We start from the raw sequence: 115,343 nt of genomic DNA on the forward strand, positions 1-115,343 counted from the left end.
GTAAACCAGTCAGGAAAGCATTTCCTGACTAACTTTTGCGAACAACACTTGCGAAGTTTTGAAAACTTCGCAAGTGTATATCTCGAGCCAAATCAAAAGCTAAGTCCATAACGCTTAAAAGATAATCGGAAACCCATAAGCTGGTCGGGATGTGCCATCTCGACCTCCATAGCTTAGGATTTATAATCCTTTTACTCTTGGCAGATTGCAAATCCGCAGGTAAACCAGTCAGGAAAGCATTTCCCGACTAACTTTTGCGAACAACACATACGAAGTTTTTGAAAACTTCGCAAGTGTATATCTCGAGCCTTGAAAAATTAATGCCATAGAAAGTGTACCACCAACTATGGACTATTGACTACCAACTAAGGCTGTGGCAATTTATAAGCCTGCCTGCCCAAAAGTTTCCATTCTTTGCCTTGTTTTTGCCAAACCAGCAGAATACCCAAATGCACTTCGCCGGGTTTGCCTCCATCGTTGGTTTTGGCATCGAGCTGATGACGTACCAAGGCGGTATTGCCTGTTACTTTTACAGTTTGGTTGCTGAGGGTTATTTCTACAAAATCGGATTTGCCACTGGCAATGGTTTCTACAAAAGTGGCCTTATCTTCCAGTTTTCCACTCGAATGGCCATAGCTCAAATCGGTTGCGGCAATTTGTTCCAATGCTTTTCTGTCGCCACTGATCATGGCCAGCCTCATTTTTTCGACGGTGGCCAATACGCCTTTTTCGGCAACGGTTTGGGCATTTACAGCAAAATGGATGGTTAATACGAAGATAAATACAGCTACTTTTTTCATGTGAGGAATGTTTTCAAAATATAAGACAAAGGCTAAAATAGCAAGCGGTATCAACTTAAACAAGTTAAGCTCGCAATTAATTCAAAAGCCATAAACCTAAAAAAGCCTCTTCATCGAATAAGAGGCTTAGGAGATAAAATATGAGCATTTAAATACGAAAGTTAGATTACAGGCATCAGTGCATTTTTGTTGAGCGGTTTAGTAATGAGCCTCGATACGTTTGGATCTGCTTCCATCTGTTCGATATCGTTGGTTACTTCAGAAGCGGTAAGTACCACGATCCGGCAGGCGTTTTTAACGGCATGCGGATAGTTGTTAAAGTGGCTTAAGAAATCGAAGCCATTCAGTTCTGGCATATCCAAATCCAAAAGGATAAGTGATGGAATTGCCTTCAGGTTTCCCTGGTTCGAATTCAGGTATTCAATGGCCAACTGTACGCTTTCCATCACCATAATCTCTACTTCATCATAGCTGGTCCGCAATACTTGGGCTGTTATCATTTGGTCGATTGGATTATCGTCCACAATCATTATTCTGTTCATTAGCTGCATTTTGCTTATATTTTAACTCCTGTTTAATTTTCTATTTATTGTTTGACAATGGTAAATTCTGTTCTGCGGTTCAATTGATGCTGTTCTTCGGTACACTCTACACCATTGGCGCATTTGTTGAGCAATCTTGTTTCGCCGTAGCCTTTGGCTTTGATCCTTACCTTGTCTATGCCACGGCTAATGATATAGTTCACGGCAGCATCGGCCCTGGCCTGCGATAGCTTCAAATTGTATTTATCGTTGCCTCTACTGTCGGTATGCGAACCCAATTCGATCCAGATGGTTGGATTTTCCTTCATGATTTTTACAAGTTTATCCAATTCGATGGCCGCATCTTTCCGGATATCGCTCTTGTCGAAATCATAGTAGATGTTTTCGAGTTTGATTTCTTTGAAAAGCTCGATCGGATCGAGGTAGATGTTCTTTTTGAACACGGCCGATTTCTCGATGCCCACATTGCTGATGGTTTCGGTTTCGGCATTGCGGAAATCGGTTTTGGTACCTTTGATAAAGTATTCGGTATTTTCTTCGAGGTTGAATTTGTAACGGCCCTGCTCGTCGGTTTGGGCACTGATGATGGTACCATCGGCTTTGCTCAGGCTTACAATTACGCCTGGCAAGGGCAATCCTGTTTGCTTGTCGAGCGCCACGCCTTCCAGCTTAAAGCTGAGGTTCGGATTCAGGATGAAGCTGTAGATATCGTCGCTGCCTTTCCCTCCTACGCGATCTGACGACAACAAGCCTTCTTTTTTGCTGGTGAGGAAAAAGGCAAAATCATCTTGTGGCGAGTTGAGCGGATAGCCCATATTTTTAGGTTCGGCCAATCCGTTGCCTCTTTTGGCTGCCTTAAACACATCCAAGCCTCCCATGCCTACACGGCCATCGGTAGAGAAATAGAAATTGCTGTCCTCATCAAAAAAAGGGCTGCGCTCTGAGCCTTCGGTATTGATTTCTTCGAGGTTGATGGCCTTGCCCCAGCCACCGCCTTCGGTTCTGAAACAAACATAGATATCGGTAAGGCCTTTGCCACCAGGCATATCGGAAACAAAATAAAGTGCGCTGCCGTCTTTGCTGATGAACGGATCGCCCACCGAATATTCGTTTACGTTGTTGTATTTGAAAGGTTGCACGGTGCCCCACTTGCCATTGGCGTCTTTTTTACTCGAGTAAATTTCGACCCTTACGGTTTTAGGCACGCCTTTTTCGCGTTCGATGAGTTCTGGAATGCGAGTCAGCGTAAAATACATTTCGTTGCCATCGGCGGTAAAAGTAGCCGCACCCACATGGTATTCAGACCCGGCGTTAAACGGAAAAAGCGTTGCGCTATCTGTTCCTTTTTGGAAATAAAGACGCAGGTAATTGTTCCCGGTCCAGCCATAAGTAACCTTATCAGGCGCAATGTTCGCTTCATCAAATTTCAGAAATGGCCTATTCTTCTTCACTTCTTCCTGCACCAATGCATTTCTTCTGTCGGATGTAAAAACAATGCCGCCCTGATAAGTTACTGCTCCCCAATCCTCACTCACACTATTGATGTTCTTTTCGTTGTTAAGCACCAAGCTTTTGGGACTTTTCATCCAGCTCAAAGCCGAGTCGCACGACAAAACGAGCATGCTCTTTTGCGTAGCCGGCAAATCCCTATTCAGTTCGCCGTATTTTTGGTACTGTATTTTTGCTTCTGCATATTTAGAATTGTTGCGCAAGGCATCGCCGTAGTACAAAAAGGCTTCGGGTTTTGCTCCTTTTTCCTTAACCAACATGGCGTACCAACTTTCGGCCTGCGGATAGTCTTTGGTTAACCGGTAGCAGGCGGCCAAACGCTCGATGGCATGCGTAGTTGGTTTTTTCTGGTAAGCCTCGGTATACAAACCAATGGCTGTACTGTAATGGAAAAGCCTGAATTCTTCATCGGCCTTGAGCAAAACATACTGTGCCTTGGTTTGAAGGCCCATGGCCAACAAGCCTAGCAACAACCATTTGCCTTTGTGCATCATTCGGTGTTTTTTATTGTTCTTTTTGAGTCGCATTTGTTTAGAAATATCTTGGAGTGAGCATTCTTATGATTTCTTTTGGCCTGATGGTTACGCCTATCGAGATTTCGTGCGAACCGCCACTATAACCGGCCAGCTTGCTGATCGACTGGTCATAGGCATAGCCCACACGGATGGTTGGGGTTACGTAAAAATCGACCATACCAACAATGGAGTTGGTTTTCTGCAAATCGTTTTGCAGGTAGCTTTTGTTGTAGAGCTTTACGGCCGTACGGTAGCTGCCACCCACCCAAAATCTGTTGCCAAAAAGCACAAAAGCATTCAAATCCAAACTGGTTGGACCGCCACGATCGTCTTTTAACAGGAATGAGGGTTTAAGTTGCACTTCTTCGTTAATGGGCAACAACATGCCAGCGGTAAGGTAGTAGTGTGCTTTGGGTGTCTGGAAATAAACACTCAGGTTTTTCTTGTTGATGATGTATTGTGCAATGAGGTTATCGACTGAGAAACCGGCATAAAACCTGTCGTCAGAGTAAAATACGCCGGCACGGGCATCGGGTGCAATTACGTTCTGGTTGTTTACCGGAATGTAGTTGTCGCCTGCATCTCGGGCATTCAGTTTTGTGCCGTCAAGACCTTGTTGTATCACACCAACGCCCAAGCCAAATGCCAGGCGCGAATCTTCCGACTGCCCTACCCTTAACCTGTAGGCATAACTGGCATAGGCCGATACGTTGCTCTCGGCACCCAGCTTATCGCTCGATACCTGAAAAGCCAAGCCTACATTGCCCTGGTTGGCAATGGCATCAACAGCCAGCGACATGCTTTTTGGCGATCCGGTAATGCCTGTCCATTGGTTTCTGTAAAAACTATGGATGTTCAGTTGCTCTTTATAGCCTGCATAGGCAGGATTGATGTACACGCCATTGAACATGTACTGGCTATATTGTGCATCTTGTTGTGCCCTACCCACTAAGGCAGCCATCAACAATGCGAATAGGAGAAGAACTTTCTTTATCATCTTAGTTATTTCTTAATAATGTGATGTAACCTTTTGATACTGACCAATTACCTTTTGAATCTTTTACTTTGAGCAAATAGTAATAGGTACCTTCTTTTAGTCCGTTGCCATTCCAATCGTTTTTGTAGCCACCATTGCTATGGAAAACCTCGTTGCCCCAACGGTTAAAGATGCTGAGATTGTTTTCTGGATAAAGCTCCAAGCCATCGATAACGAAGGTGTCGTTCTTACCATCGCCGTTTGGCGTAATTACATTTGGTTTGGTGTTGAGTACGAAAATTTCCTTAAGATCGGTTGCGGTATTATTTGCCGTATTCGGATCGCCTTCTAAAGCTTTTACACTAGCGGTATTGCTGATGACACCTCCTATGTTTGCTTTTACTTTTAAAGTAAGCGTTGCCGTTGCACCCGCAGCCAATGTATTGATGTTCCAGGTTAAGGTAGCCGTACCGTTGCTGAAGCTGGCCATGCCTGCTGTAGCTTGGTTTGACACATAGCTTAAGCCAGCTGGCAACACATCGGTAACCACCACGCTACTTGCCGTAAAGAAGCCGTTGTTTTTAACGGTAATGGTGTAGTCGAACGGCGTATCTGTTCCAGTCGGCGTATTGTGGTCTGACGTTTTGGTAATCGACAGATCGTTCATGATCGTTGCCGGAATTGGCGTAGTTGTCGGTACATCGCCTGCTGTTGTCAGGTCAGGCGTAGCCGTTGTTACTTTCACGGTGTTAGACAAAGGTTGCATCGCCAAGCTTGGGCTTGATGAACCATTATCTGTTTTTACGGTTACTTCGAAAACCACTTGTGCGCCATTAGGCATCAGGGTAATGGTTTGGTCTAAGTTGCCTGTGCCACTAGTGTTGGCTAAGGTAAAGCCTGTAGCTGTTGCTTTCCATCTGCTAATGGTTGTACCTGCAGGGGCATAATCAACCACTTTTACATTGCTGGCCGCACTTGGACCGTTGTTGGTTATGGTAATGAGGAAAGGTACTTCCTCGCCAGGAATATAAGAGGTTTGCGCTGTGTTTTTCAACGTTTTTACCGTAACCAAGTTGGCATTAGGCGTTAATACCACTACCGTTGGATCATCTGGTTCAGGCGTATTCGGATCATCCGACTTAGGTTTTGAAACGGTATTATTCGCTGGATCTTTTCCGGTAACACTAGCTTGGTTGCTGAAAGTACCCACATTAATCTCTGCCTGTGTTAGGGTGTGTTTAGCAGTTACGGTAACCGAAGCACCAGGCAATATCGAAGCAATGCTTGCTGGCAAAATGCTGCCTGCATCGGCGCCGGCATCGGCTACTACCACATTGGTCAGGGTTACGTTCCCTGTATTTTTAACCACCAAGGTATAGTTGATGACATCACCTGCCTTGATACCCGAATTGTTGGCTACCTTGGTTAAGGTCATTGATGGCACTGCACCAATTTTTACTACGGTAGGATCGTTGGCAGCCGGTGTATTCGGATCGTCGGAAACCTTGTTCACGCTATTGTTTTGCGGATCTTTGGCTGTTGCACTGGCCTGGTTGCTAAAGCTTCCGGCATTTACTTCGGCCTGCGTTACGGTATGTTTGGCCGTTAACGTAGCTGTTTCGCCTGGCAAAATCGAGGCAATGACAGCTGGCGTAATGCTTCCGGCATCTGCTCCGGCATCAACAACCGTTATATTGCTTAAGGTAAGGGATCCTGTATTTTTAACTACCAAGGTGTAGTTGATGACATCTCCTGCCTTGCTTACGGTGTTGTTGGCCACCTTGGTGAAAGTCATGGCCGCCGTACCGGCAATTGTAGTTACCGTTGGGGTGTTGTTGGTGCCATCAGTTCCAGAAATATCGGTGATGGTATTGCCTGCCGGCGATTTAGTAGTTACGGTAGCCGTATTGGTTACAGAACCCAAGTCTTTATCGGCTTGCGTTAACGTATAAACTTCGGTTTGTACCACGCTTGCACCTACCGCCAAAGTACCTGGGATAATCTTGTTGAGGCCTAATTTTGGATCGTTCAACAATACATTGCTCAAGGGCACGCTACCGGTATTGGTCATGGTGAAAGTATAGGTAACCTGATTTCTATCGGCACTGATTACCGCCGTTTTAACCAAGGTTACCCCGCCTTTTAGAATGGTGGACGTAGAAGTAGCCGTGTTGTTGCTCGGATCTGGATCTGTTGTACCCGATGCCACATCAACGCTTGCCGAGTTTACAATGTTAGCTTGGGCAAAGTTTGGTGCAATGGTACCGGTTAAGGTTACAGTTACCGTTTGATTGGCCAACAAATCGGTACCGATGGTAAAGGTATGACCGGCCGCATCGTAAGAACCACCTGTTGTGCTGTAAGTTATATTTTCTAGGCCTGCAGGCAAGTTCTCGGTTAATCCGATTACCTTACCAGCCAATAATGTTGCCGGACCCATATTTTTGATGGTCAGCAAATAACTGATGCTTTCGTTAGGTTCTACCCCTGCCTTGTTGGCTATTTTGGTAATCGACAGGTCTGTTACCCAATTTGGCACATCTACAATTACGGTAGTATTGGCTTTTTTGCTGGCATCCAGCTTATCGGTAATTTCATAATGTAGCGTATAGCTTCCAGGCAATGTACCGGCTGCCACATTAACCATACCTGTTGCCGGGTCAATATTTATTTTCGGATTGCTGGTTGAAAGCTGTACAATATTAACCGTACCTGTAGTCGCAGTTGCGCCATCATTGTAGGTATCGTTAATCAAGATATTGGTTACCGCAACTCCTCCGGTAAATCCGTTGGCAGTACCGTTATCTGGCGAAGCCGCAATAGCACCCGTAGTTACCGTAATGGTTACTGTGGCTTGCTTGGTTTGGCCAGGGTTCAATTTATCTTCAATCTGATAAACGATGGTATAGGTACCCACTGGTGTATTTGGTGCTACGTTAACCGCTCCTGTTGTTGGATCTAGGGTTACATTAGGATTGCTGGTTGATACCTGCGTTAGGGTTACATTAGCCAAAGTTGCCGGATTGCCGTTGTAGGTATCGTTAGCCAATACATTGGTTACTGCAGTACCGCCGGTTAAGCCGTTGGCTGTACCGTTATCGTTGCTGGCTACCATGGCTGGTGCGTTTACGGTAATGGTTGCCGTGGCCTGCTTGGTTTGGCCGGGGTTCAATTTATCCTCGATTTGGTAAACTACAGTATAGGTTCCAGCAGGGGTATTTGGTGCTACCTTTACTTTGCCCGTTGCTGGATCTAAAGTTACATTAGGATTGCTGGTTGATACCTGTGTCAGGTTCACATCAGTCAAAGTTGCCGGATTGCCATTGTAAGTATCGTTAACCAATACGTTGTTAATAGCCATGCCGCCAGTCAATCCGTTAATGTTGCCGCTGTCGTCGTTGGCCATCATTGCCGGCGCATCTACCACTACGGTGATGGTGGCTTGCTTGGTTTGGCCTGGGTTCAATTTATCTTCGATTTGGTAAACCACGGTATAGGTTCCGGCAGGCGTGTTCGGCGCTACTTTTACTTTGCCTGTGGTTACATCTAAAGTTACATTCGGATTGCTGGTTGATACCTGCGTTAGGTTCACATCAGCTAAGGTTGCCGGATTGCCGTTGTAGGTATCGTTAACCAATACATTGTCTACCACGGTGCCACCTGTTAGACCGTTTATTGTACCGCCATCGTTGTTGGCCACCATAGCCGGTGCATTTACCGTAATGGTTACCGTTGCTTGTTTGGTTTGGCCAGGATTTAATTTATCCTCGATTTGGTAAACCAAAGTATAAGTTCCGGCTGGCGTATTTGGCGCTACTTTTACCTCGCCGTTAGCTACATCTAAGCTTACGTTAGGGTTGCTGGTTGACACCTGCGTTAGGTTAACGTCGGTCAAAGTTGCCGGGTCGCCATTGTAGGTATCATTCCACAATACATTGTTTACTGCGGTACCGCCAGTCAGGCCATTTACCGAACCACTATCGCCGGTGGCTACCATAATTGGTGCATTTACCGTAATGGTTACCGTAGCTTGTTTGGTTTGGCCAGGATTTAATTTATCCTCGATTTGATAAACCAAGGTATAAATTCCGGCTGGCGTGTTTGGTGCTACGTTTACCTCGCCATTAGCTACATCTAAGCTTACGTTAGGGTTGTTGGTCGAAATCTGGGTAATGGTTACATCTGATGGCCTTGCTGGATTACCATTATAGGCATCGTTCCAAAGCACGGTGTTAACTGCCGTACCGCCGGTTAAGCCGTTTACAGAACCGCTATCGTTAGTAGCCAGCAACGACGGCGCCGTTACGGTTACAATGGCCGATGCTTGCTTGGTTAAGCCTGGGTTCAATTTATCTTCAATCTGGTAAACTACGGTATAAGTTCCCGCAGCTGTATTTGGCGCTACATTTACATTGCCTGTAGCCGGATCGAGGGTAACGTTAGAGTTGGTGGTCGAAACCTGACTGAGGTTAACCATGGTCAAAGTGGCTGTAACACCGTTGTAGGTATCGTTGTTCAACACATCTGGAATAGCGGCACCACCAGTTAAACCGTTTATAGAACCGCTGTTGTCTAAAGCAACCATCGGTGGCGCAGTAACGGTAACCAAAACCTGAGCTTGCTTGGTCTGACCCGGATTTAACTTGTCTTCGATCTGATAAACCAAGACATAGTTTCCAACTGGCGTATTTGGCGCTACATTTACTTTGCCTGAAGTTACATCTAAGGTAACATTTGGATTATTGGTTGAAACCTGGGTAAGGTTTACATTAGTCAAAGTTGCCGGACCACCATTGTAAGAATCGTTATTCAATACATTGTTTACGGCTGTTCCACCAACTAGTCCATTTACTGAACCACTGTTGTTTAAGGCATTCAATGCCGGAGCGGTTACGGTAACTGTTACGGTGGCTTGTTTGGTCAAGCCTGGATTTAATTTATCTTCTATTTGGTAAACCAAGGTGTAAACACCTGCTGGCGTATTGCCGGCTACATTAACCGAGCCATTGGCCGGGTCGATGGTTACCTTAGGGCTGGTGGTAGAAACCTGTGTGATGGTTACATTACCAACTGTTGCCGTTGCGCCGTTATAAGTATCGTTCAACAATACATTGGCTACTGCAACGCCACCTGGCAAGCCGTTTACCGAACCGCTATCGTTAGAAGCGGCCAATGCCGGAGGATCGACAGTAATGGTTACTGTAGCCTGTTTGGTTTGACCAGGATTTAATTTGTCTTCAATTTGATAAACCAAGGTATAAGTACCTGCAGGCGTATTTGGAGCCACATTTACTTTACCAGAAGTCACATCTAGGGTTACATTAGGGCTGGTGCTCGAAACCTGGGTAAGGTTAACTTCTGTTAAGGTAGGTATATGGCCATTATAGTTGTCGTTGGCCAATACATTGTCAACTGCCGTACCGCCTACCAAACCGTTTACCGAGCCTTCATCGTCAGAAGCGATCATTGGCGCTGCACTTACGTTGATGGTTACTGTGGCTTGTTTGGTTAGCGTAGGATTTAATTTGTCGGTTATTTGATAAACCAAGGTATAAACGGCTTCTGGAGTTCCCGGAGCTACATTTACCTTGCCCGTTGCTGGATCTAAAGTTACGTTAGGACTAGTTGAAGATATCTGCGACAGCGTTACATTGGTTAAGGTAGCCGGATTGCCATTGTATCTGTCGTTAATCAATACATTAGCAACAGCGGCTCCGCCGGTAACTCCGTTAATTGCGCCTGCATCATTTAAGGCCACCATTACTGGTGCCGTTACGGTAACGGTTACCGTAGCTTGTTTTACCTGCATCGGATCTAACTTGTCTACAATTTCATAAACAAGCATATAAGTACCGGCTGGTGTTCCAGGAGCAACATTTACGTGACCATTAGTTGCATCGAGTGTTACATTGCTGTTGGTGGTCGAAACCTGCGAAAGATTAACATTGGTTAAAGTAGCCTGTATACCGCCATTGTAGGTATCGTTGGCCAATACATTATTGACTACTGTACCGCCATTGAAGCCATTAATGCTACCGGCATCGTTGGTTGCCGCAATGCTTGCCGAGGCAACGATGACAGAAATACGTGCTGTTGAAGTTTTGCTGTTGTCAAGCTTATCGGTAATGGTATAATCGATAAGATAAGTTCCTGCAGGCGTATGCTGAGCTACCATTACTTCGCCAGTAGTTGTATCTAAGGTTACTTTGCCTCCACTGGTGTTGCTGGCCGGAACTTCTGTAATGGTTACATTGCTCAAGCTGGCACTTGCACCGCCGTTATAGGTATCATTGGCTAAGATATCGGCAATAGCCAAACCACCATTAACCGTATTGGCTGTACCGGCATCGTTGGCTGCAAAAACAGCACCTGAGGCAACAGTTACCGTAATGCGGGCTGTTGAGGTTTTGCTGTTATCCAACTTATCGGTGATGGTATAGTCGATGGTGTATACACCTGCAGGCGTATTCTGAGCTACGGTAACTTCACCTGTAGCCGTATTTAAGGTTACTTTGCCCCCACTGGTGTTGCTGGCCGGAACCTCGGTAATGGTTACATTGCTTATTCCTGCAGCCACGCCTCCGTTGTAGGTATCGTTGCTTAGGATATTGGCAATTGCCGTACCACCATTTACCGAGTTTGAGGTACCCGAATCATTCGATGCCAAAATAGCACCTGACGACACAGTTACCGTAACGGTAGCCGTTGAGGTTTTGCTGTTATCGAGTTTATCGGTAATGATGTAATCTAAGGTATAAGTACCTGCTGGCGTATTTGGCGCTACTTTTACCGAACCGTCGGCAGTATTCAGGGTTACTTTGCCCCCACTGGTATTGCTACCGGCTACCTCGGCCAAAGTTACATTGGTTAAAGTTGGTGCTGATGAAGTACCATTGTATTTGTCGTTACTAAGCACATTACCTACTGCAGTACCACCGGTTACGCTGTTGGCTGTGCCATTATCGTTTGTGGCCACCAATGCACCCGAAGCTACTGTAATGGTAACGGTAGCGGTTGAGGTTTTGCTGTTGTCGAGCTTATCGGTGATTTTGTAGTCGAAAGTATAAACACCTGCTGGCGTATTTGGCGCTACTTTTACCGAGCCATCGGCCGTATTTAGCGTTACTTTGCCTCCACTGGTATTGGTACCCGCTACTTCGGCCAAAGTTACATTGGCTAAAGTTGGTGCCGATGAAGTACCATTGTATTTGTCGTTACTAAGCACATTACCTACTGCAGTACCACCGGTTACGCTGTTGGCTGTGCCATTATCATTTGTGGCCACCAATGCACCCGAAGCTACAGTAATGGTAACGGTAGCGGTTGAGGTTTTGCTGTTGTCGAGCTTATCGGTGATTTTGTAGTCGAAAGTATAAACACCTGCTGGCGTATTTGGCGCTACTTTTACCGAGCCATCGGCCGTATTCAGGGTTATTTTGCCTGCGCTGGTATTGCTGCCTGCTACTTCGGCCAGGGTTACATCGGTTAAACCCGGCGCAGTTGAAGTACCATTGTATTTGTCGTTGGCTAAAACATTGGCAATTGGCGTACCGCCGGTTACGCTATTGGCGCTGCCATTATCGTTTGTGGCCACCAAGGCACCCGAAGCTACAGTGATGGTAACGGTAGCGGTTGAGGTTTTGCTGTTGTCGAGCTTGTCGGTGATTTTGTAATCGAGTGTATAAACTCCAGCTGGAGTGTTTGCGGCTACGTTTACCGAGCCATCGGCCGTATTTAGGGTTATTTTACCTGCACTGGTATTGGTACCGGCCACTTCGGCCAAAGTTACATTGGTTAAAGTTGGCGCTAATGCTGTACCATTGTATTTATCGTTGGCCAATACGTTGGCAACTGCTACTCCACCTGTAACGGTATTAGCCGTACCAGCATCGTTGTTTGCTGTTAATGTGCCTGCACCTACAGTTACTGTAACGGTGGCCGTTGAAGTTTTGCTGTTGTCGAGTTTATCGGTGATCTTATAATCGAATGTATAAACACCCGCTGGCGTGTTTGGTGCTACATTGACCGAACCATCGGCAATATTTAGCGTTACCTTGCCTGCACTGGTATTAGTGCCAGCCACTTCGGCTAAGGTTACGTTGGTTAAGCTTGCCGCAACGCCACCATTATAAGTATCGTTGGCCAATACATTTTCAATCGCGGTACCGCCGGTTACGGTATTGGCCGTGCCCGAATCGTTAGTCGCTACTATGGCGCCAGCTCCTACCACTACGGTTACTGTTGCAGTTGAGGTTTTGCTGTTATCGAGTTTATCGGTAATCGTATAATTTAAGGTATAAGTACCTGCCGGGGTGTTTGGTGCTACTTTTACCGAACCATCGGCAATATTCAGGGTTACTTTGCCTGCACTAGTATTGCTGCCAGGTACTTCGGCCAGGGTAACATTGGTTAAAGTTGGCGCATTCGAAGTACCATTGTACTTGTCGTTAGCCAACACATTGGCAACTGCTGTACCGCCCGTAACCGTATTGGCTGTGCCATTATCATTAGTAGCCACCAATGTGCCCGAAGCCACGGTAACGGTAATGGTAGCTGTAGAAGTTTTGCTGTTGTCAAGTTTATCAGTAATCTTATAATCGATGGTATAAACACCAGCCGGTGTATTTGGTGCTACGTTTACCGAACCGTCAGCCGCATTTAGGGTTACCTTACCTGCGCTGGTATTGCTTCCTGCTACTTCGGTAATGGTTACATTGGCCAAACCTGGGGCAGTAGCAGTACCATTGTATTTGTCGTTAGCCAAAATGTTGGCAATGGCAACACCGCCATCTACCGTATTTGAAGTTCCCGAATCATTGGTAGCTGTTAATGCACCTGCACCTACGGTTACCGTAATGGTAGCAGTAGAGGTTTTGCTATTATCGAGTTTATCCGTAATCTTATAATCGATGGTATAAACACCAGCAGGAGTATTTTGTGCTACATTTACCGATCCATCAGCTGTATTTAAGGTTACCTTGCCGCCACTATTGTTGCTACCCACTACTTCGGTTAGCGTTACATTGCTTAGGCTGGCTGTACTGCCACCATTGTAGGTATCATTGTTCAATACGTTGGCAATGGCAACACCTCCGGTTACCGTATTGGCAGTACCCGAATCATTAGTCGCTACTATGGCACCAGATGCAACAGTTACGGTAATGGTTGCCGTAGAAACTTTGCTGTTATCGAGCTTATCGGTAATGGTATAATCAATTTTATATACGCCAGCAGGGGTATTTTGTGCTACTTTCACTTCCCCAGTAGCGGTATTCAGGGTTACTTTGCCGCCACTGGTATTGCTGCCTGCCACTTCGGTAATGGTTACATTGTTAAAACTTGCTGCACTACCACCGTTGTAAGTATCGTTGGTTAAAATGTTGCTAATTGCTGTACCACCGCTTACCGAATTTGCACTTCCTGAATCATCTATTGCGGCCAATGCGCCAGTTCCCACCACTACTTCTATACGTGCTGTAGAGGTTTTGCTGTTATCGAGTTTATCGGTAATGGTATAATCGATGTAATAAGTACCAGCCGGCGTATTTTGCGCTACATTTACCGAGCCATCGGCTGGGTTCAAGGTTACTTTACCAGCGCTGGTGTTGCTTCCAGGTACTTCGGCAATGGTTACATTCGAAGTTGTAGCCGGCAAAGAAGTATTATAAAGGTCGTTTGCCAAGATATTCGAAATTGCAGTACCGCCAGTTACCGCATTGGCTGTGCCACTATCGTTAGCGGCAATCAGGTCGCCGTTTACCACATTGACGGTAACGGTAGCTGTCTTCACATTTCCCGGATTTGCAATATCTTCAATCTGATAAACCAAGGTGTAAGTACCTACCGGCGTATTTGGAGCTACAATAACCTTTCCTGAAGCTTCATCCAACATTACCTTAGGGCTACTGGTCGAAACCAAAGTCAAGGTTACATTACTTAAAGTAGCAGGATTACCATTTAGTTTATCGTTAACCAATACATTGTTTACTGCAGGTCCGCCAGTTACCGCATTAACCGAGCCCGAATCATCTGCGGCATATACACCAGTTGGCGTAACGGTTGGCGTGTTGTTATTGGTGGCCGTACCCGAAATATCGGTTACATTGTTGTTCTGAGGATCTTTACCTGTAACTGTTGCACTATTGCTTACGCTACCTCCTACCTTTTCTGTATTCGAAATGGTATAGGTTGCCGTAGCGGTGGCAGTGGCACCTGGTGCCAAGGTTGATGGTGTAACGGTAATCGGACCGGTAACCTTGCTATCAACAATGCTTAAGTTATTGAGCGTAACGTTACCTTCGTTTTTAACTGTAAAATTATAGGTAATGGTGTTGCCCGAAAGATTAAGTGCACCGGTTTTAACCAAGCTAATGGCTGCATTTAAGTTTAAGGATGCCTCAGCAGTTGCGCTTTGGCCTGCAGGGATTTCGGTTGTTTTAACTGTTGCCGTATTGGTAATTTTGCCATTGGCTGTTGGATTACCATTGTTATTCAAATCTGTTTGGGTTACGGTGTAGCTGCCTGAATAAGTCCAGGTTTCGCCTTTTTCCAAGATAGCATCCTGGTTACCACCGGTTTTAACAGGCGAACCTAAAGCACCACCCAATAACGGATCACTAACAACGACATTAGTCTGATTGGCATTGCCGGTATTCACTACCGTGATGGTATAATTAATTACCGTACCAGCCACAGTTACCGAACTGGTATTTGCAGTTTTGGTGATGGAGATCGAAGAACAAACCGGTACAGTTACCGTAACCGTAAAGGTACTGCCCGCACAAGTACCCGCACCGGAGGCAGTTGGTGTAACTGTATACGTTACCGTTTGAACCGTTGTACTCGTATTATATAAAGTTTGGTTGATCGAATTTCCTGAACCAGCTGTCTCACCAATTACATTAGGGTTTGAGCTTACGGTCCAAGCAAACGAAGAAGCTACCGAGTTACCTCCATTAGCCGTATTGTTAACGTTGGCTTGTAGGTTATAAGCCAATGCGCCAGTACAATTTAGCGTAACGGCATCATTAAATCCTTTAGGCGTTGAGTTTACGGTAATTGTAGCCGTACCATTTTGCGCATTGGTACAAGTAGTAGCGCTGGCATCTTTTACACTCACCAAAGTGTAGGCAAAAGTTCCAGCAGTTCCTGTTGGCTGTGCTACGGTAACACTGTTGCCACTGGCGGTGGTAACAGTCAGATCGGCACCGCCATTCACTTTGTAAGTGAAGGTATAAGGAGCAGTTCCGTTGGCACCAGTAAAGGTTACGTTAGGAGCTGTTGCATTCTGACATACCGTTGCAGTTCCGCCGATACTTGCCGTTGGCAATGGATTAATCGTAATAGTTGCAGTTCCGCTTTGTGCATTGGTACAGGTTGTTGAACTGGCATCTTTTACACTCACCAAAGTATAGGTAAATGTTCCGGCAGTTCCTGTTGGTTGTGCTACGGTTACACTGCTGCCACTGGTGGTGGTAACAGTAAGGTTGCTGCCATTGTTAATTTTATAAGTAAAGGTATAAGGAGCGGTTCCATTAGCACCCGTAAAGGTTACGCTTGGTGTTCCCGCATTCTGACAAACAGCTGTTGTACCAGCAATACTAGCCGTTGGCAACGGATTAACCGTAATGGTCGCCGTTCCACTTTGAGCATTGCTACAGGTTGTTGAACTGGCATCTTTTACGCTAACCAAAGTGTAGGCAAAAGTTCCGGCAGTTCCTGTCGGTTGGGCTACGGTTACGCTGTTGCCACTGGTCGTGGTTACAGTCAAATCGGCACCACCATTAATTTTGTAGGTGAAAGTGTAAGGAGCAGTTCCATTGGCACCGGTAAAGGTTACATTTGGAGCCGTCGCATTCTGACATACCGTTGTGGTTCCACCTAGAGTTGCTGTTGGCAACGGATTTACCGTAATGGTACCATTCAACGAAACCGCAGCACATGGCGCTGTTTGTCCGGTAGTTGAAATGGTATAATTTGAAGTCGAAGCCACTGCACCGCTAATGGTTACGGTTTGGTTCGTGGTATTAATCGTATAGTTTGTTGCTGGCAAGCCGGTTACCGTTACGCCTGTTGCCGATCCACCATAAGTATAAACAATCGAAGAAACACTGGCTCCTGCACAAATGGCTTGATTGGCCGATCCACTAGTCAACACCAAAGTTGCGGCAGGGCTTACGGTAATCGTACCGCTTAGGCTAACCGGATTACATGGTGCTACCTGTCCGGTAGTAGCAATTACATAGGTAGAAGTAGACGCTACCGCACCTTTAATGGTTACTGTTTTATTGGTGGTATTAATGGTATAATTTGTCGCTGACAGGCCGGTTACCGTTGCGCCAGTTGCCGAACCACCATAAGTATAAACAATATCGCTGATGCTGCTTCCTGCGCAAATGGTTTGATCTGCCGTTCCGCTGGTCAATACCAAAGTAGCTACCGGATTAACCGTTACCGTAACCGCCGCACTGGTGTTCGAGGCACACGGCCCTGAAGTCACAATTCTACGGTATTGCGTAGTTTGGCTTAAAGTAGCGCTGGTATAATTCTGGCCGTTGTTTGTGCCCGTAGCAGCTGCCCAATTGGTACCGCCATTGGTGCTTTGTTGCCACAAATAAGTATAAGTGCCGTTGCCACCAGTTGGTGTTGCACCAGTTAAACTAGCTGTACTTCCGGCACAAATGGTTTGTGCGCCCGAAATGGTATTGTTTCCGATAACCGCATTAACAGTTACATCAAAAGTAAAGGTATTGCCACTGCAACCATTATAAATTGGGGTTACCGTATATCTTACTACAGCATTGGTAGTTGTTGTATTAGTTAAGGTTTGACTAATTGGCGAGCTTACCGGGGTTGATTGGTTGCTAAATCCAGTTGCTGTTCCGCTTTGTAAAGCCGCTGTCCAAGTATAAGTGGTACCAGATACATTGCTGGTAGGACTCACGCTAAACGAAGAACCTGTACAAATAGCTGCCGGATTAGTTGCACTTGCCGTTAAAGTAGGTACAACCGTAACTGTAATGGTAAATGAACTGCCCGAACACGACGAATAAGTAGGTGTAACCGTATAAGTTACCGTAGCTACCGTAGTACCAGTATTGGTTAAGGTTTGGTTAACCGAACTCTGATTGGTTCCTGCTGTAGTTCCACTTACCGTACCTCCGGTTACCGTTGGTGCCGACCAGGTATAAGTAGTCCCTGTTGGTACATCGATTGGGGCAAAATTAAAATTGCCGGTTTGGCATAAGGTATAAGTTTGGTTATTAACCGCTGGTTTTGGCGTTACCGTAATGGTTGCCGTTGTAGAATAAGCATTGCTACAGCCATTACCGCTCACTACTGCCCTAAAAATGGTGGTAGCCTGAATATTGGTATACGTATAAGTATTGGTAGTATTGGCGATGTTAGACCAAGTACTGCCATTATCTGTCGAAGCTTCCCAACGTACCACGCTAGCCGTAGTGCTACCCAAAGTAAGCGTACCCGTAGTGCCCGAACAAACCGGTGATGAACCTGTGATAACGCCTGTAGCAGTTACCGTTACCGTATGGTCAGCCGATTTAGTACCACAAACTCCTGTGGCCGTAGCCGTAATGGTAGCTGTACCGTTAAAGGTAGACGACCAGGTAACTGTTCCGGTAGAAGCATTGATGACGCCAGCAGCCGATGGACTAATCGAATAGCTGATGCTCGAACTGTTGGCGGCCGTAGCCGTATAAGTAGTGGTACCCGGTGCCTGGCAACGGGTTGATGATGATCCAGCTGCAAATACCGGCGTTCCTACCGCATTGTTTACGGTAATGGTTCCCGTTGTAGAAACCGTAGTAGAACCATTGATTGAATTTACAGTATAGGTAAAAGTCTGTATACCGCTTGCTGGCTCTGTTGGCGTACCGCTAATGGTAAAGGTTTTTGCACTTCCATCATAAACTCCAGTTAGCCCTGCAGGCAAGCCCGAAACAGTTCCATTGGTGCTTCCACTTAAGCTATAGGTAATATTGGTAATGGCACTGCCTTTACAAATAGATTGCGCATCGGTACCATTGGCACTGGTTAAGGTAATAGAAACTGGCGTTGGTGTAACTGATGAAGTATTGTTTGAAGGAATTGGATCGGCCTGTGGACCTGAAATAATGGCTGTATTGGTATAGCTTCCGGTACTTTTAACAATTGCCGAAATAGTCAATGTCAACTCCTGTCCAGGATTCATCGCACCAATAGACCACAAACCGGTAGTTGAATTATAAGATGTTCCAGGCGCTGGATTGCTCGAAACATAGGTATAACCAGATGGCAAAAGATCGTTTACCGAAACCCCTATCGCGTTGCCCGTACCTGTTACGGTACCCGAAGCTACGCTAGAGTTGGTAGCCTTGATGGTAAACACCACGGTTGAATTAACGGCCGGTGTAGGATTACTGACGGTTTTGTTAACGTATAAATCAACGTTACAAAGTGCCAATACCACAGGAATAGATTGCGCGCTGTAGCCACAATCCAGTTTAGAAGTTACGGTATATGAACCTGAAACAGCCGCCACATAAGTATTGCTGGTTGCGCCGCTTATCGGGTTGCCATCCAAATACCATTGATAGGGTGGCAAACTAGCAGGATCGGCGGTTAAAGTAGCCGAAGCACAATCAGATTGCGTATAAGTAGGTTTTAAGGCCTGCTCCGGCAATGGCGACAAGAAGTTCGACATCGAGAAACCACCACCCGATTGTACCATAGCCACTGTCAATCTCGAATTACTGGTTAAGGTAAAAGAATTTGGCGCCCCGATATTGGCGTTGGTAAAATCGATTACATAAGCGCCAGAGCTGCCCAGCTGACGGCGAGTACCTGATAGGGTTTCAATATCAACATTGGTATACGAAGGCGATCCACCTGTGGTAGTTAAATAAACTTTCTCGGTTGGGCTTTTGGTAATGATGTAGGCAAAATAAGAAAGATCGCCACCTGCATAATCCCTAAACTTATAGGTTTCGGCTTTTAACGATCCTCCACAAGTAGAAATCGGTGCAAGCGTAGCAACGTCAACTTCACAGTTATTGGCCGTACCCGAATAAGCTACGATGTTTTTGGTAGCCACAATACGAGAACCCGAGCCTTGATCGCCAGTTTGGCCCGAACCCGAGCCAGAGCCTGCAACACCGTTGGCAAAAGTTACAAAACTACCTGCAGCTACTAAATTATAAGTATTTGCCGACTGCAACACCCCGGTTGAAGTGAAGTTATAAACCGTAACACTGGTATTGGCTTCGGTGGCCACAATGGTGGTTTGTTCGGCTGTGTTGTTTCCCGCACCACGCACTACAATGTATTCGCCACCTAAAGAAGTAACCGGTGGCACCGGGTTAAATGCGCCGTCGCCACAACCTCCGGGTGCATCAACGTTGATACCGGTATTCATTACTGCCGGACCAGAAGTTTCTACCAAACTACCCAAAGTAGCTTGTAAAATATAGCTTTGCCCTGCATTTAACGTAGTAACTGCCGTTCCGTTTAGTTTAACCGTAGTACCATCATTGATAGCCATAACCGAATAAACCGGTCTTTTGGTTGATGTGGTTGTACTTACGCCGTTTAAATCGCCATCTCTGTAATAACCTACCCTAAACGAAGTACCAATGGCGGCATCGCCAAAACTGAACAACGAAGCATTTCCCTTGATATATTGGTCTGATGCAGCTCCTCCGACCAAATTATCGGAAGCTACGTTTCTGATGTTAACCGAAATAGGATTGTTTCCCGAAACGATCAAACCTGCACCGGTAAGTATGGTATTCAAAGCATTTCTGTTTAAGCCAACCGGACTGCCCACAAAACGATAAACCGCTGGATTTCCAGGGGTTGGATTTAAGGTAATAACCGAAGTACCATCGCTTTTCTTTACGGTAACCGTAGTTCCAGCCGTATTGGTAGTCACCACCAACTCGTTGGCATCGCTCCAATATTGCCATGGCGCAGGTGCAATGTAGTGTGTTTTATAGGTTTGTGCCTGAACTGGATTAGACAGTAGCAGACAAAAGGCAATAATTGCCATCAATATCAAGAAGCCTAAAGAGAGTTGCCTTTTTAGGTGATTGGTAAAGGAAAGTGGTAAATTTCTAATCATAATGGCGTAGGAGAATGTCACGTTATTCGTACGCACTAATTCAAAAGAAAAGCCATATTGCCCACCTGAGCCAGAACGGTTATAGCAGAAAGGAGTAGTACCCAAAGAATCAGCCTTGGTACAGACAAGAGTACATTATTTTAACTCATTGTTAAGATTCGGAAATGTTTCCACAGGGTTTAGCCTAAAAAATCAGCCGAATAATCAGTTGATTAATTTCCACAGATTTAATTTTACTATTCCACAAACTGTAGAAATTAATACCCGTTTTAAATAACAGCTTGATTCGCTTTTCCACAAAACGAAACAGCGCTCCTAAAAAAGAACAATAACTACCCAAAAATCAACAGGTTAAGAGTCTAAATTTCCCCAAATATCATCATCATAAGATTATAATTAACTAATCTTCGGAGCATAGCAACCTTGATGATTCTGACAGAATTTAACAATGAGTTAACATTAATTTCTTAAAACAACATTCGTTTGCGTTGAGGAATAGCAAAAGCCCTAAAAAAGCACCTCGCGCCAAAACTCCCATAAATGATACATAAAAATTAGCCACCAACTTAAACCCTAGTTCCAATTTATCCTCTAAATTTAGCGGAAATAAGCAACCATGGCCTCGCTAATTAGTCCAAAAACACTTATAACAAAACAATTGATAAAAAAATGGACATTAAAATTGTATTTTCGGACATTAGAAAAGTCGAGAACCCCAGCATTAAACATATTTATACGGGCAAAACCTCATCACGTTACATTTAAAATTAGGCTATGAGCAATAAACCAGCTACCATTAAAGAGATTGCAAAAATTTTAAATCTATCTGCATCGTCGGTATCAAGAGCCCTGCACGACCATTCTAGCATTGGGCTTACTACCCGCATGCGCGTAAAGCAACTGGCCAAAGAACTGAATTATGTACCCAACCAAAAGGCCATCTTTTTTCAAAAAGGCAAAACCTTTACCCTGGGCGTAATCGTTCCGGAGCTTTCCGAATCATTCTTTTCGGAAGCGGTAAGCGGCATTGAAGATTATGCGCTGAAAAAAAACTACAGCGTACTGATTGCCCAATCGCACGACGATCTGGAGAAGGAAATAACCCTGGCCGAGAAATTCAAAAGCCATCGTGTTGACGGCCTGCTGGTATCGTTAGCCAAAACCACTTTCAACATCGACCATTTCAAACAGTTCGAAGACCTGAATATCCCCATTGTGTTTTTCGACCGCATTCCTCCGGTAAAAGACATCCATTATGTGGCTTGTAACATGGAAAATGGCACTTACGATGCCGTGAATTTCCTGCTTAAGAAAAAACACCGCTCCATTGGCATGATCAATGGCCCTGAAACGCTCAATGCTTCAGCCCAAAGAAGAGACGGCTATATCCAGGCGATGGTCAAAAACAGGCTCAAATTCGATCCGAGCCTCATCATCAATTGCGATTTGACCGAACAATCTACACGAGAAGCCATGGACAAACTGCTGAACAACAAGAGAAAGCCAACGGCCATTGTTACTTTTAATGATTATGTGGCGCTGTACGCCATCAAATATGCAAGGTTTTTGGGCATCAAAATCAACGACGAAATCGATTTTGTAAGCTATGCCAACCTGCCTATCATCCACTACATGGACTACTACCCTATTGCATCGGTTGAGCAAAACCCTTATCAGCAAGGCTACAGGGCCTCAGAAATCCTGCTGGACCTGTTGACGAAAAAGAAAAGCGAAAACGAGGAAAAAGAGGCCTACTACCACATTACCATAGACCCTGAGCTTATTTTGCACTAACATTTAAATAGCAGGAATACAGGCTGTCAAGGGCGTAAAAATCAAGCAAACGTTTGCGTTCTCACTTCATCTAACGTTTAGTTATGTTTGAAGAATAAGAACCATTTTATATCAATGCTTGAAACTGTACTGCTCAAATTTGGACTAGATATTTCAGATTGTCTTGTGCTGCCAGTTGGCAATGGATTAATTAACCAAACCTGGAAGATTAGCCATCGCAACAGGGAGTATATTTTGCAAAAGGTCAATACTGATGTTTTTAAGGAGCCAAATGTCATAGACGAGAACCTCAACAAACTCAAATCCTTCCTCGAACAACATTTCCCAGATTATATTTTCGTTGCGCCCCTAAAGTCGCCCAGTGGCCACACTTTGATAGAAACCGAAGAAGGCGCTTTCAGGATTTTCGACTTCGTTAAGAATTCGATTACCCTCAATACGGCCGAAGATGCGCAACAGGCCTATGAGGCTGCCAAACAGTTTGGCAAATTCAGCAGGTTGCTTTCTGGATTCGACGCGAGTACCCTACATCCTACCATACCCGATTTCCATAACCTACAGTTAAGGTATAATCAATTTAAAACCGCACTGGAAAGTGCAAATGCCGAAAGATTGAAAAATGCTGCCGAAGCCATCGAGGCTATCGAACAGCAACAGTACATCTTACAAAAATACCTCGATATCCTGAGCCAAAAGCTTGAGGTGCCGTTAAGGGTTATCCACCACGACACCAAGATCTCGAACGTACTTTTTGACCAAAACGGCAAAGGCTTATGCGTAATAGACCTGGACACGGTGATGCCAGGCTATTACATTAGCGATGTTGGCGATATGATGCGCAGCTACCTGTCGCCGGTATCGGAAGAATCGACCGACTTTGATCAAATTGCCGTGAGGAAGGTTTTCTTCATGGCCATTTACAAAGGCTACATGTCTGAAATGGCCGATATTTTAAACGCCACGGAAAAAGACTTGTTTATTTATGCCGGCCAATTTATCATCTACATGCAGGCCGTACGCTTTTTAACCGATTACCTGAACAACGATGTTTACTATGGCGCCCGCTACGAAACCCACAACCTCGATCGCGCCAAAAACCAGATCAGGTTATTGGAAGAATACACCGAGCATGGTAAAGACCTGCACCTGATGATTGAGCAGATCGGCGATTTGACCAATATTTCTTAAAAAACAGCAAACGTTTGCGCCGTCAAACTGCGCAAAATGATTTGAACAACGCTTTGCGAAAAGTCTGCAAAAACACCCTCCAAAAAATAACATCAAAAGAAAAGGCACCTATTACTAAGTGCCTTTTTCTTTTTTCATAAGTAGAGGTAGGGTTTATAATCCGCTGTCGTCGAGAGCGAAAGTATTTTTGCGTTCTGCCCATTTCCCTTTGGTAAAGTCTGGGAATTTTTGTGGGGCATTGCCTTCTTTTAAAGATTTGGTAGATAATGGGGTAATTACGCTCATGGTTACCGAATCGTAAACATCGATAGGTGTTTGTTTCTTTTGTTTTACCGCTTCGATAAAACCATTGAATACAAACCAGTCCATGCCGCCGTGGCCAGCGCCAACTGCTTCTTTTTCATATTTTTTCCATAGCGGGTGGTCGTATTTATCCAACCAAGGCTGTGCAGGCTCCCAAACGTCGTTTTTCTTGGCCTGTTTTTCAATATAGATCGATTTGTTCACGTCCATCCAAATGCCTTCTGTACCTTGTACCCTAAAGCCCAACGAGTAAGGTCTTGGCAAGTGGGTATCGTGGCTCAACAATACGGTCTCGCCGTTGGCACAGTTGATCATTGTAGTAGTTACGTCGCCGTTTTTGTAGTTGATTTTTGAATTCGGGTGGCCCGGCGAAAGATCGTTTACATAAGATGCCAAACCACGGGCTTTCGAGCTGAACGAAACGAGGTTGGTAAAGCGGTTGCCCCTATTGATATTGGCACACTGCATAATTGGTCCCACACCGTGCGTAGGGTACAAATCGCCATCTACGTCGATATTAAATTGGGTACGCCATTGGGCCTCGCTTAAAGCTTTCGGACCGTATTCAACACCGCCGCCATAATATTGTTTTCCGTTGTTAAACAACACGTTGCGCAAATTGTGCTGGTAGCCGCCTTCATAATGTACGATTTCGCCAAACAGATTTTGTCTTACCATGTTCAACACCGCCATCACGTCTCTCCTGTAGCAAACATTCTCCAAAGTCATGTAAGGCATCCCGGTTTTTTCGGAAGTATTTACAATGTCCCAGTGGTCTTGAACGGTTAATCCCGCAATTACTTCGCAGCCTACGTATTTACCGGCTTTCATGGCATCAACCGCTTGGTCCCTATGGAATTGCCAAGGTGTAGCGATAATTACCGCATCGATGTCTTTTCTGTCCAATAGTTTTTTGTAAGCGTCCAATCCGCCGGTGTACTCTACTGCAGGAGGTCTTCCGTTTTTGGCTATGAAAGATCTGCAACCTTTTAGAGAGCTTTCTTGAGTATCGCAAATAGCAACAATTTCTACATCATCGCGAAGGCAGCCTTCCGAAATGTGGCTCATGCCCCTGGCACCTACCCCGATGTAGCCCAGCCTTACCTTGCCTTTATCGGCTGCGAACAACCGCCCTGTAGGCAGTATGCTAAACGCGGCTCCGGCCATTGCGCTATTCTTAATAAAATCTCTACGTTCCATTTGTTTCTGTTTTTTTGGTTGATATTTATTTAATGTGTTTAAGTTTAATTAATTGGTATCGGCACCGCCACCTTTTTTAGGTGCTTTGCTATTCAGAAATTCCCACTCGACGAGATGTGAAACCTGATGCTCCTTTTTTACGACCTCGTCAAATCGCTTCACCAATTCTGGATGTTGCGCCACCAGATCGGTCGTTTCGTTCCTATCATTTTTAAGGTCAAAAATCATCCAGGGATTGTTGAGGTTCTTGCGCAGGTTAAGCTTTACGCCTTTCCAATTACCCATCCTAATGGCCAACTGACCTCCATTTTCGGGATATTCCCAATATAGGTAATCTCGCTTAACTTGTTCCTTGTTTTTACCCAACAAGGTTGGCAATAGCGAAACTCCATCTGTAGCGTTGGTTTTGGTTCCGGTAAGCTCGGCCAAAGTGGCCATGAGGTCAAATTGAGCCGAAATATAATCGCTGGTGGTATTTGCCTGAATTTTTCCTGGCCAGCGGGCGATAAAAGGCTCTCTAATTCCTCCTTCAAACACAAACATCTTGGTTCCTCTTAAACCATCAACGCTGTTGAAGAAGTCTTTATTTACCCCGCCATTAAACGTGGTTCCGTTATCGCTAGAAAACATAATGATGGTGTTTTCATCAAGCCCCAGCTTTTTAATTTGGTCCATGATGATACCTACCTGGTCATCCAAATAGGTAATCATGGCCGCATAGGTAGAATATGGATATTTGGTAGATGCGTATCCCTGTTGGCCATAATAGGGTTTTTCCTTAAACTGGCCGATGTATTGTTTTACATACTCGTCAGGCGCCTGTAAAGACACATGCGGAAGAGTATAGGGCATGTACAAGAAGAAAGGCTGGTTCTGATGCTTTTTGATAAACGTCAATGCCTTTTGAGTCATCAGCGCTGGGGCATATTCCTTGCCTTTAAAATAATCGAAATCCTTATCGGTCGCCTTTGTCGAATCCAAACGCTGATGAACATTGATATATGGATTGTTCAAAGGCACCTTTTGATCGTTTTCCCACAAGTGTGAAGGATAAAAATTGTGCGCTTGCTTTTGGTCTAAATAGCCATAATAATAGTCGAAGCCCTGCTTTAATGGCGAGCCAGTGGTATTGTCCATACCCAGGCCCCATTTGCCCGTAAGGGCTGTAGTATAGCCTGCTTGTTGCAGCATCTTCGGAATAGTAAAGGTTCCTTCGGGCAGTGGCATCTGTCCGCCCTCCAAACTATCGGGAAAGCCACCCATTTCATAGTTGCCTCTTATATAGGAATGTCCACCGTGCTTGCCTGTTAACAACATGCATCTAGCAGGCGCGCAAACCGGCGTACCCGCGTAATGTTGTGTAAAGCGCATCCCTTCTTTGGCCATTTGATCGAGATGAGGCGTTTTTATTTTTTGCTGGCCATAGGCACCGATCTCTGCATAGCCTAAATCATCAGCATAGATATAAATGATATTAGGCAGACGCTTTAATTTAACCTTTTTGCCTTGCTGGGCAAATAAAGTTAAAGCGGGCATCAAAAGGATAGCAAGAAATAAAGTCTTCGGACTAATCGATCTCATCCAGTTTTAAATTCGGTTACTTAATAATTTCAATGATACTGATTTTCAATATCTTAAACCATTCTAACATTACACAAACGTTTGACTCTAGTTGCCTGGCGCCTAAAGACCTTTGAAAAGCGTTTTCGAAAAATACAGCTTGTAGTCCTTAATTCGGCCATTCGGACCATCTTGCCTTGGCAAAAGCCTCATGCCACTTACTGTATATTCCTTGCCCAGGTCTATCACCACCTGATGTGGCGGCTTTGGCGATTTGCCCTGCCATTGGGTATGCCAGATACTGGTAAACTGCAAATCGAATACGTTTACGGCACTCCCATCGTCGCCACTGAGCTCTTCGCTATCGGCAAACACCACTTTCCAATTGGTTCTTGGTATCTCCTGCCCCTTGGCATCGAGCAATACGATTTCGGCTACCGAAGTATAAGGCTGTCCTTTTTGCTCCGATAAGGCTTCCAGACAAAAATACCTGCCTGTAACTGCATTGAAACTCACATTTTGCCATTTGGCGTTATTTTCGAAGGTTCCGCTTGCGATAGGCTGTTGTGCATCGGGGTTCCATTGTTGGTTGGCTTTTCTGTGTACCTGTTGTTGCGCTTCGTTAACCTGATCTAAAATCGGATGGTCTAAAAACGACAGGGTGGGCTTAGCTAATCCGAACAAATCGAAAACCACCACTTCATTTGCTCCGTTTTTTAGCCAGCTTGCCGGTACCAACATGGTTTGCGTTGGACCAATGCTCCAAAAACGGCTCAAGCATTTTCCGTTTACCCAAACCAGGCCTTTGTTCCATTTGCTCATGTCCAAATAGGTATCTTCTAGCTTATTGGCTACAAAAGTGCCTCGATAAAAGGTTGCACCCAGTTTTGAAACCGCTGGTAAAGCTTCGTATTTGATCGGAATATTGTTTTCGCCTAAACGGATCGGGTAATTTTTCCACGATTTCAGCTCTGTTTTCTTGTTATTTTCGGTCAAGAAAACCTGTCCGTGGATACCTTTGCGGTCGTGCATGGCATAACCATAATTAACTCTGCCAGTAGCCTCTACCAAAACTTTCAATGTAGACGCTTGTTTTCGTGCTGGAATTTCTATGCTGAATTTGTTCTTGCGACGGTCTAAGGTACCGATCAGCTGATCGTTTACATACACCAAGGCATAATCGTGTATTTCTTTAAAGCTTAAAATGGCCTTTGCGCCAGCCTTAAGACCGGTTTGGTAAAGCACCGCACCAAAATCCTGATTCAGGTCTTCCATCAGCATAGCCGTATCACTTACCACAGCTTTGGGCAAATTTTTAGAAAGCGGTGCATAAGCCGTAAATTTTACCGGGCTAAGCTTTTGAATGCGATTAACCGCAGGCACAGCAGGCAAAGCCTCTCCTTCTTGCAGGTATTTGGAGAAAAGCTCGCGGATGGCATAAAATTTTTCGGTCGGATTGCCTGCTTCATCAATTGGGGCATCATAGTCGTAGCTACTGGTTTGAGGCAGGTAAGGTGGCGCATTGGCACCACTATAAGTTCCGAAAGAGGTACCGCCATGCGCCATATAAATACTGAAAGAAGCTTTTTGGTCGAGCATGTATTTCAACTCGTCAACAATTCTCTTGGTATCGCCTTTATGATGTGGTCTGCCCCAGCTGTCGAACCAGCCCGGATAATATTCGCCACACATCAATGGTCCGGTTGGCTGAATGGCTCTCAAGGCCTTAAAATTAGCTTCTGGATTGCTACCGAAATTAACAACGGCAAACAAACCTTCAGGATGGTCGTTTTTCAATTGCGAAGGGCCGTCGCAGTGGAATAAAGGCACTCTAAAACCAGCTTCCTGCAGGTACGATTTAATGGTGTTCATGTACACCTTATCGCTGCCGTAACTGCCGTACTCGTTTTCTACCTGCACCATAATGATATTGCCGCCTTTATTGATTTGTAGCGGAGCCAGTTCCTTGCCAACTGCCAACAGGTATTTTTTGGCCCTTGCCATAAAATAAGGGTGTTGGGTACGCAATTGGATGGTTTTATCTTTGAGCAGCCACCAAGGGAAACCGCCAAACTCCCATTCGGCACAAGAATAAGGTCCCGGTCTTAAGATAACATATAGACCTTCTTCCTTGGCTAATTTACAGAACTCAGCGGCGTCGCTTTGCCCTTGCCAAGTAAACTGATCAGGCTGTTTCTCGTGGATATTCCAAAAAAGATAGGCGCATACCGTATTTAAGCCCATGGCTTTGGCCATTTGCAGGCGGTTGCGCCATTCGGCCTTAGGAATACGGGCAAAATGCATTTCGCCACAGCGAATTACATAGGGTTTGCCATTCAGCTCAAAAGCTTCGTTGCCAATGGCAAAGGTTTGGGTTTTGTGCTGCCCCATTGCATTTACACCTATGAGCAACAACAAAAAGGAAAATAAAAGTCTGCTGACGTTTATCATGATTGAGTTAAGGTTTGGTTAGGTTTTATTATCCAATAATACCCATTTACCTTAGGTTAAACCCGAGCTAATATTACACAAACGTTTGCCTTAACCTTACTTTTATTGTCTGAATGAGGCTAATGGCCATTCGCGTTATTTGAAATTATGGACTGATTTTAAGTAAACAACAAAGTACAAGGTGATTCAAGATGGAGTATTAGTTGTCTAGAATTTGTTTAATTGCTTCTAGGCTGAAAATGTTTCTCGCGATTATTTTCCCTTCGGCGTTTATCAGGATATTTGCAGGAATTGTGTTTATCTTATAGTTTTTGGGCGTATCAGAAGAATGTCCTTTCCCATCGGAAATATTTAACCAAGGATAATTATCGGCTAAGCTTGCCTTTTTCCATGCCCCCGCATCGTCGTCCAATGAGACCAAAATAACATCAAAGCCTTTAGACTTGTTCAGGTAATAGAAAGGATATAGTTTTTGAAGGGATTCTCTACATGGTGCGCACCAGCTTGCCCAAAACTCTATTAAAGTTACCTTGCTCTTATTTTTTTTGAAATACTGTTGATTTAGTAATGTTGCCTTACCTGTTATTGTATTTCCTGAAATTGGAATCAGTTCTTCGTTAATCAATTGCGTCTTTTCCTCGGCTTTATCGCTTTTTAAAGCTGCATTCATGCTTTCCTTAAGTGAAATACCATAGCCACTTTTTTTAACGGCATCAGAAAAGTTTTCATAGATTTTTTGTTCCTCTAAATCAAAACTGTTGTTTTTGGTCAGGATGTATGGAGACACTATATTGTTTGGATTTGCGAATGCGATTTTTTTATTAAAATTTCGCAAATCGGTATTGAAATTATTGACCACGCTTAGCACGCTATCTGCCATCCGCGTATCTTTAGCCGCTATTAATTCCTTATGCAATTTAAGCCTCTGTTCTTTTAATCTAGATAAGCTGTCTAGCCCTTTAAAATAAATCCTCAACAAATTATCCGATTCTGAGTTGCTTACAACCTCAAAGCCTCTATTGGCCACATTATAGGTTATATTATAGCTAGCTTTTGGCTCAATAGCTAGCTTGTAGGAAGCATACCTCGACCCGATACTCAATCCCAGCATAGCAACCTGCGCAACATCCACGTTATCTTTAAACACTACGCTCTTATTACGGATTTCGGCAGTATAAATACGTTTTGCTCCTGATAAAACTTCCTTATTATAGGTTGTTAGATTACAGGTATCCCCATCAACTATTTTATTATCGGGGTCGATGAATTTTATGTTAATCTCAAAATTTTGTGCCAACAAAATCTCGGGAACAAAAATGGCAAGCAGGATAAATATTAATCTCATTTGTAATAAATCTAAATTTGTGGCCTATAAATTATTATAAGCCACAATTAACCAAATACTAATACCCGCAATCTACGAATTGACAAGTTGGGTCATTCTCGCAAAAAGCCTCAGCAAATTGGTGTGCAAAAGCAAATCCACTATTACGAGGAACAGTTACATTGCCACTTTCAGTTGTCCCATTCCAGAAGTAATAAGTACAAGGCACACTAATCATGTCTGCTTCTACCCCACCCATTACTTGTTTAAGCTCTGCTCTAGAAAGCGCACCCCATGGCTTAGAAGCATTTGGCTCTAAAGTTAAGTTTTTCATTGTTTTAATGTTTATAATTGTTTGATATAGTTTGTAACCCTTTCACGCAAGGGCAACTTAAGCGACGCCAGTGAACGCTGGAGTTCGTATTTTCTGTTCTTTAGAAGGGTATCTTCCAAAATGCTGACACAATAAAAAGGGATTGAAAACTTATACAATAGGTGGGATGTACCTAATGGTCATTATCTTAACTAACTGGCACTTTAAGTTAGAGAATATAAGTACATAAATGCAAATTTATTTGGAACGGTTATAACAAAGGCTCTATAGTTTGCTTGGAGATAAACAGAGGAATGGTAACCAATGATTATAGACCATCATTTCTTCATTATTTTAGCTATTGAAATATTTTTTTTCTTTATCAGAAATCGACATCCATTTACATCACAATTACCTTATTTAACGTAAAGGCCGATTTCAAGTAAGACCACAACAAAACCAATACACCGAAGCCGGCAAATACAAATTTGACAAGTGCTACCCAATGGGGGTTACAATAAGATTCGGCAGTTAAAACATGATGAAAATTATGCTGTATCATTAGATTTTCGATTACATCCAACAAGCCAGTCAAAGGAGCCAAAAACAAATTGAAACGCAACAAATTATTCAGCCACACTGATTTTTCAAGTTGCATCAGCGAATTGGCCAAGGCCATCAACAAAATGACATAAACCACTATAAAAAGATAGTCCAGCCGAACATTTTGTTTAGCGATATCCAACAAGGTACCCTCGCCATAGGCGCTGTTATGCCACTGTTGTAAAATATGCTTGCCCATTGCACCATCATTGGCCAACTCTAAGTTGATGATGCCAAAACCAGCACGATGCAGGAGATTTCCCTGATAGCCCATGATGAGTACGATGGCGATAAATATAGCAAAGAGTAACTTTTTCATAAGTTTGAGCAATTAAGATTTAACCCGATAAACCAAACCATTTGGTGAGGGCATTCCATTGATGCACTGAATAAAGCAAGCCCCCGTTTTCTTGAAATTTTCAGGCAAGGGATGCAATTCGTCAGTCCAGCCTTCATCGCCTACTGCACCTCTCGAATCGATATGGAATACGCAATCGTACCCAGCAATGCCTTGAAAAAGCTCTCCCACTTCGATCATCATTTCGTTGAACAAAAAGATCATGGCATACAAAACATCGCGTTGCACCTGCTCATTGGTAATGCCACGCATTTCAAGCGGTGTTTTTAACCAGCCGCCATGCCCCAAAAACTTTCTGACAAGAGGTTTATACCATCTTAACGGATTAAGGCCAAAACCCAGCTTTCGAGAAGGCTGTGGGTAGTCATAGCCTTGTGTAATGACCTTAATCCCCGGAAACTTGCCATTTTTCGGATCTTTTGTACCTGCAGTAAAAATGCCATTAAAGATGTAATAGTATTGCAACTGAAAAAACATCAGCAAGGCAAAAAAATCTTTTGAAAGGTAGGCCACGCCATTATTGAAGCGATCGGGATCAAAATCCGTTCTCGATATGCGCATCAGTTCGCGTGCCCAGGCGCTTTCCATAAATTCCTCTGATTTGCCAAGCGGGTTCACCATGGCCGCAATGCGATTTTCGCCAACCAAATCATTCCCTCCTCCACTGATGATAAAAAAATCGGGGTGCATGGTAGATAATTGTTCGATATATTTTCTGGCACTCAGCATATTGAGCAACCAGTCGCCACCCGAAGCCAGGCTGTAAACCGCCATGTTCTTCTCCATCGAAACCCAATCGATTACATCACTGAGCAAAATAGGGTAATTGAACCAGGAGTCGCCTTCTACCAAGATGACTTTATTAGCCAAATCTTCCCGAAATCCATTTTTGATCTTCGCAAAGAACTTTTTATTGCGCTGCGCATTTTTGAGGGCATCAACTTTGGCCATAACTGGCGCCAATGCAGCAATCTTGCGTACCTGTTCATCGTTCAGGTCGTAAATCTTTTGGATAATGATCGAAAGATCAAGTTCATTGATTTCCTCACGGAGCAAATGAAGTTCGGCAATAGAGATCCTATTGGCCAGCAATTTTTTAATGAGCTCTTCTTTTTCTTTAGCCGTCATATCAATCAAGAGGGGTTATAGGTAAACTTTAACGGTGGATGCAAGCCTATCAAGCCCCATCGCACTGTTCGCGCTTCATCTAGCATGGCCTCAATGGAGCCATAGCTTTGGGATCGAATATTTCATGGACATATAGCCGTCAGCTACATCACGCTGCGAAGCTATTGATTGGAGAAAGTGTCATAACGTTAATTTAGATAAATAGCGAACAATCTAATTTAAACATTAAACCACTGATTTACAAATATTTTGCGTTTTGTAAAAATATAGAGCAAAGCAAAAAAATCAACCGGATTAGGGTTGATTTTCTGTATCTATCGATAGGATGTTTTTACTTTGTTTTGAATGCTACCGGAAAAGATTTGAGTGCATAGCCCTTCACCGACTTAAAGCTTCTTCCCGTAACCACAAAATCATAATTGGTTCCTGGTTTGAGGTCTACGTACATGGTTATGCTATAGCCATCCTCTGCAAACTCGCCAACTTTGGTAATCGGAAAATGGTCTTTCCCCAACTCGCCCAAATCTATGGAATAGCCCTTGTTGCTCATCGGTTCGGAAAAAACAATACGGATTTGTTTGAGTGCAGGATCTACATTTTGATCGCCATTGGCAAAAGGCTCTATCCTTAATACCCTAGGTTGCTTGGCTTCGTATTTCTTAATCAGTTCGGCTTCGTCAAAACCTTCGGGATAGTAGTTTGAGCGTTTTAAAAAAGCTGTTACCAAAGCTGGCTCGTCATAATTGAGTTCGATGATTTCCTTGATTGCTTTTTTCTTGTCTATGGCCTGTTTATAATAGCTTTTACAGATAGCATAACCCATGTAATAGCCCAAATCGGCCACTTTTGCGTTAGAACCATTGTAAAGCCAGCTTTCGGTAGCGGGAGTAAACATTTCTTCCTTAAATTGCTTTTTCAAAGAATCTTCATGTGCCCTGCCATAGGTTGCATAACTGCCATCCAACAATTTGTTCATCACCAGTTCGGTAATGAAATCGCAAGCACCTTCTTTAATGCTTTGGGCCAAAAGATTGGGTGTATAGCCACTTTGCTGGGTGTGCACATATTCGTGAACATTGAGGCGCACAAGATTGGCTTCGGAGCTGCCTTTAAAGACGTTACGCAACCAGTCGTTAGGAAATTCGGAAGCATCGGTTTTGGGATTTCCCGTTGCGATTTCGGCACCTACCAATACCATGCCCTCGCCCACCGTGCCTCCCGAGCGCAAACCGCCTATGGTAAAATACATTTTGGCTTCTTTGAGCTCTGGATAGAGTTTTTTGAATTTCTGAATGCTTTTTTCAATCTCCTGCCCCTTGTTTTTCACTGACAAGGTATTGGGGCGAATGGAATTCCAGAATTTGGGATAACGGCGGATTAGCGATACATAGAGTGGTGCGCTATAGCCCCTGGCCTTCATAAAAGCCTTGAGGCCCTCGGTTCCCTTGTCTATGTATAAGGTTTGGATATAATTGACCTGTTTAACGCTATCGACAGTCGTACGCACGCTATCAAAAGCCTTCCAAAAATTGTCGATGTCGATGGTAAAAACTTTTTGCTGGGCCTGTACCTTACTTAACATTCCAAAGGTCAAAGCACCAAGAATCATGAAAATAACCGGTTTAAGTTTCATAAGAGGTTTGTCTTTTTTCAAAAGACACCATTAAATGGCTTCTTGTTGCACGTAGTTTAATTTTCCCGATATTTTATTGCATAAACCTATATCCGACAGTTTAGTTTTCAAGTGGTTTCGACAGGCTAAGTCTTCGATTAAACCCAAGCTAAAACGGCCAAATCGACAGCATTAAGGCACAATTACAGAAAAACTTAACGAATTATTTACACTTATTTGTTTATTAGCTAATTTGCACTAGTTTTGATTACCCAAAACTTACTTTCTCCTAAGTTTAATATTAAAAAATTAGTTGACAAAGTAAAAATCCAGTGGTTGTGTGATGGTGCCCTATGATTCTCCTTCTGATAGCGAATTGATCCAGTTGCTGAAAAGTGACGATGGAATAGCTTATACCATTATCTACAATAAATATTTCGACAATTTGTACATCCATGCCTACCAAAAGCTGCGCAACAAGGAAGAAGCCAAGGATGTAGTGCACGAACTTTTTGCCCATTTGTGGAACAAGCGCAGCACCTTAGTCATCGATTCGAGTTTAAACGCCTATCTCTATGCAGCAGTTAGAAACAGGATACTCGATTTTATCACGCACCAACAGGTAGAATCGAAATACATTTCTTCCTTGCAAAGCTATATCGACCAAGGCCATTGCATTACCGACCATCGCGTTCGCGAAAAACAATTGACCAAGCTGATCGACAATGGAATTTCGGCCCTGCCCGAAAAAATGAAGGCCGTTTTTGAATTGAGCAGAAAACAAAAGTTAAGTCATAAGGAAATTGCTACGCAGCTAAGCCTATCGGAAAAAACTGTTAAAAAGCAGATAAACAATGCATTAAAGATATTGAGAGTGAAGTTGGGAACGATGCTTTTTATTGCCGTCTGAAAATTATTTTAACTTTTTGTTATTTCTTCTACGCCCAAGCCCACCCTTTGCCGTCTTACTATGCAAAAAGAGAGAGATTCTTTAAAACATGCAAAAAATAGACGCAAAAACATTACTTCAAAAATATAGGGCCAATCAGTGTACGGAAGAAGAACTCGCTTTGTTGGAAAGCTGGTATGTTGTCGACGAACTTGAACCGATCGATTTAACGCTAGAAGATCTTCAGGAAGCGAAAGCAGACACTTGGCAACAGCTGCCGATCCATCAAAAGAAGGTAGTCCGTCTGAACTGGTCCTACCAAAAAATAGCAGCCGTGGCCGCTGTCTTCGCTATTTTATTCTTCGGAACCTATTTCTTCCTCAACCGAAACCAGCCACAAAGCCAAACCAAAAACGAACTGGCTGTTGCCAAAATCGTACCGGGAGGCAAAAAAGCCATCCTCACTTTGGGCAACGGTACTTCCATCGTTTTATCCAATGCCAAAAACGGCAAACTGGCAGACCAAAATGATGTGCATATTTTCAAAACCGAAGACGATGCCTTGGTTTATAACGGCCAACAGGATGCCAATCAGGGCACAAACGACATCAATACGTTGACCATTCCTAGTGGCGGCTATTACAGCCTTACCTTGGCCGATGGCACAAAAGTCTGGCTAAATTCGGAATCTTCGTTAACCTATCCTACTGCGTTTAACGGCAAGGAAAGGGTGGTAAAACTAAGCGGAGAGGGCTATTTTGAAGTTGCCCATCGCAACAACCAAGCCTTTAAGGTCATTGCCAATAACCAAACCGTTGAAGTGCTCGGCACCCATTTCAACATCAATGCCTATGCTAACGAAAGGGCTACGGTTACCACTTTATTGCAGGGCAGCGTTAAAGTTAGCACCAGTGGTGGCACCAGCAAAATGCTTGCGCCTGGACTGGAAACAGTTGTAGTTAAAGACAATATCAGCATCAGGCCTGCCGATGAAGACAACGCCATTGCCTGGACTGAAAACAATTTTGTTTTCAACAAGGAAGAACTGGGCAGCATCATGCGAAAAATTTCGAGGTGGTATGATATAGACATCGATTGTCCGCCAAATATGGCCAAGCTTAGCTTTTCGGGTTCCATTTCAAGAAGCAGAAACATCAAGCAGGTGCTCAAAATTATGGAACTGACCAATAGTGTTCACTTTAAGTTCGAAGAAAGGAGAATCATCATTATGCCATAGACTTACGCTCCAAAAGCAGTAGGCCAAAAAAAAAGCCAAGGGTGGTTGCAACACCCCTGGCCTTAAGCGCTTTGCAACGCAATATTCGGGCAATACTGTCAAATCATCAATGCTTATTAACATTTGAACCTAAACCCAAACAAACAAATGTATGAATTTTTACATGACATTTAAGCATGGCCTAAAAAGCCGTGCCTATGCCAAAATATTATTAAAATTGAGGTTAACCTTTATCGTAGTAATCACTTTTATTTTGCAGGCCAAAGCCACGCTCAGCTTTGCCCAAATTACGCTTGATGAAAAGGCGGCTCCGCTGGAATTCGTACTCCAAAAAATCAAAAAGCAAACTGGTTACGATTTTTTCTACAGCTCAAACATGCTGAACCTGACCAGGCCGGTTACGCTTAAAGTTAAAAATGCACCAGTTGAAGAAGTGCTTCGCATTTGCTTCGAAAACCAACCGTTAACTTACACCATTGAGCAAAAAGCAATCGTGCTGCGCTTTGTTTCGCCAGAAATCCTGGCCAGAAGAACCGTAGTGGTTACCGGAAAAATCGTTGACGAAAGCGGCAAACCGCTTATCGGCGCCTCGGTCCGCGTCAAAGGCTCCAACCAGGCCGCTGTGGTAACCGACGAGAATGGCAATTTCAGGATTACCGCTCCTACAGAAGATGATGTTCTTTTGGTGAGCTTTGTGGGCTATAAACCACAGGAAGTAAAGCTGAAAGGCAAAAAAATGCCACTTAATATTTCGTTAGAAGTGACCGAAACCACCATGAAAGACGTGGTGATTACGGGGATGTTCGAAAGGAAAAAGGAATCTTTTACCGGAGCAGCCTCAACCTATACCGGCGAACAGCTTAAAGGCTTGAACAACCAAAACCTGATCCAAAGTTTGCGTACGGTTGATCCCGCCTTTATCCAGATAGAAAACAACGCCATGGGTTCGAGCCCGAACGTATTGCCGACCATCGAATTGCGTGGACAAACCAGCATATCGACCAATGCTTTGAGGGACCAGTTTTCGGCCGATCCTAACCAGCCATTGTTCATTTTAGACGGCTTTGAAACTTCATTGCGTACCATTATAGACCTGGATATGAACGTAGTGGCCTCGGTAACCGTACTTAAAGACGCTGCCTCGACCGCTATTTATGGTTCGAGAGCTGCCAATGGGGTAATTGTAGTGGAAACCAAAAAACCATTGCCAGGCAAGCTGCGTGTGAGCTATACTTCCGACTTAAGGGTAGAAATGCCCGACCTTTCTTCCTACAACATGATGAATGCCTCCGAAAAACTAACTTTCGAGCGTTTGGCTGGAAGATACAAAGACTATACCGGCGTAGTGTCGAGGCAGTTGCTTTTAGACGAAGTGTACAACAATCGTTTAAAGGAAGTATTGAGAGGAGTAGATACCTATTGGCTAAGCCAGCCCCTGCAAACCGGCTTTTCGCAACGCCATTCGGTAAGCGCTTCGGGTGGCGACAACATTATCCGTTACGATCTGGGCGCCAACATCCGCAAGAACAATGCAGCCATGAAGGGCGAAAAACGCGACGACTGGGGTGCCAACCTGAACCTGAGCTACCGTTCGGGCATTTTCAATGTGTCTAACCGCGTGTATGTATCTGGTGCCGAAGCTACTTTCTCGCCTTATGGCAGCTATTCGCAATGGGTGCAAACCAACCCTTATTACCGTTTGTTGCCGGCCAGCGAAAAATACCTGGAAGTGGTGATCTCGCCTACCGTTTATGCAACCGACCTGACCGACGGCAACGAGATGATCCCTAATCCGCTTTACAATGCCTCGCTGAGCAGCTTCAACACCAACTCGAATTTTAACATCACCAACAACTTTCAGGCCATAGCCGATTTGAACAAAAACCTAAGGTTGCAGCTCAACGCCCAGATTAACAAAGGCAATACAGAGGCTATCAAGTTTGTATCTCCCTTAAACACCGCGTTTGAAAACGAAACAGACCCTACTTTAAGAGGTTCTTACGATTATCAGAAAATAAGCGCTCTAGGCTACAATGTAAACCTTGGCCTAACCTATTCGAAAATATTTGCCGAAAAGCACTCGCTTACGGGCTATATGCGCGTAGAAGTGGCGCAAAACAACCAGAAACTGAACGGATATAGTGCCGTAGGCTTTCCTAATGCCAGCAATGGCAATCCATCTTTTGCGTATGGCTTTGCCAGTGGATCTACGCCAAATGCCTCCAATTCGCTGACCAGAAGGAATTCTTTTGTGACCTCTGTCAATTACTCCTACGACCAGCGCTATAACGTAGACCTGAGCTTTAACATGGATGGTTCAACGGCGTTTGGCTCTAACAAAAGGTATAAACCTTACTATGCAGGCGGCGTATCGTGGAATTTGCATAACGAAGCTTTCCTAAAGGATATCAAATGGATTAACTTCCTGAAGCTGAGAGCCAATATCGGCATTACCGGCAACCAAAACTTTGGTAATGTGAGCCAATCGGTGTACAACTATTATTCTACCATCAATAGCATCGGACAAGGGGTGTACTTGTCGGCCTTGGGCGCCCCAGACCTCGAATGGCAATCGACCCAGCAAATCAGCTTGGGCTTGGATGCCAATTTACTAGACAACAGGCTGAATCTGCAAGTAAATGCCTACCGCAAATACACCGATCCATTGGTGGTGGCCATTACCTTGCCTTCGTCTACCGGCCTCAACAATTATCCTTTTAATGCCGGAGCTTCTGTTAACAGAGGCTTGGAAGCTACAGTTAACTTCTCGCCTATTTTCCAGCCTGGAAAATTTGTATGGACCGTTGGGTTCACCGGAAGCATGCTGAAACAAAAATACAGCAAATTCGACAACAAGCTTTCATCCCTAAATACAGAGCTCAGACAAAGCAACTCGTTAACCAGGTACCGCGATGGCTATAGTGCCTACGATTTATGGGCTGTACCCTCGCTGGGTATCGATCCGGCAACCGGCCAGGAAGTATTTGTGAAACAAAACGGCCAATACACCTTCGACTACAATGCCAACGACAAGGTAGTTGTGGGCTCGTCGAGGCCTAAGGCAGAAGGCGTAATCAGCACTACCATTAAATACAAAGGCATTAGTTTCGGTGCGTTTGTAAGGTACATCTGGCACCGCGACCAGTTTAACAACGCCCTATACGAAAAGGTTGAAAACATCTCCTATACTTCATTGCGATACAATCAAGACAAGCGCGCATTATACCAACGTTGGAAAAACCCAGGCGACGTTGCCGAATTCAAGAACATATCGGCCACTTCAACTACCCCGATCTCGTCGAGGTTTATCCAGACCGAAAATTCGTTCAGTGGCGAATCCATCAATTTGGGCTACGAATTTAGAGGGCAAAAATGGTTAGACAAGGTAAATCTCTCTGCATTGACCTTGAATGCCTATTCCAACGACTTTTTCTACGCTTCGACGGTGAAACGTGAAAGAGGCATCGACTATCCATTTACCAGATCAGTTTCAATGAGCATAAGAGCCACTTTTAAATAATTTAAACCATGAAAAAGAAATTTATATATATCATCGCTGCACTGGCCATCATTGCTTTGGCAGGATGCAAAAAGTGGTTAGATGTAAAACCTGAAGACAAATTTGTGGAAGAGCAGCTCTATGCTACGCCACAAGGCTTTGAGGATGCCATGAACGGCTTCTACATCAAAAACGGATCAAGTGAAATGTACGGTTCCCGTTTAACCATGACCACGCTGGATGTATTGGCGCAGTATTACCTGGTAAGCTCTGGCCACAGCCAATATACCATGTCTACCTATAATTACGCTGATGCAAAATCACAAGCCATCATCGACGAAATCTGGTCGAACATGTATCTGAATATCCTCAATACGAACAAGTATTTTGAAAGCTTGGACAAGTATGGCCAGATCCTGAGCGACAAATCGATGAAAAGGCTTAAAGGCGAAGCTTATGGTTTGAGGGCATTTTATTATTTCGACCTGATGCGTATGTTTACCAAACCTTACACGGTTGATTCATTGAGCAAGGTCATGCCTTATTACGACAAGCCTACTTACAATATTTCCGAATTTCAGCCGACCAATTTCATCATGAAAAAGGTGCTCGAAGACCTATCTAAGGCCGAACAATTGTTGCTGGAAACCGATCCTGCGGTTACGCAAACCCAGGTAAGCAGGGTTACTTTTGCTTACGGCCGCAACACCAGAAACTATCAAATGAACTATTATGCGATAAAGGCCTTGCAAGCCAGGGTTAACCTTTGGAAAGGCGATAAAGTGGCTGCTTTGGCCGCGGCCAAATTCCTGATAGACAACCAGGCGAAATTTCCTTGGATCAAGCAAGCAGACCTTAATACCATTACAAGCAATAAAACATTTGCAACCGAAATGATTTATGGGGTAGAAAACCCTAAACTAAACGACGTTTTTCTGAACAATTTCTCGCCAAGCTTATTCGATTCGAATATTTTGGCACCTAATGCTTCCGGAACCTTCATCAATACCACTGTTTTTGAAGGAAACGCTACCGACTACCGAAACCAGTATATCTGGAAAGTTAACGGCAGGCCCTACCCTACCTTTTTCAAGTTCAATGACGATGGGAACGTTAATCCCGCCTATAATTTTTACAGGACCGTACCGCTGATCCGCATGAGCGAAATGTACCTGATTGCGGCCGAGTGCGAACCCGATCTGACAGTAGCCTCTGGCTATGTTAACCTGTTGCGCACCAACCGCAATTGTCCAACCATAACCATTGCCAATACCGCAGCCTTAAACACTGCGATCATGAAAGAATTTCGTAAGGAGGTTTGTGGCGAAGGACAGCTTTTCTTCTACTTCAAAAGAACGCAGGCGCTGAGCATTATTGCCGGGGGAACCAATACCAGTATGAGCATTAGCGCAGCCAATTATGTTTTTCCATTACCATTATCAGAAACCACACCTAGATAATAAAAAACGATGAAAAAGTTATTGTTTTATCTATGCGCCACGGCAACAGTTTTGCTGGGCGCATGCAAAAAAGACGGTTTAACCACTTACGATGACCAAACCAGCAAAAACAGCATCTATTTTCCAGATGCCAAAACGACCAATAATCAGATTTTCGTTTCCTTTGGCTATGCCAAAAGCAATGTAAAAGACTCTATCGTTAAAATCTTGGTGAGGCCAATTGGAGCCACGATGGATCACGACAGGCCTTATAACTTGAGCATTGCCGATAGCAGCACCATGAAGGCTGGTATAGATTACGAAATGGTGAGTCCGCATATCATCAAAGCTGGCCGAGTGGCCGACACGCTCAAAATAAAGCTCCTGAGGACAAATACCCTAAGAAGCGGTGCACTGTACCTGTATATGGACCTTAAGCCCAACGACAATTTCACCAACGACTATTTGAGCTATAACAGCACTACAAACGGGGTTACTACAACCAAGTATTATACCCGCATGGCCATCAAAGCCGATGATATTGCCGGTGCACCGCCGTTTTGGTTATCTGGCAGTTCTTATTACAGCTATACCGTTGGTTATTTGGGCGCTTTTAGTACCTTAAAATTCCAGCTGTTGGTAACCATGTACAACCTCAACGTAGAAGAACTGGTACAGCCAAACTGGTTTCTTAACAACGGCAACTACCGCCGTATAAGCGGCTGGGCCGATGGCTTGAAAGCTTATTTGAACAGAATGGCGAACGCAGGTACGCCAATTTACGAAGCCGATGGGATTACGCCGATGGCTATGGGACCAAATGCCAAATAGTTTCATGATTTAATATTTATCAAAATGACCAAAAAATATTTCAGATACGGCATGCTGCTATTGTTCTTAGCGGTAGGCCTATGCAGCTCGTGCCGAAAGGACCTGGGCAATTACGACTACAAAGAAGTAAACGAAGGTACCATTTCTAACATAGAAGCTACCTATTCGGCTTTAAGGGGCAGTCTTTTAACCATCAATCCTACATTGATTTTCACAAAGGATGATGGAAAAGATACCACCAAATACACTTATGCCTGGTACAGTATCGACGATAGTGCCTTGCCGGTTACCAAAAAAACAATAGCCACTACCCGCAACCTGAATTGGACGGTTACCTTGGCTTCGGTGAATACGCCTTATACCCTCATTTACGAAGTGAGGGAAGTAAGCTCGGGCATTATTTACCGCAAGTCGTGCAAGCTCACCGTAACCACCAATATCGCCGATGGCTGGCTGGTGCTTAACGACATCGACGGTTCGGCAAGGCTCGATTTTTTCAATTACCTTACCGCATCCAACGATTTCCAGGCCTATACCGATTTGTTGGCTACCCAGAGTACGCTCAAGTTGGTGGGTAAACCCAAATTGGTTTACTTTTATCAGCGCCGCGATCCGTTTTCGTCGGTTATTGCCCGATCTATCTTCATAGGAACAGACCAAAGCACTTTTGTAATCAATACCCAAAACAATACCTTTAGCAGCTTTGTCAACATTTCTACCATTACTTCTTCTTATTCGCCCCCACCTTATTACGCAGAAAAAGTAGTCTCGCAAGCTTCTTCTTACCTGGCCTACCTTTTAGACAGCAATGGGGAGTTGTACTTTGAAAATGCAACCGTAGGCTATGCCTTTGGCACAAGGGTGAACAAAACCAGTAATGGCATAAACTTTAAGATTTCGCCTTATTTTGCCGAAGCCTATAGAAATGGAATTACCTATGCCTTGATGTACGACACAGACAATAAGCGTTTTATGGAGCATAAAAGTTCCAACACCTCATCGTCGGTACCGGTTACCACTTCTACCTTGTTTACGCCGGGCAGCATGGGCATGGACCTGCTTTACATGGCTTCTACGCCTGCCATTTCCAACCAGACTTTCGCCCTTTTCAAAAACAGCGCCAACAAGATTTTCCTGGCCAGAATAGTATGCAATTCTACTACTTTCTCGCCACAGGCCTTTGATGAAATTACAACCGCACCCGAAATGAACAGCGCTACGCAATTTGCCATCGACCCTTCAGAAGGCTACGTGATGTATGCCGTGGGCTCTAAGATTTATCGCTACAACCCTTTTGACAAGAGCAACACCATGGTACTCGATTTGGGAAGCAGGAAAATAGCCTTGATCAAATATCAGAAAATGACCTATCAGCCTACCAATACCAGGTATGCCGAATACGCCAAAAAGCTGATTGTTTGTACTTACGATGCGGCCAGTCCGAATACTTCGGGCACCATGGACCTGTACAACGTACCTAGTTTAAACGGTGCAGTGAGCTTGTATAAGTCATTTACCGGCTTGGGTAAAATCATCGACGTTAGCTACCGCGAATAACTCATTACAACCTATAAATCAACATATCAACTCAAATCTGCTATTGTAAAATAGCTATTCAAATATTCTTCAACACATGAAAATCAACAAAATTTTAACTGCCATTTTATTAACCACACTCTCTTTAACCAGCCTTGCACAAAATCCCGTGCAAGTAAAAGGATTGCTCAAATCAAAACGCAACAGCGTCAAATTATTTAAGGTGAACAACGGCAAACTGGTCGAAATCGCCAATGTAGCCACCAACAAAACAGGCCAGTTTGGCTTGATGTTTTATCCTGAGTATGAAGGCGTTTACGTCATCGGCATGGGCAACGATTTATCGGGTGCCGATAACTACAACTTCTATTTCAAGGGTGGCGATCAGCTTGATGTAACCCTCAACGATTCGACCTATGTATTGAATGGCAAACTCAATTCAAAAGAAAACATGGTGATGGAGCAGTGGAAAAACCTCACCTATCCGCTATACAAAAAGTCGATCAACTTTATGCGTGCCGGCAACAGTACTTTCATGGATTACTTTCCGCAGCAGGAAGAAATAGTGGCCAAATCGAAAACATTCCTGGCCGGAAAAGCTACCGGAAATGCCAAATTCGACAAACAGATCAAAAACATCATGGAAATGGACCTGACCAACTTTGCCACCAATTTCCTCAATACACCTCGCTCTGCACATCCATCGGTAGAAGAATACAGTGCCTTTTACAGCACTTTAAAAGCACCTAAAATTGCACAAACCACCGATAAAGTGTATGATTACCCTTATGGCCAGCGGGTTTTGTCGTCCCTAATCAGCGTGAACATGCGCCAAGATGGCAAAGCCTACAAACCAGGCTTGGAGGGCATTGCGATCTTCAACTCCTATGTGCCTAACGATACTTTGAAAGGCGATATCGCACTCGATTTTATTGCAAGGTACAAAACCTACGACGAATACAGGGAAGCCATGAATGTATACGACAAATACATGTTGACCAAAAGCCAAAAAGAAAAAAGCCAGGCCTTAATGTCGCCCTTGCTGACTTATAAAGCCGGTACCGATGCCTTCCAATTCTCTTATCCAGACAAGGATGGCAAAACCGTTACCTTGGCCAGCTTAAAAAACAAGGTGGTATTGGTTGATGTGTGGGCAACCTGGTGCGGTCCGTGCAAAGCCGAAATCCCTTTCCTTAAATCATTAGAAAAGGACCTAGAAGGCAAACCTATCCAAATCATCAGCCTGTCTACCGACGATCCTAAGGACAAGGAAAAATGGTTGAAAATGATCAAGGACGAGAACCTAGGCGGCTTGCAGTTATTTGCTAATGGGCCAGGAAATGATTTTTCTAAATACTATAAAATCAATGCCATCCCGCGCTTTTTGGTATTCGATAAAAACGGAAAGATCGTAACAGTTGATTCACCACGTCCTTCAGATCCGAAACTAAAACAACTCTTATTGGCTGAAGCCGCAAAATAAAGGTTAGAGGTTGCTGATGGGTATTCGTATCCGTTGGCGCCTCTTTTCATTCCCCCCATTTGATCATATATCCATGAAAAGAATATATAGGGCTTCTTTTTGCCTGTTGTTTTGCCTGTTCAGCATCAGTGCCCTTGCCCAAAGCAAAGCTGATGCCCTGATAAAGCAGCTCAACCTGATGTTCAAGCATAAGAATGCCGATACGTTGCAAAGTTCGCTGAGTGCCGATTTCTCTATCGCCGCCTATACCATGCCCTACGCCCAAAAGCTATTGGAAACCATTGTGGCGCATTACCCTTGCGATTCGGTGCAGCTGCAAAGCGAAGGCAAACAAGACAAACTCATCAGGCTCAACGTCATTCCTTACAACAAGGGAAAAGCAGACAAGGCGCAGGTTTATATGGTAGATGAGCAATACAAGCTCTGTTACGCGGCTCCTTTCGATGCCTTGTATGGCATGAACCGCGATCAGGTTTCGAAACTTCGCGCCAAAATACCCTTCGAATTAGACAATGGCTCCATCATTTTAAGCATCAGGCTTAATAACCAGACAAAACCACTAAAAATGCTGTTCGATACCGGTGCGGATGGCATGGCCATTACCAAAGCCAAAGCCGATTCCTTGGGCATTAAGGCCAACAGGTCGCAAAATGCCTCGGTGGTTGGGGGCAACCTCCAAATTGTGGTTTCGGAAGGCAATACCGTGATGCTGGATACTTTTGTCTTTAAAAACCAAAGTATTGCGCTCTTCCCCGAAGTAAAAGGCAACTACGACGGCATTATAGGCAATGCCATGGCCAAAAGATACATCACCCACGTTGATTTTGACAAAAAAGAGCTTTCGCTTTACGATTTTGGCGATTACCAATACCGCGATAAAGGCATTTCGGTGCCTGTAACCCTACCCAATGGCCTATTCATCATTACCGGGGTACTGGGTGTAGGCAACGGCCCGCTAGCCGAAGGCAATTTTGTATTCGATACCGGAGCAGCCTATAGTCTGATCTGTTTCAGGCCTTTCGTAAAACAGCACAAGCTCTTGGTCAATGGCTTTAAATCGGAGTATCACGGCTCTACCACCAGTATGGGCATCACTACCCCTACCTATAGCGGCAGGGCAGCATCTTTTGCTTTCAGGAATATGCCCAAGCTCTTGAACTATCCCGTAACATTGATGGCTGGTGGCGGACAAAGCGAAAACTGGAACCCGGGGTTTGACGGCTCTATCGGTGTACGCACCATTAGCCGTTACAATTTTACCATTAACATGCAGGCCAAAGAAATCCACTTTGTGCCTAACAGCTCCATTAATCATCCCTATGATTTTGTTTTGGGCAACTACCTATTCGGTTTTGACAATGCCGGTGGCCTCAGCGTATTGGCCATCGTTAAGCCCACAGAAAATGCCACCTTGCAGGTTAAGCAACGTATTTATGCCATCAACGGCGTTTCGGCGAGTATTTTGTTGAACAATGCCAAGCAATTGGAAGCCTTGCTCGCACTTCAAGCTGGAAGCCCGATCAGTTTAAATATCAATGCTAGCGACCCCAAGCAGACGATCATCTTGAACAAATAGGCTAATCTTTAAGCTTAGGATTTTGCTTATCGGGATCTTGAGGTCTTGAGCGGTTGCCATGTCCATCGGTTTGTGTTGAACTGCCATAGCCTACCGGTCTGCTGCCAGAAAGATGCTCGTGCTCATGCGAGCGATTAAGTGCATCGGGTACTTGCTCTTCTGTTTTGGGCAATTTTTTCTTTGGCTTTTCCATCATTATAGGCCAACATGACTTGATGCATGTTGGCTTTTTACAAAGGAGCGAAAAGGCCAAAATGTTTTGTTTTTTTTATAAACAAGAAACAGGCTGTACCAATGCTTTAATTTGTGTGGCATCAATTTGGTTAAAATCGGCAACCGTAGCATCGGTTAAGGGCGCCAATTCGGCCTCGCTGTGCGTGGTGGTTACACCAATTACACGCATGCCCGCACTTTTGGCCGATTGGATGCCAGAAAAGGAATCTTCAAAAACCACGCAGTTACCCACATCAACGCCTAAACGAGCAGCAGTTTTGAGGTAAATTTCTGGGTGTGGTTTAGAATGGGTAACATGCGAAGCATTGGAAATGATATCGAAATAAGGCGTAACCCCCGCCATTTCGAGTACAACGGCCACATTTTCACTGGGCGACGAGGTGGCAATGGCAATTTTGATTCCGGCATCTAACAGCGATTCGACAAAGGTTTTAAAGCCCAATACAATCTGCCCTTCGCACTTGTATTTTTCCAAGATCCCTTCCCCAACTTTTTCGAGGTGCGTAGCCAACTGCTCTTCGCTTAAAGGTCCGCCAAACACCATGTTCAAAGTATCTTTTCCCATCCGCCCAAAAACATAATGGTTCAGTTGTTCTTCGTTTAAAACAATTTGGTGCGAGGCGAAAAAAGCTTGCCACGTAGCGGTTATTAAAGGATTGCTGTCTACAATTACGCCGTCCATATCAAAGATAACGGCAATTTCAGGTTGATTATTCATGTGTGTTTTTATTTTAAAATGCAATAATTTGCAATATTTACACACAAAAATAGCAAAATACAGCATTAAAATTGCAATAAATTTGCAATTATTTTTATTAATATTGCATGATTATGCAAAGTTTAAGCAAAGAGGAACGCCAACAATTGATACTGGAACAGGTTTCTGATGTCCGCAAGGTCGATATGAAATCGCTGAGCCAAAAACTTGCGGTTTCAACCGATACCATCAGAAGGGATATCAAGGAACTGGCCGATCAGGGTTTGCTGAAAGCTACGCGAGGCGGTGCCATTGCACACTCGCCTATCCCCATCCATTTCCGCGACCGCGAAAAATACGACGTAAGTGGCAAACAGCAAATTGCGCTAAAAGCACTTTCGCAACTTAAGGATGGCCAAGTGGTGCTGTTCGATGGCGGCACTTCTACGCTTGCCATTGCCATGAACCTGCCCAAGGAACTCCAGATTACGGTGGTAACCAATAGCTTTCCGGTAGCCAATGTACTGGAAGACCATCCCAATGTAGAAGTGATTTTTGCGGGCGGGCGCTTATCAAAATTCGGCTTCAACACCTCCGGACCCGAAACCATGCAGGCTTTTGAAAGCATCAGGGCTGATATCTGCTTTTTGTCCATCTATAGCATCCATGCCGAAGTAGGCATTACCACCCGACATTACGAAGACGCCCTGATGAAAAAAACAATGGTGGGCACTTCTAAACGGATTATTGGCTTAGCTACCTTAAACAAGATGAATACGGCAGAAGCTTTTTACATTTGTCCGGTTACCGATTTGGACATGCTTATTACCGATGCCACCGACAGACAAGAAGAGTTATTACTCAGTTTCAAGAAAAAAGGAATTGAAGTAATCTAATTATTGGCTGATTTTGATCAACCAACAGGCCTTAACGCTGGCGCAATTTCTTGTTATAAGCTTCTTGTAACTCAGCTAGTGTTTGGCCGTAGCCTTTCCTATCGATAAAGGCACTTGGGTTATAAGCATCGCCTGGTTTGTGCTTACTGTGCAGGTTAAATTGGCTCGCATGCGAAGAAAGCCAGATATCAAAAGTTAGCTTTTTGAGCGAATTTAAAGTGTAGGCGTAGTCTTTAGCAATACTTGGATAAGCTTTTACTTCCGAGAATTTTTTGTCGGTTACAATGCTTGGCATATTGGCGATTAGTACGCGATAGTTTTTCGCTTTATCCTTTACATTAAATAAAAAGCTACATGAGCCTTTGGTATGCCCCGGATGATGCAACATTGTAACTTGCATACCTCCCAGTTCAATTACATCGTTATTGTGCAGCAACCGATCGGCTTTAACCGGTGCAAAAGTCATTTTTCCATTGCCAAAAGCATAATCAGAACGGCCTCCGTCGGCCATTACCGCAGCATCTTTATCATCGATCATCATTTGAGCGCCTGTCATTTTCTTGATGGTCGCCATGGCTCCCAAATGGTCGAAATGGGCCTGTGTGGTCAACAAAATCTTAATATCGGCGAACTTAAAGCCCAACGCTTCTACATTGGCCTTGAGCTGACTAGCTGATGATGCCAATCCAGTATTGATCAAAATATGTCCTTTTGGTGTGGTAATCAGGTAGCAGGCCAAATCGTAGGTGCCTACATAATAGAGATTGCCTACGATCTGAAAAGGCTGATAAGGCTTAGCCCAGTCGGGGTCGCCACCAGTGGGCTCTTGTACTTGTTGAGCAGTTACAGAAAAACAGGCCAGCAACAAGACGATGGCCAATAAAGCGGTTTTGAAAGAGTTCTTGAACATATACGGAAATGATAACGAAGATAAGTCTTATTTAATATCAAACGAACTTAATTATCGCCATCTGCATCAATAAGACATCGTACTAGCCAAATACCGTGGCCTTAAATTCAAAATCGGTAATATGGCCTGTATCTTCCTCATGTTTAGCTCTTACCTGTTCCATTTCCTGCCAACTTACCCATCCGGTAAGCCTTTTATTGTCGTCGTAACAAATGGCCCTATAAATACAACCAGGCCTTGGATGATTATCAAATTGTCCCGTTATCTTTTTCAGCGTTTTTGCAACATAAAGATTTTGCTTGAGTTGCATCGGTTTTTTGCCAACGTTTGGTTGGCTTCTTTTCTTTGGTGCCATGGCTATTTGAATAATTTATTAAAAGGCAAGGTAACGCGCACCCCAAATTCGTTTCTGTCCCAGAACTTGTTGGTCGCATCCAAGCTGTTAAAGCTGTCCAGCGACACAAAATAAGCTTCCAGGTTCAACGTCGATTTTTCTTTCTTCTGATCTTTAAAAGAGAACATCATTCCCAACCCGGTATCTAAATAGCCTCGTTTATCCTTGGGCTTGTAAAACGACGGAAAGAAATGGAGCGCGATATTGCCACCGTTGAAAATATGGTAGAGGTTAGAAAAAACACTCAATTGCTGATAATCGGCTATTTTATCTGGCTCGGTATAGGCGGTGTATTTTTTTGTCGCTTTTCGGGTAACGTCGCCAGCGGTATTTTTATATACTGATTCCTGCGAAATTTCCTGGGTAGACAACAGGGAAAGGTTATTGTCTTTCATCCATTGCACACCTAAATTCGCCATCCATGCCTTTTTGGTCAGGTTGTCCTGATCATAAAAGTTTAGGGCAAACCCAAATTTATAGGTAGGCAGGTTCGGGTTTTGCAACTGGTCGGCAAATGGCTTTGTACTATCAAAGGTATAGTAATCTACCTTACCGGCTCCAGCCGTTAAAGTCACCCAAAAGAGCTTAAACTCGGCAAATTGATAGTCGTTTTGCAACTTGGCTCTTTTTTCGTTAGCTAAAGTACGCTGTTGCATGCGATATTTGATAATCAATCCCCTACTATTCGCCGATACTACGCCCAACGAATCGATTTGAAAATTAACCGTTTCTAGACTTTTTCTCATTTTGGGCAATTCGGCAATAATCTTTTGGCTTTCTACATAAGCTTTTTCTTTATTCTCGTAGGTTTCCGTAGCATTGTTGATGGTTTTGTCTAGGGCTTTTAATTGCAATTCTTTGGCCGTTACTTGCGCATTGGTGCGTGTGATCTGCTCTTGCAGGGCTGTTTGCCTTGTGGCTATTTTTGCTATTTCATTGGTATAGGCTTTTACGGCATTGCTTTCGGCTTCGGTGATGATATTCATATCCGCTGTGTACTTTGCATCGTTGGCTCCGAATTCAGCTGGATTATCTTTTCCAAACCTAAAATTGTATTCTACATTAATGCCCGCGCTGGTGTTGAGCTTGGTATTTTTAAAAACCGTGGCAAAATTGCCATCCACCAGACTTCCTTGTGCTGCAATAGACAGAAAGCTCATCCTTCCGCTTTTTGCAGCAATAGGCAATGTTCCTTTAAAAGAAAGCGAGGCATTTAAAGGGTCTAAACTGGCATAACTGCCAATGGTACCGCCATTGCCATCGGCCCCTACCAAGGTGCTGTAGGATCCATTAAGCGAGGCCTTCCATTTATCAGGGATAACCAGCTTTTTGTTTACGCTATCTTTATAATCTTGGGCATAAAGACTACAAGAAAAAAACAACAGGCCAAGAAAAACAACAATGGCACGAATAGGCACAACCTGGTTGTAATGAGCGAGATAAGACAAGGAAATCATCTTTTGAGCATTTAGATACTTAAAGCTAAGTATAAAAAAGAACATTTAGCTGATTGTAAAAAACAAGAACATTTGGAATTAGACAGTACGGAACGATATATTATTACGTACAATAAACTCTATAAACAATTACCTTCTCTTTAGCTAATTTGCGTACCATTAAGCATAGCCGACTGAAGCTGGCCAATCTTTTTAAGGTAATCGCTAAATCCATCAAATGCACTGATACGCGAAGTGCTAATGATTTCATAAACACCAGTTGCAGAGTGTAGGGTATACTGAGAATATAAGCAGATCGGAATTTTTCTGTTATTGCCGAATCGGCGATCCGGGCCTCCTTTTTTATTAACATACTTCCAGGTGTAGTCTACAATCCTTGCGTCACTGGCCACAATTCCGTCCTCGATAAATTGAGTTAAATTGTTTTCTATGTTAAGGTTTTTATAAAACACAGCTGCAAATTTATTTCCCCTTCTAACCAATAAACGCTCTGGCAGAAAGAATAACTGGGTGTTCCTTAACTTGATATAGGGGATTTGTACATTGGTCTTGAAATACCTAATCGGCATTTTGTGTGCAGAAACTTCGCCGATAGACACCCTATTGACGAGTCTTCCTGCACCAGCGTTTCGTTTCCAGTCGTAGTTTCGCTGCGCATGTAGATATTGCCATTTTCTTCTGGACGAATTAAAATCCGCAAAATTGGTTGTAAACGCCTTATAGATACTTGACATCTGATCATCCATTTCATAATTGAGCTCCATCCCAAATCTTCTTTTATCCTGCTTTGCCAGGAAAAAAAGAACTGGCAAAAAAACCAAAAACCCAGTGGCAAGCATCCAATTATAATAGGGATTAGTAGAATATGTTTCTGTTCTCGTAAGTCTTTCATCATTAACAACACTGCTCCTAGCCAATTTTTTGGAAACATAACCAACCGAATCGTGAAATTGGATTTTGAACCATTTTTTATTGGATTCAGCCAACAATGTAAATTCTTCACCATCTTTGGCGGTTCTCAGGACAGGCGAATTGGCATCAGGATTGGTGCGGATATTGGACCCTACATAAGAATCAATAATAGCCACCTTCCTTTCTCCACCCGGCTGAATAACGATCTCGCGCTCACGGAAAGAATTGGCAGACAATAAAATGAAGAAAGCAATCATGGGCACGATACCCAGCCAAGTAAACAAGGAGATTTTTGCAGCCTTTTCACTCAGCTCATCAATGAAAGCCTTGGAATCCACATCGGTTAATTGATCAATTGGTGCCGAGGTTATGGTATGAATCGTCGGATCGATTATTGGCAAGGGCTGACGATGGTTAGGTTGATACTGAGCTCTACCAATCTTTTTTCTGTAATAAATACCATTCGCTCCAATAGTCACATAGGTTCCTCTTGGACCTGAGGTGATCCTAGCGCCCTTGATGCCTGTTGAATAGCTGATGCCACTACCTGAAAAATTGACCCTTATGGACCCCAGTTTTATTGATTTTCTGAATATTAATCCCATTTGATGATATTTATGGGCTAACTTCGAAAATTATCGGTCAAACAAAATACGGTTTTCCGTAACTCAACGATGGCGTTTGTCAGCTAAGCAAGATAGAAAATTGGCTAAAAATGAAAAAACTCTCAAGATATCTTGAAAGTTCTTATTGGAACATCTATTTCCTTAACTGACGGCAGAACTGACGACAAAAACAAAAAACCGTCTTCACGCATACGTAAAGACGGTTTTGGGTGGAATACCGGGCTCGAACCGGCGACCTCCTGAACCACAATCAGGCGCTCTAACCAACTGAGCTAAAACCACCGTGTTTTTTCGAGCTACAAAAGTACTATTTTATTGCTTCCTGTCAAATATTTTTGAAAAATACTGCAAAATTTGATTTAAACAACTAATTGGCAACGAATTAAAGTATTAGTGCAGCTTTCGGTTGGCAGTTATCAGTTGGCGATTTTCAGTTAACAGTATTTGGTCAAAATACGTCAGAACTTTCAACCTTTCAACAACAAATCAGTTTTCAGTTAACAATTGGCAGTCAACAGCAATTAAACAATGACACCTCGAACTTTCCAACATTACAACTTTCCAACCTTTCAACAACAAATCAGTTTTCAGTTAACAATAGGCTAAACAATGACACCTCGAACTTTCCAACATTAGAACCTTTCAACATTACAACGCAACAGCAATTCAACAATCGAACAATCTCTTTCTAGCCTAGCTAAAATAAGCCTTCATCTCCTCATTAATCTCCTTACGCATATCGGCAAGCCTGATGGCATACTGATGCAGCTGCTTGTCTTCTTCGGTTTTGGGTACCCACTCGGGCACCGGCACCGTTTTGCCTTCATCGTCAATGGCCGCAAATACAATGATACAATGGGTAGCTTTGGTTTCGGCCTTGGTTTTTGGATTAATGGCATTGATATCGACACTAATGTGCATGCTGGTTCGACCTGTATAAATGATCCTGGCATTCACTTCTACAATTTCGCCGATCAGGATGGGATTAACAAAGCGAATACCGCCTACGTATACCGTTACGCAATAGCGGCTGCTCCAATTCACGGCACAGGTATAAGCGGCCTGGTCTATCCACTTCATTACGGCACCGCCATGCACCTTGCCACCAAAATTCACGTCGCCGGGCTCGGTTAAAAACCGAAAAGTAACTGCATTTTTCTCCATAATCTTTTATTTTGTTGCGTTTTACCAACATTTCAAAGGCTAAACTAACCGTAATTCCTATATTTGGGCACTTTGAACAGCACTAATTTAATGCAATTAAGCGGCATTGAAACTTAACTGGCTAAAAAATAAAGCTTACCAAACTGAATGATAGAAATTTACACAGACGGCGCTGCAAGTGGCAACCCAGGTCCGGGAGGTTACGGCGTAATCTTACGCTCGGGCACCCACTATAAAGAACTTAGTGGCGGTTTTAGGCTAACCACCAACAACCGTATGGAACTGCTGGCTGTTATTGTAGGTTTAAAAGCGCTGAAAAGTCCGGGGCAACAGGTCATGATTTTCTCCGACTCCAAATATGTAGTCGATTCGGTAGAAAAAGGCTGGGTTTTTGGCTGGGTAAAGAAAAGCTTTCAGGGCAAAAAGAACAAGGACCTTTGGATTCAGTACCTCGCCCTGCACAAACTTCATCAGGTTAAGTTTACCTGGATCAAAGGCCACAACGAACATCCCGAAAACGAGCGTTGCGACCGCTTGGCCGTAGCGGCCTCGCAAAACAAAAGTGCAATGGGCATCGACGCTTTTTTTGAAGCCGAGCGCAACAGCACTTCGCTACTTTAAAATTATTGATTAATTTCAACGGCAAATCTAACTCGCTCATATGTTTGCCTACTGGAACGACTATTACTATATAGCTGTTATTTTACAAGTCTTGGCTATTATCCATGCCCTTAAAACTGGCCGTGGAAACTGGCTCTATCTTTTGATATTCCTGCCAGGAATTGGCTTTGTCATCTACTTTGCCATGGAGCTGTTGCCCGAAATTACCAATGGCAACTTTTCTAAAGGCCTAAAAAAATACTTCTTTCCCAACCAAGAGGTTAACGAATGGCAAAGAAAAGTACAGATTGCCGATAGCATTACCAACAAACTCGGCCTCTCTAACGCCTATGCCAATCAGAAGCAATATGGCAAAGCGATCGAACTTTCCCAAAGTTGCCTGCAGGGCCATTACAGCGACGACCCGGCCATCCTGTTGCAACTGGCCAGACAGTATTTCTATAACGGACAATACAAAGAGAGCTTAACCTATTTTGATCAGCTTTACGCCAAAAACACAGCCAGAATAAGCATGGTGGAAGACGAATTGCTTTATGTACGCGCGCAGGAAGGCAATGGTGAAAACGAGTTGGCCGATAAAGGCTATCAACGTGTCATCCGCAACCATCATTCTTTGGAGGCACGCTATTATTATGGCCAGTTTTTAAAGAAACAGAGCCGAAAAGAAGATGCCCGAGAACAGTTTCAGGCGGTGAGAAGCGAAATCAGGCTCTTGCCTCGATACCTCCGCAAAAGAAACGCAGGCTGGCTGAGCAAATCGATCAGGGAACTCTTATCCCTAAAATAAGCCACAAAAAAGCCGTGCTCTGATTGAACACGGCTTTTTATTTTTTTGCGACTATTTTATAGAGACAGGAACCGAAATTTTGTCCCAATCCATAGAAAATCCTTTGCTGGTAATCTTGTATTCCAATCTTTCTTGGGTAGCACTCAAGGCTTTTGTTTTTACATCAACCCTTAACTGGTCTTGCGCTTCCTGATATTTAAAAGCACCCCACTGCTTGGCTTCTTTGTTAAAAATGGCCGTCCAGGTACCGCTTGCTTTCGGAATTAAAAAGAAACTATAGGTTCCGGCAGGCAGGGTTTTGCCCTCAACCTTGATGTCTTTATCGGTTTGGAAGGTGGTGGCTTCGTTTGCGCCCGCACGCCAAACCTTATCGTAGGCTTCTAGTCCGCCCCAAATTTTACGGCCCTTTACCGACGGGCTACTGTAGTTAATGGTGATGGTTGCATCTTTGATTTTGCCTGTTGCTGATGCCTTTGGGCTCGCCGGCTTGGTGTCTTGCGCCATAACGTTTGCCGAAATGAAAACCGCAAGAAGCACCGGAATTGATTTAAGGATTGATTTCATATTTTTTTCCAATAGTTTTAATAACGAATTTAACATTTAGAACCAGGAATTAATATAGCCTAAACTGGCTAATTTCACCTTTGTTAATCGATATCCCCTATTATGCCCAACTGCTCCAGTTTTGCTGCCGTATTTTGACCTTCCAGCGGCTTTACTGGCGAATGTTCGGCCATAAGCGCTTCGGCCATTTGCACCATTTTAGGCGATCCGATAAAAATAGCCGTACGTTGGTGCAATTCGGTCGGTTCGATATCGAGGATTCGGTTCAATCCGTCAGAAGCTACGCCCCCAGCCTGCTCAATAATAAAGGCCATCGGATTGCACTCGTACAACAGCCGTAACTTGCCATTTGGCGAGGCCGCCGTAGTGGGATAGATATAAATACCACCCTTGATCAAGTTACGGTGAATATCGGCAACCATAGAACCAATATAGCGTGAGGTATATGGCCTGCGTGTAGCCAAGTCTTCTACCTGCGCATATTTCAAATATTTTTTAACGCCATCGGGAAAATGTACGTAGTTGCCCTCGTTAATTGAATAAATCACGCCATCTTTCGGAATTTTCATGTTCGGATGCGACAAGCAGAACTCGCCGATGGATGGATCTAAAGTAAAGCCATTAACGCCTTTGCCCGTGGTATACACCATCATGGTAGATGAACCATAGATAACATAACCTGCAGCCACCTGCTCGGTTCCCTTTTGCAATACGTCGCTGATGGTGGCATCGCCTTCTACCGATTTCCGGCGATATACCGAAAAAATCGTCCCTACAGCCACATTACAATCGATGTTTGAAGAACCATCCAAAGGATCGATACAGATAATGTATTTGGCATTTTTAGAAACCGGCGAATCGATGGGCACAAAGTCGTCTTCCTCTTCTGTAGCCACAATACAGCACTCGCCTCCGCTAGTTAAAGCCGAAATAAATTGCTCATTGGCATACACATCCAACTTTTTTTGACCTTCGCCCTGGATGTTCATCGTACCTGCATCGCCCAGGATATCTACCAGACCGGCTTTGTTCACTTCACGGTTCACGATTTTAGCCGCAATGCCGATATCTCTCAACAACCTCGAAAGTTCACCCTTGGCGTAAGGAAAATCAGCCTGTTTTTCAATTATAAATTGACCTAATGTTTTTATACCGGACATATTTAGCTTAGTGTATATTTTACGTTATCTAACTCCTAATTCTATGGCCTCTAAGGTATGGATTTTTTCTGCCGAAATACAAAAACGAATCAAAGTTCTCACCTTATGCCAACCATGTTTTCCGGCCGCACCAGGATTTATATGCAAACATTTGATTTTCTCATCATAGATAACTTTTAAAATATGTGAATGCCCAGTAATGAAAAGCATCGGAGGCTTAGTGTAAATCTCAGGCTTCACGAAAGACGAATACCGGCCTGGATAGCCACCAATATGGGTCATCCAAACGTCCACGTCTTCACATTTAAAACGCAAGTGCTCTGGGAATTCGTTCCTGATGGCTTTATCGTCGATATTGCCGTATACCCCGCGTAGGGGCTTAAAAGCGGCCAAAGCCTCAGCCACATCCGGACCAAAATCGCCGGCATGCCAAATCTCGTCGCAATCGGCAAAATACTTGAATACGGCTTCGTCTAGATAGCCATGGGTATCAGAAAGCAGACCTATTTTCTTCATCTCACGAAGTTAAGGAAAGTAATGCTATACCTCTGCTTTTTTCGCCACCTTAGGCACCTAAGTATTTCAGGGATTTTGTGTTAACCATACAAGGCACATAAGATTGTTCCATCAGAATGGAAACGGAGTTTTTTTTCAATGCCTCAGACACTCGCCTATCGCTTTTTAAATTTCTTCACCACCTTAGACACCTGAGCATCTTGGCCATTTTATGTTAACCATATAAGGCATATCAAATTCTTTCGTCAGAATGGAAATAGAGATTTCTTCAACGCTGTATGCACTTAAAGAATATTACACCTTACCACAGCCTATCGTTTTTAATATTTTTATTTCACCGCCTCAGGCACCTGAGCATCTTGGCCATTTTACGTTAGCCATATAAGGCACGTGAAATTCTTTCGTCAGAATGGAAATAGAGATTTCTTCAACGCTGTATGCACTTAAAGAATATTACATCTTACCACAGCCTATCTTTTTTAATATTTTTATTTCACCACCTCAGACACCTAAGCACCTTGGTCATTTTACGTTAGCCATATAAGGCATGTGAAATTCTTTCGTCAGAATGGAAACGGAGACTTCTTCAACGCTGTATGCACTTAAAGAATATACACCTTACCACGGCCTATCTTTTTTAATATTTTTATTTCACCACCTTAGGCACCTGAGCATATTAGGCACTTCAGTTAACCACATAAAGCATACATAAGCACATGGTTTTATTTTTATAACTTCTTAATTAACCCACCTTAGCCTTTCTTAGGCGTCTTAGGCGGTAAAAACAAAACATCAATACGCCAAAAAGAAATCCTTCAACAAGGCCTGATAAGCTTGGGTATACACTTTTTCGGACTCGTAAATATAGAAATGCTCGCTCGCCGCTTCTCCTCCAGCCCTGCTTAAACACACAATACGCCTAAACTCGGGCTTGCGCTCATCAGAATGCAAATGGATTTGTTTGGCTAGGCTTAAGCCATGATTTTTTCCCTTTTCTACCAATAGTTGCGCTTGTTTAACAGGCAGGATAAACCAAAACAGTCCTTTTTCGCTTAACAAAGAGGCCACTTTGGCTAGCAGTTGATCAAAAAAAACTTCATCGGTATGGCGTGCCAAACCTTTCTTTTCAGTCGCGTTTTTCAGGTCGTTCACAAAATATGGGGGATTAGAAACAATGAGATCAAACTGTTCAGCGCTGTCAAATTGCTCAATGGCCACCGCACTAACCCGAAGCCGATCTTTAAAAACCGAATTTTCGAAGTTCCGTTGTGCGGTACCAGCTGCCACTTCGTCTATTTCTACGGCATGTACCTCAGCCTGACCAAACCGCTGGGCCAACATCAGGGCAATCACACCAGTTCCCGTCCCAATATCCAAAATACGTTTGGGTGTTTCACTTTGGGATAACACAGCTAGTAGCACGCCATCGGTATTGATTTTCATGGCGCAACCACTTTGGTCTACTTCGAACTGCTTGAACCTAAACACACTCATTTTTCATAAAGTTCTAAGGGCAAACCATCTGGATCGGCAAAAAAGGTAAATTTCCTGCCGGTAAACTCATCAATCCTTATCGGCTCGGTTACAATCCCCTTAGCATTTAGTTCAGCAGCTGTTTTTTGCACATCGTCTACCTCAAAAGCCAAATGCCTCAAACCCGCCGCTTCTGGTCGCGAAGGCCGGACAGGCGGATTTTCAAACGAAAAAAGCTCCAGCTGATAAATTCCGTTTACAGCCAAGTCCAACTTGTACGATTTTCTTTCTTCGCGGTAAACTTCGGCCAATACTTCAAAGCCCAGCTGGTTCACGTAAAAGTATTTAGAACGTTCGTAATCTGTACAAATAATGGCAATATGATGGATGCGGTTAAACATGTCTGGTTAATGCTGAATGAATGAATTATTAGATGAGCGAATTTATTGAACTTTAAGATGACAAATTTGCGCATTCTATCCTTCAAATTGAATGATTTTTTCATTAAAAAACGCTAAATTTGCGGCATCAAAAATAAAGCATGATTCATTTCTTTTTAAGTCAATCCGACACGATTTTTGTTTTACAAACAGCACAATCGCTCCTTTCAACTGATGTTCCTAAATTAGAATGGCTTTTCGGCGATGCCAAACTGCAACAAGAAACCGTACTTAACGGCGCTTTTGTTGGCCCGCGCGCTGCCATGATTACCCCTTGGAGCACCAACGCCGTTGAAATTACCCAGAACATGGGCATTGAGGGCATTATCAGGATTGAAGAATTTAAAAAGGTAGATGCCGGTTTTGCCGACTTCGACCCCATGCTTTCGCAAAAATACGATCAGCTTGGCCAAGATATCTACACCATCAATATCCAACCCGAGCCCATCTTGGAGATTACCGATATTGCTGCCTACAACAAACAGGAAGGCCTTTCTTTAAGCGACGAGGAGGTTGAGTATTTAAATTCGCTTGCCAAAAAACTAGGCAGGGCACTAACCGATTCTGAAGTATTCGGCTTCTCGCAAGTCAATTCAGAGCACTGCCGCCATAAAATATTTAACGGAAAATTTGTGATCGATGGCGTAGAACAGCCAACCTCGCTGTTTAAGCTGATCCGCAAAACTTCCGAAGAAAACCCGAACGATATTGTTTCGGCCTACAAAGACAATGTGGCTTTTATTAAAGGCCCAGTTGTACAGCAATTTGCACCTAAACGTGCCGACGAACCCGATTATTACGCGACCAGCGATTTCGAATCGGTTATTTCGTTAAAAGCCGAAACCCACAACTTCCCAACTACGGTTGAGCCTTTCAATGGCGCGGCAACCGGTTCGGGAGGCGAAATCAGAGACAGGTTGGCTGGCGGACAGGGTTCATTGCCTTTGGCCGGAACCGCCGTTTACATGACTGCCTTTTCGCGATTGGAAGAAAATCGTCCCTGGGAAAAAGCCGTTGAAGCAAGACAATGGCTGTATCAAACGCCAATGGACATCTTGATCAAGGCTTCAAACGGCGCCAGCGATTTCGGCAACAAATTTGGCCAGCCCCTCATTACCGGTTCGGTACTTACTTTCGAGCATGAAGAAGATGCCCGCAAACTAGGTTTCGACAAAGTAATCATGCTAGCAGGTGGCATTGGCTACGGCAAAGCCAGTCAGGCGAAGAAACAAAAACCATCAACCGGCGACAACATCGTTGTGTTGGGTGGCGAAAACTATAGGATTGGGATGGGCGGTGCCGCCGTATCTTCGGCCGATACCGGCGCCCATGGAAGCGGCATCGAACTGAATGCCATCCAACGTTCTAATCCCGAAATGCAAAAAAGAGCGGCCAATGCCGTTCGTGCCATGGTTGAAAGCGATAACAACCTCATTATTTCTATCCACGACCACGGCGCTGGCGGTCACCTGAACTGTTTGTCGGAATTGGTGGAAGAAACCGGTGGCAAAATAGATTTAGACAAATTGCCAGTTGGCGACCCTACCCTTTCGGCCAAAGAAATCATCGGCAACGAATCTCAAGAAAGAATGGGATTGGTTATCAGCGAGGAGCATACCCAAACGCTACAAAAAATCGCCGACCGCGAACGTTCGCCTATGTACACCGTGGGTAAGGTAACCGGCGACCATCGTTTTACTTTCCAATCGGCCAGCACCGGCATCAAGCCAATGGACCTCGAACTGAAAGACATGTTCGGCAGTTCGCCCAAAATGGTGATGGAAGACCAAAAAGTAGACAGAAAATACAGCGACCTTACTTATAACGATTCGCAAATTGCTACTTATTTAGAACAAGTGTTGCAACTAGAGGCCGTGGCTTCGAAAGATTGGTTAACCAACAAAGTAGACAGGTGCGTGGGTGGCCGCGTGGCCAAACAGCAATGTACAGGTCCGTTGCAATTGCCTTTAAACAACTGTGGCGTAATGGCCTTAGATTACCAAGGCAAGGAAGGTATCGCCACTTCGGTAGGCCACTCGCCTCTTTCGGCTTTGATTGATGCAGGCGCAGGCAGCAGAAATGCCATTGCCGAATCGCTTTCAAACATTGTTTGGGCACCGCTTAAAGACGGCTTGAAAAGTGTTTCGCTTTCGGCCAACTGGATGTGGGCCTGTAAAAACGAGGGCGAAGATGCCCGTTTGTACGAAGCCGTAAAAGCTTGTTCCGATTTTGCCATCGAATTGCAGATCAACATCCCAACCGGAAAAGATTCGCTGTCGATGAAACAGAAATACAAAGATGGCGATGTAATTGCTCCGGGAACCGTGATTATTTCGGCCGCGGGCAACTGCAACGACATCACCAAAGTAGTAGAGCCTGTTTTGCAAAAAGACGGTGGCGCTATCTATTATATCAACCTTTCTAATGATGCTTATCACTTGGGAGGTTCTTCTTTCGCGCAGATTCTCAATAAAATCGGCACTTCGGCGCCTGATGTTAAAGATGCCGCACAGTTCAGCAATGCTTTCAATACCATCCAGCAACTCATTAAGGAAGATAAAATCCAGGCCGGCCACGATATTGGCAGCGGAGGCTTGATTACTACCCTGTTAGAGCTTTGCTTTGCCGACCGCAATTTGGGCGCAACTATTGATTTAACCGCTTTAGGCGAAGCAGACAACACCAAAGTGCTTTTTGCAGAAAACATCGGTTTGGTATTTCAGGCAACAGCCGATGCAGAAGCCTTGTTAAAAGCTAATGGCGTAACCTATCATAAAATTGGCGAAGTAAGCAACGAAGCCACCTTGAAATTGGCCAACCAGGGCACCAACTTTAGTTTTGACATCGACCATCTGCGCGATGTATGGTTCAAGACTTCTTACCTTTTAGACCAAAAGCAAAGCGGTGCTCAAAAAGCAAAAGAGCGTTTTGACAATTATAAAAACCAGCCTTTAACATACAGTTTCCCTACACAGTTTACGGGCAAAAAACCAGTAATCGATTCGAGCAAGCCACGTCCGAAAGCGGCAGTTATCCGCGAAAAAGGCAGCAACTCTGAGCGCGAATTGGCCAATGCGATGTATTTGGCAGGTTTCGACGTAAAAGATGTACACATGACCGACCTGATTTCGGGTAGGGAAACCCTGGAAGACATCCAGTTTATTGGTGCCGTTGGCGGTTTTTCTAACTCCGATGTTTTGGGTTCGGCTAAGGGCTGGGCTGGCGCATTCATGTATAATGAAAAGGCAAGAGTGGCTTTGGCCAACTTCTTTAATCGCCAAGACACGCTTTCGGTAGGTATTTGCAACGGTTGCCAGCTTTTCATAGAATTGGGCTTAATCAACAGCAACCATAGCGAAAAGCCAAAAATGCTACATAACGAAAGCCATAAGCACGAAAGCATCTTTACCTCTTTAACCATACAGGAGAACAACTCGGTGATGCTTTCTTCATTGGCCGGCAGTACTTTGGGCGTGTGGGTATCGCACGGCGAAGGTCGCTTCCAATTGCCCTACGAAGAATCCAAATACCGTATCGTATCTAAATATGGCTACGAAAGCTATCCGGCAAACCCTAATGGCTCCGACTACAACACGGCCATGCTTTGCGACGAAACAGGTCGCCACTTGGTAATGATGCCGCACATTGAGCGTTCTTTGTTCCAATGGCACTGGGCTAACTATCCAAAAGGACGCCAAGATGAGGTTTCGCCTTGGATGGAAGCCTTTGTAAACGCCAGACAATGGATTGAACAACAAGGCCAATAAGCAACAAAATACCAAAAGCTATCTCCAAAAGAGGTAGCTTTTTTGTTGGCAGACCACCGCACAGGCCATAAGGAGGCCAAGAATATCAAAAATTGCGATTTCACCTCTAAAATGGCTGTTATTTTAGCAATTATTTGTATGTTTGGGCATGTTCAAAATCATCAAACGATGAACAGCTTTGAACCAAACAAAGCCAAACCCTGCCAGGTTGCCGGCCCCAATCAGATATAGATTTTAGCATTTTTGCGCCAATTGTATACAGAACAAGTATGTGCGGGATAACAGGATTTATCGATCATACAGGAACCTTAACGGAGCAGCATCTCCGAAAAGCGTCTGCCTCCATCGCCCACCGTGGCGGAAATGGAAGCGGCTTTATAATCGATACCCAACCCCATTACACTTTGGCCTTGGCCAATGAGCGCTTGGCCACCATAGACCTAAGTCCTAAAAGCCAACAGCCGCTCACTTCTCACTGTGGCAATTACAGCATCACTTTTAACGGCACCATTTACAATTACCTCGAATTGAGGGAGGCCCTGATCAAATACGGCATTGCTTTTTCTACGCTAACCGACACCGAAGTAATCCTCGAAAGCTACAAGCGATGGGGCTACAAGGCATTCGAAAAACTCGACGGCTCCTTTGCCTTCGCCCTGCTCGATAGGAAGCAAAATCAGCTGTTGCTGGCCAAAGACGAAATCGGTGCCAAGCCCTTGTATTATTTCAAGCAAAAAGGCTGCTATGCCTTCGCCTCCGAAATCAGGGCTTTGCTCCAATACCCTATCATTGAAAAGGCAATCAGCCCAAATGCGCTGGCTACTTATTTCAGGTACGGCTATTTTATCGGCGAGGAAACCATTTACCAGCATATCTACAAGTTCAAGAAAGGCATTCTTACTACGATAGACATCCATAGCGGCAATAGTTACGATAGTCCGCTAACCATGCGCAAGCCTCCGCAGGCTGCAAATGAAACACAAAGCGAAGAAGAAATCCTGGCTAAAATTGAAGAATTGCTTACCGAATCTATTTTAAAAAGAAACGTGGCCGATGTACCTATAGGCTTATTGTTGAGCGGGGGCTACGATAGCGCTACAACAGCGGCCATTTTGCAGAAAAACCAAACCAAAAGGATCAAAACCTATACGCTTGGCTTTAAAGACGAAAAACTGGACGAAGTACCGCAGGCACGGAAAATAGCCGAACACCTCAAAACCAACCACCACGAGCTGTACCTCGATAAAAACCAGGCAAAAACGATCTTGAAAGAGCTGCCGGAAGTTTTTGACGAACCCATCGGCGATAGCGGTGCCATTCCTTTAATGTTTATCGCAGCGAATGTAAATAAAGAATACAAGGTATTGCTAAGTGCCGAAGGTGGCGACGAGCTTTTTGGTGGCTATCGGACTTATTCGCGTGCCTTGCAGTTTGAGCGGTTGCAAAAAAGAAAAATCCCGAAATTGGTTAAACAGTTCGTGTTGGGGATACTCAAAAAAACACGACCGCAATTAAAAGAAGTAATAGAGGCCGAAAACCTTTTGGCCAAATACCTCGAAATCAACGCCAGCTTTACGCATCACCAAATCAATAGGTTGCTCAATACCAGCAAAGCGCCTAGCAAAGGCATAGAACGCAAGGCACAAAACATCAAAGACCTGTTGATTTACGACCTGCACAACTACCTGCCCAATAATATTCTTTTTAAAAGCGAGCGTTGTTTTGCCCATTATGGCATAGACAACCGCGACGCCTTGCTCAAGACCGACCTTGTTGATTACTTGGCCACTTTGGATTCGAAATGGTTTATCAAAGACGGCGAACAGAAATACCTGCTCAAAAAAATCACCAATAAATACATACCGGCCTCTTACCTCAAAAAACCGCAGAAAGGCTTTGGCATTCCATTAGCCAACTGGCTTAAAACCTCTTTCAAGCCCCTGATAGAAACTTACCTCTCGGCCGAAAAACTAAACAGCCATGGTTTATTTAACCTGAAGGAAGTGCAAAAAATCAAAAACAACTTCTACACCAATGGTTCTGCCTACAATGCCCAAAAGGTTTGGCTGTTGCTGCAATTCCAAATGTGGCACGAAAGATGGGTGGCCTAAAATAAAAAAGGCGATGAAATATTCACCGCCTTTGGAGCGTGTTCGGAGCGTTACCTTTAATTATGGTGTGATGGTATAATTAATCGGCATATTGTAGCGTACCCTGACTGCTTGTTTGTTTTGTCGGCCGGCTTTCCACTTTGGCGATTTTTTAATTACGCGCATAGCTTCTTCATCGCAACCGCCACCAATACCCTTTACCAAATTTACGTTACTGATAGAACCGTCGGTTTCGACCACAAAACTTACATATACTTTTCCCTGAATGCCGTTTTCCTGCGCCATATAAGGATACCTTAGGTTTTTCTGGATGAATTTGGCCCAAGCAGTCATTCCACCCGGAAATTCTGGATACTCATCTACACCCGTTGCTTCGTACACCTTATTATCTACAGTGCCCTCCGTTGCAGTTCCACCACCCCCACCTGTATTCGTGCTTGGCTCAACCGCATTTACTTTTCCGGCAACACCATCTTGCGTTGTATTAGAAATGACAGCCTCTTGAACCTGTGCACTAGTTGGTGGCTCTTCAATAGTCTGCTCAACCATTTTAATGTTGGCGGTTAGCTTAACCGACTTAACAGGTGCCGGATCTTTAATAGGCTCGGCCTTTGCTGGTTCCTCTTTTTTCGGTTCCTCCTTCTTCATTTCATGGATGGGTTGTTGCGACAGTTCTACCGGAATAACCTTATCGGCTATTTCTTTAGGCTCGTGCTTAAACATTTTAGCATAAATCATGGGCCCTACAAACAGCATGGCAAACAAAGGCGCCACGATCATAAACGACCTGAACAAGATGCTTGCCGACTGCATCCTTAAGGCATAAGCACCATAATCCTTGTTTCTGTTGTTGAATACGAGAGCGAGCCACTCGCTGCCGTACAAATTTGATGAATTTTTGAACATAGCTTTTAGGTTTTCAACTATGATGTTAGTTGGTTTGATATTCCATAAAGCATTTGAAAATATTTTTTTTCCGCTATCAAACTTGTGAAGTTTGCGATAAGATTTGTGAAGTTTTAGAAACTCCGCAAATCTGTCTAAAAATATTTATCCACATCAAATCCCATCCATTTCTAGAAATTTTGAACAAAAAAATCAGATTTTAATAAAAATTAACATTTTTCATCACCAAAAAATCAATAATCATTGAAAAATCAGATTAAAAAATATATTTTTGAACAAAATTTTAAACAAATCCATGAAAAATCTAAGAACGATTGCTCTAAAAGAGGCGCAAACCAGAGTTTCGCCTGAAGTTAAAGCCCCTTCTACTAAAATTTCTGAATTTTTCGGCTCAAATGTTTTTGACAAGAAAAAAATGAAAGACTACTTGTCTAAAGAAGTTTTCGAAAAATTAATGGCCAGCATTGGCCAGGGAGAACTAATTAACCAAGAAGATGCCAATCAGATTGCTTTGGCAATGAAAACTTGGGCCATGGGCAAGGGTGCTACCCACTATACACACTGGTTTCAGCCATTAACTGGTTCAACCGCCGAAAAACACGATTCGTTTTTTGAGCCAAGTGGCGATGGTGCCATCGAAAAATTTGCAGGCAGCGCATTGGTTCAACAAGAGCCAGATGCATCGAGCTTCCCTAACGGCGGCATCCGCAACACTTTCGAGGCGCGTGGCTATACCGCCTGGGATCCTTCTTCGCCAGCATTCATCATGGAAAGCAAAGCCGGCAAAACCCTTTGTATTCCAACCGTATTTGTTTCTTACACCGGCGAAGCCTTAGACTATAAAGCTCCATTGTTAAAAGCATTGGCCGCTATGGATAAAGCCGCTGTTGACGTTTGTCAATATTTTGATAAAGGCATTACCAAGGTAAATGCTTCATTGGGTATCGAGCAAGAATATTTCTTGGTTGATTTAGCCCTATACAACGCCCGCCCTGACTTGGTATTGACAGGCCGTACCTTATTCGGACACATGTCGGCAAAAGGCCAACAACTCGAAGACCACTATTTCGGTTCTATTCCTGAGCGCGTATACGCTTACATGGTGGATTTCGAAAACGAAGCGCTTAAATTAGGCATTCCTCTAAAAACCCGCCACAACGAGGTTGCGCCTTCGCAATTTGAGTGCGCCCCTATTTACGAAGAAATCAACTTGGCTATCGACCATAACCAATTGTTAATGGATTTGATGGACAAAGTTGCCTTAAGACATAACTTTAAAGTATTGTTGCACGAAAAGCCTTATGCAGGCATCAACGGATCTGGCAAGCACAACAACTGGTCGCTGATTACCGATACCGGCAAAAACTTGTTGGCTCCGGGCAAAACGCCTAAAAACAACTTGATGTTCTTGACTTTCTTCGTGAATACCATTAAAGCTGTACACGAACATGCCGATTTGTTGAGAGCCAGCATTACTTCGGTAAGCAACGACCACCGTTTAGGTGCCAACGAAGCTCCTCCTGCAATCATTTCTATTTTCTTAGGTCAGCAATTAGACGAGATTTTAGATGAGATCGAGCACTCGCGCATCAGCAAAAAGGCCAAGGAAGACAATGGACTTTGGTTGGGCATTCCTAAAATCCCGCAAATTTCTTTAGACAATACCGACCGTAACCGTACTTCGCCTTTCGCCTTTACCGGCAACAAATTCGAATTGAGAGCGGTAGGTTCATCGGCCAACTCATCTGCCCCAATGACCGTTTTAAATGCGATTGTTGCAGACCAATTGACCAAGTTTAAGATTGATGTAGACAAATTGATCAAAAAAGGTGATAAAAAAGACGTGGCTTTGCTAACTGTGATCAAAAGATACATCAAAGAATCGAAAGACATCCGTTTCGAAGGCAATGGCTATAGCCAAGACTGGGCCGACGAAGCTGCCAAACGCGGGTTGTCGAACATCAAAACTACGCCAAAAGCTTTGGATGCTTATGTAAGCGATAAATCGACCGAACTGTTTGTTAAAACCAACATCTTCAGCAAACGCGAATTGCATGCCCGTCATGAGATTTTGTTGGAAAGTTTCTACAAAAAGCTGCAAATCGAAGCCAGGGTAATGGGCGAAGTAACCAACAGTCAGATTTTGCCTGCAGCTATCGCTTATCAAAACACCTTGATCGAAAACGCCAAAGGACTTAAAGAACTAGGTTTGAGCAAAGAAGCCATTGCTACGCCATTGGCCATCATCAACAAACTTTCTGAGCACATCGGCGTTGTTAAAACCAGCATCGATGCCATGCTTGAAGAGCGCAAGAAAACCAATACCATTGAAGACAGCCGCGACAAAGCCATCGGTTACGATGAAAAAGTTAAGGTTTACTTCGATACCATTCGTTACCATACGGATAAACTGGAGCAAATTGTTGACGATAGCATCTGGCCGTTGCCAAAATTCAGGGAATTACTCTTCTTAAAATAGAAACTTTACATTTAAGGTTAAAGCGCTCCGAAATCCGGGGTGCTTTTTTTGTTTCGCCATGCCAAAAAATCTTGGTTTTTCGCCTCTGCTCTTATCGCTTTGGCCTTTAGACTCTCGGGCCAAAATCCTATCTTTGCAACAACATGAGCGATAACAGGTATAACCAGCGTGGCGTTTCGGCCTCGAAAGAAGATGTGCACAATGCCATCAAAAACATCGACAAGGGAATTTTTCCGCAAGCATTCTGTAAAATCATTCCGGATATTTTAGGAAACGACGAAAACTACTGCAACATCATGCATGCCGATGGCGCGGGAACCAAGTCTTCGTTGGCTTATACCTACTGGAAAGAGACCGGCGATATTTCGGTTTGGAAAGGGATTGCCCAGGATGCCATCATCATGAACTTGGACGATTTGATCTGCGTAGGCGCTACCGACAACATCTTGTTATCTTCAACCATTGGTCGCAACAAAAATCTTATTCCTGGTGAAGTGATTGCGGCCATTATCAACGGAACCGAAGAAATTTTGGCCGAATTGCGTGAACTGGGCATTTCTATCTACTCAACTGGTGGCGAAACCGCTGATGTAGGCGATTTGGTTAGGACCATCATCGTCGATTCGACCGTAACCTGCCGCCTTAAACGTGATGACGTAATCAGCAATCATCATATCCAACCCGGCGATGTGATTGTTGGCTTGGCTTCTTACGGACAGGCCAGCTACGAAAGCGAATATAACGGTGGCATGGGTTCTAACGGATTGACTTCTGCCCGTCACGATGTATTCGAAAAATCGATAGCCAACAGCTACCCAGAAAGCTTTGATCCTGCCGTACCGATGGAGTTGGTATTTTCTGGTGGCAAAAAATTAACCGATTTGGTAGCCATTGATGAGCATAACAGCGTAACTGCCGGAAAACTGGTACTCTCTCCTACCCGTACTTATGCGCCGGTGCTTAAAAAAATACTGGACCAATACAGAAAAGACATTCACGGCTTGGTTCACTGCAGCGGTGGTGCACAAACCAAGGTATTGCATTTTATCAATAACGATGTACATGTGATTAAGGATCATCTGTTTCCTATTCCGCCTTTGTTTAAATTGATCCAAGAGCAATCGGGCACCGACTGGAAAGAGATGTACAAGGTATTTAACATGGGCCACCGTATGGAAATTTATGCGCCTGTGGCTATTGCTGAAGACCTGATTGCCATTTCGAAAAGCTTTAACATCGATGCCCAAATTATTGGCCGTGTAGAAAAAGGTGAGCAAAAACAGGTAACCTTAACCAGCGAAAAGGGAACTTTTATTTATAACTAATCCGCCACAAGCATATGAAAAAGCCCCGACAAAATCGGGGCTTTTTTTATTTCAATATCATCTCAGTGCTGTTGTTCATCATCTATTACAGATCGGCAAATACCGCAGCTGGCTAAATACATTTCAAACGAGAGGTTCGTTGGTGAAGAACACCAACGAAAGCACTGTCCTTTATCAGCAGACAACTGGAGAATCATGAGCAGAAGACACCAACGAAAACAGGCGATGATGAATACTGATGCAGATTAAATTGTATAAGGCAATTTTCACTTGATGCTCCTTTTGGTGTTCTTCACCAAAAGACAACTGGCAAATGCCAAAACCGAGCTGAATACCTAGCAAGCATGAAAATCGTTGATGAAGAACAACAACGAAAGCACTGTCCTTTATCAGCAGACAACTGGAGAATCATGAGCCGAAGACACCAACGAAAACAGGCGATGATGAATACTGATGCAGATTAAATTGTATAAAGTAATTTTCACTTGATGCTCCTTTTGGTGTTTTTCACCAAAAGACAACTGGCGAAAGCCAAGTTTTATCCAATCTTTGCTCTGAACAGCTCTACTGTTCGTTGCCAAGCCAACTTGGCAGCTGCTTCATTATACCGGGTTGGCGAGGTATCGTTGTTAAAGGCATGGTTTACGCCATCATAGATATAGAGCTTATAATCGATATGATTGGCTTTTAGGGCCTGCTCATAAGCCGGAATGCCCGCGTTGATCCGTTCATCTAATCCACCATAATGAAGCATAATGCTGGCCTTTATTTTAGGCACATCTTCGGCCTTCGGCTGGGCGCCATAATAAGCTACCGCTGCCTGTAGATTTGGATCGTTAACCGCCAGTTTATTGGCCATGCCACCACCCCAACAAAAACCTACACAAGCTGTTTTGCCATTGCCATCTTTGTGTTTCCTCAAATATTCTAATCCCTTAAGGTAATTCTGCAGGTTCTTATCTGGATCAAGCTTGCCAATCAGTTCGCGACCTTTATCTTCATCTGCTGGCGTTCCTCCGAAGGGAGAAAGTGCATCTACGCCTAAAGCCAGAAAGCCTTCGGCCGCCATACGCTTAGTCACGTCGATAATATGCGGATTAAGTCCCCTGTTTTCATGGATCACCACTACACCTCCCAAGTTTTTCTTGTTTTTGGGCTTGGCCAATACGGCTTTCACTTCGCCATCGGCACCGGTGTAGCTGATGTTTTCCACGCTGATATCTTCGCTATGAAACCCAGCTGCGCTTACATAATTATTTTCAAGCATGGGCAGAACGCTCAATGCCAGCGCCGTGCTTCCGGTTAAGATGGCCAGCTTTTTCATAAACTCTTTTCTGCTCAACTGGCTATGGGTATACGAATCGTACAGATTGATTATTTTCTGGTCCATGGCTTCAGGTTTTGCTACAAGATACAAATTATTGATCAACGAAAAGCTAAGGCAAAAAAAATCCCGCTAGCAAGCTAGCGGGATTTCTATGTATGCGAAGGTATTAGTTAAAGTTATAACGGATACCAAATTGAGCATAGAAAGTAGATGAAATCGTTTGAGAAGTACCAAAAGTGCTTCTTACGATATCGCCTTGGCTACTTGCCATAATAAATGTTGGCTTAGTAGTTGCGCTAATGGCACTCACGTTTTGAGGAACCAAAATAGCGGCGTTGTTTACAAAGTTAACATTGCCCCAGTTTCTGTTCAACAAGTTGCCTACGTTGAAAATATCGGCAGTGAACTGAACTGAGTTTTTAGAGTTGCCAAAGTTTTTGAATATTTCTTGGGTCAATCTAAAATCGAATTGGTTTCTCCAAGGTGAAGTTCCACCGTTACGTTGAGCATACTCACCTTTGTGCTTGCTTAGATATTTATCTTGGTTAATATAAGCAAAGAAAATATCGCTTTGCTCTTGAGGCGTATAAGATTTAGCATATTGTCTTACAGTAGTTACACCACCAACTGTAGAAGTAACCAAGTTAGTAGGTACTTGAACGAAAGTGATTTCAGATGGATCTCTTGGAATGTAGATCAAATCGTTTACTTGGCCATCACGGTTAAAGTCGGCTGAGTAAGTATAAGAGAACCTACCTTGTTGCGAACCTTCATAGAACAACGAAACTGAAGTAGCTAAATTTTTCAAGAATTCTTTTTTATAAGATACCGAAGCAATTAAGCGGTCAGGGTTCAAGTTGCTTGAATAGCTCAACGTTGGGATATTCGAGTTGGTTGAAGTTTGCGGGATTGACCACAAGTTCAACAATTGGTCGCCAGAACCGTCGCCAAAGTTACGTTGATCGGTACGGGTATAGGCAATCATCATCGACAAGCCTTGGTTAAATTGTTTGCTCAACTGTGCAGTAGCCATCCAGTTGTAACCGCCTTTGGCATTACCCATTTTAATAACGTTAACAGCTTGCGTACCAGTTGCAGATGGAACACCTGCAGAAGTAGTATTTACCGCTTGTCTGGCGTTTACGCTATTTGGATAGAAAGGTCTGTTATCAGGGTAACCAGCAATATTCAATGGAGCTGGATCTTTCAAGTTCACGTTCATGGCCACAGCAGCATAAAGATCTCTGCCATAGATACCTTCTAAAGTACCTACGATGCCCCAAGGCAATTTGGCGTCAACAGCTAAGCTTGATTTCCAAGTTTGTGGGAAACGCAAGTTTTTAGACATCGCACTGATCGTACTTGGAATAGTAGTACCAGCTGCTCCTTTTGGAGAAGTCAAGTTAGGTGCAATACTAGGGTTGAAGAATGGAGTTGCAGTACCTGAATAAGTTTGGGTGTATTGCAACAAACCAGCATCACCTGATTGTGAAACGATCCATACAAAAGGAACACGGCCGGTGAAAATACCAGTACCACCTCTTACTTGTAACGAACGATCGCCGTTTACATCCCAGTTAAAACCGAAACGTGGAGAGTAGGTAATTTTGTTATCAGGCAACTCGCCAGTGTTCACAGTTGCGCCATTGGCAAAAGTTTGAGCAGCTACCAAAGGATGCGTTCTGATTGCATCTGTGCTTGGATACCTTGCTTGCTCTACCCTTAAACCAGCTGTTAATTTCAAACGATCAGTCACTGTAAACTCATCTTGCAAATAAGCAGAATATTGGGCGAATTTAAAGCTTGGGAAAGCCTGAGAACCATCAGCAGTTAAAGGATAAGTAATCGAATATTGCAATGGTCTTGCACCATTCACGAAATCATCCCATGATTTGAAGGTATAGAAACCAGTTCCAAAACGTTGGAAACCGTTTTTAGTAGTACTGAATTCGGCTTGTAAACCTAAAGTCAAGTTGTGTTTGCCCAAGGCAGCGCTCAACTCGTCGCTATAAGTATAGGTTTTAACATCTCTCAAGTTGCCATAGGTAAACGGTTCATAACCGAAAGTAGTTAACACGTTACCAGCTGAAGTACCAGTTTGGGTGTTATCCAAGATATCTACCAATGGGAATGGAGAACTGTCAGAGTTTCTAGGGTCGTTTTGGTGCGAATAAGCAGCACGCAAAGTGTTGGTAAATTTGCTACCTAACTGAGAGTTCAACTCGGCAGTACCCGAATAAAGGTTAGCTGCTTGATAGTAATTTGAATTAGCAAAAGGCAAACCGGCATTTTGGTTGTTACCAGACCTTACGTTTCCATAAGATAAGCTTCCTGTTACAGCAGATCCAGAAACCGAAGTACTAGCAGGGCTTGGGCTTTGGCTTTCTACTTGGTTGTAACGTACACTGAAGTGGTGGCCTTTAGCAATGTTCCAGTCTAAACGGGCGAAGAATTTTTTATTGTCGCTCACGTTCTCGTAGTTTTGATAAGGACCTGTTTTATAACCGTATTTAGCATCCAAGAAAGAGCTCACTGTGTTCATAAAATCAGCAGTGGTTTTGGTTATGGTAGACAAAGATCCGTAAGGAAGAGCTGGAGTAGCCGCGATCCTGGTTGAACCTGGTGCTTTTGTTTTTTTGATCTCGCCGTTTACAAAGAAAAACAATTTGTCTTTGATAAGTGGACCGCCAAAGCTAGCGCCATAGTTTTTCTCGTCTAGGTTCTGTAAGCTAGCAATGTGGTAATCGCCAATGTTACGGCCTTGTTGATCATCGCCACGCATGGTGTAGAAGATATTACCAGAAAACTTATTTGTACCTGAACGTGTAACCGCGTTTACAGCTGCACCGGTAAAACCTGTTTGACGAACATCATAAGGCGTTACGTTGATCGAGATCTGCTCCAAAGCGTCGATTGAGATTGGAGAACCACCTGCAGGAATGTTAGCACCGATACCAAATTGGTTGTTATAGTTGGCACCGTCAACCGTAAAGTTGTTCGAACGGTAGTTACCGCCACCAATCGAAGTACCATTTGCCTGTGGAGTTAAACGGGTAATATCGTTTACGCTACGGGTAATGGTTGGCAAAGATTGGATTTGTTGTCTGCTAACCACGGTATTTGCACCGCTTTTGTTCGAATTCAAAATTGGGTTGCTGCCTGTACCTATAATGTTAACGGTAGACAAAGTAGAACTGTTGTCTGAAAGCGTTACATTAAGCACGAAAGGCTCGCCTAATTTCAAATAAACATCTTCAAATTTTTGTGGTTTATAGCCCACAAAGCTTACTTCAATGGTGTAAGGACCACCTACGCGCATAGCACCAATGGTATAGCGGCCATCGGCGTTGGTAATTACGCCATAAACCGTACCGGTTGGCGTGTGTGTAGCTTTAACGCTAGCACCTGGCAAAGTCTCTTTCGAATCTTTGATGGTACCGGTCATTGAAGTTGTGGTAACCTGCGCATTGGCAACAACGCTCAAACCCACAAAAGCAAAGACAATTACTACAAATTTTAATAGTAAAGATTTCTTCATACTCTTTTATTTTTTTTCGTTTTGTTAATGATATGTTAAATATCGCCACAAATGTAAATATTAATTTTTGACAGGTTCACATTTCCAATGTTAAATTATTATTAATTATCCCAAAACTTATCAACACTTAACATCAGATCAGCCTGCTTTAACTTACAGTTTTTCAGCATTTTGACAGCCAATAACTTTTGTATTTCTTTTTAGCGCTTTACACCAAGCTTCTTCAAATTGTCAAAAGCTTGTGGCAACATGGGAGCTAATCTTATTTTAACCAACATTTTTTTTAATTTTGACACATTATTTTAAGTTAATTCCTTTTTAAAAGATATGAACCCGGCATAGTTAAAATAATTATCAGGATACATTTGCGATAATTATTTTAATCATCAAAGGCTCCATCTGACAATTAAAAACAAAAAAGCAAACAGATGAACTACGATGTAATTGTTATAGGCAGCGGTCCAGGCGGATATGTAACTGCAATAAGAGCGTCGCAATTGGGCATGAAAACCGCAATTGTAGAACGCGAATCATTAGGTGGTATTTGCCTTAACTGGGGCTGTATCCCAACCAAAGCCCTGATTAAAAGCGCACAAGTTTTCGAATATATCAACCATGCGGCCGAGTACGGCATTGAAGCCGCCGAGCCAAAAGCCGATTTCGCTGCCATTGTTAAACGCAGCCGTGGTGTAGCCGACGGCATGAGCAAAGGCATCCAGTTCTTGATGAAAAAGAACAAAATCGACGTGATTATGGGTACCGGAAAAGTTAAGCCCGGACAAAAAGTTGAGGTAAAAGGCAACGACGGAACCCAGCAAGAATTAACCGGAAAACACATTATTATTGCTACCGGTGGCCGTTCTAGAGAATTGCCAAACCTGAAACAAGATGGCAAAAAGGTAATCGGCTATCGCCAGGCCATGGTATTGCCAGAACAACCAAAATCGATGGTCGTTGTAGGCTCTGGAGCCATTGGCGTTGAATTTGCCTATTTCTATGCTACCCTAGGCACCAAAGTAACGATTGTAGAATTCATGGAAAACATCGTTCCGGTTGAGGACGAGGAAGTATCGAAACAATTGTTGCGCAGCCTTAAAAAATCGGGTATCGAAATCATGACCTCTTCAAGCGTTGAATCTGTCGACACCAGCGGTTCAGGTTGCAAAGTACAGGTTAAAACTGCTACCGGCATGCAGACCTTAGAATGCGACATCGTGCTTTCTGCGGCAGGTGTGGTAGCCAACATCGAAAATATCGGACTAGAAGAAACCGGCATCAAAACCGACAAAGGCAAAGTGGTGGTTGACGAATTTTACAATACAACCGTAAAAGGATATTACGCCATCGGCGATATCGTTGGCGGACAGGCATTGGCTCACGTGGCATCGGCCGAAGGCATTACCTGCGTAGAAAAAATTGCCGGACTGCATGTAGATCCTATCGACTACAACAATATCCCAGGCTGTACTTACTGCTCGCCAGAAATTGCTTCGGTAGGCTATACCGAGAAAGCAGCAAAAGCGGCAGGCTACGAATTGAAAATTGGCAAGTTCCCATTCTCGGTATCGGGCAAGGCAAGTGCCGCCGGTGCCAAAGATGGCTTCGTGAAACTGATTTTCGATGCTAAATACGGCGAATTGCTTGGCGCACACATGATTGGCGCTAACGTAACCGAAATGATTGCCGAAATTGTAGTAGCCCGCAAGCTCGAAACTACCGGCCACGAAATGATCAAATCGGTACACCCGCATCCTACCATGAGCGAAGCGATTATGGAAGCCGCCGCAGCCGCCTATGGAGAAGTAATCCACTTGTAGGCAAAAGCTTAAAGATAAATTTAGGAAGCCTGTTGATGAAGTTCAACAGGTTTTCTTATTTTTACCACTAGGCAAACCCGTTTTTGGTTTTCGCCGATGATCCGTTTTAACCCTGCAAAATGAAACTCTATACCATTAATACCGGCTTTTTTAAATTAGATGGAGGCGCCATGTTTGGCGTGGTTCCCAAAACGATCTGGCAAAAAAGCAATCCGGCCGATGCCAACAACATGTGCGATTGGGCCATGCGCTGCTTATTGATAGAAGACGGAAGCCGCTTGATTTTGGTTGATAATGGCATAGGCAACAAGCAGGACGAGAAGTTTTTTGGCCATTATTACCTGCATGGCGACGATACTCTAGATAAATCCCTGGTACAGCACGGATTTCACCGAGACGATATTACCGATGTATTTTTAACACACCTCCACTTCGACCATTGCGGAGGCTCTATTGAAAGAGTTGGCGACAAACTGGTTCCTGCTTTCAAAAACGCGGTTTATTGGTCCAACCAACAACATTGGGATTGGGCCATACATCCAAATGCGCGCGAAAAGGCTTCTTTCCTCAAAGAAAACATCCTTCCTATCCAAGAAAGCGGACAATTAAGATTTATTCCTACCCAAGACGGCGTAGTTTTTCACGAAGACATCAAAATCCGTTTTGCCTACGGCCATACCGATGCCATGATGCTGCCTCAACTTACCTATAAAGACCGCACCATTGTTTATATGGCCGATCTTTTGCCTTCGGTTGGACACCTGCCCCTGCCCTACGTGATGGCCTACGACATGTTTCCGCTACAAACCCTGAAAGAAAAGGCTGCTTTTTTGGAAGAAGCGGCCAACAACGACTACATCTTGTATTTGGAGCACGACCCCGTTAACGAATGCTGCACCGTACAGCAAACCGAAAAAGGCATCAGGCTCAAAGACACTTTCAAGTTAACGGAAATCTAAATGATCAGGCAAGCTACCTTAGCCGATGCAAAGGCCATTGCTACGCTAACCGTTGCCGCCATGCCCGATTTGGCGATGCAGTTCTGTGCTTCCAACCATATTGACGATGCCATTCGGTTGCTCGAACACTTTATTGCGCTAGAAGGCAACCAATACAGCTACCACAACGCCTTGGTCTATGTGGCCGATGGTGAGATTGCAGGCTCTATTTCGGGTTATGACGGTGCGCAAATCAAGCAACTCCGTCAACCCTTTTTCGCTTATCTCCAGGAAAATTATCATCCTAATGGCTTTGAAATGGAATACGAAAGCGAGCTTGGCGAGTACTATTTAGACACCATTAGCGTAAGTCCGCTACACCAGGGCAAAGGCATCGGCAAAAGCCTCATCAAAGCCGCGTTGCAACACGCCAAAGCCTTGGGCCACTCAAAAGCGGGGCTATTGGTCGACGAGGAAAACCCAGATGCCAGAAGACTGTATGAAAAACTGGGATTTGAAGCTATTGGCCATAAAATATTGCTGGGCAAAATGCACCACCACTTAAGCTACAGGCTTTAACTATTCGTCCCTAAATTCCAAAATATCGCCGGGCTGGCAGGCAAGCGCCCTGCAAATAGCCTCCAACGTTTCGATGCGTACCGCCTTGGCCTTTCCGGTTTTGAGAATGGAAAGGTTAGACATGGTAATGCCAACCCGCTCGCTCAGTTCGGTTAACGACATTTTGCGCTTGGCCAGCATTACATCCAAATTTACGATAATCGACATGTCAGATGGTCAGTTGATTTTCCTGTTTGGCAAAGATGGCAATTCTCAGCACTTCGGCCAACAAAATAATCAATATGCCCAAGCCGATATTGGTAAAGCTAAATCCATTGAAAAAATCAAGATTGATATCAAGGTAGCTATAAGCCTTGCTGTGCATCAGCGAGGCGCTATGCAAACTGGGATGCTGCAATATAGAACCATTGACCATGCTGACCACAAAGTTGAAAACTTCATTGCCAATCAGCAGCCATCCGAGGGATGCCACCAGCTTAAAGCTACGCTGCTCAAAGATTTCGTTGTCCATATAGCGGTTGGTCAGCTTAATCAGCACCAAAAAGAACAAAGCCGTAACGATGTAGTGTACCTGCGAGCTTATCGCCCAAAAGAGATTGTGTTTCCAATTATTCGATTTAACGACAACGCTTACAGAACTAGGCACATATAACCTACTGGAAACTTCGATGCCTTTGGTGTCAAACACTTCGAACCTGTTGATGATTTTTTCGGAAATGGTGTCTTTGGCGGTCAGTTCGTACTTGAAAGGCAACAAATCGTCTTTATAGACCCGATGTTCCCCGTTGTTATAATAAACAATCGTATCTGGGATATTCATGCTAAGCCCTGCCGGCAAGGCATAGCCTTCTCGCGCATCTCCAAACGACCAATCATCTCCTTTGATATAAGGCTTTAAGCCAAACACCCTGATCAAAATACTTAACACAATAGCCAATACGGCAAAGAGAAATCCAAACTGGAGAAAAAGCCTGATGAAACGGGCCAGCAAAAAATATTTAACGGTTTTCATTTTTAGTTAGATGGTTAAACGTTGTTCTTCTTTAATTTTCGCACCGGTTAAAAATACCTGGGCCACTCCCATAATGATCAGTCCCGTGAGTACAAATCTTTCAAAAATGCTAACCAGGTTCATTGTAGAGGCTTTTAACATAAACTGATTATCATTTTGCATAGAAGCCACCATCAACATCAAGTTGAAGCACAAAGCCAAGCCCGCCAAAATCAGGTATAAAGCGGAAATCCTCTTGATCATGGAAACCTGATTCATTTGAAACACGCCATCTTCCAATATCGATTGAATGATTTTTCTAACCTGAAAAAGTACTATGCCATAAAATATCCCGCTCGCAATCATCAAAAAAGTACTGAAAAAAGTCATGGTCCTTAACTGCGACAACAGCTTTTTTGAGCTTTCCGAAACATAGGGCAAGTCGACAGCATTTTTTGTCATGAAAAGAGTGGCAACAACAGACACTACAATCAGAATGAGGGCTACGTCAATTGATTTGATTAACCAACGAAGCACTTTTGGGTTTGTTTCCATAGTTTTAGGGGTCTATTTTTATAGTTAAATGGTCAATTCCTCTTCTTTTTTCAGTTGTACCGATAGCCCAACACAAGCAAAAACATCCACACCTGTCGGCAATTAAGGACTGCCAGCCCCACTCATCAAAGTCAATTTGTTGTCAGTTAATTAATCTTGATGTCATCTTTGACAGCCCCCGCCCAACTTTCGAATATTTTTGAAATACTTAAACAAAATATTCTCTTGCAAATAGAAATAATATTTATTAAAAAACAAAATGTTTTTATTGTAAATCAATAAATATTTATTCCACTAGGGAAAACAACCAGGTTTACTGACAATTATAATTTGGAATGATTTTTGTAGTCAAGTATTTGTTAAAAAATAGGTCGTAAAGCCTAACATTTTCAGCATTTTACCCTTTCGTACTGTATATTTTTTTGTATTTTTGCAGCTTCGATACTATATTTCAGAGGACTAAAACACATAAATGAGACAACTCAAAATAACCCAATCCATTACCAACCGCGAAAGTCAATCATTAGACAAATACTTGCACGAGATTGGAAAAGTAGATTTAATTACCGCAGAAGAAGAAGTAATATTAGCACGTAAAATACGTGAAGGCGACCAAGCCGCTTTAGAGCGCTTGACCAAAACCAACTTACGTTTCGTGGTGTCGGTAGCTAAACAGTATCAAAACCAAGGCCTAACCCTAGGCGATTTAATTAACGAAGGCAATCTGGGCCTGATCAAAGCCGCCAAGCGTTTTGACGAGACCAAGGGCTTCAAATTCATTTCTTACGCCGTTTGGTGGATCCGCCAGTCGATTTTGCAGGCTATCGCCGAGCAGAGCCGTATTGTGCGTTTGCCGTTAAACCAGGTAGGTTCATTGAGCAAAATCAGCAAGGCCTTCTCTAAACTGGAGCAGGAATATGAGCGCGAGCCTTCGCCTGAAGAATTGGCAGATATTTTAGAAACCACTGTAGATAAGATTTCCGACACGCTGAGCAATTCGGGTCGCCACGTATCGATGGACGCACCGTTTGTACAGGGCGAAGAAAATACCTTGTTAGACGTATTGGAAAACCACGAGCCGAATACCGACAGCAATTTGATCAACGAATCGCTTTCTGAAGAAATCAAACGCTCGTTGTCTACCCTTACCGAGCGTGAACGCGAAATCATCGTGTTGTTCTTCGGCTTGAGCACCAACCATCCGCTTTCGTTGGAAGAAATCGGCGAGAAATTTAACCTGACCCGCGAACGTGTACGTCAGATCAAAGACAAGGCCCTGCAACGCCTGCGCCATACGTCAAGAAGCAAAATCTTAAAATCTTATTTGGGATAACATTCCGCTCGTGCTGACGAACTTAGCACAAAAAATAAGCAAGATATAATTAGAAAAAGATTGGGTACTCGCCCGATCTTTTTTACTTTTGTGGCTTTCTAACCAAATCAAATTTCTTGTATGTTAAACAAATATCAATCAGAGTTTCAAAACTGGATTGAAAAGGAGAAAAAAGCGCTCGAGCTCATCAGCGCAGTGGGGCACCTATGGTTTGATCGGTCTATCGAACTTGTCCTTTTCCGTAAACCCCTATTCGATGTAGGAAGCAGCGAAATCTTGGCTTACCACCAGTATGCCAAAGAAGTAAGTGGAAAAGACATTTCCATTTACGAAACGCTCGAACTGGCCTTGACCATTTCGAAATGCAACATTGCTCCCTCGCGCATAGACGTTGGCCGTTTGGCAGCCGAGTGGCTCGACGAAAACAACAGCCATTCTTCTATGCACGATTTCATCATCAGCAAATTGGGCAACCACATCGGCAAAGACAAAATCAGCCTCAAACCCAAAGACGTAGTGCTTTATGGTTTTGGCCGCATTGGCCGCATTGCTGCCCGCGAACTGATTGTACAGGCTGGCAAAGGCGAACAACTGCGTTTAAGGGCTATTGTTACCCGCAGCTATAGCGACGAGGAACTGATTAAAAGAGCCGAACTGTTGCGTACCGATTCGATACATGGTCCTTTTAACGGCACCATTATCGAGGATTTTGAGAACAAGGCATTGATTGTAAACGGACAAACCATTTACATCATCGTGGCCAAAAACCCTGAGGACGTTGATTATACGGCCTACGACATCCACGATGCTTTGTTGATTGACAATACCGGCGTTTTCCGCGACCACGATGGCTTGGGAAGACACCTGAACGCCAAAGGCATTGCCAAGGTTTTGCTAACCGCTCCGGCCAAAGGCGATATCCCGAATATCGTAACCGGCATTAACGATGCTGATTTTAACTACGAAACCGAAAATATCTTTTCTAATGCTTCTTGTACCACCAATGCCATTGTGCCGGTACTTAAGGTTATAGACAGTGCTTTTGGTATTGAAAAAGGACATATCGAAACAGTCCATTCGTACACCAACGACCAAAACCTGTTGGACAACTATCATAAAAAATACCGTCGCGGACGTTCTGCCGCATTAAACCTGGTGATTACCGAAACTGGTGCAGACAAGGCGGTTGCTAAGGTTATTCCGCATTTGGGTGGCAAACTAACCGGCAATGCGGTACGCGTACCTACACCAAACGTTTCATTGGCCATTTTAAACCTTTCTTTAGACAAAACCACCTCGAAAGAAGAGGTAGAAAGTGTACTTAAACAGGCTTCTCTTTTTGGCGATTTGTCTGAACAGCTGGAATATTCGATTTCGAACGAGCTGGTAAGCACCGACTTGATCGGCAACAGCCACGCTTCGATTGTTGATGGCCCGGCTACCATTATTGCCCGCGACAACAAATCCATCGTACTTTATACCTGGTACGACAACGAATATGGCTACACCCGTCAGGTAATCCGCTTGGCCAAAAAATTGGCTGGCGTAGTAAGGCTGACCTATTATTAGTCGTTTCTCACATTTGAAATGTGAGATTTGAGCGGTGAGATTTGAGCTAAATACGGTAATATTTTACTGCCGTAGGCCTCAAATCTCACCGCTCTTTTGTAAAATCTTTTATCTTTATAGCTGATCAATCTCCGTTTCATGAAACTTCCTCTATTTCAGGTCGATGCTTTTACCGATCGGCTTTTCGGTGGCAATCCGGCTGCTGTTGTTCCTTTAGCAACATGGTTACCCGCCCCAGAAATGCAAAAGATAGCTGCCGAAAACAATTTGGCCGAAACCGCTTTCTTTGTACCCCAGGGCGATAGCTTTGAACTGCGCTGGTTTACGCCCGAACTGGAAATAGATTTATGTGGCCATGCTACTTTGGCTACGGCGCACATTCTTTTTACCGAATTGGGCCATCGCGAATCGCACATCCATTTCCACACGCTAAAGGCAGGAACCCTAACCGTAACCAGAAACGAGAATTTATATACGCTTGATTTTCCGTCGAGACCTGTAATGGATTGCCAAATACCCGAAGGCCTCTTAGCTGCAATGGGTGGCAAGCCCCCGATTGAAGTATGGAACTCGAGAGACTACCTGCTGGTTTACGAGAGCGAAGCCGACGTGCTGGCCTTAAAACCCGATTTTGTGGCTTTGGGCAAAATAGACATGATGGGTGTGATTGCCACGGCAAAAGGCGACCACAGCGATTTTGTGTCGCGCTTTTTCATTCCCGCAGCGGGTGTTAACGAAGATCCGGTTACCGGTTCGGCCCATTGCAACCTCATCCCCTATTGGGCATCGAAACTGGGCAAAACCCAATTGCACGCCTATCAGGTATCGGCCAGGCGGGGCGAACTGTGGTGCGAACTTAAGGACGACCGCGTATTGATGTCGGGCAAGGCGGTGACTTATCTTAAGGGGGAGATTTATGTTTAGTTCATTGGTTCACTTGTTCATTGGCTCATTAGTTCATTGGTTCATTAGCTGATTAGAGCATTAGTTGTTTGTAAGGACAATACCCTAGGCATCTAAACTATGGGCCATCGACAATGGACTATTAACTATGGGCTATCGACTATTAACCATGGACTATTAACTATCGCCTAAAAAAATGCTTTCCCTGTAACTAATCGGCTCCAAAATTGTCTATTAGGTATATAAATTCCTTAGGTTATGGATGCGATACTCACTTGGACAAAAGGCTTTTTCGAAAGCAACTACCAAATCTTCAGCAACGGACAGATTAAAAACAGCCTGCTTTTCAACACTTGGAAAAACGAGGCCCAAGGCATAGGCACCAGCCAGAGTTATTATTTCAGAACCTCGGGCTTTTTGAACCCAACTACGCAAATCTTCAATCAGCAACAAGAGCTGATCGGCACCATCAACTATAATTCATGGCAAACCAAGGCCACGATCAACATGAGCTCTGGCGAACAGTTTATGTGGAATTTTACTAATGGCTGGTATTCTAAATGGGCAGTCGGCAGTTTTCAGGGCAAACAGATCTTGTTTGACTCGAACAGCAGCAGCGGGGTTATCAGCACCAATACCGACGATGAAGTACTTTTATTGATCGGGCTTTTTATCAGGGAATTCCACTCGCGTTTGTTTATCTTTTTGATCCTGATTATCCTCATCCCGATTATTCTCCATTAAAAATGGCTCACGCCACCGCTTACCACCAGTTTCATGGCATCGGCAGCACTCATGTTTAAAGGCTTGATCTTGTCTTTGCTTACAATATAAACTTGTCCGGCAAAAGAATACGAAAACGGAAAATAAACAATGGCTTCGCCCGGCAGATCGAGCTTGCTTAAATCGCTTTGCGTTAAAAACCCGATTTTTTTCAGGTTGCCTTCTGCTTCTACCAGTACCGGATGGTTAAACTTCTTCTCGTCGCCCACAAAGGCTTCGGTCAGGTCTTTAATGGATGAAAAGATAAAATTGATGAGAGGCAAACGGTTCAACATGCGTTGAAACCAGTTATACATGGGCTCGGTAACGAAATTGGTAACAAAGATACCGGCCATCAAAATAATGGCGATAACCAAGGCCAGGCCCAGGCCCGGAATATTGCGGTTGGCGCCCGTAGCCGGATTGATGCCCAGAAAATTATTGAGGTTTAACCAACTGTCGACCGTAGTAACTGCCCAAACCACGATAAAAATGCTCAGCGCAATAGGCACTACAACCAACAAACCTTTAATCAGGTAATTTAAGAGAGCTTTTCCGATCTTGTTCATAACGCAAAGCTACTCATAAAAATAAACTCGTTTTACGCGTTGCGAGATATTGGTCAGGATTTCGTACGGAATAGTACCGATTTGGTTGGCTAAGGTAGCGATATCATGCGTTTCGTTAAACACAATGACCTCGTCGCCGGTGTTTACCTCCAAACCTGTAACATCGAGCATGCACATATCCATACAAATAGAGCCTATGGTAGGCACCAATTTGCCGTGGATGAGCATTTGCCCTACTCCATTGCCAAAATCGCGCGTATAGCCATCGGCATAGCCGATTTTAACCGTGGCGATCTTTCCTCCGTTAGGCATTAGCCCTCTTCTGCTGTAGCCTACCGTTTCTCCCGGTTTAAGTTCTTTGACCTGGGTAACCGTGGTTTTGAGTACAGCCACGGTTTGCAGACCGCGGTTGTCTTTTAAGGCACCGTCAAATCCGTACAGGCCAATGCCCACGCGAACCATGTCGAAATGCGCCGTTGGCCAGCGCGTAATTCCAGAAGTGTTCAGGGCATGCCTGATTGGCCTATAGCCAATGCCTTGGGCCAGTTCTTCATAAAGCGAGGCATAACTAGCCAATTGCTGTTCGGTAAAGCCATCGTGCTGGGCATCGTCGGTAGCTACCAAATGGGTAAAGGCCGAAACGATTTTCAGCTGCGCGCTATCTTTCAGCAAGGCAATCAGTTCGGGCATTTCGTGGGCTTCAAACCCCAAGCGATGCATGCCGGTGTCGAGCTTGATGTGAATCGGGAAATCGGTAACAGCAGCCGGCAGAAAATGCATAAAGCTTTTTAATATGGCGGCGCTATAAATTTCGGGTTCCAGTTGGTAGCTGAGCATCGCCTCAAATGCCGACGGCTCTGGGCTCATCACCATAATGGGTAGGCTAATACCCGCTTTGCGCAGGGCTATGCCTTCGTCGGCATACGCTACGGCCAGGTAATCTACTTTGTGGTACTGCAACAGGTTGGCAATTTCAAAACTACCACTGCCATAAGAAAAAGCCTTGACCATGGCCATGGTTTTTACGCCGGGCTTTAGTTTGGAGCGGTAAAACTGCAGGTTGCCCAGCATGGCATTGAGATTGATTTCGAGAACGGTATCGTGGATTTTCTGTGTCAGCAGTTTACTGATGCGCTCGAAACCAAATTTTCTTGCGCCCTTTACCAAAATGGTTTCGTTGGCAAAATGGATAGCCGGCAGTTGCGCGATAAAATCCTGCGTGCTTTCGTAAAACGAGGCTTCTAACTTAAACAAATCGGCAAATGCCGAAATATGGGGACCAATACCGATCAAGCGGTTCAGGTTTTTCTGTGCCAGCAAAGCGGCTATTTCGGCGTAAAGCACTTCGTTGGTCTTACCGCTTTCGTAAATATCAGACAAAATGAGTGTTTTCTTGGGATGCTGGTTCTGTTGGTTCAAAAAATCGAGCGCTATAGCCAGCGACGAAATATCGGCACTATACGAATCGTCAATCACCGAACAGTTTTCAATGCCGTTGATCAAGGCCAATCGCATGCTTACCGAAGTAAGTTTTTCTAGGCGCAGGTCGGCTTCTTGGGGTGTATAACCTAGGGCCAACAACGTAGCCCAACAAATAATGCCATTTTCGACAGAAGCCTTATCGCTAAACGGAATGAGGCATTCTATTTCCTTATGCTGGTAAATGGCCCGGATATAGTTTCTGCCTTCTATGGGTTCGATAAAGGAAATCTGCAAGTCGGCAGGTTGCGACGCGGAAGTACTCCACGAAAATTTGGCTTTGCCGGGCAAGTCTGCTTCTTTAATGCCTGCTGTGTAAGTTGGCGAATACACCAAAAGCTCTACATCTTTAAACAGCTTCAGCTTTTCGTTGAGTTTTTCCTTGTTGTTTTCAAAACCTTCGGCATGGGCCTCGCCAATATTGGTCAGTATGCCTATGGTTGGCGCAATGATCTCGGCCAGCACTTCCATTTCTCCTTTTCTGGATATTCCGGCTTCGAAAATGCCTAAATCGTGCGATGCATTAATCTGCCAAACCGAAAGTGGCACCCCTATCTGCGAGTTAAAGCTTTTGGGACTGCGTACAATATTGAAATCTGGCGCCAACAACTGATACAGCCATTCTTTGATGATGGTTTTGCCATTGCTGCCGGTTATGCCTATTACTTTAAGCTGGCTGGTTTTTCGGTGTGCCATAGCCAATTGCTGCAAGGCTTTCAGCACGTCGTCTACCTGCAAAAAATTAGCATCGGGATAGGCCGAAGCATCTACAACATCAGAAACCATAAAATTGCGCAAACCATGCTGATAGGCGCTGGCTATAAACTGATGTCCATCGCGCTGGGCCTTGAGGGCAAAAAACAGCGAAGCCTCCGGATCGATAGGTGTACGGCTATCGGTCAGCAACTGCGTAATAATAGTAGTTGGCGAAGAAAGCTGGGCCTTGGCGCCTAAAATTTGGGCAATATGGGCTATAGGATATTGTTCTTGACTCATTGTAGCAGAAAAATACAGGATTGCTGTTATTTTTTACGAATTTCAGCATTTAATTATGAAAAGTCCCCAAGAAAAGCCATTGATTTTAGATAAAAAAACGGCATTGGCTAAAGCCGAAAGCTGGTGTGCCTATCAGGAGCGGTCGCAACAGGAAGTACGCAACAAGCTTTACGACTGGCAACTGAAGCCGAGCGAGGTAGAAGAAATCATAGGCGAACTCATTGTAAACAACTTTTTGAACGAAGAAAGGTTTGCCCTGGCCTATGCTTCGGGCAAGGCCAACATCAAAAAATGGGGAAAACTCAAAATCAAACAAGGCCTTAAGCTGAAAAAGGTTCCGGATAAGCTGATCCAAAAAGCGCTGAACAGTTTAGATGGCGACAAATATTTTGAAGATTTATGCCAAGCCGTGCTTAAAAAAGAAAAAACATTGACCGAAAAAGATCCCTTCAAAAAAAAATATAAGCTATTAAACTACCTTATGGGCAAAGGCTATGAAAAAGATTTAATTTTTCTTGCACTGAAAGCCAATAACTTAAGTGAGTAAGCCAATTTTTTATTAAAAAAATGTTGACGGGAATATAAATCTGTTTATATTTGCAAACCCAAACGGAGAAACGCACTACAAAAAAGGCCAACTTCGGGGAAACATCGGAGGATGTTTACATCATGCGAAAGTAGCTCAGTTGGTAGAGCACGACCTTGCCAAGGTCGGGGTCGCGAGTTCGAATCTCGTCTTTCGCTCTAAATGCCTTCCTCACCGGAAGGCATTTAACATTAAATAGCTTTACCAAGCTTGCTCAGATGGTGGAACTGGTAGACACGCAGGACTTAAAATCCTGTGCCCTCAACAGGCGTGCGGGTTCGATTCCCGCTCTGAGTACATTGAAACTCGGTAGGTACGTGAACCTACCGAGTTTTTTTATGTTTTACTTCCAATTTAACAAGCCCTTGATTAAGCGGAATTCAAAAAGAGTTCAAGAATCGTTATTGATTGTTTTTTGATGTTCCAATAAGTTCTTAGGAATACTATTATTTCTACATATCTAATGATATAAACCTCCTTGAAAGGTTTTCTTTAGATCATTAATAACTAAGTTGAATTTACCGTCAAACTTTTTATTTATGTCATTATAAGAACCGATAAGTTTTTCATAAATAGGATTTCCAAAAATTTCCTTTTCGTCAATTGTACGTTTAGATGCAAGATTGGAAGTAAACACGTCTTTAATTTTTTTCAGTACAATTATTTGTTCATCCGTAAAGTTATAGGTATGTATATACGAGAGATAGTTCTTTTCGATGCGTTCTTTCGGAGTCGGGATTTTCTTTTTGCCCAAGGCATGAAGTAAGAAATCCCAAGCTGAACCTTCAGGAAAATCATACATTTTTTGCAAATGACCTTCGTCAAGGAATGTGTTCGGTTTGCTTAACCAGTCAAGCAGTTTAGCCATTTCTTGGTCTGTTGGCTGATAGTCGTCTTGTTTGGCTTTCTCTTTCAAGTCTGCGATTACTGGCTCTTGTGTTTTCTTTAATTCTTCTTCAAATATTCGTTTGGCTTCTTCAATTGGAATATTGTCTTTTACAATAATTGTATCTCCATGAATTTCTACTCGCTGAATTAAATGAGCAGGGTCGGGATTGTCAATTAAAAAGTAATCGCCCTTTGGTTGTGGTGTTCCTGGTACCTTTGGTTTTTGGTTGCCTGGCTTTACAATTTTCTTGTTTTCTTTCAGCGTTCCTTTTCCATTGTCTTCCATTCGCCTGCACAAACCAACGAAGTCCAAAACGGTGAAACTGAATTTACCTGTTTTTGGGTCAAGGCGTGTACCACGTCCAACCATTTGAATGTATTTACCAACTGATTTTGTCAAACCCGCAAATGCAATGTAACGAACGCAAGGAATGTCAACGCCTGTGCTTAAAATGTCCACCGAAGTAACTACATACGGTTTTTGATAGGGCTTTTTAAACCAAGCTTTCAGCGTTTCGTTCAGCTCGTTGTTTTCTGAAATGACTGCTTCTGCGTAATAGGGTTTTTCGGAAAGGTCTTTTTCAAAAACTTTATTTATTGCTTTGGCTAACTCGATGCAATGTGCCTGACTAACGCCAAACAGAATTACTTTCTCTCCGTATTGTGTGTTCTTTTTAAGTTCTTCGGCTATTCGCAAACAGTTTTCTTCTGAAATGAATTTGCGGTTAAGTTGCTCTAATTTCAGTTTCTTTTCTGCTCCTAATGCAATAACATATTTTTCTTGTGGCTCTAAAACATGGTCGAAAGTAATTCCATTTTCTTCAGCTTCTTGTACGAGTGATGATAGTAATTCTATCGGCTTGTATGGTGCTAGGAAACCTTCACTAATTCCCCTGTCCATATCAAATTGAAAATCAGGTTCTCCTGTTTCACAACCAAACAGTTTGTATGTGTCAATGATTGCCAAATCTTCTTCGTCAACTTCTGTTCCTTCTTTGGCCGTGACTATGCGTGGTGTAGCTGTTAAACCAACTCTCGGACAAAGAAAATGGTCGAAGATTAATTTTCTGTTTACGTTAATGCTTCTGTGGCACTCGTCCACAATAATTAAATCGTAAAAGTTGGAAGGCAAATCGCTGTGGATTAATTCTAATGTGTCAATAACCACAACGTGAATGCTGGCATGTTTCCTTGCTCTAAAATTTGAAGTCGTTATCCAACTGCTTGTGTGCTCTCGGCTGATTAAAGCAAAGCCATCATCAACGGATTGTTTGGCTAACATTCTCCTGTCCACCACAAACAAAATTCGCTTCGTTAAACCACTTCCTAATAATGCTTTTACCAAGGCAACGGCTGTACGGGTTTTACCCAAACCTGTTGCCATATGAATAAGCATTTTTTGTTTGCCTGCTTTGTAGTTTTCTATGATTGTGCGAATACATTGCAATTGGTAATAGCGTTCTTTGCCAATGGTAGGGTCAAAACCGCCTGCAATAGTGGTGTCAATGGTTATTTCTTTGTTGGAAGCAATTTTTTTCTGTTGTTCAACTTTGAGCCTCATTTCTTCCAAGCTCATAAAGTTGGTTACTTGCTTAAATTCACCTGCATCTAAGCCTTTCCAGGCATTGTCGTAAAACAAAATGCGTTCGGCACTGCAAGCATACAGAAAACGGGGTTTAAGCAAATGCGTGATTACGGTACGCAATTTCAATAAGTCTTTGTTTTCTTTATCAAGATTGTTTTCAATAACGGCTAAAACTTCACCGTTCAAATCTTGTAAAACAATATCAGGGCGAATGTTTTTAAGATTCGGATAATCCCTTTTTAGATTTTCAGGAATATCGTAAATCTGCTGATACAATAAAGTATCGCCAACTTTCCAGCCATATTCATTCACCAGTTTTAAAATAATTGGCAAATCCGTAGAAGTGGCTTCGTTTATTTTCTTTCCGTTGCCTGTAAATACTTTGCCAATATTTTCATCTAACTTCTGCTGTTTGAGTTCACCTTTCAATTCTTTAATATATTCCTCTGTGTTTTTTACTAATCCAGAATAGAAAGTACTACCTGGATTTTTTTCTAAATCCGATTTATAACGTTTGAGGGTTTCCTCAAATGTTTTTATTGTCTGTAATATTTCTTCTATCTTCATTAGTTATATCTCATTCTAAAAATGCCTTTGGGTGTTTTGTTGTCGTAACAAGTTCCAAAAACATAGTTCCACTGATTATAATCGTAATCGCTACCAACCATTCCATAAAATACCTCAACATTATATAGGTTTTTCATAAACCTTCTCGATTGAAACAATCTTTCAAATTTTTCTTTCTTCTCTTGTTCAAGTGAATCAACTTCTTCAGGCTTGAAATAAAACACAACATCGATATCAGAAGGGTCTGGTGCTGTGGTTGCAAAAGAACCATCAATCCAAACTTCTGCTGTTATGTCTAACGTTTTGAACTCGTTAAGGAAACTACCAAATCCAATAAGTAAATTACTCCTGTGGTCTTCGGCTTGATAATTAAACGGTGCAACAAACTCTTTATGTAGCTCTGCCTCTGTGATATCTTTAAATCCATTAGCTAACAATGGCGGAAACTCCCTTTCTCTCATTGTTCAACCTCCGCCTTAATTTCTTCCTCAACTGGTTCAACAAACTCAACGCCCCAAGCATCTGCTAATAATTGGTTGATTTTCTTTTGGGCTTCAGATTTCATTTTTAATAAGCCTTTCAACACTTCCATTTGTGCATCTAATTCAGCAACAATTTGGGTTTGAATTTCTGGACTTGGATAAGATATTTGTACTTTTTGAAAATCGGTAGCACTTATATTGTAGGTTCCACCACCAGCAGTCGGGGTTAACAAATTTCTACCTTTTTCACTCATCAAGAAATACATTACATATCGGGGATTGATTTCTTCTGATTTGAATCTAAATCTTATCAAGTACGAAGCATAAATAAATTGCAAATCAGAATCCCAAACAGCACATTTACCTACAAGATTTGGATTGCCATTTGACCGAACAATTAAAAAGTCTCCTTTCTTTAATTCATATTTTTTAAAGTCTTTTTCTGATAAGACTGATTTCTTAATGTTATTGAGTTTGAAATCACAAAAACCAATATTTCCTATTCTTAAAACATTGTAACCTTCTTGTTGATAATCGGCTTTTTCAGAAGAACCATAAAGTGAATCAACTATTAAATCTGAAATTGGCTTTTGCGAAAAATCATACTGCGATAGGTATGAATCTATATCAACACTCCAGCAAGAAACAATTTTTTCCGTTCCATCAATAATCGCTTTTTGTTTTTCAATTTTGGCCACAATGGCATTTTGTTCGTCAAGAGAAGGCAAGGGAATTTCCCAAGCTTCCATATATTCAAACTTAAAGTTCATACGCACTCCGCCATTGGCTTTGTCGTTTACATAATTCAAAAAGCCTTTGCTTTTGAAAAGTGTATCTAAATATTTTGGGTTTAGTTCATCTTCCTTGCAAGCAAAAACAATGTAAGCACCGCTTATAATTTGGTTGTCGTAATCATTAGTATTTAAGCCTATACTCCCCACATTTATTCTGTATGGGTTATAGCAAAATTCATTCTTTGCCACTACAAAATAATTTTGGTTGGTTTCTTCGGCTTGTAGTTTTTCGTTTAAGAAAATACCTACTTCATTGCTTACACCTAGAACTTTGTAAGTTACATTAGGATTTTTATTTGGCTTTATTTTGTTTTCATTCAATATCAGATAGTCTTTCAATTTCACCATCGGATATTTTGCACCGCTTTTTAGAATCTCTTTTATCACATTTAGTTCCTTATGTTTTGCAATGAGGTCATTATCTAAATTACTTACATATTCACGGGCAATGTCGGCTTCAAGTGCATTATTTAGGTGAAGTTTTACCAAATAAGGTAAAATGTTTTCGGGTTTGCTATTCGTTAGCTTTTTATACACTTCTTCTACGGTCGTTGCTCCGTTTGACTGAATATGTTTAAGAGCTGCTGTCCATTCTACAATTTGGCTTTCGCTAATGGCGCTTTTGTAGTTGGCAAGGTTAAACGAATAGTTGTGCGCCTTGTCAATGCGTTTGGCAATTTCGTTTTGTATGCGGTTTTCCAGCATTTGGTCAAATGTTTTCAATTCCATTGACTTGTCTGCTTCCGTAGCCTTTTTGGCTTTTATTTTCTTGTCGAGTTCGGCTTCTTTTTTCTCTCTTTCAATTTTACCTTTGGTTTCCATATCAGCACGGGTTTCTGTGCGGATTTTCTCTTTTATGCGTGGGTCAAGCGTTTTAATCCAATCGGCAGGAATACAAAATTGATTTTTGGTTTCAGGCGGTTGCTTGCCGTGTTTTACATATTCGTGCCAGAGCGTTAAACATTCAATGAGTTGATTTCCTTTTTGCTCTTTGCGGTTGGTCCCCATTGTATAACCATCGTTGGTTATTTTGTAAAACCAAGTCCAGTCTGTTTTTCCGCCTTTTTCGAAAATGAGAATTGATGTTTTTGGACCTTGTCCGCTTTTACTCACAAACAAACCTTGTGGCAAAGAAATTACTGCTTTCAGTTGTGCTTCATCCAATAACATTTTACGCAAAGCCTTTGCACTAAACTGGTCCCAAGCGTGGAAACCTTCTGAAACAACAACCGCACATTTGCCACCTTCTATGAGTTGCTCAAACATTAGCTTCACAAACAAAATGGTAGTTTCCGATTCTTTGGAATATTCACCCCATACATCAGGGTAACTTTCCTGGTCACGTTGTGCGCCAAAAGGTGGATTAGCCAAAATAACCGATTTACTTTTGTGGTCGGTTACGGGTCTGTATTTTGCCAAACTGTCGCCTTGCTCAATGTTGGCAGGGTTTAAGCCCCGAACATAAAAGTTGATGGCCGCCATCTTGCGAATCATTCCCAAATATTCAATACCCGTTACACCGCTTCTGTAAAATTGTGTGGTCTGTTCAATACTTGGAAAGTCTAATTGGTTGACTTTAAAATATTCGTCAAACCAAGCTGATAATTCCGAATGAGCTTTTTCACCCGGCCATTCACGGTTGGGGTCAACTCTTCGCATTACAAATTCAAACGCGTCAAACAAAAAACCACCAGTACCACAAGCAGGATCAAAAATTATATCATCAAATGTCGGCTCGATCATAGCCGTCATAAATTGGCGAATATGATCGGGTGTACGGAATAGTCCCACATCTTTTGTTCCGCCTGTTTCGCTCAAAGCCGATTCAATGGCATCACCTAAAAGGTCGGTTTTCAAAAGCCTTGCTTCTTCAATGTCGTTGGCAACAATGCTGATTACTTCGCCAAGGTTTCCGCTGTTTACATTGTTGGTGAAATTGGAATTGCTGAAAACTTCTTCAATTAAAACCAATTGGTCTTGTACTTTCTGCGGAAGGTTTCCCTCAAACACTTGCCTCGCGCTATTCAGAATGCTTGAATAGAAAGGAAAGAAATTGTCGTTGAGTTCAGATAAAATTTGGTCGTTTGAGACGGTCGGCAAATAAGAGAACAAACGGTTTACGTTTGTTTCTTCTGGCGCATCGGCACCCTTTTTAGGATTTTTCCATTTGTATTCAGCCGAAAAGAGTTTGCGTAATGGCCTAAATTCTTCGTCCTGCTTGATTTTGGTTTCAAAAATTCGAAGCAATAATAGTTCAATAATATATTCAACTCGTTGAACAGGCGTTCCTGCTGGTCGTAGCTTATTATGTAGCTTTTTTAAAGCATTGTTTGTTTTATTGTCTGCGTAATGTACTGTCGAACGGCTCATATTTTTTGTAAACATCAAAATTAATGTTTTTATTAATCAACATATGAAATGTTTTTGACAATTAGTTAAATCCAGGGCTTGATTTGTTTAGCCAAACATCCATATTACACTTTAGCAAACCATAAATAAAGATTTAAAGAATTCGTTATAATGAGACTGTAAAGTGACATAACGTTTGGATATTTTCCCCTTCGTCCTATTCAAAAAATGCCTTTCAAGCTGTTAGGCTGGATAAAATTTCTAAATCACTATAAAAATGTTCCGAAATCTGTATCTTTTGGAGTACAGATAGAATTTTCTAAAATATATTGAAAATTCAGGACAAAAAAGCCCGCTAAATTAGCGGGCTTTTTGCGTTATAAATCAATCAGTTTAAAGCCAGAAACATGGACATATTTAAAGTCCACCATCTGTTCAAGAAAAAGTATCACGTTTATTTTCATGGAGATCATGTCATTTCCAAGCGCTTTGACTGGGAGCTGTCGATATCCCCAAGAACACTTAGTGGATTAAACATGAGTTCGGAATAGTAAATCGCCACTTATGGTAATTAGCGAAAAAAATATCCTAACCTGCGATTCAAAAAAGCGGTCTTATGTTATTACTCACTCCCATTTCTTAAATTTGATTGACATAAATCAAACAGATGACGACTAATTCTTTTTCCAAACCATATAACGCACAGAACGTTACAGACTATCCAAATAACAATACTTATTTTCTTGTTTGGAATTTTAAGGAAAATGCCGATCCAGCAAAAATCAAATCGGCTTTTCAGGGAATATGCGCCTTGGTTATCAACCTGAACAACTCGGCGTTAGACCGTTTCCCCGATTCAAAAGCCAGTTGCGTAATGGGTATTGGATATGACGCATGGCTACAGCTTAGCCTGCCTCAGCCCCTGCCCAAAGAATTGAAAAGGTTTGAGCCAATAACCGGCAGCAAACATACGGCGGTAAGCACCAAAGGCGACTTGCATTTCCATATCAGGGCAGACAACAAGAGCCTTGCTTACGATATGTCTTCAACTATTTCCGAATTTATGAGCCCCGTTGCCGATTGCGTAGTAGAGGTGCAAGGATTTCGTTATTGGGATAGCAGGTCTATTTTAGGCTTTGTAGATGGCACCGAAAATCCGCATGGTGCAGATCGGGAGCATTTTGCCATTGTTGGCGACGATGACCTTTCTTATCGAGGCGGAAGTTACCTCTTCGTGCAGCAATACATCCATAACCTCAATGCTTGGAAATCGCTTTCTGTAGAAGAACAGGAAAAAATAATAGGCCGTTCTAAAGATCAGGACATTGAAATGAGCGATGAAGTAAAGCCCAAAAACTCGCACATTGCCTTGGCCAACGTTGGCGACGATTTTAAGGTGGTGCGAGATAATATGCCTTTCGGAAATGTGGGCAGCAATGAAATGGGCACCTATTTTATTTGTTATGCCAGTACTTTCAGCACCGTAGAGAAAATGCTGAACAACATGTTTATCGGCAATCCGGCAGGAAATTACGACCGTATACTGGATTTTAGCACCGCGAAAACGGGGTCTTTGTTCTTTGCGCCGAGCTTGGATATGCTTGATGAATTTGGAGGCTGATGCAAATGGAAATCATTGGTTGCGAATAGGTTCAATTATTTGTTTACAAGTAGTGCTATTGATTAGATTAGTGCATAAATTAGTATTATAGATAAGTAATTATATTCAGAGAATGGAATACGTTGATTACTACAAAACCCTGGGCGTAGACAAAAATGCAACCGCAGATGACATCAAAAAGGCTTACCGCAAGCTGGCCAGGAAGCATCACCCTGACCTCAATCCTGATGATGCAGAAGCCGAAAAGCTTTTTCAGCAACTTAATGAGGCCAATGAAGTACTAAGCGATCCAGAAAAAAGAAAAAAATACGACCAGTATGGCGCCAACTGGAAACACGGGGAACAACACGAAGAAGCACGCCGTCAGCAACAATCGCAAAGTTATAGCCAAGGGAATCCGTTTGGCCAAGGTGGCGAACGTTATTCATTTGAAGGCGATGATGGCTATTATTCTGATTTTTTCGCGTCCATGTTCGGCAATCGTGGTGGCGGTCGCAGAACACAGTTCAAAGGGCACGATTACAGGGCATCCGTTCAGCTGAACTTAACCGATGTTTTTAAAACCCAGAAGCAAACATTTACAGTTGATGGCAAAAATATACGGATTACGGTGCCTGCCGGAATTGAAGACGGACAGGAAATAAAGATTACCGGCTACGGAGGTGACGGCACAAATGGAGGGCCTAAAGGCGATCTTTACATTACCTTCCATATCAGCAACAATACGGATTTTGTACGCAAAGGCAACGACCTCTATGTGAACCAGCCCTTGGCGCTCTACAAGGCAATGCTGGGTGGCGACCAAACCCTCAATACCTTAGCCGGTGCGGTCAAATTAAAAATTGCCCCAGAAACGCAAAACGGCACAAAGGTGCGATTAAAAGGAAAAGGCATGCCTGTGTATAAAAAAGAAGGTGATTTTGGCGATCTATATTTAACCTATGAAATCGAGATTCCCAAAAACCTATCGGAAAAAGAGAAAGAATTGTTTAATCAATTGGCAGCAGAACGCCACATCAGTTAATTATGGCTATGAGTAAAAAAATATCCATCGACCAGCTGTGCCTGCATTACGAAGTCGAGGCAGATTTTATATATGCCTTAAACGATCATGGCTTATTGAGCTTGGTAAAATCAAAAAAGGGCTATGAAATCTATTTTGAGCACCTTGGAGATTTTGAAAGGTTTGTACATCTTCATTATGAGCTAGAAATCAACATGGAAGGCCTTGAGGCAATTACGCACCTGCTTGACCGCGTAAAGCTGTTGCAACAAGAAATCAAACAGTTAAAAAAAGGAGCTCACGAAGCCTGATTCTGAAATCAGAATCTATATTAAAATGCTGTCTATGCAACAATAGAAACTCCTAGCTAAAACAGCACCTAAAACCCTGGCAACACAACAAAGCCACTGCGCAACAGCGCAATGGCCACCTTGAAATTGCAGTTCCAATTATTTATTGAACTCCGGATAAGGAAAGCCTTTTCCCGTTTCGCAGAGAAATTTCAAGCTTCTGAAAAAAAGCGCCCAATCAAAGCTACAAGAAGCAAATTCTGGCGTATAGGCTTCCCAACCATCATGATGGAACAAAAGCGTACATCCCTTTTGATGTGGCTCAAGCTCAAAAGTAAGTGTAGTGCCAATCCAGTCTTCAAAAGCCTTTAGGCAACGCCATTTCACAAGATGATAAGGTTTTAATTCAGTTACCTCCATCTCTTTAAAATAATCCGGACCAAAACCAAACCTCGAAACCGAGCCTATTTCGGGCTTTGCCGTAGTATCGGGCGTCCACCAGCCTGCCAGTCCTTCCTGCGTAGTTAGGGCCCAATAAACTTTTTCGACCGGAGCACCTATCAGCAACCTATGGCAAATGCTTTTGGTAGCCGTTTCACCAGATTCTTGTGCTGGCTGAACGGCGGCTTCAGCCACCTTTTCTTTGGGTGTTGCATTACCTTTGCCGGTTGTAATCAGGTTCTTTAAGCTATCCTGTATATAGTGGGTCCATGCATCGCGACAAACCGCATAGCATTCATAAGCTGGAACCAGGCCATGGTGTGTAAACTTCAATTCGGTACCACCATTTTTTTCGGTAATCTCAAAAATAACCTGGGTATCTTTCCATTCGCTTTTGTCGGTTGTGAACTTGAAATCATTATCAAGGATGTGCCAGACCACTTTGACACCAGGCTGCATTTCGGTAATCCTTACCCTGCAACGGTGCACATCCTGGTAATGGTACAAAAATTCGCCGTTGAGCTTATCGGTGCTTCCTTCGATATTTTCCGACCACCATCCACGCACATTAGTAATGGCATCGAATACTTGTTGCGGCGTAGCATCTACGGTAATTGTTGTTGTAAAATCCTGCTGTTCCATAATTTGTTTATTGTTGAATGGTAATTGTTTTTTGTCATTTGCTTTTACACCTCAAAGGTGTCGAATATATAAATCTGGACATCATCATTGCCCGGAGCCAAAATCCTGCGGTCGGTTGCGCATTTTTTTCCCTGTTCGGAAGCAAATGCGCTTTTCAACGCATCTAGGCTTTCAAAATATAGGATACCGATGCAGTACACATCTGAATGGCCTGTGGTCGACATGATTTGCCTGTTGCCTACTTCGTATTTGACCAATCCGGGAAGTTCCTTGGCCAATGGCACATGAACCTCAAAATAGTGTTTGTCAAAAGCCTCGATATCTTTTGGCGTTTTATAGATAGCAATCATGCTGGCCATTCCGTTTATGTTTTGTTACAACTCAAAGTTATTGGCTCAACAACACTTTAAAAGGGTGTAAAATAGACTTTATGAGAGGTTGATTTGGACAGAGCATTTGCCTAACTTTGAAACAACAAACAGTTGCATCCGATAGTTCGGTTTCATTTTAAACTCTTTTGCATGAAACATCTTACCCTATTAGTGCCCGATGCGCAAACCGGCCCCAATACCATATCCTGCATTGTAGGTGCCTATCATGTTTTTACAGAGGCCAACAACTACTACAAAAAGCAAGACAAGGAACCGGTATTCGAAATCGAGCTGGTGGGGGCTTCGGCACAATCGAGTTTTGTAAACGGATTACTGACGGTCATGCCACAGGTAGATATAGGCGCCATTCGCCATACCGATCTGATTATTGTTCCTGCCATTGCGGCCGCCTTTAGAAAGCTGGAAGGCTTGAATGAACTGCTCGTAGAATGGATATCGGAACAATATAAAAAAGGCGCCGAGCTTGCCAGCATGTGCACCGGGGCTTACTTATTGGCCTCGACAGGTTTGTTGGACAAAAAAAGCTGCTCCATCCACTGGAATGCCGCAACGAATTTCAAAAACCTGTTTCCAAAGGTAAATTTAAAGCCCGAAAAGCTCATTACCGACGAACAGGGCATTTATACCAATGGAGGTGGCTATTCTTTTCTAAACCTGTTGATCTACCTGGTTGAAAAGTATTATGATAGGCAAACGGCCATCTACTGTTCCAAAGTATTCCAAATTGATATCGACCGGCAGGCGCAATCTGACTTCGTGATTTTCACGGGGCAAAAGCATCATGGCGATGAAGTTATTATCAAAGCACAGGAATATATTGAAAAAAACTTCTCCGAAAAGATATCCATGGAACGGCTTTCGGAAAAATTCAGGGTCGGCAGAAGGAGTTTTGACCGCAGGTTTATCAAAGCAACCGGCAATACCCCTGTCGAATACCTGCAAAGGGTAAAGATCGAATCGGCCAAGAAAGAACTCGAAACCTCGCGCAAGACCATCAACGAAGTGATGTATGAAGTGGGTTATGCCGATGTGAAGGCATTTAGGGAGGTATTTCGCAAGGTTACCGGCATGTCGCCTTTGGCATACAAGAACAGGTATAACAAACTACATGGAGTAGTTTAATCGGAAAAACACCCTACCTACGGTTACTACAAAATGTGATAGCCAATCTCAAGCTCACATCTTTTCCGCGTACAAATAACACTCCCATTTCCCGAGAAGGCAATTTGGGCTACTAAACCTATGTAAAAGCTTTATTTTACAAAGTTTACACTTTTATTTACAATCTAAATTCGCCTTACCGAAAGGCATCAGGGTAATTTTGCTAGATCAAATCGAACATCAATCCCCTCTGGAATAAAGAGGTATTACCGTTTTTAAAATCAATGATCATTAATCCATATAATTTCTGTAGCATGAACAACAAACTACCAATCGCTTACTTAACTTTCATGATTATCCCGTTGGCCTTCGGTTGCCGCGGACCTGTAAAAGGGAAAGACAAAAACAGTGCAGCAACAAGTTCTTTATCCTTACATGTTGGGGATGAAAGATACATTGCAATAGACACCAAGGAAAGTGCCGTAATCTGGCAAGGTGCTTCGCTGGGCGGGGTTAACCCTCATAAAGGATACGTCTATCTATCAAAAGGAGAATTGATGATGGAAAATGGCCAACTCATGGGTGGCGCAGCTGAAGTAGACATGAATACCATTGAAGACGAAGGTCACAAGAGCGATAACAACTTGATTAAACACTTAAAAGATCCTGATTTTTTTGACGTCAAGAAATTTCCCTTTGCTACAATCGCCATTACCAAGGTTACTTCCATTAATACCGAGGACAAGCAAATTACAGGGAACCTGACCATCAAGAACATCACCCACCCCGTTACTTTTCCAGCCAGGGTTGAAGTTAATAACGGAATAGTCAAAGCAAATGGCAAGCTGACCATTGACCGGACACTATGGGATGTCCGTTATAAATCAGGCAAGTTCTATGAGCATTTGGCCAATGGGGCTATCTCGGATTCCATTGAATTTGAAATAAAAATTATAGCAAAAAAATAAACAGTTAGTTAAACCTATACCGTTAGCCATACATTAAAATAAAAAAGCCCTCTAATTTCGAGGGCTTTTTGGCATCTATAAATCCTATTGTCAATCCATTCCCATCATCTTATTGCTCTAAATATTCCAAAGCAAACTGAATCCAGTCTTTCACGCTCTTATCCAGATAAATGTCGGGTTGCATGCCAATATTATCTATCGGGTAATCTGGCAACCTTAACGAACGAAAAGTAGGCAACTGTAAAAGGTATTCGGGGCAACCAAAATCGAACATTCGAGCGGCCGCATAATCCAATCCGCCAGAAGTTACCGTGCCGGCTACTTTTACTTTCTTGCTTTGTTTGGTCTTCATCACAAAATTCTCGGCAGAACTTCCCACCCTATTGTCGGTAAGCACCAGTACATGGCTAGGGCCTTTTTCGGCAGGAATGATCTTTTGGATGGCAAACGAGCTGCCTTCAACATTCACAAATTTCCCCATGTTTTTCTCAAACAGGCCAATCCATCGCCTCACCGTGTCTATCTCCCCCTGTTTTTCCTTCTTGTCGCTCACCATTTTGATATAGCTTTCGAGGCCATTGACCAAAGTTTGGGTTGCCAGGTACTCCACCCCCATCGTCCTGATAGAATTGCTCATGAGGTAAGGCAACAACGTCTGATAGGCATTGTCTGTACCGCCCGAGTTTCCCCGAATATCGATAATCAAGTTTTCAGCCTGCGCCAATTGCGAACGGTTGCTGGCCACAAGGTCTTCGATAATATCGACAAAGGGATAATCAAAAGACGGAAGCGTAATGAGCATGGTTTTATCGGTCAGTTTTTTCATGGTAAAGCCGTAAAATTCCCCCACTTTTCTTTTAACCTGCTCCGCTGTGAGGTTTGATTGTGGTGTTTCTTTGATGAAAACAGCCCTCGCCTCTTTAAAATAAATGATACTGTTATTGTAGATTTCGTATCGACCGGTCTTTAGCTTTTTATCGAAGCCATAGAACTCAAACTTTCCATCAGGATACAACTTGAATTTGATCTCATTGGGCTTCCAAAAGGCGGAGGTTGAGCTGATGACAAAGCCCACCTGCACCCCATCGCTATTTTTGGTTATCCCGATTTCGTAGCCTGCTCCTCCTGTCCATTCAAATTTGTTTTTCCAAACTCCTTCCAACGGATTACGAGCGTTTTTCAATCCATTACGGAATTTGACCACATCGATATTCACAAAGTTGGCCGGGTCTGTACTGGCTACGCTTTTTGTACCTACAGAGGTTGCCGGATTGATCCAAATATGGCCATCCCTGAAAAAGGAGGTGTATTTTTTCAAGATGTCAAAACATTTTGCCTTTTCGGTGCTGTTGGCCTGCTTCCTTAGCTCTTGTTTAAAACTCTCGTACAAAATCTTGTCTTTGGTCTTTTCTTCGAAACCGGGGTATTCGCTTTCGATTTTCTTAATCAACTTGTCAAGGGCATCGCCACAGGCACATTCGTTTTGGGCGTAGGCCATATTGGCGATAAAAAGCAAGGCTGCAACGAAAATTATTTTGGTCTTCATAGTGTGTTTATTAATTATACCGGCAAAATAAACGAAATCCAAAAAATAAAAATTGTAAAAATCGTGCAGGATATCGACCCACAAAAAAACATTCCGATGACTTTAACCCCTCGTTTCTTTAGGTTTGATTTTTATAACTTTGTTCTATGAGCCAGCACGAAACCATCAACGACTTCTATAAACGCATCCTCAAAGATTCTTGTTTAAACCTGGCGGAGCTGAACACGCGCATTGGCCATGTCAACATCTTTTCGAGAGACAATTGCGCCACCATTTCGCCCTACAGCCGTCGCGATTATTACAAGGTGTCGCTCATTATTGGTACGGGCACTTTACACTATGCCGATAAATGGATCTACATCAACAAACCTGCACTGCTGTTCTCCAACCCTATTGTACCTTATTCGTGGGAAGCCGAATCGGAAACGCAGGAAGGCTGGTTCTGCCTTTTTACCGATGCTTTTATCGAGCCCGGCGAGCGCAAAGGCTCTTTGCAGGAATCACCTTTGTTTAGCTTGGGGGCCAATCCCGTTTACTTTTTAGATGAAATGGCGTTAAAGGAAGTGTCTGATATTTTCATGAAAATGCAGGCCGAAATCCAATCTAACTACCCGCACAAGTACAACGTCATTAAAAACTACCTGCATTTGCTTATCCACCAGGCCATGAAGCTCTCGCCTACCGAGGAATTCAAAAAACAGATTAACGCTTCTACGCGTATCTGCGGTTTATTTCTCGAATTGCTGGAGCGTCAGTTCCCTATTGATGCACCGGAAAATGCCCTGCAAATTAAAACTGCACAAGATTTTGCCAACAGCCTGTCTGTACACGTCAACCATTTGAACCGCTCGGTCAAGGAAATTTCGGGCAAAACCACTACCGAACATATTGCCAGTCGCATTGCGCAAGAAGCCAAGGCGCTTTTGCAGCACACCGATTGGAACATTGCCGAAATAGGCTATAGTTTGGGTTTTCAGGAACCTGCTTATTTTACCAATTTCTTTAAAAAGAATACGGGTATCACTCCCAATACCGTAAGGTTGCAAATGGCTTAAAATCGCTGTTTGATTTTTATAAGTTTTGGTTTGATAACTATAATTAGACAGACCGGCATTGCGAGTAGTTTTGTATCATAAAATTTGACCATGCCGATCTTATCCCAAAAACTGCAGCCCAAAAACAAAAAGATAGCCACTTTTATTGCTTTTTTATTGATCCCGCTTTCGGGCCTCATTACCGATATGTACCTGCCCTCTATGCCGCACATGGCCGTCGAGCTGCACCAAACGGAAAATGCCATTCAGCTTACCTTGGCCTTGTTTCTGATCAGTTACGGACTGGCTCAATTCATTACGGGTAGCCTGGTTGACAGCTACGGCCGTTACAGACCAACCCTCATTGCGCTGGCTATCTTCATCATCAGCAATTTCGTTATCGTATTAACCAAACAAATTGAGGTCATCTATGCCATGCGTATTGTGCAGGGCATTACCACGGGTTTTATTGTGGTAGCCAAAAGAGCCTATTTTGTGGATGTTTACGAAGGTGAGGAACGAAAAAAATACTTGAGCTCCTTATCTATCGTTTGGTCGTCGGCACCAGTTATTGCCCCTTTTATAGGCGGTTATTTGCAACAATATTTCAACTGGCAGGCCAACTTTTATGTACTGGCCATTTACGGCATCGTTGTATTGGTATTGGAAGCCATTTTCTCTGGCGAAACCGTTCCTGAATATCGGCCTTTTCGTTTGCCATCGATGATGAAGGACTACAAAACCATGTTGAGCACGCCCTTATTCTTATATGGCATCTTCATTATCGGCCTTTGTTATGGCACCACCATGGTTTTCGGACTGTCGGGTTCCTTTATTATCGAGCACCAATTCGGTTACTCGCCTGTGGTAGCCGGTTATGCAGCCCTGATGATGGGTTTAGCCTGGATGTGCGGCGGTTTGTTGGGCAAAGCCCTGATACAAAAGCCATTTATCCCGAAAATACGCATTGCCAATCTATTGCAGTTGATTTTTATTGCGGGCATGCTCCTTAGCGCACAATGGTTCAACAACATTTTCACGTTGATATTTTTCGCCTTTTTGATTCATGTTTGCGTTGGTTTCATCTTTAACAATTATTTCGCCTATTGTTTGGGCAGATTTCCGCAAATGGCTGGAGTAGCGAGTGGCTTGAGTGGCGGTGCCAATTTCATCATTACCTCGATATGCAGCTACACTGTGGTGGGTGTTTTGCATCCCCAATCTCAATTAGGATTAAGCTATGGCTACCTGTTTATCGGACTACTCGCTTTTCTGTTGCTTCAGTTTTTGGTCAAACCAACGCTAAGCACCAAAACGGCAATGGCTTAAAACATTTTGAACAAATTGTTATTTATTACTACTAAAACCATATCGTTATGAAATATAGAAATCTTGGAAAAACAGCTGAACAACTATCGGCCATAGGCTTGGGTTGTATGGGCATGAGCTTTGCTTATGGCCCGGCCGACGATACCGAAAGCATCGCCACTTTGCATAAAGCCTTGGATTTGGGCATTAATTTTTGGGATACCGCCGACGTTTATGGCAATGGCCTGAACGAAGAACTGATTTCGAAGGTTTTGGTGCCCAACCGCGACAAGGTTTTCATCGCTACCAAATTTGGCTTCAGGTTTAAGGAAGATACAGGCACTTCAAACGCCGTAGGGACTTATTTTGATGGTTCGCCCAAATGGATGAAACAGGCCGTTGAAGCCAGTCTGAAAAGGCTAAAAGTAGACACCATCGATTTATATTACGCGCACCGTGTTGACGTGAATATACCGATAGAAGAAACCGTTGGCGCCATGGCCGAACTGGTAAAGGAAGGCAAGGTAAAATACCTGGGCCTGAGCGAAGCCTCGCCGGCCTCCATTCGTAAAGCGCATGCCGTGCACCCTATTTCGGCCTTGCAAAGCGAATATTCTCTGCTGACCAGAAATGTGGAAGGTGAAATTTTGGCAACCACCAGAGAACTGGGCATTACTTTGGTGCCTTACTCGCCATTGGCAAGGGGTTTGGTTTCGAATACGCTCGACCTCAATACCCTAACCGATGGCGATTTTAGAAAAACCCTGCCGCGCAACCAAGGCGAACATGCCGAAAACAATGCCAAATTAGTGGCCGATTTTGCACTCCTGGCACAGGACAAAAACTGTACGCCTGCCCAATTGGCTTTGGCTTGGGTGCTGGCACAGGGCGATGATATTATCCCTATTCCGGGCACCAAGAAAAGAAAATACCTGCAAGAAAATGCTGGCGCCGTAGACGTACAATTGTCAGGAGCAGAATTAAATGCAATAGAAGAAATCTTGAAAAAATACCCGAATGTTGGTGCCCGTTATGCCGAAGGTGCCATGAAATTGGTTAACAACTAACTTTTACCGCTATCCGTTACCAACAAAGCTGCCTAATTGGGCAGCTTTGTTGCTTTCTGAGGTTTTTTCTCTATTTAATCGCTTGTAGATTATCTTGCAGGTTGTCATCTAAATAATAGGCATAAGGATCTATGGCTACAGCCTTTGGCTTTTGAGGCACAACGATGCTCAATATGGTTTGGCGTTTGGTAAAATGGTATTTCTTTAAGTAAAGTGGCTGGGTACGGTCGGTCCAGTCTTCCTTAAGCTCGCCAAAAGTGGCCAAATCTACTGTCATATTGGGTTGCAATGCTGTTTTTCCTCCCTTTTCGCTGGGCTCGATATTCACTTGCAACTTCAATTCGTATTGTCCATTGGCCAGTGTTTTGCCTTGCAGCACTTTAAGGCTCATCCGGTAAACCACGATTTTGTTGATGCTCTCGTCTATAAACTGCCTTTGCTCGCTATTGGCTACTTTGTATAATTCGGCAAGCAAATCTTCGGTTCCCGCCTTTTTGTTGGGGTTTGTATACTTCATAAGCAACTGGCTCAGCACGGAGTTCATTTTACGCTCGCCCAGCATTTCTTTCAAGGCATACATCACCAATTCGCCTTTTTGGTAGTAAATATAAGGTTGATCGTACGATTTCCCTAACGGCCGTTCTTCTTGATCGGTGGCACTATAAACAAAATAAAGGTTATTGTCGAAACTCAGGTATTTGCGCAAGTACATTTTGCCATATCTGTGCTCCATCAGTATCGCTTCGGTATATTTCGCCATCGATTCGGTAAACATATCGGCTCCGGGTTGCGACAAAGACCTCAACTGGTTGGCCCACCACTGGTGTGCGGTTTCATGGGCAGCAATGGCATAGGCGTGGTTAATCAGACTTTTGTTATAGTTAGTGAGGAAATTGAGCCTCTCGGCACTAAAAAGTACCCCGGCATAAGCGGTGGCTGCGCCATTGTACTGCGGCAGTTCGGCCAGACTCAATTGCTTAAACTGATACGGACTATAGTTCTCCGCGCCATAGCTTAAGGCATCTTTCATGCCCTGTAGCATATCTTTCAAGTTGTATTCATGCCCTTTGAGGTAATAGAGTTTAAGCGCAATGCCTTGGTAAAGCTCGGTTTTTACCTGATAGCGTGCCGAACTTAACGCGAACATAAAATCGATAGGCTGCGTGGTTTTATAATGGAAATAACGTCGGCCATCTTTTGTCCATTCTTTTTGCAATTGGCCAACGGTAACCACTTGCTGATCTGGAGCCGTTGATATCGTGGTTTCAAAATCAATCAGATGGTAGGTGCTGTCGGTGGCATTGTCTATGATAATCGGTGCCAATCCGGCTTTTTTTCTAGCCCGTTCATCACTTGTTTCCAGTCCACTGTTATAACCAAAGTCGGGCACAAACTTTTCCAATTCGATGTAAGAACCATTTTCGACCACTGAATTTTCTTTGTTAAAGGGCACAAAACCAGAGGTAATTACTTCAAGCTTAAAGTCCATGCTTAGCGTATCGCCTGGTTTTAGAGGTTTTTCCAATTCGATAAACTGTTGTTTAAATTCCTGGTCAACGGTCGACTTCCTCTTGGCTCGCACCCCTACCTCGAAATAATTCACCTCCCGGTTAATGCCTACCCAGATTTTAGCAATGGCTTGCTTGCTTTCATTTTTCAGCAAGTAACTGCCCTTAACCCGGTATTTAGCCTCTTTGGTCAGTAAATCGACATGGGTTTTAACCGATTTAACGGTAGGCTGTGGCAAATTGGCCAGTGCCTTGTATTTTTTCTCGTAGCGGATGCGCCAATCGAGTTGGGCCTTTTTGTTTTGATAGCCTCCTACAAGATTGGTTTGCTCATAAATGTAACCCCCACTGGTCAAAAACACCACAATGGCTATACCAAACAACAATTTATGCCTCATCACAAAACCACCAATCTTTTTAAAGCGTTGTGCCAAGGTACTGCTCAATCGGTCTTGCCACATGGCAACAGTTAAACCAGCCAACAACATACAAAAGCCAGCCCAATAAACCATGTACCAATCAAAAGCCTTTGCATAATGGCCAAAACCATTAAAATAGGAATATTCGAGATCGGGTACGGTAGCAAAACGGAAAAGGTAATGTTCCAATCCCACACGTTGCGCCATGACGAAAAACACAGTAACAAACAGGCCCAATACCATACCCAGGTATTTGTTGGCACTTAAATTCTGCGCAAACACAATGAGTACAACGAACAAGCACAACGGCAAGGAATTGTAATAGTACAAAGAAATGTAGGTAAGCGGTTCGATATTAAAATAGCCATGACTCAGTTGCAAGGCAATGCCAATGCTTATATTGGTTGTGGTAAGCGCCAGTACCAAAACCATGAGTGCCAGTGTTTTGGCCATCCACATGGGCCAGTTCTTAATCGGTGTGCTGTAAATGAGCGAATGGATGTTGACCGATCGTTCGCTTCCCAATAACTCCGCCGCAAAAAAGATGACCAAGATCAACGAAAAACGCATTGAGCGCAACTGCTCTACAATTAAACCGGTTGTTGGATAGGCAGAAGTTCCGTACTGGCCGTTAAAAATCGTTTCTTTGAGTTCGATGGTGTAAATAAATATCCAGAGCAACAGCATCACCATAAACGAAATATGCTTGAACAGCGAAACAGTTTCGAGCTTAAACTGCGACTTAAATACTTGCCAGCTATAGCCAAGTCCTTGGGCCTGTGTTTTAAAATTTCTGAAAGGCACAAGTGCAATTTTTCTTTTTGAGGCCTTGGCCGGCTTGCTTTTGAGCGTTTGCCCTAACCTGAAGTTGAAGAAACGGTAGCTCAGCACAATCAGCACCGTAGTAAAGCCCAGCCACAGTATGCGATTGATCAAAAACAGCCCTTCAACCGGAAATTGCAAGGTATTGCGTTGCAAATCGGTCCAGGTTTTTACCGTGGCAAAGAAAGCAGCCAAGCCAAAAGGGTCTGTTAAGATGGGAACAGCCAACGAATCGCTTGTTTTATAAGCCGAATTGGCCAGCATGGGCGAATTACCCAAAATAGAAGCTGCCATGTACAAAATATACAGCAATACACCTGCGGCATAAATAGCCCTGGTATTTTTGCTGAGCACAGCGGTGCAAAAAATGATGGCCGACGAAAACAAAATATTAGGCAGGCCAAAAACCAGCAAAGGTTGCAGGTAATTGATCAATTTAAATGGCCCCAACTGATCGGCCGCAAACAAGTAGCCGCCCAACAACATGCCCAACAGGGCTATAACCAGTATAAAAAACACAGCCATCACCAGTCCCGCAAAACGCACAAAAAAATAGGGCATTTTTTTGATGGAAGTGGTAAACACCACACTATCCATTTGGTAAACCTGATCTCTCAGCACCACATTGGCACAACACAGCGTGCTTGCAAATACGGTAAGCAAAGACAAGAAACTGGTAATATAAGTAATGGTAAAGGGCGAATTTTTATACACTTCACTGCTGCCGAAACCGCCATTGACAATGAACATGCCCAATGCAAAGAACAACAGGGCCGTAATTTTAAAAGATAGCTGCCTGAAATGGTATTGCAGCTCAAACCTTAACAATTGACCAATCATCTTCTGCCCTCCTCTTGTACCTGTTGTGCGCCGAACAGTGACGAGAAATACACTTCTTCCAAACCCGGATAAAAAGGCTCGAAACCTGTTGCTGGGCGCTCATCGGCTAGTACGTGCAACTGGATCTGTCCCGCTAATCTGCGAGTAGAAATGACATTAAACACGGTTGTATAATCGGCCAAGGCCTCTTTTGAAATGGTTTTGCGCCATATCCTGCCGTTTAGGCCTTCGGTTAAAATGGATGGTTTACCTTTCAAAATGACTTTTCCGCCTGCCAACACCGCCATTTCGGGACACAAATCGTGTACATCTTCTACAATATGGGTAGAGAGCAATACTACTTTCTGTTCGCCGATTTCACTCAGCAGGTCGTGGAAACGGTTCCGTTCGAGCGGATCTAAACCGGCAGTGGGTTCATCAACAATGATCAGTTGCGGATTGCCCAACAAGGCCTGTGCAATTCCAAAACGTTGCCTCATGCCCCCCGAATAGGTGCTTACCGCACGTTTGCGCACCTCGTAAAGATTGGTTTGTTGCAACAGCGACATCACCTGCTCCTTCCGCTCGCTTTTGTTGAGCATGCCTTTAAGCACCGCCATATGACTGAGCAAATCGACAGCCGATATCTTGGGATAAACCCCGAAATCCTGAGGTAGATAGCCCAATTGGTTGCGCATGTATTGCGAATCTTTGTAAATATCCTGCCCATCAAAATGAACCTGCCCACTATCGGGCAATTGCAAGGTAGCTAATGTACGCATCAACGACGATTTGCCGGCACCATTTGGACCAAGCAAGCCAAACATGCCATTGCCAATACTAAGCGTAACATGGTCTAAGGCCTTTACGCCATTGCCATATTGCTTGCTGAGATTTTGTATCTGAAGTCTTTCCATTGTCTTTTGAATGATGATGGAACAAAGAAAACCAGCTGTTTCCATTGCGTTAAATTTTAGTGACGAAGGCGATGAAAATGATGACGAAAGACTCGTGATGAGGTTAAAGGTTAAAGACCAAAGTCCCTATTGACTATTGGCCCATGAACCATGGACCATAGACCATGGACTATAGACTATTGACTCTGGACTATCAACCCTCCTCCTTTCATCACCAAAAAGCCCACCTTTGTCATTTAGATTTGAGGATATGGGCAATTTGTTGTTCTTTCGTTATTTTTAAAGCAATGGATAGATTAACGGCCCGTTTCAATGTGATTTTCAAACGCCACGAGTTCTTTATTTTTATTGGGCTCTGGTTTTGGATTGCTATTCTTTTCTCATTGGACAAGGGCACAAGCAACTGGGGCAGTTATTTCAACTACCTATTACTTACTTTTCCGGTACTGGCACCCTGCTTGATATTTTCGTGGCTCAAACCCCAATTATGGACCAATACTACACCAAAAAAGTACCTGCGCTATTGGTTGCTTTGCTTCTTGGTTTGCGTACCGGCAATGGCCGCGCTTTTCGCTTGCCTATTTCCCCGTCAATACACTGGCCTGTATACACTTACCGCTGGCGCGACCTTAGCTTTGGCATTATTGCTCAGTATAAACAGCTATTATCAAAACAGCATCAGGCACGTTAAATGGATCAAAAAAATAGGGCTCGAAAACGCAGTATTCATCAGCATCGTACTTTTTGCACTTACCATTTCCATTATGGCCGTTTCGAGCATGGGCAATCCGCGTTACGACCAAAAGAACAACCTGTTGGTAGGATTAGAGTTCAGCTTTTTTAAGGTGTTGCGCCACTTCGGAACCTTCATCAGCTTTTTTGCCCAGTTTTTAATCATGTACCTATCGGGCTACCTGTTCTTTTTCATCAACAACCGGTACCTTGTTGCCAAAGTGCTGAAACAACAGGGCCTCACCAGTTACATCTTAAGCCTATTAACTACCGTAGTTATCCTCTACCCCATTATTGCACAGCTTTTGCTGTTTTTGCCCATTAACAAGATATTTGGTCGCGATATTTTCTCTCCCAATCCTTTCGACCTCGAAAATGCCTTTAGCGTCATCGGCATTATGATTTTGAGCCTCCCAATCGTGCTTTCGTTGCAATGGGGCAAGCAGAACAACCAGATTATTTCGTTGGAAAAAGAAAAATCGCAGGCCGAACTCGATTTGCTGAAACAACAGCTCAATCCGCACTTCTTTTTCAATACGCTCAACAATCTTTATGCGTTAAGTCTGCAAAAATCGGATAAAACGCCCGAAAGTATTTTACAACTGGCCGAACTGATGCGCTATACCATTTACAAAGGCCAGGAAAAGCAGGTAAGCTTGGCCGACGAGCTGAAATACATGGAAGACTATATCCAATTGCAGCAAATCAGGCTCAAAAAGCCTCTAGACCTTAAATTTGAGGTAGAAATTAGCGACGACAAGCAAACCATTGCCCCCTTGATGCTCATCATCCTGATCGAAAATGCTTTTAAACACGGCATTGAACCTGCCGAAGAAGCTTCATTTTTAAGACTAAAGCTAAGTTGCCAACAAAAGAAGCTTTATTTCTGCTGCGAAAATTCTTTCGAAGATAACGGACCTGAAAAAACAAGTGGCATCGGGCTTCAAAATCTTGTGAAGCGTTTAGAATTGCTTTACCCCGACCAACACCGCTTGGCCATTAGCCAAGATAATTTTATTTTTAAGGCAGAGCTATTCCTCCATTTATCATGAGTTTACGTTGCTTGATTATAGACGATGAGCCACTGGCGCACGACATCATCCTCACCTATCTGGAAGATATTCCTTTTATTGAGGTGGCTGGGCAGTTTTACAGGGCAACAGAGGCGCTGGATTTCTTGAGCAAAAATGAAATCGACCTTATTTTTCTCGACATCCGCATGCCTAAGCTCAATGGCCTGGATTTTATCAGAACACTAACGCACAAACCCATCATCATCATTACTTCGGCTTACGAAGAATATGCATTGGAAAGCTTCGACCTTGATGTTTGCGATTACCTGCACAAACCGTTCCGTTTCGACCGCCTGCTTAAAGCGGCCAATCGCGCACTCGAAATCCATAACCTCAAAAAACAGGCTTCCAAGGGAAATGCACCGCAACAAACACTAGCTCCCGAGAGTGCACAAATTGCCATCAAGGCGGACAAAAAGACAGTTTTGATGCCCTTAGACGAAATTCAGTATCTAGAAAGTTTGGGCAACTATGTAAAGGTTTGGCGCGACAACGATTTTCTGCTAACGCCCAGAACCATGAGCAGTTTTGAAGAGCAATTGCCTGCATCAACCTTTGTCCGCATCCATAAATCCTACATCCTGAACAAGAAATTTGTGCACTACATGGAGGGAAATACCATATACCTCAAAAACAAGCGCGAACTGCCCATCGGCAAAAACTTTAGGCCCATCATCAAGCAATTGCTCGACATGGAAGAATAAAACTAGCCGTTCATCGCTTCCAACAACTCTTTTTTATACAACGGACCAATCGGTACAGCGGATTGGTTACTGAGAATCAGCTTATTATCCACAATGCGTTGTACATGGTTTTTGTTGACAATGTACGAACGATGCGCCTGCAAAAATTGTTTGGGTTGCAACTGTTCAAGTAGGCCTTTTAGGGTTTGGTATACCAGGTAAAATTGCTCTTTGGTAAAAATCTTTACATAATCTTTGCTGCCCTCTATGTAAATGATATCCTGTTGCTTGAGGTTGAGCAGGCTTTGCCCATCCTTAATCAGCAAATGCCCCGTTAGGTCATTTTCAGGAGCAGCATTTGAAAGTCCCGCCTTGTTTACCGCTTTCATAAAACGTTCGTACGAAAATGGTTTTAACAAATAATCAACAGCCTCAAGTTCATAACTCTCAAAGGCATATTGCTTATAGGCCGTGGTAAAAATGGTCTTTGGCCTTACCGTTAAGGCCTTCAAAAAATGCAGTCCATTAACCAGGGGCATTTCAATATCCAAAAACAACAGGTCTACCTTGTGCTTGCCCAAATACTCGAATGCTTCAATGGCATTTCTAAATGAAGCCAAATGTTGCAGACCTGGCGTTTGGCCAATGTAATGTGCTAATACCTGGTGAGCCATCGGCTCGTCGTCTATGACAATGCAGTTCATTTGCGGTTCAAAATTACGGAGGCCACATATTGGCCATTTTCTTCTGTTAAGGTCAGCTGGTGCTGTTTTGGATAATAAAGTTCCAATCTTTTTTTGATGTTGACCAATCCGATACCACCAACAGGTTTTGTACCGAGTTGAAGTATGGTCTGCAGTTTATCGTTCTGTATGGTAAAACTGATCTGTGTTGGGCTTATTGTGATGTGGGCCAATACCGAAGCATGGTCTTCCAGTTTATGCCGGCCGTGCTTAAAACTATTTTCGACCAAGGGCAAAAACAGCAGTGGCGGAATTTTAATTGCTTCATCTACCTCTGGCGCCTGAAAAACAATGCTGGCCTTCGGAAATTTTTGTTGTTCCAATTCAAAATAGCCTTTCAAAAAATCGATTTCTTCCTGCAGGCTCACTTCTTCCTTGTCGCAATCGTACAAAATGTATTGCATCATTTGCGAAAGCAGCAAAATAAAACGGGGCGTTTCTTTTGACCCTACCAAGCTCAAGCCATACAAACTATTTAAAGTATTGAACAAAAAATGAGGCTGTAACTGGGTTTTGAGCATATTAAGCTGCAGGTGTAGGTTATCGGTTTCCGACTGGTGGCGTTTGATTTCGTTCTGATACGAAAACCTGGAAAGCCCGATGCAAAAAAAGGCAATCAAGTCGGTAAACATCATGTTCCAATCCCAATATTGATAGGCAAATTTAAAAAACCCATTCACAGGGAGGCCTCGCGTAGTCATTTTAAACAACCATGAAACCCCTATGTTATTCAAAGGCATTAGCAGCAAAAAATAGGCTACCGTAAGCACAAACAGGCCCAAATACTTTTTGCGTTGCAACAAATGAGGAACAAGCCAACGATAGTACGGAATAAGCAACAGCGTTGAACAGATGCTGTACAGGCAAATTTGCAGGTAAGGCAGGTCATTATTCGGCACATGGGGCAAACTGGAGCTTTCCATGTAGGCAGAATACTTATAGATGCCAACATAAAACAACCAAATGATCAGTTCGAAAAAAAGAGGAAAAGTAAGCACTGGTTTCTTCATGATGGTGCTAAAATCGTAATATTTATTGACTATGCCGTGTTTGTTTTCGACGAAGGCCTGTTTTTGCACGACTAAAAAAATCAGTCGCCGTTTGGCAGCCTGCGCTTTGGCCTCGGTCGAATAATAACCAGCAAGCCTGTTTTTTGTGTGTTGATTTGCATCATCAAAAAACAAGCACATGAAAACAACACTTCAACTTTTTATCGCCGCTCTCTTTTTAACTTTTAATGCTCGGGCACAATCGGTCAACGAGCTCAACCTGGCCAGCAGACAGGCATTTGTAAAAAGTGCCCAACCACTGATTGAAAAAATGGCCAAAAAACGAATTGTAGCCTTGGGCGAAGGTACACATGGCACTGCCGAATTTTATAAACT

General features: G+C 43.4%; 79 protein-coding genes and 3 tRNA genes (1 of these 82 cut by a window edge). 38 read left to right on the forward strand and 44 right to left on the reverse strand.

What is annotated here, in order from left to right; genetic code table 11:
• Positions 1–365: 365 nt before the first annotated feature.
• The 5 genes from VRU48_RS06065 to VRU48_RS06085 all read right to left on the reverse strand — a co-directional run bounded on the left by VRU48_RS06065 (position 366) and on the right by VRU48_RS06085 (position 20,459).
• Complete coding sequence (locus VRU48_RS06065; protein ID WP_330107028.1) at positions 366–800, reverse strand: nuclear transport factor 2 family protein; 435 nt, start codon at positions 798–800, stop codon at positions 366–368.
• Positions 801–961: 161 nt separating this feature from the next.
• Positions 962–1,342, reverse strand: coding sequence for a response regulator (locus VRU48_RS06070; protein ID WP_330107029.1), 381 nt, complete (start codon positions 1,340–1,342; stop codon positions 962–964).
• A 44-nt stretch (positions 1,343–1,386) separates the two neighbouring features.
• Positions 1,387–3,378 (reverse strand): OmpA family protein, encoded by a 1,992-nt coding sequence (locus tag VRU48_RS06075; RefSeq protein WP_330107030.1) that lies wholly within the window; start codon positions 3,376–3,378, stop codon positions 1,387–1,389.
• A gap of 4 nt (positions 3,379–3,382) precedes the next feature.
• Positions 3,383–4,363, reverse strand: coding sequence for a PorP/SprF family type IX secretion system membrane protein (locus tag VRU48_RS06080; protein WP_330107031.1), 981 nt, complete (start codon positions 4,361–4,363; stop codon positions 3,383–3,385).
• A gap of 1 nt (position 4,364) precedes the next feature.
• Positions 4,365–20,459: a DUF7507 domain-containing protein gene (locus VRU48_RS06085; protein ID WP_330107032.1), complete on the reverse strand. Its 16,095-nt coding sequence runs from the start codon at positions 20,457–20,459 to the stop codon at positions 4,365–4,367.
• Positions 20,460–21,233: 774 nt separating this feature from the next.
• Between VRU48_RS06085 and VRU48_RS06090 the strand changes: the two genes are divergently transcribed.
• Together VRU48_RS06090 and VRU48_RS06095 are read left to right on the forward strand one after the other, a co-directional pair.
• A complete protein-coding gene (locus tag VRU48_RS06090; RefSeq protein WP_199141474.1) occupies positions 21,234–22,253 on the forward strand; it encodes a LacI family DNA-binding transcriptional regulator in 1,020 nt (339 codons plus the stop codon).
• A gap of 114 nt (positions 22,254–22,367) precedes the next feature.
• A complete protein-coding gene (locus VRU48_RS06095; protein WP_330107033.1) occupies positions 22,368–23,441 on the forward strand; it encodes a phosphotransferase enzyme family protein in 1,074 nt (357 codons plus the stop codon).
• Positions 23,442–23,594: 153 nt separating this feature from the next.
• Here the strand turns inward: VRU48_RS06095 and VRU48_RS06100 are convergent, their stop codons facing one another.
• The 8 genes from VRU48_RS06100 to VRU48_RS06135 all read right to left on the reverse strand — a co-directional run bounded on the left by VRU48_RS06100 (position 23,595) and on the right by VRU48_RS06135 (position 34,314).
• On the reverse strand, positions 23,595–24,944 hold the full coding sequence (locus VRU48_RS06100) for a Gfo/Idh/MocA family protein (RefSeq protein WP_330107034.1): 1,350 nt from the start codon (positions 24,942–24,944) through the stop codon (positions 23,595–23,597).
• Between the two features lie 48 nt (positions 24,945–24,992).
• Complete coding sequence (locus VRU48_RS06105) at positions 24,993–26,525, reverse strand: arylsulfatase (RefSeq protein WP_330107035.1); 1,533 nt, start codon at positions 26,523–26,525, stop codon at positions 24,993–24,995.
• 102 nt (positions 26,526–26,627) lie between these two features.
• Complete coding sequence (locus VRU48_RS06110; RefSeq protein ID WP_330107036.1) at positions 26,628–28,955, reverse strand: beta-galactosidase; 2,328 nt, start codon at positions 28,953–28,955, stop codon at positions 26,628–26,630.
• Between the two features lie 199 nt (positions 28,956–29,154).
• Positions 29,155–30,300, reverse strand: coding sequence for a TlpA family protein disulfide reductase (locus VRU48_RS06115; RefSeq protein WP_330107037.1), 1,146 nt, complete (start codon positions 30,298–30,300; stop codon positions 29,155–29,157).
• Between the two features lie 58 nt (positions 30,301–30,358).
• On the reverse strand, positions 30,359–30,613 hold the full coding sequence (locus VRU48_RS06120) for a hypothetical protein (protein ID WP_330107038.1): 255 nt from the start codon (positions 30,611–30,613) through the stop codon (positions 30,359–30,361).
• A 379-nt stretch (positions 30,614–30,992) separates the two neighbouring features.
• Complete coding sequence (locus tag VRU48_RS06125) at positions 30,993–31,514, reverse strand: hypothetical protein (RefSeq protein WP_330107039.1); 522 nt, start codon at positions 31,512–31,514, stop codon at positions 30,993–30,995.
• A gap of 12 nt (positions 31,515–31,526) precedes the next feature.
• Complete coding sequence (locus VRU48_RS06130) at positions 31,527–32,681, reverse strand: hypothetical protein (RefSeq protein ID WP_330107040.1); 1,155 nt, start codon at positions 32,679–32,681, stop codon at positions 31,527–31,529.
• Between the two features lie 331 nt (positions 32,682–33,012).
• A complete protein-coding gene (locus tag VRU48_RS06135) occupies positions 33,013–34,314 on the reverse strand; it encodes an Ig-like domain-containing protein (RefSeq protein ID WP_330107041.1) in 1,302 nt (433 codons plus the stop codon).
• Positions 34,315–34,636: 322 nt separating this feature from the next.
• Between VRU48_RS06135 and VRU48_RS06140 the strand changes: the two genes are divergently transcribed.
• From VRU48_RS06140 to VRU48_RS06175, 8 genes are all read left to right on the forward strand, one after another.
• Positions 34,637–35,203, forward strand: coding sequence for an RNA polymerase sigma-70 factor (locus tag VRU48_RS06140; protein ID WP_330107757.1), 567 nt, complete (start codon positions 34,637–34,639; stop codon positions 35,201–35,203).
• Between the two features lie 88 nt (positions 35,204–35,291).
• Positions 35,292–36,419, forward strand: coding sequence for a FecR family protein (locus VRU48_RS06145; RefSeq protein ID WP_330107042.1), 1,128 nt, complete (start codon positions 35,292–35,294; stop codon positions 36,417–36,419).
• 151 nt (positions 36,420–36,570) lie between these two features.
• Complete coding sequence (locus VRU48_RS06150) at positions 36,571–39,939, forward strand: SusC/RagA family TonB-linked outer membrane protein (RefSeq protein WP_330107043.1); 3,369 nt, start codon at positions 36,571–36,573, stop codon at positions 39,937–39,939.
• A gap of 8 nt (positions 39,940–39,947) precedes the next feature.
• A complete protein-coding gene (locus VRU48_RS06155; RefSeq protein ID WP_330107044.1) occupies positions 39,948–41,378 on the forward strand; it encodes a RagB/SusD family nutrient uptake outer membrane protein in 1,431 nt (476 codons plus the stop codon).
• 9 nt (positions 41,379–41,387) lie between these two features.
• Positions 41,388–42,188, forward strand: coding sequence for a DUF4843 domain-containing protein (locus VRU48_RS06160; RefSeq protein WP_330107045.1), 801 nt, complete (start codon positions 41,388–41,390; stop codon positions 42,186–42,188).
• A 24-nt stretch (positions 42,189–42,212) separates the two neighbouring features.
• Positions 42,213–43,745, forward strand: coding sequence for a PKD-like family lipoprotein (locus VRU48_RS06165; RefSeq protein WP_330107046.1), 1,533 nt, complete (start codon positions 42,213–42,215; stop codon positions 43,743–43,745).
• 76 nt (positions 43,746–43,821) lie between these two features.
• Positions 43,822–45,207 (forward strand): TlpA family protein disulfide reductase, encoded by a 1,386-nt coding sequence (locus tag VRU48_RS06170; RefSeq protein ID WP_330107047.1) that lies wholly within the window; start codon positions 43,822–43,824, stop codon positions 45,205–45,207.
• Positions 45,208–45,280: 73 nt separating this feature from the next.
• On the forward strand, positions 45,281–46,783 hold the full coding sequence (locus tag VRU48_RS06175) for a retropepsin-like aspartic protease (RefSeq protein ID WP_330107048.1): 1,503 nt from the start codon (positions 45,281–45,283) through the stop codon (positions 46,781–46,783).
• Position 46,784: 1 nt separating this feature from the next.
• Here VRU48_RS06175 and VRU48_RS06180 read toward each other — a convergent pair whose 3' ends face one another.
• Together VRU48_RS06180 and VRU48_RS06185 are read right to left on the reverse strand one after the other, a co-directional pair.
• Positions 46,785–46,979 carry a hypothetical protein gene (locus tag VRU48_RS06180; protein ID WP_330107049.1) on the reverse strand — a complete coding sequence of 65 codons (195 nt, stop codon included), beginning with the start codon at positions 46,977–46,979 and terminating at the stop codon, positions 46,785–46,787.
• Positions 46,980–47,051: 72 nt separating this feature from the next.
• The gene (locus tag VRU48_RS06185; RefSeq protein ID WP_330107050.1) at positions 47,052–47,735 is read right to left on the reverse strand and encodes an HAD family hydrolase; all 684 of its coding nucleotides are present in this window, start codon (positions 47,733–47,735) and stop codon (positions 47,052–47,054) included.
• 113 nt (positions 47,736–47,848) lie between these two features.
• Between VRU48_RS06185 and VRU48_RS06190 the strand changes: the two genes are divergently transcribed.
• Positions 47,849–48,610, forward strand: coding sequence for a DeoR/GlpR family DNA-binding transcription regulator (locus tag VRU48_RS06190; RefSeq protein WP_330107051.1), 762 nt, complete (start codon positions 47,849–47,851; stop codon positions 48,608–48,610).
• Positions 48,611–48,641: 31 nt separating this feature from the next.
• Here VRU48_RS06190 and bla read toward each other — a convergent pair whose 3' ends face one another.
• The 6 genes from bla to VRU48_RS06220 all read right to left on the reverse strand — a co-directional run bounded on the left by bla (position 48,642) and on the right by VRU48_RS06220 (position 54,073).
• Positions 48,642–49,520, reverse strand: coding sequence for a subclass B3 metallo-beta-lactamase (gene bla / locus VRU48_RS06195; RefSeq protein WP_330107052.1), 879 nt, complete (start codon positions 49,518–49,520; stop codon positions 48,642–48,644).
• An 82-nt stretch (positions 49,521–49,602) separates the two neighbouring features.
• Complete coding sequence (locus tag VRU48_RS06200; protein ID WP_330107053.1) at positions 49,603–49,875, reverse strand: hypothetical protein; 273 nt, start codon at positions 49,873–49,875, stop codon at positions 49,603–49,605.
• A gap of 2 nt (positions 49,876–49,877) precedes the next feature.
• Positions 49,878–51,371, reverse strand: a complete 1,494-nt coding sequence (locus tag VRU48_RS06205) for a hypothetical protein (protein WP_330107054.1) — start codon at positions 51,369–51,371, stop codon at positions 49,878–49,880.
• Positions 51,372–51,511: 140 nt separating this feature from the next.
• Positions 51,512–52,888 carry a DUF4236 domain-containing protein gene (locus VRU48_RS06210; RefSeq protein WP_330107055.1) on the reverse strand — a complete coding sequence of 459 codons (1,377 nt, stop codon included), beginning with the start codon at positions 52,886–52,888 and terminating at the stop codon, positions 51,512–51,514.
• 228 nt (positions 52,889–53,116) lie between these two features.
• Positions 53,117–53,192: transfer RNA gene (locus tag VRU48_RS06215), tRNA-His, on the reverse strand.
• Between the two features lie 410 nt (positions 53,193–53,602).
• Complete coding sequence (locus VRU48_RS06220) at positions 53,603–54,073, reverse strand: acyl-CoA thioesterase (RefSeq protein ID WP_330107056.1); 471 nt, start codon at positions 54,071–54,073, stop codon at positions 53,603–53,605.
• Positions 54,074–54,220: 147 nt separating this feature from the next.
• Between VRU48_RS06220 and rnhA the strand changes: the two genes are divergently transcribed.
• Both rnhA and VRU48_RS06230 read left to right on the forward strand, forming a co-directional pair.
• Positions 54,221–54,694, forward strand: coding sequence for a ribonuclease HI (gene rnhA / locus VRU48_RS06225; protein ID WP_330107057.1), 474 nt, complete (start codon positions 54,221–54,223; stop codon positions 54,692–54,694).
• A gap of 40 nt (positions 54,695–54,734) precedes the next feature.
• Complete coding sequence (locus VRU48_RS06230) at positions 54,735–55,481, forward strand: hypothetical protein (RefSeq protein WP_330107058.1); 747 nt, start codon at positions 54,735–54,737, stop codon at positions 55,479–55,481.
• A 51-nt stretch (positions 55,482–55,532) separates the two neighbouring features.
• Here the strand turns inward: VRU48_RS06230 and VRU48_RS06235 are convergent, their stop codons facing one another.
• The 5 genes from VRU48_RS06235 to gloA2 form a co-directional block, all read right to left on the reverse strand.
• Positions 55,533–56,045: a DUF2911 domain-containing protein gene (locus VRU48_RS06235; protein WP_330107059.1), complete on the reverse strand. Its 513-nt coding sequence runs from the start codon at positions 56,043–56,045 to the stop codon at positions 55,533–55,535.
• Between the two features lie 83 nt (positions 56,046–56,128).
• Positions 56,129–57,205, reverse strand: coding sequence for a class 1 fructose-bisphosphatase (gene fbp / locus VRU48_RS06240; protein ID WP_330107060.1), 1,077 nt, complete (start codon positions 57,203–57,205; stop codon positions 56,129–56,131).
• Positions 57,206–57,229: 24 nt separating this feature from the next.
• Positions 57,230–57,721: a metallophosphoesterase family protein gene (locus tag VRU48_RS06245; protein WP_330107061.1), complete on the reverse strand. Its 492-nt coding sequence runs from the start codon at positions 57,719–57,721 to the stop codon at positions 57,230–57,232.
• A gap of 792 nt (positions 57,722–58,513) precedes the next feature.
• Positions 58,514–59,215 (reverse strand): tRNA1(Val) (adenine(37)-N6)-methyltransferase, encoded by a 702-nt coding sequence (locus VRU48_RS06250; protein ID WP_330107062.1) that lies wholly within the window; start codon positions 59,213–59,215, stop codon positions 58,514–58,516.
• Entirely contained in the window at positions 59,212–59,595 is a 384-nt protein-coding gene (gene gloA2, locus VRU48_RS06255; RefSeq protein ID WP_330107063.1) for an SMU1112c/YaeR family gloxylase I-like metalloprotein, read from the reverse strand. The genes VRU48_RS06250 and gloA2 overlap by 4 nt, the downstream gene beginning before the upstream one ends.
• Positions 59,596–59,735: 140 nt before the next feature.
• Here gloA2 and purL point away from each other — a divergent pair, with 140 nt between their 5' ends.
• Positions 59,736–63,401: a phosphoribosylformylglycinamidine synthase gene (purL, locus tag VRU48_RS06260; RefSeq protein ID WP_330107064.1), complete on the forward strand. Its 3,666-nt coding sequence runs from the start codon at positions 59,736–59,738 to the stop codon at positions 63,399–63,401.
• Positions 63,402–63,670: 269 nt separating this feature from the next.
• Positions 63,671–65,512, forward strand: coding sequence for an asparagine synthase (glutamine-hydrolyzing) (gene asnB / locus VRU48_RS06265; RefSeq protein WP_330107065.1), 1,842 nt, complete (start codon positions 63,671–63,673; stop codon positions 65,510–65,512).
• A gap of 60 nt (positions 65,513–65,572) precedes the next feature.
• Here asnB and VRU48_RS06270 read toward each other — a convergent pair whose 3' ends face one another.
• The gene (locus VRU48_RS06270) at positions 65,573–66,418 is read right to left on the reverse strand and encodes an energy transducer TonB (RefSeq protein ID WP_330107066.1); all 846 of its coding nucleotides are present in this window, start codon (positions 66,416–66,418) and stop codon (positions 65,573–65,575) included.
• Positions 66,419–66,713: 295 nt separating this feature from the next.
• On the opposite strand from VRU48_RS06270, the gene VRU48_RS06275 reads away from it, so the two are divergent.
• Both VRU48_RS06275 and VRU48_RS06280 read left to right on the forward strand, forming a co-directional pair.
• The gene (locus tag VRU48_RS06275; RefSeq protein ID WP_330107067.1) at positions 66,714–68,897 is read left to right on the forward strand and encodes a glutamine synthetase III family protein; all 2,184 of its coding nucleotides are present in this window, start codon (positions 66,714–66,716) and stop codon (positions 68,895–68,897) included.
• 143 nt (positions 68,898–69,040) lie between these two features.
• Positions 69,041–70,222: an AIR synthase related protein gene (locus tag VRU48_RS06280; RefSeq protein WP_330107068.1), complete on the forward strand. Its 1,182-nt coding sequence runs from the start codon at positions 69,041–69,043 to the stop codon at positions 70,220–70,222.
• 538 nt (positions 70,223–70,760) lie between these two features.
• On the opposite strand, the gene VRU48_RS06285 is transcribed toward VRU48_RS06280, so the two are convergent.
• A complete protein-coding gene (locus VRU48_RS06285) occupies positions 70,761–71,612 on the reverse strand; it encodes a dienelactone hydrolase family protein (RefSeq protein ID WP_330107069.1) in 852 nt (283 codons plus the stop codon).
• A gap of 103 nt (positions 71,613–71,715) precedes the next feature.
• The gene (locus tag VRU48_RS06290; RefSeq protein WP_330107070.1) at positions 71,716–75,087 is read right to left on the reverse strand and encodes a TonB-dependent receptor; all 3,372 of its coding nucleotides are present in this window, start codon (positions 75,085–75,087) and stop codon (positions 71,716–71,718) included.
• Positions 75,088–75,515: 428 nt separating this feature from the next.
• Here VRU48_RS06290 and lpdA point away from each other — a divergent pair, with 428 nt between their 5' ends.
• The 3 genes from lpdA to VRU48_RS06305 all read left to right on the forward strand — a co-directional run bounded on the left by lpdA (position 75,516) and on the right by VRU48_RS06305 (position 78,421).
• A complete protein-coding gene (gene lpdA, locus VRU48_RS06295; protein ID WP_330107071.1) occupies positions 75,516–76,904 on the forward strand; it encodes a dihydrolipoyl dehydrogenase in 1,389 nt (462 codons plus the stop codon).
• 119 nt (positions 76,905–77,023) lie between these two features.
• On the forward strand, positions 77,024–77,863 hold the full coding sequence (locus VRU48_RS06300; RefSeq protein ID WP_330107072.1) for an MBL fold metallo-hydrolase: 840 nt from the start codon (positions 77,024–77,026) through the stop codon (positions 77,861–77,863).
• The gene (locus tag VRU48_RS06305) at positions 77,864–78,421 is read left to right on the forward strand and encodes a GNAT family N-acetyltransferase (protein ID WP_330107073.1); all 558 of its coding nucleotides are present in this window, start codon (positions 77,864–77,866) and stop codon (positions 78,419–78,421) included.
• On the opposite strand, the gene VRU48_RS06310 is transcribed toward VRU48_RS06305, so the two are convergent.
• Genes VRU48_RS06310 through VRU48_RS06320 form a run of 3 tightly spaced genes read right to left on the reverse strand, consistent with a single transcriptional unit; the run spans position 78,422 to position 79,967 of the window.
• Entirely contained in the window at positions 78,422–78,628 is a 207-nt protein-coding gene (locus tag VRU48_RS06310; protein ID WP_199141420.1) for a helix-turn-helix domain-containing protein, read from the reverse strand. It lies immediately after the preceding gene.
• 1 nt (position 78,629) lies between these two features.
• Complete coding sequence (locus VRU48_RS06315) at positions 78,630–79,433, reverse strand: DUF2975 domain-containing protein (RefSeq protein ID WP_330107074.1); 804 nt, start codon at positions 79,431–79,433, stop codon at positions 78,630–78,632.
• A 6-nt stretch (positions 79,434–79,439) separates the two neighbouring features.
• Complete coding sequence (locus VRU48_RS06320; protein ID WP_330107075.1) at positions 79,440–79,967, reverse strand: DUF2975 domain-containing protein; 528 nt, start codon at positions 79,965–79,967, stop codon at positions 79,440–79,442.
• A 472-nt stretch (positions 79,968–80,439) separates the two neighbouring features.
• On the opposite strand from VRU48_RS06320, the gene VRU48_RS06325 reads away from it, so the two are divergent.
• From VRU48_RS06325 to VRU48_RS06340, 4 genes are all read left to right on the forward strand, one after another.
• A complete protein-coding gene (locus tag VRU48_RS06325) occupies positions 80,440–81,300 on the forward strand; it encodes a sigma-70 family RNA polymerase sigma factor (protein ID WP_055130013.1) in 861 nt (286 codons plus the stop codon).
• 120 nt (positions 81,301–81,420) lie between these two features.
• Positions 81,421–82,869, forward strand: a complete 1,449-nt coding sequence (locus tag VRU48_RS06330) for a glyceraldehyde-3-phosphate dehydrogenase (protein ID WP_330107076.1) — start codon at positions 81,421–81,423, stop codon at positions 82,867–82,869.
• A gap of 138 nt (positions 82,870–83,007) precedes the next feature.
• The gene (locus VRU48_RS06335; RefSeq protein ID WP_330107077.1) at positions 83,008–83,793 is read left to right on the forward strand and encodes a PhzF family phenazine biosynthesis protein; all 786 of its coding nucleotides are present in this window, start codon (positions 83,008–83,010) and stop codon (positions 83,791–83,793) included.
• Positions 83,794–84,030: 237 nt separating this feature from the next.
• Positions 84,031–84,516: a hypothetical protein gene (locus tag VRU48_RS06340; protein ID WP_330107078.1), complete on the forward strand. Its 486-nt coding sequence runs from the start codon at positions 84,031–84,033 to the stop codon at positions 84,514–84,516.
• On the opposite strand, the gene VRU48_RS06345 is transcribed toward VRU48_RS06340, so the two are convergent.
• Both VRU48_RS06345 and VRU48_RS06350 read right to left on the reverse strand, forming a co-directional pair.
• A complete protein-coding gene (locus VRU48_RS06345; RefSeq protein WP_330107079.1) occupies positions 84,513–85,103 on the reverse strand; it encodes a DUF502 domain-containing protein in 591 nt (196 codons plus the stop codon). The genes VRU48_RS06340 and VRU48_RS06345 overlap by 4 nt on opposite strands.
• Before the next feature lie 9 nt (positions 85,104–85,112).
• A complete protein-coding gene (locus VRU48_RS06350) occupies positions 85,113–87,578 on the reverse strand; it encodes a bifunctional UDP-N-acetylmuramoyl-tripeptide:D-alanyl-D-alanine ligase/alanine racemase (RefSeq protein WP_330107080.1) in 2,466 nt (821 codons plus the stop codon).
• Positions 87,579–87,633: 55 nt separating this feature from the next.
• On the opposite strand from VRU48_RS06350, the gene VRU48_RS06355 reads away from it, so the two are divergent.
• From VRU48_RS06355 to VRU48_RS06365, 3 genes are all read left to right on the forward strand, one after another.
• Positions 87,634–88,125: a regulatory protein RecX gene (locus tag VRU48_RS06355; protein WP_330107081.1), complete on the forward strand. Its 492-nt coding sequence runs from the start codon at positions 87,634–87,636 to the stop codon at positions 88,123–88,125.
• A 124-nt stretch (positions 88,126–88,249) separates the two neighbouring features.
• Positions 88,250–88,322, forward strand: a tRNA-Gly gene (locus tag VRU48_RS06360).
• A 54-nt stretch (positions 88,323–88,376) separates the two neighbouring features.
• A tRNA-Leu gene (locus tag VRU48_RS06365) sits at positions 88,377–88,461 on the forward strand.
• 163 nt (positions 88,462–88,624) lie between these two features.
• Here the strand turns inward: VRU48_RS06365 and VRU48_RS06370 are convergent.
• From VRU48_RS06370 to VRU48_RS06380, 3 genes are read right to left on the reverse strand one after another with little or no spacing between them, the layout of a single operon-like run.
• Positions 88,625–91,204, reverse strand: coding sequence for a DEAD/DEAH box helicase family protein (locus tag VRU48_RS06370; protein ID WP_330107082.1), 2,580 nt, complete (start codon positions 91,202–91,204; stop codon positions 88,625–88,627).
• A complete protein-coding gene (locus VRU48_RS06375; protein ID WP_330107083.1) occupies positions 91,204–91,665 on the reverse strand; it encodes a DUF6932 family protein in 462 nt (153 codons plus the stop codon). The genes VRU48_RS06370 and VRU48_RS06375 overlap by 1 nt, the downstream gene beginning before the upstream one ends.
• Entirely contained in the window at positions 91,662–94,865 is a 3,204-nt protein-coding gene (locus tag VRU48_RS06380; protein ID WP_330107084.1) for an N-6 DNA methylase, read from the reverse strand. Before VRU48_RS06380 ends, VRU48_RS06375 begins: the two co-directional genes overlap by 4 nt.
• 631 nt (positions 94,866–95,496) lie before the next feature.
• Between VRU48_RS06380 and VRU48_RS06385 the strand changes: the two genes are divergently transcribed.
• The 3 genes from VRU48_RS06385 (at position 95,497) to VRU48_RS06395 (ending at position 97,764) form a co-directional block, all read left to right on the forward strand.
• Positions 95,497–96,450 carry a Dyp-type peroxidase gene (locus VRU48_RS06385; RefSeq protein ID WP_330107085.1) on the forward strand — a complete coding sequence of 318 codons (954 nt, stop codon included), beginning with the start codon at positions 95,497–95,499 and terminating at the stop codon, positions 96,448–96,450.
• A 112-nt stretch (positions 96,451–96,562) separates the two neighbouring features.
• Positions 96,563–97,474, forward strand: coding sequence for a J domain-containing protein (locus VRU48_RS06390; protein ID WP_330107086.1), 912 nt, complete (start codon positions 96,563–96,565; stop codon positions 97,472–97,474).
• Positions 97,475–97,482: 8 nt separating this feature from the next.
• The gene (locus VRU48_RS06395; RefSeq protein ID WP_330107087.1) at positions 97,483–97,764 is read left to right on the forward strand and encodes a chaperone modulator CbpM; all 282 of its coding nucleotides are present in this window, start codon (positions 97,483–97,485) and stop codon (positions 97,762–97,764) included.
• 138 nt (positions 97,765–97,902) lie between these two features.
• On the opposite strand, the gene VRU48_RS06400 is transcribed toward VRU48_RS06395, so the two are convergent.
• Both VRU48_RS06400 and VRU48_RS06405 read right to left on the reverse strand, forming a co-directional pair.
• On the reverse strand, positions 97,903–98,826 hold the full coding sequence (locus tag VRU48_RS06400; RefSeq protein ID WP_330107088.1) for an SRPBCC family protein: 924 nt from the start codon (positions 98,824–98,826) through the stop codon (positions 97,903–97,905).
• Positions 98,827–98,870: 44 nt separating this feature from the next.
• Positions 98,871–99,176: an EthD family reductase gene (locus tag VRU48_RS06405; RefSeq protein ID WP_330107089.1), complete on the reverse strand. Its 306-nt coding sequence runs from the start codon at positions 99,174–99,176 to the stop codon at positions 98,871–98,873.
• 171 nt (positions 99,177–99,347) lie between these two features.
• Between VRU48_RS06405 and VRU48_RS06410 the strand changes: the two genes are divergently transcribed.
• A complete protein-coding gene (locus VRU48_RS06410) occupies positions 99,348–100,340 on the forward strand; it encodes a GlxA family transcriptional regulator (RefSeq protein WP_330107090.1) in 993 nt (330 codons plus the stop codon).
• Between the two features lie 293 nt (positions 100,341–100,633).
• Positions 100,634–101,287, forward strand: a complete 654-nt coding sequence (locus VRU48_RS06415; protein WP_330107091.1) for a YceI family protein — start codon at positions 100,634–100,636, stop codon at positions 101,285–101,287.
• A 109-nt stretch (positions 101,288–101,396) separates the two neighbouring features.
• On the opposite strand, the gene VRU48_RS06420 is transcribed toward VRU48_RS06415, so the two are convergent.
• The gene (locus tag VRU48_RS06420) at positions 101,397–102,833 is read right to left on the reverse strand and encodes a S41 family peptidase (protein ID WP_330107092.1); all 1,437 of its coding nucleotides are present in this window, start codon (positions 102,831–102,833) and stop codon (positions 101,397–101,399) included.
• A gap of 146 nt (positions 102,834–102,979) precedes the next feature.
• Between VRU48_RS06420 and VRU48_RS06425 the strand changes: the two genes are divergently transcribed.
• From VRU48_RS06425 to VRU48_RS06435, 3 genes are all read left to right on the forward strand, one after another.
• Positions 102,980–103,888 (forward strand): helix-turn-helix domain-containing protein, encoded by a 909-nt coding sequence (locus VRU48_RS06425; protein ID WP_330107093.1) that lies wholly within the window; start codon positions 102,980–102,982, stop codon positions 103,886–103,888.
• 90 nt (positions 103,889–103,978) lie between these two features.
• Positions 103,979–105,196, forward strand: coding sequence for a multidrug effflux MFS transporter (locus VRU48_RS06430; RefSeq protein WP_330107094.1), 1,218 nt, complete (start codon positions 103,979–103,981; stop codon positions 105,194–105,196).
• Between the two features lie 47 nt (positions 105,197–105,243).
• Entirely contained in the window at positions 105,244–106,242 is a 999-nt protein-coding gene (locus tag VRU48_RS06435) for an aldo/keto reductase (protein WP_330107095.1), read from the forward strand.
• A 70-nt stretch (positions 106,243–106,312) separates the two neighbouring features.
• On the opposite strand, the gene VRU48_RS06440 is transcribed toward VRU48_RS06435, so the two are convergent.
• Both VRU48_RS06440 and VRU48_RS06445 read right to left on the reverse strand, forming a co-directional pair.
• Complete coding sequence (locus VRU48_RS06440; protein ID WP_330107096.1) at positions 106,313–109,831, reverse strand: M1 family aminopeptidase; 3,519 nt, start codon at positions 109,829–109,831, stop codon at positions 106,313–106,315.
• Complete coding sequence (locus VRU48_RS06445) at positions 109,828–110,727, reverse strand: ABC transporter ATP-binding protein (protein ID WP_330107097.1); 900 nt, start codon at positions 110,725–110,727, stop codon at positions 109,828–109,830. The genes VRU48_RS06440 and VRU48_RS06445 overlap by 4 nt, the downstream gene beginning before the upstream one ends.
• A gap of 287 nt (positions 110,728–111,014) precedes the next feature.
• Between VRU48_RS06445 and VRU48_RS06450 the strand changes: the two genes are divergently transcribed.
• Positions 111,015–112,511: a sensor histidine kinase gene (locus VRU48_RS06450; protein WP_330107098.1), complete on the forward strand. Its 1,497-nt coding sequence runs from the start codon at positions 111,015–111,017 to the stop codon at positions 112,509–112,511.
• Positions 112,508–113,236 carry a LytR/AlgR family response regulator transcription factor gene (locus tag VRU48_RS06455; RefSeq protein ID WP_330107099.1) on the forward strand — a complete coding sequence of 243 codons (729 nt, stop codon included), beginning with the start codon at positions 112,508–112,510 and terminating at the stop codon, positions 113,234–113,236. The genes VRU48_RS06450 and VRU48_RS06455 overlap by 4 nt, the downstream gene beginning before the upstream one ends.
• A gap of 2 nt (positions 113,237–113,238) precedes the next feature.
• On the opposite strand, the gene VRU48_RS06460 is transcribed toward VRU48_RS06455, so the two are convergent.
• Complete coding sequence (locus VRU48_RS06460; RefSeq protein WP_330107100.1) at positions 113,239–113,919, reverse strand: LytR/AlgR family response regulator transcription factor; 681 nt, start codon at positions 113,917–113,919, stop codon at positions 113,239–113,241.
• Complete coding sequence (locus tag VRU48_RS06465) at positions 113,916–115,037, reverse strand: sensor histidine kinase (RefSeq protein WP_330107101.1); 1,122 nt, start codon at positions 115,035–115,037, stop codon at positions 113,916–113,918. The genes VRU48_RS06460 and VRU48_RS06465 overlap by 4 nt, the downstream gene beginning before the upstream one ends.
• A gap of 109 nt (positions 115,038–115,146) precedes the next feature.
• Here VRU48_RS06465 and VRU48_RS06470 point away from each other — a divergent pair, with 109 nt between their 5' ends.
• Positions 115,147–115,343, forward strand: the 5' end (the start) of a protein-coding gene (locus tag VRU48_RS06470; protein ID WP_330107102.1) for an erythromycin esterase family protein. 1,054 nt of this gene lie beyond the right edge of the window; the window shows 197 of its 1,251 coding nt (coding positions 1–197); it begins with the start codon at positions 115,147–115,149; the stop codon falls past the right edge of the window.

Source organism: Pedobacter albus (genome assembly GCF_036324255.1).
GTDB classification, from domain to species: domain Bacteria; phylum Bacteroidota; class Bacteroidia; order Sphingobacteriales; family Sphingobacteriaceae; genus Pedobacter; species Pedobacter albus.

What these genes read in the sequence shown, in the direction of transcription:
- fbp (WP_330107060.1), bottom strand. Translation starts at nt 57,205, where the DNA reads ATGTCCGGTATAAAAACATTAGGTCAATTTATAATTGAAAAACAGGCT.
- VRU48_RS06335 (WP_330107077.1), top strand. Translation starts at nt 83,008, where the DNA reads ATGAAACTTCCTCTATTTCAGGTCGATGCTTTTACCGATCGGCTTTTC.
- VRU48_RS06110 (WP_330107036.1), bottom strand. Translation starts at nt 28,955, where the DNA reads ATGATAAACGTCAGCAGACTTTTATTTTCCTTTTTGTTGTTGCTCATA.
- VRU48_RS06325 (WP_055130013.1), top strand. Translation starts at nt 80,440, where the DNA reads ATGAGACAACTCAAAATAACCCAATCCATTACCAACCGCGAAAGTCAA.
- VRU48_RS06425 (WP_330107093.1), top strand. Translation starts at nt 102,980, where the DNA reads ATGAGCCAGCACGAAACCATCAACGACTTCTATAAACGCATCCTCAAA.
- VRU48_RS06100 (WP_330107034.1), bottom strand. Translation starts at nt 24,944, where the DNA reads ATGGAACGTAGAGATTTTATTAAGAATAGCGCAATGGCCGGAGCCGCG.
- VRU48_RS06320 (WP_330107075.1), bottom strand. Translation starts at nt 79,967, where the DNA reads ATGGAAACAAACCCAAAAGTGCTTCGTTGGTTAATCAAATCAATTGAC.
- VRU48_RS06350 (WP_330107080.1), bottom strand. Translation starts at nt 87,578, where the DNA reads ATGAGTCAAGAACAATATCCTATAGCCCATATTGCCCAAATTTTAGGC.
- VRU48_RS06180 (WP_330107049.1), bottom strand. Translation starts at nt 46,979, where the DNA reads ATGATGGAAAAGCCAAAGAAAAAATTGCCCAAAACAGAAGAGCAAGTA.
- VRU48_RS06280 (WP_330107068.1), top strand. Translation starts at nt 69,041, where the DNA reads ATGAGCGATAACAGGTATAACCAGCGTGGCGTTTCGGCCTCGAAAGAA.
- VRU48_RS06455 (WP_330107099.1), top strand. Translation starts at nt 112,508, where the DNA reads ATGAGTTTACGTTGCTTGATTATAGACGATGAGCCACTGGCGCACGAC.
- VRU48_RS06435 (WP_330107095.1), top strand. Translation starts at nt 105,244, where the DNA reads ATGAAATATAGAAATCTTGGAAAAACAGCTGAACAACTATCGGCCATA.
- VRU48_RS06445 (WP_330107097.1), bottom strand. Translation starts at nt 110,727, where the DNA reads ATGGAAAGACTTCAGATACAAAATCTCAGCAAGCAATATGGCAATGGC.
- VRU48_RS06145 (WP_330107042.1), top strand. Translation starts at nt 35,292, where the DNA reads ATGCAAAAAATAGACGCAAAAACATTACTTCAAAAATATAGGGCCAAT.
- VRU48_RS06065 (WP_330107028.1), bottom strand. Translation starts at nt 800, where the DNA reads ATGAAAAAAGTAGCTGTATTTATCTTCGTATTAACCATCCATTTTGCT.
- VRU48_RS06190 (WP_330107051.1), top strand. Translation starts at nt 47,849, where the DNA reads ATGCAAAGTTTAAGCAAAGAGGAACGCCAACAATTGATACTGGAACAG.
- VRU48_RS06160 (WP_330107045.1), top strand. Translation starts at nt 41,388, where the DNA reads ATGAAAAAGTTATTGTTTTATCTATGCGCCACGGCAACAGTTTTGCTG.
- lpdA (WP_330107071.1), top strand. Translation starts at nt 75,516, where the DNA reads ATGAACTACGATGTAATTGTTATAGGCAGCGGTCCAGGCGGATATGTA.
- VRU48_RS06310 (WP_199141420.1), bottom strand. Translation starts at nt 78,628, where the DNA reads ATGTCGATTATCGTAAATTTGGATGTAATGCTGGCCAAGCGCAAAATG.
- rnhA (WP_330107057.1), top strand. Translation starts at nt 54,221, where the DNA reads ATGATAGAAATTTACACAGACGGCGCTGCAAGTGGCAACCCAGGTCCG.
- VRU48_RS06245 (WP_330107061.1), bottom strand. Translation starts at nt 57,721, where the DNA reads ATGAAGAAAATAGGTCTGCTTTCTGATACCCATGGCTATCTAGACGAA.
- VRU48_RS06070 (WP_330107029.1), bottom strand. Translation starts at nt 1,342, where the DNA reads ATGAACAGAATAATGATTGTGGACGATAATCCAATCGACCAAATGATA.
- VRU48_RS06420 (WP_330107092.1), bottom strand. Translation starts at nt 102,833, where the DNA reads ATGAAGACCAAAATAATTTTCGTTGCAGCCTTGCTTTTTATCGCCAAT.
- VRU48_RS06130 (WP_330107040.1), bottom strand. Translation starts at nt 32,681, where the DNA reads ATGACGGCTAAAGAAAAAGAAGAGCTCATTAAAAAATTGCTGGCCAAT.
- VRU48_RS06370 (WP_330107082.1), bottom strand. Translation starts at nt 91,204, where the DNA reads ATGAAGATAGAAGAAATATTACAGACAATAAAAACATTTGAGGAAACC.
- VRU48_RS06220 (WP_330107056.1), bottom strand. Translation starts at nt 54,073, where the DNA reads ATGGAGAAAAATGCAGTTACTTTTCGGTTTTTAACCGAGCCCGGCGAC.
- VRU48_RS06450 (WP_330107098.1), top strand. Translation starts at nt 111,015, where the DNA reads ATGGATAGATTAACGGCCCGTTTCAATGTGATTTTCAAACGCCACGAG.
- VRU48_RS06125 (WP_330107039.1), bottom strand. Translation starts at nt 31,514, where the DNA reads ATGAAAAAGTTACTCTTTGCTATATTTATCGCCATCGTACTCATCATG.
- VRU48_RS06080 (WP_330107031.1), bottom strand. Translation starts at nt 4,363, where the DNA reads ATGATAAAGAAAGTTCTTCTCCTATTCGCATTGTTGATGGCTGCCTTA.
- VRU48_RS06340 (WP_330107078.1), top strand. Translation starts at nt 84,031, where the DNA reads ATGGATGCGATACTCACTTGGACAAAAGGCTTTTTCGAAAGCAACTAC.
- VRU48_RS06120 (WP_330107038.1), bottom strand. Translation starts at nt 30,613, where the DNA reads ATGAAAAACTTAACTTTAGAGCCAAATGCTTCTAAGCCATGGGGTGCG.
- VRU48_RS06075 (WP_330107030.1), bottom strand. Translation starts at nt 3,378, where the DNA reads ATGCGACTCAAAAAGAACAATAAAAAACACCGAATGATGCACAAAGGC.
- VRU48_RS06135 (WP_330107041.1), bottom strand. Translation starts at nt 34,314, where the DNA reads ATGAAACTTAAACCGGTTATTTTCATGATTCTTGGTGCTTTGACCTTT.
- VRU48_RS06330 (WP_330107076.1), top strand. Translation starts at nt 81,421, where the DNA reads ATGTTAAACAAATATCAATCAGAGTTTCAAAACTGGATTGAAAAGGAG.
- VRU48_RS06085 (WP_330107032.1), bottom strand. Translation starts at nt 20,459, where the DNA reads ATGATTAGAAATTTACCACTTTCCTTTACCAATCACCTAAAAAGGCAA.
- VRU48_RS06170 (WP_330107047.1), top strand. Translation starts at nt 43,822, where the DNA reads ATGAAAATCAACAAAATTTTAACTGCCATTTTATTAACCACACTCTCT.
- VRU48_RS06460 (WP_330107100.1), bottom strand. Translation starts at nt 113,919, where the DNA reads ATGAACTGCATTGTCATAGACGACGAGCCGATGGCTCACCAGGTATTA.
- VRU48_RS06400 (WP_330107088.1), bottom strand. Translation starts at nt 98,826, where the DNA reads ATGGAACAGCAGGATTTTACAACAACAATTACCGTAGATGCTACGCCG.
- VRU48_RS06390 (WP_330107086.1), top strand. Translation starts at nt 96,563, where the DNA reads ATGGAATACGTTGATTACTACAAAACCCTGGGCGTAGACAAAAATGCA.
- VRU48_RS06205 (WP_330107054.1), bottom strand. Translation starts at nt 51,371, where the DNA reads ATGATTTCCTTGTCTTATCTCGCTCATTACAACCAGGTTGTGCCTATT.
- VRU48_RS06210 (WP_330107055.1), bottom strand. Translation starts at nt 52,888, where the DNA reads ATGGGATTAATATTCAGAAAATCAATAAAACTGGGGTCCATAAGGGTC.
- VRU48_RS06235 (WP_330107059.1), bottom strand. Translation starts at nt 56,045, where the DNA reads ATGAAATCAATCCTTAAATCAATTCCGGTGCTTCTTGCGGTTTTCATT.
- VRU48_RS06415 (WP_330107091.1), top strand. Translation starts at nt 100,634, where the DNA reads ATGAACAACAAACTACCAATCGCTTACTTAACTTTCATGATTATCCCG.
- VRU48_RS06250 (WP_330107062.1), bottom strand. Translation starts at nt 59,215, where the DNA reads ATGAGTGTGTTTAGGTTCAAGCAGTTCGAAGTAGACCAAAGTGGTTGC.
- VRU48_RS06410 (WP_330107090.1), top strand. Translation starts at nt 99,348, where the DNA reads ATGAAACATCTTACCCTATTAGTGCCCGATGCGCAAACCGGCCCCAAT.
- VRU48_RS06430 (WP_330107094.1), top strand. Translation starts at nt 103,979, where the DNA reads ATGCCGATCTTATCCCAAAAACTGCAGCCCAAAAACAAAAAGATAGCC.
- VRU48_RS06290 (WP_330107070.1), bottom strand. Translation starts at nt 75,087, where the DNA reads ATGAAGAAATCTTTACTATTAAAATTTGTAGTAATTGTCTTTGCTTTT.
- VRU48_RS06405 (WP_330107089.1), bottom strand. Translation starts at nt 99,176, where the DNA reads ATGATTGCTATCTATAAAACGCCAAAAGATATCGAGGCTTTTGACAAA.
- VRU48_RS06270 (WP_330107066.1), bottom strand. Translation starts at nt 66,418, where the DNA reads ATGTTCAAAAATTCATCAAATTTGTACGGCAGCGAGTGGCTCGCTCTC.
- VRU48_RS06140 (WP_330107757.1), top strand. Translation starts at nt 34,637, where the DNA reads ATGGTGCCCTATGATTCTCCTTCTGATAGCGAATTGATCCAGTTGCTG.
- VRU48_RS06345 (WP_330107079.1), bottom strand. Translation starts at nt 85,103, where the DNA reads ATGAACAAGATCGGAAAAGCTCTCTTAAATTACCTGATTAAAGGTTTG.
- purL (WP_330107064.1), top strand. Translation starts at nt 59,736, where the DNA reads ATGATTCATTTCTTTTTAAGTCAATCCGACACGATTTTTGTTTTACAA.
- VRU48_RS06175 (WP_330107048.1), top strand. Translation starts at nt 45,281, where the DNA reads ATGAAAAGAATATATAGGGCTTCTTTTTGCCTGTTGTTTTGCCTGTTC.
- VRU48_RS06090 (WP_199141474.1), top strand. Translation starts at nt 21,234, where the DNA reads ATGAGCAATAAACCAGCTACCATTAAAGAGATTGCAAAAATTTTAAAT.
- VRU48_RS06230 (WP_330107058.1), top strand. Translation starts at nt 54,735, where the DNA reads ATGTTTGCCTACTGGAACGACTATTACTATATAGCTGTTATTTTACAA.
- VRU48_RS06380 (WP_330107084.1), bottom strand. Translation starts at nt 94,865, where the DNA reads ATGTTTACAAAAAATATGAGCCGTTCGACAGTACATTACGCAGACAAT.
- VRU48_RS06165 (WP_330107046.1), top strand. Translation starts at nt 42,213, where the DNA reads ATGACCAAAAAATATTTCAGATACGGCATGCTGCTATTGTTCTTAGCG.
- bla (WP_330107052.1), bottom strand. Translation starts at nt 49,520, where the DNA reads ATGTTCAAGAACTCTTTCAAAACCGCTTTATTGGCCATCGTCTTGTTG.
- VRU48_RS06440 (WP_330107096.1), bottom strand. Translation starts at nt 109,831, where the DNA reads ATGATTGGTCAATTGTTAAGGTTTGAGCTGCAATACCATTTCAGGCAG.
- VRU48_RS06375 (WP_330107083.1), bottom strand. Translation starts at nt 91,665, where the DNA reads ATGAGAGAAAGGGAGTTTCCGCCATTGTTAGCTAATGGATTTAAAGAT.
- VRU48_RS06200 (WP_330107053.1), bottom strand. Translation starts at nt 49,875, where the DNA reads ATGGCACCAAAGAAAAGAAGCCAACCAAACGTTGGCAAAAAACCGATG.
- VRU48_RS06105 (WP_330107035.1), bottom strand. Translation starts at nt 26,525, where the DNA reads ATGAGATCGATTAGTCCGAAGACTTTATTTCTTGCTATCCTTTTGATG.
- VRU48_RS06150 (WP_330107043.1), top strand. Translation starts at nt 36,571, where the DNA reads ATGAATTTTTACATGACATTTAAGCATGGCCTAAAAAGCCGTGCCTAT.
- VRU48_RS06385 (WP_330107085.1), top strand. Translation starts at nt 95,497, where the DNA reads ATGACGACTAATTCTTTTTCCAAACCATATAACGCACAGAACGTTACA.
- asnB (WP_330107065.1), top strand. Translation starts at nt 63,671, where the DNA reads ATGTGCGGGATAACAGGATTTATCGATCATACAGGAACCTTAACGGAG.
- VRU48_RS06275 (WP_330107067.1), top strand. Translation starts at nt 66,714, where the DNA reads ATGAAAAATCTAAGAACGATTGCTCTAAAAGAGGCGCAAACCAGAGTT.
- VRU48_RS06155 (WP_330107044.1), top strand. Translation starts at nt 39,948, where the DNA reads ATGAAAAAGAAATTTATATATATCATCGCTGCACTGGCCATCATTGCT.
- VRU48_RS06095 (WP_330107033.1), top strand. Translation starts at nt 22,368, where the DNA reads ATGCTTGAAACTGTACTGCTCAAATTTGGACTAGATATTTCAGATTGT.
- VRU48_RS06185 (WP_330107050.1), bottom strand. Translation starts at nt 47,735, where the DNA reads ATGAATAATCAACCTGAAATTGCCGTTATCTTTGATATGGACGGCGTA.
- VRU48_RS06305 (WP_330107073.1), top strand. Translation starts at nt 77,864, where the DNA reads ATGATCAGGCAAGCTACCTTAGCCGATGCAAAGGCCATTGCTACGCTA.
- VRU48_RS06115 (WP_330107037.1), bottom strand. Translation starts at nt 30,300, where the DNA reads ATGAGATTAATATTTATCCTGCTTGCCATTTTTGTTCCCGAGATTTTG.
- VRU48_RS06300 (WP_330107072.1), top strand. Translation starts at nt 77,024, where the DNA reads ATGAAACTCTATACCATTAATACCGGCTTTTTTAAATTAGATGGAGGC.
- VRU48_RS06285 (WP_330107069.1), bottom strand. Translation starts at nt 71,612, where the DNA reads ATGGACCAGAAAATAATCAATCTGTACGATTCGTATACCCATAGCCAG.
- gloA2 (WP_330107063.1), bottom strand. Translation starts at nt 59,595, where the DNA reads ATGTTTAACCGCATCCATCATATTGCCATTATTTGTACAGATTACGAA.
- VRU48_RS06315 (WP_330107074.1), bottom strand. Translation starts at nt 79,433, where the DNA reads ATGAAAACCGTTAAATATTTTTTGCTGGCCCGTTTCATCAGGCTTTTT.
- VRU48_RS06395 (WP_330107087.1), top strand. Translation starts at nt 97,483, where the DNA reads ATGAGTAAAAAAATATCCATCGACCAGCTGTGCCTGCATTACGAAGTC.
- VRU48_RS06355 (WP_330107081.1), top strand. Translation starts at nt 87,634, where the DNA reads ATGAAAAGTCCCCAAGAAAAGCCATTGATTTTAGATAAAAAAACGGCA.